The organism is Agarivorans gilvus, from assembly GCF_001420915.1.
In the GTDB taxonomy this organism is placed as follows: domain Bacteria; phylum Pseudomonadota; class Gammaproteobacteria; order Enterobacterales; family Celerinatantimonadaceae; genus Agarivorans; species Agarivorans gilvus.
Window position 1 is genome coordinate 4,011,900 of record NZ_CP013021.1, and the last position, 115,343, is coordinate 4,127,242.

The 115,343-nt window shown below is 45.6% G+C and carries 109 protein-coding genes, 1 tRNA gene and 4 pseudogenes (1 of these 114 only partly in view); 52 read left to right on the forward strand and 62 right to left on the reverse strand.

Annotation, left to right across the window (positions count from 1 at the left end):
• The first annotated feature begins 30 nt into the window (after window positions 1-30).
• The 9 genes from AR383_RS19110 to AR383_RS19150 all read left to right on the forward strand — a co-directional run bounded on the left by AR383_RS19110 (window position 31) and on the right by AR383_RS19150 (window position 8,314).
• Window positions 31-489, forward strand: coding sequence for a DUF2778 domain-containing protein (locus tag AR383_RS19110; protein ID WP_055734566.1), 459 nt, complete (start codon window positions 31-33; stop codon window positions 487-489).
• 5 nt (window positions 490-494) lie between these two features.
• The gene (locus AR383_RS19115) at window positions 495-770 is read left to right on the forward strand and encodes a hypothetical protein (RefSeq protein ID WP_157051799.1); all 276 of its coding nucleotides are present in this window, start codon (window positions 495-497) and stop codon (window positions 768-770) included.
• Between the two features lie 774 nt (window positions 771-1,544).
• Window positions 1,545-2,159 (forward strand): hypothetical protein, encoded by a 615-nt coding sequence (locus AR383_RS19120; RefSeq protein ID WP_055734568.1) that lies wholly within the window; start codon window positions 1,545-1,547, stop codon window positions 2,157-2,159.
• Window positions 2,160-2,298: 139 nt separating this feature from the next.
• Window positions 2,299-2,811: a GNAT family N-acetyltransferase gene (locus AR383_RS19125; RefSeq protein WP_055734569.1), complete on the forward strand. Its 513-nt coding sequence runs from the start codon at window positions 2,299-2,301 to the stop codon at window positions 2,809-2,811.
• Window positions 2,812-3,257: 446 nt separating this feature from the next.
• A complete protein-coding gene (locus AR383_RS19130; RefSeq protein ID WP_257720949.1) occupies window positions 3,258-3,914 on the forward strand; it encodes a TetR/AcrR family transcriptional regulator in 657 nt (218 codons plus the stop codon).
• A 2-nt stretch (window positions 3,915-3,916) separates the two neighbouring features.
• Window positions 3,917-6,313 carry a glycoside hydrolase family 3 C-terminal domain-containing protein gene (locus tag AR383_RS19135; RefSeq protein ID WP_055734571.1) on the forward strand — a complete coding sequence of 799 codons (2,397 nt, stop codon included), beginning with the start codon at window positions 3,917-3,919 and terminating at the stop codon, window positions 6,311-6,313.
• A gap of 235 nt (window positions 6,314-6,548) precedes the next feature.
• Window positions 6,549-6,953 (forward strand): DUF1801 domain-containing protein, encoded by a 405-nt coding sequence (locus AR383_RS19140; protein WP_055734572.1) that lies wholly within the window; start codon window positions 6,549-6,551, stop codon window positions 6,951-6,953.
• Window positions 6,954-7,095: 142 nt separating this feature from the next.
• A complete protein-coding gene (locus AR383_RS19145) occupies window positions 7,096-7,557 on the forward strand; it encodes a carboxymuconolactone decarboxylase family protein (protein WP_055734573.1) in 462 nt (153 codons plus the stop codon).
• A gap of 4 nt (window positions 7,558-7,561) precedes the next feature.
• Entirely contained in the window at window positions 7,562-8,314 is a 753-nt protein-coding gene (locus AR383_RS19150) for a helix-turn-helix domain-containing protein (RefSeq protein WP_055734574.1), read from the forward strand.
• 185 nt (window positions 8,315-8,499) lie between these two features.
• Here the strand turns inward: AR383_RS19150 and AR383_RS19155 are convergent, their stop codons facing one another.
• The gene (locus tag AR383_RS19155) at window positions 8,500-10,128 is read right to left on the reverse strand and encodes a methyl-accepting chemotaxis protein (protein ID WP_055734575.1); all 1,629 of its coding nucleotides are present in this window, start codon (window positions 10,126-10,128) and stop codon (window positions 8,500-8,502) included.
• A 645-nt stretch (window positions 10,129-10,773) separates the two neighbouring features.
• Between AR383_RS19155 and AR383_RS19160 the strand changes: the two genes are divergently transcribed.
• Window positions 10,774-11,529, forward strand: a complete 756-nt coding sequence (locus AR383_RS19160) for a hypothetical protein (RefSeq protein WP_055734576.1) — start codon at window positions 10,774-10,776, stop codon at window positions 11,527-11,529.
• On the opposite strand, the gene AR383_RS19165 is transcribed toward AR383_RS19160, so the two are convergent.
• Complete coding sequence (locus tag AR383_RS19165) at window positions 11,515-12,498, reverse strand: pyridoxal-phosphate dependent enzyme (RefSeq protein WP_229711234.1); 984 nt, start codon at window positions 12,496-12,498, stop codon at window positions 11,515-11,517. The two genes, AR383_RS19160 and AR383_RS19165, sit on opposite strands and share 15 nt — an antisense overlap.
• 981 nt (window positions 12,499-13,479) lie before the next feature.
• On the opposite strand from AR383_RS19165, the gene AR383_RS19170 reads away from it, so the two are divergent.
• From AR383_RS19170 to AR383_RS19210, 9 genes are all read left to right on the forward strand, one after another.
• On the forward strand, window positions 13,480-14,022 hold the full coding sequence (locus tag AR383_RS19170) for a hypothetical protein (RefSeq protein WP_055734577.1): 543 nt from the start codon (window positions 13,480-13,482) through the stop codon (window positions 14,020-14,022).
• 6 nt (window positions 14,023-14,028) lie between these two features.
• Window positions 14,029-14,319 carry a hypothetical protein gene (locus AR383_RS19175; protein WP_055734578.1) on the forward strand — a complete coding sequence of 97 codons (291 nt, stop codon included), beginning with the start codon at window positions 14,029-14,031 and terminating at the stop codon, window positions 14,317-14,319.
• 8 nt (window positions 14,320-14,327) lie between these two features.
• Complete coding sequence (locus AR383_RS19180; protein ID WP_232304769.1) at window positions 14,328-14,501, forward strand: methyltransferase family protein; 174 nt, start codon at window positions 14,328-14,330, stop codon at window positions 14,499-14,501.
• A 186-nt stretch (window positions 14,502-14,687) separates the two neighbouring features.
• Window positions 14,688-17,351, forward strand: a complete 2,664-nt coding sequence (locus AR383_RS19185; RefSeq protein ID WP_055734580.1) for a family 14 glycosylhydrolase — start codon at window positions 14,688-14,690, stop codon at window positions 17,349-17,351.
• Between the two features lie 198 nt (window positions 17,352-17,549).
• The gene (locus AR383_RS19190; protein ID WP_055734581.1) at window positions 17,550-18,314 is read left to right on the forward strand and encodes an exodeoxyribonuclease III; all 765 of its coding nucleotides are present in this window, start codon (window positions 17,550-17,552) and stop codon (window positions 18,312-18,314) included.
• Window positions 18,315-18,415: 101 nt separating this feature from the next.
• Window positions 18,416-19,042: a lipase family protein gene (locus AR383_RS22385; protein WP_055734582.1), complete on the forward strand. Its 627-nt coding sequence runs from the start codon at window positions 18,416-18,418 to the stop codon at window positions 19,040-19,042.
• Entirely contained in the window at window positions 18,964-19,410 is a 447-nt protein-coding gene (locus AR383_RS22390) for a lipase family protein (protein ID WP_198150180.1), read from the forward strand. The genes AR383_RS22385 and AR383_RS22390 overlap by 79 nt, the downstream gene beginning before the upstream one ends.
• A gap of 112 nt (window positions 19,411-19,522) precedes the next feature.
• Window positions 19,523-19,906 carry a CBS domain-containing protein gene (locus AR383_RS19205; RefSeq protein ID WP_055734584.1) on the forward strand — a complete coding sequence of 128 codons (384 nt, stop codon included), beginning with the start codon at window positions 19,523-19,525 and terminating at the stop codon, window positions 19,904-19,906.
• 18 nt (window positions 19,907-19,924) lie between these two features.
• Complete coding sequence (locus AR383_RS19210) at window positions 19,925-20,113, forward strand: hypothetical protein (RefSeq protein WP_055734585.1); 189 nt, start codon at window positions 19,925-19,927, stop codon at window positions 20,111-20,113.
• Between the two features lie 294 nt (window positions 20,114-20,407).
• Here AR383_RS19210 and AR383_RS19220 read toward each other — a convergent pair whose 3' ends face one another.
• The 5 genes from AR383_RS19220 to AR383_RS19240 all read right to left on the reverse strand — a co-directional run bounded on the left by AR383_RS19220 (window position 20,408) and on the right by AR383_RS19240 (window position 24,937).
• A complete protein-coding gene (locus tag AR383_RS19220) occupies window positions 20,408-21,598 on the reverse strand; it encodes a class I SAM-dependent rRNA methyltransferase (RefSeq protein ID WP_055734587.1) in 1,191 nt (396 codons plus the stop codon).
• A gap of 131 nt (window positions 21,599-21,729) precedes the next feature.
• Entirely contained in the window at window positions 21,730-22,362 is a 633-nt protein-coding gene (locus AR383_RS19225) for a glutathione S-transferase family protein (protein ID WP_055734588.1), read from the reverse strand.
• A 128-nt stretch (window positions 22,363-22,490) separates the two neighbouring features.
• Window positions 22,491-22,808: an antibiotic biosynthesis monooxygenase family protein gene (locus AR383_RS19230; RefSeq protein WP_055734589.1), complete on the reverse strand. Its 318-nt coding sequence runs from the start codon at window positions 22,806-22,808 to the stop codon at window positions 22,491-22,493.
• A gap of 176 nt (window positions 22,809-22,984) precedes the next feature.
• Window positions 22,985-24,400 (reverse strand): peptidoglycan DD-metalloendopeptidase family protein, encoded by a 1,416-nt coding sequence (locus AR383_RS19235; RefSeq protein ID WP_055734590.1) that lies wholly within the window; start codon window positions 24,398-24,400, stop codon window positions 22,985-22,987.
• Between the two features lie 90 nt (window positions 24,401-24,490).
• Entirely contained in the window at window positions 24,491-24,937 is a 447-nt protein-coding gene (locus tag AR383_RS19240; protein ID WP_055734591.1) for a Fur family transcriptional regulator, read from the reverse strand.
• Between the two features lie 409 nt (window positions 24,938-25,346).
• Between AR383_RS19240 and AR383_RS19245 the strand changes: the two genes are divergently transcribed.
• Window positions 25,347-25,422: transfer RNA gene (locus tag AR383_RS19245), tRNA-Phe, on the forward strand.
• Window positions 25,423-25,826: 404 nt separating this feature from the next.
• Here AR383_RS19245 and AR383_RS19250 read toward each other — a convergent pair.
• Window positions 25,827-26,396: a helix-turn-helix domain-containing protein gene (locus tag AR383_RS19250; protein WP_055734592.1), complete on the reverse strand. Its 570-nt coding sequence runs from the start codon at window positions 26,394-26,396 to the stop codon at window positions 25,827-25,829.
• Window positions 26,397-26,537: 141 nt separating this feature from the next.
• Between AR383_RS19250 and AR383_RS19255 the strand changes: the two genes are divergently transcribed.
• The 4 genes from AR383_RS19255 (at window position 26,538) to bfr (AR383_RS19270) (ending at window position 29,667) form a co-directional block, all read left to right on the forward strand.
• Entirely contained in the window at window positions 26,538-27,719 is a 1,182-nt protein-coding gene (locus AR383_RS19255; protein WP_055734593.1) for a benzoate/H(+) symporter BenE family transporter, read from the forward strand.
• 63 nt (window positions 27,720-27,782) lie between these two features.
• Window positions 27,783-28,469, forward strand: coding sequence for a monofunctional biosynthetic peptidoglycan transglycosylase (gene mtgA / locus AR383_RS19260; protein WP_055734594.1), 687 nt, complete (start codon window positions 27,783-27,785; stop codon window positions 28,467-28,469).
• Window positions 28,470-28,720: 251 nt separating this feature from the next.
• Entirely contained in the window at window positions 28,721-29,200 is a 480-nt protein-coding gene (gene bfr, locus AR383_RS19265; protein ID WP_055734595.1) for a bacterioferritin, read from the forward strand.
• Entirely contained in the window at window positions 29,200-29,667 is a 468-nt protein-coding gene (bfr, locus tag AR383_RS19270; protein ID WP_055734596.1) for a bacterioferritin, read from the forward strand. Before bfr (AR383_RS19265) ends, bfr (AR383_RS19270) begins: the two co-directional genes overlap by 1 nt.
• Window positions 29,668-29,711: 44 nt before the next feature.
• Here bfr (AR383_RS19270) and AR383_RS19275 read toward each other — a convergent pair whose 3' ends face one another.
• Window positions 29,712-30,368: an HAD family hydrolase gene (locus AR383_RS19275; RefSeq protein WP_055734597.1), complete on the reverse strand. Its 657-nt coding sequence runs from the start codon at window positions 30,366-30,368 to the stop codon at window positions 29,712-29,714.
• Between the two features lie 116 nt (window positions 30,369-30,484).
• A complete protein-coding gene (locus AR383_RS19280; protein WP_055734598.1) occupies window positions 30,485-31,843 on the reverse strand; it encodes a pullulanase-associated domain-containing protein in 1,359 nt (452 codons plus the stop codon).
• Between the two features lie 215 nt (window positions 31,844-32,058).
• On the opposite strand from AR383_RS19280, the pseudogene AR383_RS19285 reads away from it, so the two are divergent.
• A pseudogene (locus AR383_RS19285) lies at window positions 32,059-33,101 on the forward strand (NADP(H)-dependent aldo-keto reductase).
• Window positions 33,101-33,738, forward strand: a pseudogene (locus tag AR383_RS19290) (uracil-DNA glycosylase family protein). Before AR383_RS19285 ends, AR383_RS19290 begins: the two co-directional pseudogenes overlap by 1 nt.
• A 9-nt stretch (window positions 33,739-33,747) precedes the next feature.
• On the opposite strand, the gene AR383_RS19295 reads toward AR383_RS19290, so the two are convergent.
• Window positions 33,748-34,041 (reverse strand): 4a-hydroxytetrahydrobiopterin dehydratase, encoded by a 294-nt coding sequence (locus tag AR383_RS19295; protein ID WP_055734599.1) that lies wholly within the window; start codon window positions 34,039-34,041, stop codon window positions 33,748-33,750.
• Between the two features lie 39 nt (window positions 34,042-34,080).
• The gene (locus AR383_RS19300; protein ID WP_055734600.1) at window positions 34,081-34,998 is read right to left on the reverse strand and encodes a hypothetical protein; all 918 of its coding nucleotides are present in this window, start codon (window positions 34,996-34,998) and stop codon (window positions 34,081-34,083) included.
• 298 nt (window positions 34,999-35,296) lie between these two features.
• On the opposite strand from AR383_RS19300, the pseudogene AR383_RS19305 reads away from it, so the two are divergent.
• Window positions 35,297-37,494: pseudogene (locus tag AR383_RS19305) on the forward strand (malate synthase G).
• Window positions 37,495-37,565: 71 nt separating this feature from the next.
• Here the strand turns inward: AR383_RS19305 and AR383_RS19310 are convergent.
• Both AR383_RS19310 and AR383_RS19315 read right to left on the reverse strand, forming a co-directional pair.
• Window positions 37,566-38,708: a DUF481 domain-containing protein gene (locus tag AR383_RS19310; RefSeq protein WP_083481700.1), complete on the reverse strand. Its 1,143-nt coding sequence runs from the start codon at window positions 38,706-38,708 to the stop codon at window positions 37,566-37,568.
• Window positions 38,709-38,836: 128 nt separating this feature from the next.
• Window positions 38,837-39,307 (reverse strand): WbuC family cupin fold metalloprotein, encoded by a 471-nt coding sequence (locus AR383_RS19315; protein ID WP_055734602.1) that lies wholly within the window; start codon window positions 39,305-39,307, stop codon window positions 38,837-38,839.
• 127 nt (window positions 39,308-39,434) lie between these two features.
• Here AR383_RS19315 and AR383_RS19320 point away from each other — a divergent pair, with 127 nt between their 5' ends.
• Window positions 39,435-39,842 (forward strand): GFA family protein, encoded by a 408-nt coding sequence (locus AR383_RS19320; protein ID WP_055734603.1) that lies wholly within the window; start codon window positions 39,435-39,437, stop codon window positions 39,840-39,842.
• A gap of 102 nt (window positions 39,843-39,944) precedes the next feature.
• Window positions 39,945-40,160, forward strand: a complete 216-nt coding sequence (locus AR383_RS19325) for a hypothetical protein (RefSeq protein ID WP_157051800.1) — start codon at window positions 39,945-39,947, stop codon at window positions 40,158-40,160.
• Here AR383_RS19325 and AR383_RS19330 read toward each other — a convergent pair.
• From AR383_RS19330 to rsmC, 4 genes are all read right to left on the reverse strand, one after another.
• Window positions 40,157-40,435, reverse strand: a complete 279-nt coding sequence (locus AR383_RS19330; RefSeq protein WP_083481701.1) for a late competence development ComFB family protein — start codon at window positions 40,433-40,435, stop codon at window positions 40,157-40,159. The two genes, AR383_RS19325 and AR383_RS19330, sit on opposite strands and share 4 nt — an antisense overlap.
• 77 nt (window positions 40,436-40,512) lie before the next feature.
• Window positions 40,513-41,991 (reverse strand): glycogen synthase GlgA, encoded by a 1,479-nt coding sequence (gene glgA / locus AR383_RS19335; RefSeq protein ID WP_055734605.1) that lies wholly within the window; start codon window positions 41,989-41,991, stop codon window positions 40,513-40,515.
• A gap of 94 nt (window positions 41,992-42,085) precedes the next feature.
• Complete coding sequence (glgC, locus tag AR383_RS19340; protein WP_055734606.1) at window positions 42,086-43,309, reverse strand: glucose-1-phosphate adenylyltransferase; 1,224 nt, start codon at window positions 43,307-43,309, stop codon at window positions 42,086-42,088.
• A gap of 132 nt (window positions 43,310-43,441) precedes the next feature.
• The gene (gene rsmC, locus AR383_RS19345) at window positions 43,442-44,473 is read right to left on the reverse strand and encodes a 16S rRNA (guanine(1207)-N(2))-methyltransferase RsmC (protein ID WP_055734607.1); all 1,032 of its coding nucleotides are present in this window, start codon (window positions 44,471-44,473) and stop codon (window positions 43,442-43,444) included.
• A gap of 313 nt (window positions 44,474-44,786) precedes the next feature.
• Here rsmC and dapA point away from each other — a divergent pair, with 313 nt between their 5' ends.
• Together dapA and AR383_RS19355 are read left to right on the forward strand one after the other, a co-directional pair.
• Window positions 44,787-45,659, forward strand: a complete 873-nt coding sequence (gene dapA, locus AR383_RS19350; RefSeq protein WP_055734608.1) for a 4-hydroxy-tetrahydrodipicolinate synthase — start codon at window positions 44,787-44,789, stop codon at window positions 45,657-45,659.
• Between the two features lie 119 nt (window positions 45,660-45,778).
• On the forward strand, window positions 45,779-46,552 hold the full coding sequence (locus AR383_RS19355; protein ID WP_055734609.1) for a GGDEF domain-containing protein: 774 nt from the start codon (window positions 45,779-45,781) through the stop codon (window positions 46,550-46,552).
• A gap of 42 nt (window positions 46,553-46,594) precedes the next feature.
• Here AR383_RS19355 and AR383_RS21640 read toward each other — a convergent pair whose 3' ends face one another.
• The 5 genes from AR383_RS21640 to thiB all read right to left on the reverse strand — a co-directional run bounded on the left by AR383_RS21640 (window position 46,595) and on the right by thiB (window position 50,489).
• Complete coding sequence (locus AR383_RS21640) at window positions 46,595-46,750, reverse strand: hypothetical protein (protein ID WP_157051801.1); 156 nt, start codon at window positions 46,748-46,750, stop codon at window positions 46,595-46,597.
• Between the two features lie 87 nt (window positions 46,751-46,837).
• Entirely contained in the window at window positions 46,838-47,176 is a 339-nt protein-coding gene (locus AR383_RS19360) for a hypothetical protein (RefSeq protein WP_055734610.1), read from the reverse strand.
• Between the two features lie 66 nt (window positions 47,177-47,242).
• Complete coding sequence (thiQ, locus tag AR383_RS19365) at window positions 47,243-47,944, reverse strand: thiamine ABC transporter ATP-binding protein (protein WP_055734611.1); 702 nt, start codon at window positions 47,942-47,944, stop codon at window positions 47,243-47,245.
• Entirely contained in the window at window positions 47,928-49,499 is a 1,572-nt protein-coding gene (locus AR383_RS19370) for an ABC transporter permease family protein (protein ID WP_055734612.1), read from the reverse strand. Before AR383_RS19370 ends, thiQ begins: the two co-directional genes overlap by 17 nt.
• Window positions 49,500-49,505: 6 nt before the next feature.
• Window positions 49,506-50,489: a thiamine ABC transporter substrate binding subunit gene (thiB, locus tag AR383_RS19375; RefSeq protein WP_055734613.1), complete on the reverse strand. Its 984-nt coding sequence runs from the start codon at window positions 50,487-50,489 to the stop codon at window positions 49,506-49,508.
• Between the two features lie 45 nt (window positions 50,490-50,534).
• Here thiB and AR383_RS19380 point away from each other — a divergent pair, with 45 nt between their 5' ends.
• Complete coding sequence (locus tag AR383_RS19380) at window positions 50,535-51,359, forward strand: phosphotransferase family protein (RefSeq protein WP_055734614.1); 825 nt, start codon at window positions 50,535-50,537, stop codon at window positions 51,357-51,359.
• Here AR383_RS19380 and AR383_RS19385 read toward each other — a convergent pair.
• From AR383_RS19385 to AR383_RS22730, 6 genes and pseudogenes are all read right to left on the reverse strand, one after another.
• The gene (locus AR383_RS19385) at window positions 51,356-52,153 is read right to left on the reverse strand and encodes an HAD family hydrolase (protein WP_083481703.1); all 798 of its coding nucleotides are present in this window, start codon (window positions 52,151-52,153) and stop codon (window positions 51,356-51,358) included. The two genes, AR383_RS19380 and AR383_RS19385, sit on opposite strands and share 4 nt — an antisense overlap.
• A gap of 3 nt (window positions 52,154-52,156) precedes the next feature.
• Window positions 52,157-52,972 (reverse strand): carbohydrate ABC transporter permease, encoded by an 816-nt coding sequence (locus AR383_RS19390; protein ID WP_198150181.1) that lies wholly within the window; start codon window positions 52,970-52,972, stop codon window positions 52,157-52,159.
• Between the two features lie 29 nt (window positions 52,973-53,001).
• Entirely contained in the window at window positions 53,002-53,868 is an 867-nt protein-coding gene (locus AR383_RS19395) for a carbohydrate ABC transporter permease (protein WP_083481704.1), read from the reverse strand.
• Between the two features lie 52 nt (window positions 53,869-53,920).
• On the reverse strand, window positions 53,921-55,204 hold the full coding sequence (locus AR383_RS19400) for an ABC transporter substrate-binding protein (RefSeq protein ID WP_055734617.1): 1,284 nt from the start codon (window positions 55,202-55,204) through the stop codon (window positions 53,921-53,923).
• Between the two features lie 13 nt (window positions 55,205-55,217).
• Window positions 55,218-56,243: an ABC transporter ATP-binding protein gene (locus tag AR383_RS19405; protein WP_055734618.1), complete on the reverse strand. Its 1,026-nt coding sequence runs from the start codon at window positions 56,241-56,243 to the stop codon at window positions 55,218-55,220.
• Window positions 56,240-57,039 (reverse strand): annotated as a pseudogene (locus AR383_RS22730) (DeoR/GlpR family DNA-binding transcription regulator). The gene AR383_RS19405 and the pseudogene AR383_RS22730 overlap by 4 nt, the downstream one beginning before the upstream one ends.
• A 258-nt stretch (window positions 57,040-57,297) precedes the next feature.
• Between AR383_RS22730 and AR383_RS19415 the strand changes: the two are divergent.
• Window positions 57,298-57,948 carry a BUD32 family EKC/KEOPS complex subunit gene (locus AR383_RS19415; protein ID WP_055734619.1) on the forward strand — a complete coding sequence of 217 codons (651 nt, stop codon included), beginning with the start codon at window positions 57,298-57,300 and terminating at the stop codon, window positions 57,946-57,948.
• A 52-nt stretch (window positions 57,949-58,000) separates the two neighbouring features.
• Here AR383_RS19415 and AR383_RS19420 read toward each other — a convergent pair whose 3' ends face one another.
• Both AR383_RS19420 and AR383_RS19425 read right to left on the reverse strand, forming a co-directional pair.
• Entirely contained in the window at window positions 58,001-58,843 is an 843-nt protein-coding gene (locus AR383_RS19420; RefSeq protein WP_055734620.1) for a 23S rRNA (adenine(2030)-N(6))-methyltransferase RlmJ, read from the reverse strand.
• A 101-nt stretch (window positions 58,844-58,944) separates the two neighbouring features.
• On the reverse strand, window positions 58,945-60,330 hold the full coding sequence (locus tag AR383_RS19425; protein WP_055734621.1) for an aminotransferase-like domain-containing protein: 1,386 nt from the start codon (window positions 60,328-60,330) through the stop codon (window positions 58,945-58,947).
• Between the two features lie 116 nt (window positions 60,331-60,446).
• On the opposite strand from AR383_RS19425, the gene AR383_RS19430 reads away from it, so the two are divergent.
• On the forward strand, window positions 60,447-61,040 hold the full coding sequence (locus tag AR383_RS19430) for a LysE family translocator (RefSeq protein WP_055734622.1): 594 nt from the start codon (window positions 60,447-60,449) through the stop codon (window positions 61,038-61,040).
• A gap of 56 nt (window positions 61,041-61,096) precedes the next feature.
• Here AR383_RS19430 and AR383_RS19435 read toward each other — a convergent pair whose 3' ends face one another.
• Window positions 61,097-62,323 (reverse strand): uracil-xanthine permease family protein, encoded by a 1,227-nt coding sequence (locus AR383_RS19435; protein ID WP_198150266.1) that lies wholly within the window; start codon window positions 62,321-62,323, stop codon window positions 61,097-61,099.
• 163 nt (window positions 62,324-62,486) lie between these two features.
• On the opposite strand from AR383_RS19435, the gene AR383_RS19440 reads away from it, so the two are divergent.
• Both AR383_RS19440 and AR383_RS19445 read left to right on the forward strand, forming a co-directional pair.
• Complete coding sequence (locus AR383_RS19440; protein ID WP_055734624.1) at window positions 62,487-62,810, forward strand: DUF2956 family protein; 324 nt, start codon at window positions 62,487-62,489, stop codon at window positions 62,808-62,810.
• A 16-nt stretch (window positions 62,811-62,826) separates the two neighbouring features.
• A complete protein-coding gene (locus tag AR383_RS19445) occupies window positions 62,827-63,369 on the forward strand; it encodes a GNAT family N-acetyltransferase (protein WP_055734625.1) in 543 nt (180 codons plus the stop codon).
• A gap of 5 nt (window positions 63,370-63,374) precedes the next feature.
• Here the strand turns inward: AR383_RS19445 and AR383_RS19450 are convergent, their stop codons facing one another.
• The 4 genes from AR383_RS19450 to AR383_RS19465 form a co-directional block, all read right to left on the reverse strand.
• Window positions 63,375-63,851: a hypothetical protein gene (locus tag AR383_RS19450; RefSeq protein ID WP_055734626.1), complete on the reverse strand. Its 477-nt coding sequence runs from the start codon at window positions 63,849-63,851 to the stop codon at window positions 63,375-63,377.
• 49 nt (window positions 63,852-63,900) lie between these two features.
• Window positions 63,901-64,608: a glycerophosphodiester phosphodiesterase family protein gene (locus AR383_RS19455; RefSeq protein ID WP_055734627.1), complete on the reverse strand. Its 708-nt coding sequence runs from the start codon at window positions 64,606-64,608 to the stop codon at window positions 63,901-63,903.
• 69 nt (window positions 64,609-64,677) lie between these two features.
• Window positions 64,678-65,511 carry an ion transporter gene (locus AR383_RS19460; protein ID WP_055734628.1) on the reverse strand — a complete coding sequence of 278 codons (834 nt, stop codon included), beginning with the start codon at window positions 65,509-65,511 and terminating at the stop codon, window positions 64,678-64,680.
• Between the two features lie 143 nt (window positions 65,512-65,654).
• Entirely contained in the window at window positions 65,655-66,869 is a 1,215-nt protein-coding gene (locus tag AR383_RS19465) for a cation:proton antiporter (protein ID WP_055734629.1), read from the reverse strand.
• A gap of 460 nt (window positions 66,870-67,329) precedes the next feature.
• Here AR383_RS19465 and AR383_RS19470 point away from each other — a divergent pair, with 460 nt between their 5' ends.
• Window positions 67,330-67,920: an FMN-dependent NADH-azoreductase gene (locus AR383_RS19470; protein ID WP_055734630.1), complete on the forward strand. Its 591-nt coding sequence runs from the start codon at window positions 67,330-67,332 to the stop codon at window positions 67,918-67,920.
• On the opposite strand, the gene AR383_RS19475 is transcribed toward AR383_RS19470, so the two are convergent.
• Window positions 67,921-68,802, reverse strand: coding sequence for a LysR family transcriptional regulator (locus AR383_RS19475; RefSeq protein ID WP_055734631.1), 882 nt, complete (start codon window positions 68,800-68,802; stop codon window positions 67,921-67,923).
• A 109-nt stretch (window positions 68,803-68,911) separates the two neighbouring features.
• Here AR383_RS19475 and AR383_RS19480 point away from each other — a divergent pair, with 109 nt between their 5' ends.
• On the forward strand, window positions 68,912-70,132 hold the full coding sequence (locus tag AR383_RS19480; protein WP_055734632.1) for an MFS transporter: 1,221 nt from the start codon (window positions 68,912-68,914) through the stop codon (window positions 70,130-70,132).
• A 6-nt stretch (window positions 70,133-70,138) separates the two neighbouring features.
• Here AR383_RS19480 and AR383_RS19485 read toward each other — a convergent pair whose 3' ends face one another.
• From AR383_RS19485 to AR383_RS19510, 6 genes are all read right to left on the reverse strand, one after another.
• Complete coding sequence (locus tag AR383_RS19485; protein ID WP_055734633.1) at window positions 70,139-70,909, reverse strand: class I SAM-dependent methyltransferase; 771 nt, start codon at window positions 70,907-70,909, stop codon at window positions 70,139-70,141.
• 68 nt (window positions 70,910-70,977) lie between these two features.
• Window positions 70,978-73,452, reverse strand: a complete 2,475-nt coding sequence (locus AR383_RS19490; RefSeq protein ID WP_055734634.1) for an EAL domain-containing protein — start codon at window positions 73,450-73,452, stop codon at window positions 70,978-70,980.
• A gap of 137 nt (window positions 73,453-73,589) precedes the next feature.
• Window positions 73,590-74,822: an organoarsenical effux MFS transporter ArsJ gene (arsJ, locus tag AR383_RS19495; protein WP_055734635.1), complete on the reverse strand. Its 1,233-nt coding sequence runs from the start codon at window positions 74,820-74,822 to the stop codon at window positions 73,590-73,592.
• Window positions 74,823-74,829: 7 nt separating this feature from the next.
• A complete protein-coding gene (locus AR383_RS19500) occupies window positions 74,830-75,840 on the reverse strand; it encodes an ArsJ-associated glyceraldehyde-3-phosphate dehydrogenase (protein ID WP_055734636.1) in 1,011 nt (336 codons plus the stop codon).
• An 11-nt stretch (window positions 75,841-75,851) separates the two neighbouring features.
• Window positions 75,852-76,346, reverse strand: a complete 495-nt coding sequence (locus AR383_RS19505; RefSeq protein WP_055734637.1) for a phosphatase domain-containing putative toxin — start codon at window positions 76,344-76,346, stop codon at window positions 75,852-75,854.
• Window positions 76,347-76,361: 15 nt separating this feature from the next.
• On the reverse strand, window positions 76,362-77,171 hold the full coding sequence (locus tag AR383_RS19510) for a metalloregulator ArsR/SmtB family transcription factor (RefSeq protein ID WP_083481705.1): 810 nt from the start codon (window positions 77,169-77,171) through the stop codon (window positions 76,362-76,364).
• Window positions 77,172-77,314: 143 nt separating this feature from the next.
• On the opposite strand from AR383_RS19510, the gene AR383_RS19515 reads away from it, so the two are divergent.
• On the forward strand, window positions 77,315-77,563 hold the full coding sequence (locus AR383_RS19515; protein WP_055734639.1) for an HP1242/YdcH family protein: 249 nt from the start codon (window positions 77,315-77,317) through the stop codon (window positions 77,561-77,563).
• Between the two features lie 43 nt (window positions 77,564-77,606).
• On the opposite strand, the gene AR383_RS19520 is transcribed toward AR383_RS19515, so the two are convergent.
• A complete protein-coding gene (locus AR383_RS19520) occupies window positions 77,607-78,938 on the reverse strand; it encodes a diguanylate cyclase domain-containing protein (RefSeq protein ID WP_157051802.1) in 1,332 nt (443 codons plus the stop codon).
• A gap of 230 nt (window positions 78,939-79,168) precedes the next feature.
• Here AR383_RS19520 and AR383_RS19525 point away from each other — a divergent pair, with 230 nt between their 5' ends.
• The 3 genes from AR383_RS19525 (at window position 79,169) to AR383_RS19535 (ending at window position 84,292) form a co-directional block, all read left to right on the forward strand.
• Window positions 79,169-79,930: a ribonuclease H family protein gene (locus AR383_RS19525; protein ID WP_055734641.1), complete on the forward strand. Its 762-nt coding sequence runs from the start codon at window positions 79,169-79,171 to the stop codon at window positions 79,928-79,930.
• Window positions 79,931-80,302: 372 nt separating this feature from the next.
• Window positions 80,303-82,972: a nitrate reductase gene (locus AR383_RS19530; protein WP_083481706.1), complete on the forward strand. Its 2,670-nt coding sequence runs from the start codon at window positions 80,303-80,305 to the stop codon at window positions 82,970-82,972.
• 66 nt (window positions 82,973-83,038) lie between these two features.
• Window positions 83,039-84,292, forward strand: coding sequence for an EAL domain-containing protein (locus tag AR383_RS19535; RefSeq protein WP_055734643.1), 1,254 nt, complete (start codon window positions 83,039-83,041; stop codon window positions 84,290-84,292).
• 39 nt (window positions 84,293-84,331) lie between these two features.
• Here AR383_RS19535 and glgC (AR383_RS19540) read toward each other — a convergent pair whose 3' ends face one another.
• The 5 genes from glgC (AR383_RS19540) to AR383_RS19560 all read right to left on the reverse strand — a co-directional run bounded on the left by glgC (AR383_RS19540) (window position 84,332) and on the right by AR383_RS19560 (window position 88,881).
• Window positions 84,332-85,582: a glucose-1-phosphate adenylyltransferase gene (glgC, locus tag AR383_RS19540; protein ID WP_055734644.1), complete on the reverse strand. Its 1,251-nt coding sequence runs from the start codon at window positions 85,580-85,582 to the stop codon at window positions 84,332-84,334.
• Between the two features lie 536 nt (window positions 85,583-86,118).
• Complete coding sequence (locus tag AR383_RS19545; protein WP_055734645.1) at window positions 86,119-86,379, reverse strand: hypothetical protein; 261 nt, start codon at window positions 86,377-86,379, stop codon at window positions 86,119-86,121.
• Between the two features lie 82 nt (window positions 86,380-86,461).
• A complete protein-coding gene (locus AR383_RS19550) occupies window positions 86,462-87,379 on the reverse strand; it encodes an IS5 family transposase (RefSeq protein WP_055734646.1) in 918 nt (305 codons plus the stop codon).
• A 342-nt stretch (window positions 87,380-87,721) separates the two neighbouring features.
• Window positions 87,722-88,258 (reverse strand): thioesterase family protein, encoded by a 537-nt coding sequence (locus AR383_RS19555; RefSeq protein WP_083481707.1) that lies wholly within the window; start codon window positions 88,256-88,258, stop codon window positions 87,722-87,724.
• A gap of 230 nt (window positions 88,259-88,488) precedes the next feature.
• A complete protein-coding gene (locus AR383_RS19560) occupies window positions 88,489-88,881 on the reverse strand; it encodes an NUDIX hydrolase (protein ID WP_055734648.1) in 393 nt (130 codons plus the stop codon).
• 418 nt (window positions 88,882-89,299) lie between these two features.
• On the opposite strand from AR383_RS19560, the gene AR383_RS19565 reads away from it, so the two are divergent.
• A complete protein-coding gene (locus tag AR383_RS19565) occupies window positions 89,300-90,418 on the forward strand; it encodes a phosphoserine transaminase (protein WP_055734649.1) in 1,119 nt (372 codons plus the stop codon).
• 146 nt (window positions 90,419-90,564) lie between these two features.
• Here AR383_RS19565 and AR383_RS19570 read toward each other — a convergent pair whose 3' ends face one another.
• Both AR383_RS19570 and AR383_RS19575 read right to left on the reverse strand, forming a co-directional pair.
• Window positions 90,565-91,233: a trimeric intracellular cation channel family protein gene (locus tag AR383_RS19570; protein WP_055734650.1), complete on the reverse strand. Its 669-nt coding sequence runs from the start codon at window positions 91,231-91,233 to the stop codon at window positions 90,565-90,567.
• 115 nt (window positions 91,234-91,348) lie between these two features.
• Complete coding sequence (locus tag AR383_RS19575) at window positions 91,349-92,053, reverse strand: LuxR family transcriptional regulator (RefSeq protein ID WP_055734651.1); 705 nt, start codon at window positions 92,051-92,053, stop codon at window positions 91,349-91,351.
• Between the two features lie 156 nt (window positions 92,054-92,209).
• Here AR383_RS19575 and AR383_RS19580 point away from each other — a divergent pair, with 156 nt between their 5' ends.
• Window positions 92,210-92,656 (forward strand): DUF4902 domain-containing protein, encoded by a 447-nt coding sequence (locus AR383_RS19580; protein ID WP_083481709.1) that lies wholly within the window; start codon window positions 92,210-92,212, stop codon window positions 92,654-92,656.
• On the opposite strand, the gene AR383_RS19585 is transcribed toward AR383_RS19580, so the two are convergent.
• Both AR383_RS19585 and AR383_RS19590 read right to left on the reverse strand, forming a co-directional pair.
• The gene (locus AR383_RS19585) at window positions 92,653-93,204 is read right to left on the reverse strand and encodes an acyl-homoserine-lactone synthase (RefSeq protein WP_055734653.1); all 552 of its coding nucleotides are present in this window, start codon (window positions 93,202-93,204) and stop codon (window positions 92,653-92,655) included. The two genes, AR383_RS19580 and AR383_RS19585, sit on opposite strands and share 4 nt — an antisense overlap.
• Window positions 93,205-93,389: 185 nt before the next feature.
• Entirely contained in the window at window positions 93,390-93,854 is a 465-nt protein-coding gene (locus tag AR383_RS19590) for a DUF6942 family protein (protein WP_055734654.1), read from the reverse strand.
• 132 nt (window positions 93,855-93,986) lie between these two features.
• On the opposite strand from AR383_RS19590, the gene olsF reads away from it, so the two are divergent.
• Window positions 93,987-95,720: a bifunctional ornithine lipid synthase OlsF gene (gene olsF / locus AR383_RS19595; protein ID WP_055734655.1), complete on the forward strand. Its 1,734-nt coding sequence runs from the start codon at window positions 93,987-93,989 to the stop codon at window positions 95,718-95,720.
• Between the two features lie 29 nt (window positions 95,721-95,749).
• Here the strand turns inward: olsF and AR383_RS19600 are convergent, their stop codons facing one another.
• Window positions 95,750-97,057 (reverse strand): Na+/H+ antiporter NhaC family protein, encoded by a 1,308-nt coding sequence (locus AR383_RS19600; protein ID WP_055734656.1) that lies wholly within the window; start codon window positions 97,055-97,057, stop codon window positions 95,750-95,752.
• A 239-nt stretch (window positions 97,058-97,296) separates the two neighbouring features.
• Between AR383_RS19600 and AR383_RS19605 the strand changes: the two genes are divergently transcribed.
• Window positions 97,297-99,207: a methyl-accepting chemotaxis protein gene (locus tag AR383_RS19605; protein ID WP_083481710.1), complete on the forward strand. Its 1,911-nt coding sequence runs from the start codon at window positions 97,297-97,299 to the stop codon at window positions 99,205-99,207.
• 89 nt (window positions 99,208-99,296) lie between these two features.
• Window positions 99,297-100,133 carry a CvfB family protein gene (locus AR383_RS19610; protein ID WP_055734658.1) on the forward strand — a complete coding sequence of 279 codons (837 nt, stop codon included), beginning with the start codon at window positions 99,297-99,299 and terminating at the stop codon, window positions 100,131-100,133.
• Between the two features lie 53 nt (window positions 100,134-100,186).
• On the opposite strand, the gene AR383_RS19615 is transcribed toward AR383_RS19610, so the two are convergent.
• The 6 genes from AR383_RS19615 to lhgO all read right to left on the reverse strand — a co-directional run bounded on the left by AR383_RS19615 (window position 100,187) and on the right by lhgO (window position 106,005).
• Entirely contained in the window at window positions 100,187-101,176 is a 990-nt protein-coding gene (locus AR383_RS19615; protein ID WP_055734659.1) for a DUF4382 domain-containing protein, read from the reverse strand.
• A 173-nt stretch (window positions 101,177-101,349) separates the two neighbouring features.
• Window positions 101,350-102,309, reverse strand: a complete 960-nt coding sequence (locus AR383_RS19620; RefSeq protein ID WP_055734660.1) for a DUF523 and DUF1722 domain-containing protein — start codon at window positions 102,307-102,309, stop codon at window positions 101,350-101,352.
• 89 nt (window positions 102,310-102,398) lie between these two features.
• The gene (locus AR383_RS19625; RefSeq protein WP_157051804.1) at window positions 102,399-103,157 is read right to left on the reverse strand and encodes a S1/P1 nuclease; all 759 of its coding nucleotides are present in this window, start codon (window positions 103,155-103,157) and stop codon (window positions 102,399-102,401) included.
• A gap of 19 nt (window positions 103,158-103,176) precedes the next feature.
• Window positions 103,177-103,650: a peroxiredoxin gene (locus tag AR383_RS19630; protein WP_055734662.1), complete on the reverse strand. Its 474-nt coding sequence runs from the start codon at window positions 103,648-103,650 to the stop codon at window positions 103,177-103,179.
• Between the two features lie 84 nt (window positions 103,651-103,734).
• Window positions 103,735-104,718, reverse strand: a complete 984-nt coding sequence (locus AR383_RS19635) for a CobW family GTP-binding protein (RefSeq protein ID WP_055734663.1) — start codon at window positions 104,716-104,718, stop codon at window positions 103,735-103,737.
• A gap of 84 nt (window positions 104,719-104,802) precedes the next feature.
• Window positions 104,803-106,005: an L-2-hydroxyglutarate oxidase gene (lhgO, locus tag AR383_RS19640; RefSeq protein WP_055734664.1), complete on the reverse strand. Its 1,203-nt coding sequence runs from the start codon at window positions 106,003-106,005 to the stop codon at window positions 104,803-104,805.
• Window positions 106,006-106,155: 150 nt separating this feature from the next.
• Here lhgO and AR383_RS19645 point away from each other — a divergent pair, with 150 nt between their 5' ends.
• From AR383_RS19645 to prsT, 5 genes are all read left to right on the forward strand, one after another.
• A complete protein-coding gene (locus tag AR383_RS19645) occupies window positions 106,156-106,914 on the forward strand; it encodes a sulfite exporter TauE/SafE family protein (RefSeq protein ID WP_055734665.1) in 759 nt (252 codons plus the stop codon).
• 15 nt (window positions 106,915-106,929) lie between these two features.
• Entirely contained in the window at window positions 106,930-107,466 is a 537-nt protein-coding gene (locus AR383_RS19650; protein WP_055734666.1) for a lipocalin family protein, read from the forward strand.
• A 2-nt stretch (window positions 107,467-107,468) separates the two neighbouring features.
• On the forward strand, window positions 107,469-108,206 hold the full coding sequence (locus tag AR383_RS19655) for a ferredoxin--NADP reductase (RefSeq protein WP_055734667.1): 738 nt from the start codon (window positions 107,469-107,471) through the stop codon (window positions 108,204-108,206).
• Window positions 108,207-108,426: 220 nt separating this feature from the next.
• Complete coding sequence (gene xdp1, locus AR383_RS19660; protein WP_055734668.1) at window positions 108,427-109,200, forward strand: exosortase-dependent surface protein XDP1; 774 nt, start codon at window positions 108,427-108,429, stop codon at window positions 109,198-109,200.
• Between the two features lie 150 nt (window positions 109,201-109,350).
• Window positions 109,351-112,143, forward strand: a complete 2,793-nt coding sequence (gene prsT, locus AR383_RS19665) for an XrtA/PEP-CTERM system TPR-repeat protein PrsT (protein ID WP_055734669.1) — start codon at window positions 109,351-109,353, stop codon at window positions 112,141-112,143.
• 87 nt (window positions 112,144-112,230) lie between these two features.
• On the opposite strand, the gene AR383_RS19670 is transcribed toward prsT, so the two are convergent.
• Together AR383_RS19670 and AR383_RS19675 are read right to left on the reverse strand one after the other, a co-directional pair.
• Window positions 112,231-113,892: a methyl-accepting chemotaxis protein gene (locus AR383_RS19670; protein ID WP_055734670.1), complete on the reverse strand. Its 1,662-nt coding sequence runs from the start codon at window positions 113,890-113,892 to the stop codon at window positions 112,231-112,233.
• Window positions 113,893-113,988: 96 nt separating this feature from the next.
• Window positions 113,989-115,343 carry the 3' portion of a methyl-accepting chemotaxis protein gene (locus AR383_RS19675; RefSeq protein ID WP_055734671.1) on the reverse strand. 307 nt of this gene lie beyond the right edge of the window, so only the last 1,355 of its 1,662 coding nucleotides appear in the window; its start codon lies beyond the right edge, outside the window; its stop codon occupies window positions 113,989-113,991.

A 115,343-nucleotide genomic window follows, 5' to 3' on the forward strand; every position in this document is an offset into this window, starting at 1 on the left:
AAGACGCTGTTAGCAGTTATAGGAGATACAATGCTTGAGTTTACATTTGAGTTGAATGGAAAAGAGTTAAGTGATTTGGTCTCAGGAGAGAAACGATTTCCAGCATACTCGGGTCAAGGTAGCAATAAAAACAAGCCAGAATCAATGTGCGTACCTAACCACGGTCCTATCCCGAGAGGTACTTACTATATTGTTGCCAGAGAATCCGGCGGGCTCATGGGACCGTTACGAGATTTATTTTCAAGTAAGGATGAATGGTTTGCATTGTATGCAAAAGATAAAAATGTTGACGACTTTACCTTTTGTGAAACGGTAAAGAGAGGCAATTTCAGACTTCATCCTGAAGGTCCTTTGGGTATAAGTAAGGGATGTATTACGATAAAAGATTCGAAGAAATACAAAGAGCTGAGGAAATTTATTCTACAATCTGAAAGGGTTTTGGTTCCTGGTACCACAATTCGTGCATATGGAACTGTAGAGGTACTATGATGACTATGAGAATAATCTTTACTATAGTGTTTACTTTTTTTCTTTATTTTCTTTTTATTAATTTTCCAGGGTTTCTTCCTAAGCTTCCAGAGTCAGCGGCAATTTTTGTTGTTGAGTTATTTGGTGCTGAAACCCAGGAACAGGTTGCGGATATTGAAATTCTATATGTGTTAACTTTATCCTTCATAATCGCTATTATGGCAATATCAGGATGCTTTTGGTTTAGACAGCTGCTAACAAGCAAAATCAGCAACGCCCGCGAGCGGGCTGGACGTCGCTAATGCTCCGCCGCTGTTTTGTGCGTTAGCTCTACAAGGAGAAGTTGAGTATGCCTAGTCATAGTGAGATACATTCGGCTTATATAACTAGAGATTTAAGACTGCTGCAAAATGCTTCTCATATTGCATTACAAAATGCTTCTCATATTGCATTACAAAATGCTAAAGTCAATCGAATCGTGCATTAGGACAGTCACAGAAAGAGCAACCTATAAGAGTTAGGAATCTTACGCCTGAAACAACTTTTTTACCTTTAACCTTGAGCCCGAACATCCTTCTGTTTGACTCTCATGGCGTAAATTAGACACTTGGCGTAAATAGTATATGAGAGACACCCATAATTATGGCGAAAAATTCGCCACTGCTCTACGCTTAAGCAAAGCCTTAGCATGGAGCTTTTGTTATGCCTCTGCCAAGAAAATCGCAAGTGAGTTTGGATGATACGCCTTATTTCCATGGTGTTTCTCGTTGTAAGCAAACAAGACATCCATAATTGTGCCTTTGTTTGCTTTCCCTCTCCTCTCGCCATCCCCTTATGCCTTCCATCCAAACTTATTACACTAAGCTAAAAGCAATGCTTTAAGCAAAGCAAAATAGCTTAAATTTTTTACTTGATAGAATCCCCCTCAGACAATGCAAGTGGCTGGCGATTAAGGCCTTTATTAATGCTGCGTATAAGCATCAAGGGTTTAGCTGCGCCTTTACTCGATGGACGCTTAAGATAGCCAGAAAGGCGAGCATGCCAACGAGTTTTTATTTTATATATCAGGGGTTTTTATGAAATTGATTAAATCACTTTTAGTCATCACAACAGTTGTTTTAATAACGGCATGTTCCAGCGTACCGCACTCGGTTGACTCGGAGAGTTTTGCTGAAAACATCACAAACAAAAGCTACCAAAGTTTGTTAGTACTGGTAGCCAATGAAGACAGAAATGCCCGAGTGGGGGCCGAAAGCCGCATTGTAGAAGCGCTTCAGCAAAAAGGTGTGGCCGCGAGTGCTAGCTACAACATCATTAGCGATATGGCAGCGCTGGAACAGCCCAATCAACTGGCGGAGCAAATGGCTAAGCAAGGCTATGATGCTATCGTGACTATTCGCACGGTTGATGAAGGTTATGAGTTTGGCTATGACGATTATCTGGCTAACCGAGGCTTTGTTTACCTGCTAGGTGGAGAGCCTGGCGCGGGAACCCAAATAGGCTCTTTAATTTCATGGGCAGGCTCTGGGCAATATGCCTTGTTGTTGACCCTGTGGGATATCGACTCGCAAACCGTGGTATGGAAGGCCACCACTGATTCAGTGCAGACCGCCAGCGAATCAGAAAGCATTCAATCTTTGGCTCAGTTAGTAGAAGAGCGCTTAGGCAGTCAGGGAATTGAACTTAAATGAGAGTTCGCCCCGCAGTAGTAGCGTTTTGCTTAAGTTTTTTGAGCCATGCTCTGAATTAACTAGTGCGATAAGGTGCTATTGTTGGGGTTGTTTTTATAATGGGCTATTTTAATTCACTGTGATGTAAACGGAGTTAATCTTGAAGATATCAGTGGTCAACAGTAATGACATTGAGGTTTACCAAAACACGCTTAATGAACATTTAATGTCTGTTTTTGGCCAAGATTCAAGGGTCGTTCTAAACCGCGAATTTGTTTGCGCCGTTTTAGTTGAAGATGAAAACCAACTTGTTGCTACTGGCCTTGCTTATAGTCGAACAATGAAGCAGAACGCTACAAATTTCAAAGCGGGCATCATTGGTGGAGTGAGTGTAAGGGCAGATAAACGAGGTTTGGGCTTAGCGAAAGTTATCATTAAAGAACTTGAGCAATGCTTAGTCTCTGTTGGGGTAACTCATTCTTTTCTCTTTGCTTATGAGCCGAATGTTTATCGAAGTTCAGGCTATACAGAATTAACGGCTGCTATTCATTACTTCGATCTAACGCAAAATAAGTGGCAGCAGTTTGTTTATCGTGGAGGCATGGTTAAATGCCTCAAGGGGGGAAAACCTCTTAGTGACCAACGCATTGAATTTAATGGCTGTGTGTATTGAGCGCATTGAAGATATTTATATAAAAAATGACGTATTTCCATGTCTCAGCCGTTAGCTGATTAAGCTTGGCTGGTGTGTTTGTAAAGCTAGGTATCAAGCCTTGTTTTGCGTAAACCATGACTCTTTCCTCGAATAAATAGGTTCCTTAATCATTGTTACTTGTTGACCGCTTTATCGCGCTTACGAGCGAGCTTGTGCTTGTTAAGCAAATGGCGGAAATTCATGGTGCTTGTTTGTTTTGGGAGCTCTATTTCTAATCACCTGTTTGCAAACAGGCGTAGCGAGCTCATTTTTACAGCGCATCTTGCTTTGTTGCTATCAAGGTGTTTCGCGAAGTGCTTAGCATTTTTACGGTTTACTTTACCCAAAGAGTTGACTGTTTTTACTCTGGGGATTAGCGTTGGGGAAAATATAACACGTGTAACATTGTTATGTCTCAATCGCGAATGGTCTACCAAACAGAAGCTACTCGTCAGAAAATTCTAGACGCAGCTGAGTTAATGTTTATCGAAAAAGGTTTTGCAGACACCCAGATGAAGGATATAGCGGCGGCGATTAATATGAGTCGTAATACGCTTTATCGTTATTATCAGGATAAGTTTGATCTGGGGTTCGTCATCCTAGTCAATGTGCTTAAAGGTCAAGTTGAGCGTTCCTTTGGCTACTTATCGGATTTACACAAACAGCCAGAATCTAAGGCGCTGGATACATTAAAAGCGGTTTTTTTGATGATGTGTGATGAAGAGTCAAAGCAGGGCGCTCGGTTTATGGCGGAGTTCGATGCCTACTATTCTGGTGAGCGATTGCCAGATGACTTTCGTGAGGCCTTAACAAAAGCCATTCCAAAAGCGCTTCCGGGAGCACTGTTTGATGATGTGATCGCGCAAGGTCAAGCCCGCGGGGAAATCCGCACAGACCTGTTACCTCGACAGATTTCCGCCATCTTAATTAATGCTATTCCGGTGTTTCATCGACGTATGCTGTTACGCCAGAACGCGTTGATTGGGATTGATCCTGAAGAAATTCCCTCGTTGACGCCGGCTTTAGTACAAGTGCTCATTGACGGCTTGCGTCCAGTTTTAAACCTCAATAAGGAAACATAATAATGGGTACACCTAGTATCGAAGCGTTAGTTAAGTCCTTAACTGTTGAAGAAAAAGCCCAGCTTTGTGGTGGTAAAGATTTCTGGTCTTTACACGCTGTAGAGCGTCTTGGTTTACCCTCAATTATGGTAACAGATGGGCCACATGGTTTACGCAAGCAATCTGAAGATGGTGATCATGTTGGGCTGAATGCAGCTGTACCTGCGACTTGTTTTCCTACGGCATCGGCTACCGCTGCGACTTGGAATCCGAGTTTAATTGAAAAGATGGGTAAGGCTTTAGGGGCTGAATGCCGTGCTGAGGATGTGTCGGTATTATTAGGGCCGGGCATCAACTTAAAACGGCATCCCTTAGGTGGGCGTAACTTTGAATACTTTTCTGAAGATCCTCGATTAGCCGGAGACCTTGCCACAGCTTGGATTAAAGGGGTTCAGCAACAAGGTGTTGGCACCAGTTTAAAACATTATGCGGTTAACAATCATGAATTTGGCCGCATGACGGTGGACGCCATTATTGACCAGCGCACGCTTAGAGAATTGTATCTGAGCGCCTTTGAGAAAGCGGTTAAAGATAGCCAACCTTGGACAGTGATGTGTTCTTACAACAAAATCAACGGCGTTTATGCGGCCGAGCACAAGCAGCTGCTTAACGATATCTTGGTTGAAGAATGGGGATTTGAAGGCATTGTTGTTACCGATTGGGGGGCAAATAATAACCGGGTAGCCGGTCTTAAAGCGGGTCAAACCCTAGAAATGCCAAGTTCTGGTGATATGAATACCAAGAAAATTATTGCGGCATTAGAGGTGGGGTGTTTAACCGAGTCAGAGTTAGATTACGCCGTTACCCGCTTACTTAAGCTGATTGTGAAAGCTAAAGAGACCCTGTCTTTACCACGAGTTCAGGCTGACTTACATGCTCACCATGACCTAGCGCGAGAGGTGGCACATGAGTCTGTTGTTTTGCTTAAAAATGACAATGGCATATTGCCAGTAGAGGCGAAACAGCAAAAAGTGGCGGTGATTGGTGCACTAGCCGCGCATGCTCGTTATCAAGGTTCGGGGTCTTCAAAGATCAATCCATTCAAGTTGGAACAGCCATTAGACGAACTCAAAAACGCCTACGGGGCAGAGAATGTGAGTTTTGCCCAAGGCTACCACCTGGATAATCGCTCCGATTTAGAGGCTATCAGTGAAGCGCAGCTGTTAGCCAAAGAGTCCGACGTGGTATTTGTTTTTGCTGGTTTAACGCCTAAATACGAGTCTGAGTGTTTTGACCGCAGTCATTTAGATTTACCACAAAATCAATTGGAGCTGATTTCTGCATTAGCTGCTTACAAGTCTAAAGTGGTGGTGATTTTACAAAATGGTGCCCCGGTGACGATGCCATTTATTGACGATGTGTCTGGAGTGATTGAGGCCTATCTTGGTGGTCAAGCTGGGTCTTCAGCGGTAGCCGATATTATTACCGGCAAGGTAAATCCAAGCGGCAAACTGGCTGAGACCTTTCCTCTGCACTTGGACGATGTAGCTAGTACCCCTTATTTCCCGGGTAATGGCCGTCAGGTTCAATACCGTGAAGGTATTTGGGTTGGCTACCGCTACTTTGATACGGCAAATCAAGCGGTGCTTTTCCCCTTCGGGCATGGCCTCTCTTACTCAAGTTATGACTATAGCAATCTCACTGTGGAGGCGCCGCAAGCGCTGGCTGCCGATGCTAATAGCGTGGTAACGGTGAGCTTAGATGTCACTAATACCAGTGAGCGAGACGGTGCGGAGATTGTTCAACTGTATGTGGGACAAGCTAATCCCAGTGTGCCAAGGCCGCTAAAAGAGCTTGCCGCTTACCAAAAAGTGTTTCTTAAAGCGGGCGAAACCAAAACGCTTAAATTTGAATTAGATTATCGCACCTTTGCATTCTGGGATGTCGTTAAACAGCGTTGGATTGCGGAGACTGACAGCTACACCATTTTTGCAGCAGCATCTATTGCTGATGTTCGTTCAGAGCAAAGCTTCACCCTTAATACCGATACAGCAAAGAGCGAGCCACAGGCCTCATTGGCGAATTACTTTACCCCCGCCAAGCGTGACTTCTCTGAGCCAGCTTTCGCTGCCTTACTGGGTTATGAGATCCCTGCAGAAGATCCCGTTGTACCTTATGGTATGAACTCAAGGCTTGGTGATATCAAAGATACCGAAGTGGGTAGCAAAGTTTACCAAGGTTTATTGGAGGCATTCGGTATTATGTTGGGCGGAGATGAAAACGCCTCTGCTGCTGAAGCCGATCGCCTTATGGCTGAAGCTATGGTGGCTGATATGCCGCTACGTAATTTGGCTGTATTTGCCAGAGATAGGTATTCAGAAAAAGAGGTACTGGCGCTGATTGAGCAATTAAATCAGTAAGATTAAACGCAGCCCTAGCTAAAGTAGGGCTGCATTTAAATCCCCACCAAGAGAGCATAAATGATGATTAATTTGTGCTAACAGAGAGTTGAGCTGGTCGTAAGCCTGTTTTTTGGAGTCAGCTAAGCCACTACGCATGAGCTATATATACTGCGTGCACATTTGAAAAAATAGTCTTGAACACAAGTGCATTAATGGCTCGCTGTAATGGGTTTCATGCAAATAGGAGGATCCCATGGACAAGGGCGTCAACCAGCGCTTTCAGGTTTACCCAGAAAATGCGCGTATTCGCTTAGAGCAACTGCGAAGTTTAGTGATGCAAATCGCCTCTGAGTTGGGGCTTGGTGAAGTGGAAGAATCGCTAAAATGGGGAGAGCCAAGCTACAAGGTTAAAACCGGCAGTCCGGTAAGGTTGGACTGGAAACAGCAGTCTCCAGATTATTATTATCTGTTGTTTCACTGCCAAACTAGGTTAGTTGACACATTCCGAGAACTGTATGCTGAAGAACTCGAATTTCAGGGAAATCGAGCAATAATCTTGTCCTTATCACAACCTTTACCAGAAGCTGTTATTAAGCACTGCCTAGAGTTAGCTTTAACTTATCAGCAGCGTAAGCATTTACCTCTTTTGGGCGCGTAAACCATTCACATAACACGCTGCCAAAATTGGCTTGTAAAAAGCCTAATGATCTGGGTTCTTATTAGGACGCATGTCGAAAATATTCAATACCTGTTTTGTGGTGTCAGCTATTTTAGTTTCCTCACTTAGAAGGAGATGAAATATGACTTTACGCGCAAACTACTACGACCTCGCAGCCAAGGCAATGCAGATCCTGATGAATCAGGAAAGTTACCTGCGCGAGCAATTTAGTGCTTCAGATACCGTGACGCTTGCAACTTGGGAATTGGTTAAACTTAGGGTGTCGCAGCTCAATCAGTGCGCCTTCTGTATTGATATGCATAGTAAAGACGCCCTGAGGCAGGGGGAAAGCCAAGAACGTATTATTGGTTTAAGTGCGTGGCGGGGTATGCATCTTTACTCACAACTTGAGCGGGTAGCGTTGGATTGGGCTGAATTATTAAGCTCTGGTGAAGCAGTGGATGATAAAAGCTATCACAGAGTGGTAGACGCATTAGGTGAACAAGCCGTTGTCGACTTGACTATAGCGATTAATGCCATTAATAGTTGGAACCGAGTTGCTAAAACATTTAAGCCAGAGGTAGGAAGTCATAAACCGCAATAAATCGATGAAAACGGCGTTAAACTTTCGGCTGTCTCGACCAACGGGGCAGCTGTCTGCGCTCATTCAGGGAATATGGTCAGCTTCGGTATCTGACTCGAACTCGATAGTGAAACCACTGTATTCCGATGCCGGTAGTGGCATTATTTTTAATTTTTCTGGTGAGGTTATCATTGGCAATGAGACTCTACCGGAAGGTGTGATCATGCTGCCGGTAAAGAAGCAAGCGGAGAACATTGTTCTGTCACCCGGCGCGCAGCTAGCGGGCATACGTTTTCATCCAGCGGTGGGGTATGCTGTTTTAGGGCAACATTACGCTAAGCCAAGCTTGTTATTTGCTGAAGAAGATCAGCCCTATAAGCTCTATCACCTCTACCATAAACTCAGAATGCTAAAAGATAATAACAGCAAGGTTGAGGCTTTGGGGAGTTGGGCAAATAAAAATCTTAATTTGACCAAGGTAATACCAGACTCTCTAGAAAAAGCCTTGGAATGTATCGATCAAGACCAAGCTTTGGGGCAGTTAAGCGACCGTATTGCATTGAGCCAGCGACAAATCGAACGTATTTTTAAACTTTGGCTAGGAATGCCTCCGAAATATTATCAACGCATTTTAAGGGTAAAAAAAGCGATCTGTTTTTTACAATTATACAAAGACGTAAACTTGGTGGATGCTGCCCAACAATTCGGATTTAGTGACCAAGCCCATATGACAAGGGAGTTCCGTACTATCGCGCATATTACCCCTGGGCAAATTTGAAGAACTATTGCATATCGGGGCTAAACTAGCACGGCTAGCAAATATTTACCGTTCAGCATGAGTTGTTATTTCTCTAATTCCAAAAATGAAACACTTATCTTTGTGGTGTCGCTTTGCTTACTTAATAAAATGAAAAGCCACTGCTAGTGGGCAGTGGCTTTGTGGTTCGGTTTAAATCAATAAGTTTAAGCCGACACTTTAAAACGTTGTAATTGTTGATTGAGTGAACCGGCTTGGCCTAGGGCCTGTTTAGCGTCGGCTAAAGACTCGGTGGCATTTTCCAAGTTGATTCGAGTTTTGTCGGTAAGCTCAGTAAGGTTACGGTTAATGTCTTCGGTCACGTGGCTTTGCTCTTCGGTTGAAGTGGCCGTAGCGGTAGACACTTCACTTACCCGAGATGTAGAGTCTAATATCTGGTTTAAGGCTTCTAGGGTTTGTTCGGCCAGTTGCACGGTGCCTTCGGCAACGCTGCTACCTTTGGCAATGGCATCTACAGCACGAGTTACCCCAGTTTGTAGCGCTTCAATCATTTTTTGAATATCTTCGGTAGATTGTTGAGTTTTACTGGCGAGGCTGCGGACTTCATCTGCTACCACGGCAAAACCGCGTCCTTGCTCTCCGGCACGCGCTGCTTCAATAGCGGCATTCAGAGCTAATAGGTTGGTTTGTTCGGCTATGCCTCTAATTACGTCTAATACTGAAGCAATACGATCTGATTCTTGAGAAAGATTTTCCACAACCTGAGAGGCCTCTTGTACGGTATTCGACAGCAAGGTGATCTGCTCTACCGATTGTTTGGTAATGTTTTGCCCTTGCTCGGTTTGGCTGTTTACGGTGTTGATTTCTTCGGCAGTATGATTGGCGTTATTGGCCACTTCGCGGATTGCCGCCGCCATTTCGGTGACTGCGGTGGCAATCATTTCTACCGACTGGTTTTGCTCCTGACTGACTTCTGTGGTTTGTTCTGATTTTTGGCTTATGCCTGCGATTGAGTGGCTAAGCTCTTTGGAGAAGCCATTAACTCGGCTAATCAACCCTTCTAAAAGATCAACAAATTGGTTGAAGCTATTAGCTAGTTCGCCCATTTCATTTTGACTTTTCACTTCTAAACGCTGGGTTAAATCCCCATCACCTTGGGTTATTTCAGTAATTCTTTGAGTAATTTGATTGATAGAGGTGACTAAAATTTTTGGCCCAAAATAGGCGATGATCACCGAGAGGCCCACAGATACAATGGCTATGATTGCCAAGATAGTTAATTGGGTGGTGACTTCAGATTCTGAGCGCTGTTCAATTTCTTTGGCTAAGGCTTCGGCGGATTCGGTAGCGGTATTATAAAGTTCACGTAGCTGATTAAAGCTAGTAAGGCTGGCTCCGGTACTGAGTTCCAAAGCTTTAGCAGGGTCGCTTTTGTTCAAGGCAAAGACTTCTGAGCTTTGTTGTTTCCAAGATTGGAAGCGTTGTTGAAAGCTTTCTAGGCCTTGGGCGGCTTGTGGATAATCGGCCAATAAAGCTTGAAATTTTAGCATTCTATCCAAGGCTTGTTGGGCATTTTCTTGGTAATCAGCTTGAAAGCCCTGAAAATCAGCTTGGTCGCCGGCCAGCATATCTAACTCCGCCACTCTGGCTTGATAAAGGTCGCGGTCGGCATTCAGCACTGCGGCGATGGCGGGTAGTACTTTATTTTCGATTGAACGTAAGTTGTTTGTGGTATTTACTCCCACATTGTAGCCGATTAACGAGACCACAATTAACATCATCGCGTTTAAGGCGAACACCAAAGAGTATTTAAATCGTAAGCTGCTTAGTTTCATATTTACCTGCCTGTGGCTGCTGCTTTTAATAGTTCTTATGTTTTTATTAAAAAGTCACAAAATGTTGTTGTTTACTTTAGTTTAGATAGGAATTTGTTATTCGGGCTATAAATCTGCTTTTTGTAAGTTTGCTCACGCTATCCTATTGATAAATTTAAGATTTAAATTATCTTTGTGTTTGAATTTACTGGTTTTACTGATATTTAAAATGCATGCTGTTAATTAGCCTTTTTTGCTATATCAAGCTACATCGTTTGTTACTTACTAAGCCTATTTAACTATTTCCGACTTAGTTAACGCTTAATACCATCAATAAGATCAAATAGTGGTTCAGGCTAGTTTTATAGGTTTTTATGCGGTATTTTTAGCCCAATAATGCCAATTTTAATCACAAAGTAGCGGTAAGTTTGGCAAAAGCAGCAATGCCACAGAGAAAAATAGCGATCTCGTTAGCTCCGCTTTAGCATCAAAGAAGTGCTAGCAAGCAACATTTTTTGCTTTAACCCTCCTTTATTCACAAGTTTGCTTGATGACTCGTTAATCAGGAACTGTCCGGCCTCGGCATTACGCTGTAACAAAAGTAAATGTGATTCCTACTACACTTAGATGACCATTGTGTGAATAAACTCCAATAAGGAGGGGCCTATGCGCTTTGGATTATGGATATTACTAATGAGCTTTTGGCTGGGTAGCGCAATGGCAGACGATGCCGAATTGCTCGTTGGCAAGGTATGCCCCGTAACCTACCAGCAAAATACATTGGGTATTTTGGTGTTTTCTGAGGCTTGGTATCACAGTAGCCGCCAACAGGCTTCTTATATTCCCCGTGATAATGCCACTGGTATAGGTTTAGAAATTCATTGGTTTGCTAATCGTAATGGCGAGCTTGAACTAGCTAATCAAGCAGGATGCTCGCGCTACCGCATGTTGCAGGTTCGTACCACAAATCGACGTTTACTGGGTGACGAGCGTTCCGCCCAGATTGATGCGCCCGAATGGTTTGTGGAGCCCTTTTACGATGCTGCGCCGCTAGAGTTTGGCAATGGCGTACACCACACTCCGCAAGATACTCAAGACAAGCCGTGGAGCGAGGCGCCTAAACGGGCCTCTACGCTGGCTATTTATGATACGCCCTTTGTATCGGATGCCTTAGGCAAGGAGGGGCAAAATATTGAGGTAGAGTTTGAAACTTGTGTGGTGTGCCAGCGAGAACAGAGCTACGACAGCATTTTGTCTTGTGGCCGTTGGGGTTATAGCCGCGAGTACTTAAATGAGAATAGCGGCTGGGCCGAGCCAGAATTTAGTGGTACAGAGTGTTTGGCTCAACCGAGCGAGCATTATCAAGAAACGGTAAATTTATCGGAGAGTTTTCCTTATAGCTATTGGTTAGATTGGCGCTAGATGGGGGTATTTTCGGCGATAGCGATTAAGCATGCTTTGATTGCCAAGCAAGCCGCCTTGATGGATATACAGGGTAGGGACATCGTCATTATGTTCGTCAAGGTAGCGGATTAGACACTGCCAGCCAATGGGGTCGTAGAGTAGTTCAAACTCTATTTCTGTTTGTTGTTTTAGCTCTAACCAGATTTGGTAATGCTCAGGATAGAGCTTACCAAAATGGTACTTTTTAGGCCGCGTTAGAATGCTTGGGTGAGTCTTGGGATTGCTATTTAATAGCGAAAATTGCGAGCGTAAATAGTACTCATCACCCACACAGGCGCAGCTTAATACCTGAATACAGGGATTCATTTGGCTGAAGTATTCGCTTAAAAATAAGGCGGTAGTACCGGTACCTGCGGGCAGCATAACTCTTAGTGGGCCAATGTGTTGTTGATGCTGCCAGTCTTCGATTTCTTCCGCTAACATCACCACGCCTTCTCTTGCATAGTGACAACGGCCGCCTTCGGGAATAAACAACTGCTGCGCCGATAAGCTGGGCCTTACTATGGTTTGCATAAACTGGTCGAGGTTAGCTTGTTGTTGCCTGCGTAAACTGGCGACTTCAATGATGCGGGCATCTAACTCTAGAGCCGCCTGATAATTACCACAGGGGTTTTGTTTTAGCCAACTGGGGATGTGGTCGACATAGAATTCGCAGCGCCATTGGTTCAGCTTGGCGAGTGCCGCTAAAGAGTAAAGTGAATTGGCTTGGGCGGAGCCGCTGCCCACTAGGGTGTGAATGCCTGCTGGCGGCTGCTTTAAAAAATGATAAAACTTGCGTGCTTTGTTGCCAGAAAATTGCGGATGAAGTAAATCATCGCGTTTAACGAATAGCGAGTGTCCTTTAAATTGCACCGATTGTACGGGTGAAGTGGTAAACAAGTGCTTATCCGTAAACACGAAACCGATGGCCGTTAGTTTACGTTGCACGCTTAAGTCTGCAAAGTAAAACTTATGCTTAGCAAACCTCACTTAACCTCTTAGCGTAAAAGTATTTTATGACGCAGCTATGGCAATTTTATGTCTCTTTAAAGATCATTTTTGGCTGTAATGATCCTCGCCTATCTCGCCGCTAGCCCAGTAGTGACGGGATGAGTGAGGAGTAATGTGGACGGGCTTAGTAGCTGAACAAACAAAAATAGGAGCCTACATTGGATTTTATTGGTTGATTAAGAGTTACAGCTGGTAATGATAGCTTCAACAAAATATTACTCTGAATTACCGATAATAATCCAAACAGCTTTTCCCACAAAAACAGTGCACAAAGCTGTGGATAAAATTCGCTAGGCTTGAAGCTATGTGGCTTACAGCGGATCGCGTTTTTGCGTCAATATTGTCTCTCAAAATTAGTAAAAAATTCTTTTTTCAGCTAACTTCGTCAAGGGTCGTTGACATTTTTACGTAAGTTAAAATTAATACAAAAATAGAACGTTCCCGGTTCTTCACTTTTGCCTTAAAGCCATTAAAAATACTTGTCCTATTTAGCTGGATTTGCTTTCTTTCGGCTATAACTACCTAATTTTTTGGCGATACTTTTGATGCGCGGATTGCTAAGAAATCGGCAAAAAGCGGCCTTTGTTTTCATCGTTTAATCAACATATCCGGTTGCGGCTAGGCTTGCTACGAGGTTCAATATAGCTAAGTTATTCTCTTAACAAATGATTACTGAGAGAATTGATAGTTACCGAATGTTCTATTTTATTGATGCTTTGGTTGCGTGCTTTAGGTAAATGTTAATAACTTGCGGCTTTGTGAATAACTTTGGTGAAAAGTCTCTGCTTGGTCTTTGAGTTTTGCCCTACTTGCGGGTGATGGACTTCTTTGCTTGCTCACTCAAGAAAGACGGAATGTTAATATTACGCTTTCTATTGGCTTGAGGGCTGGGGTAGAGTGAGGGTTTACGGAGGGCTAATGAAACAAGTCGATCAATTATGGGCCGAAGGCTTAAATAAACAACAAATATATCAACATGCAGAGCAACAGCAGTGGAATTTGCGTAAGGTAACCAAGGCGTTAGCCGCGATACCCGAAACCAAAGCACTGCAGACTAATGCTAAACTGAAGGCGTTTTTACTCGCCTTATTGCAGTTGTTAGTGCTCAGTAAATGGGGCTTTGGTTTTATGTTGGCTGAGCAGATAGATAGCAATTTACTCATAAGCTTGCTGCTACCTAGTCTACTGCCCTTACTGATTATGCTGATGATCTATAAAAACAAAGTGAATGGTTATCTCTTGTTGATGGTATTTGCTGGTTATTCTCTCTACCAAGGTTTGCCTTATATGTTTTACCTTGAGGGCTTGGTTAATTTGGCAGCGAGTGCACTGTTACTCGCCTTGGGCTGTTACTTAAAAAAACGTTTATTCCCTTTTCAGAATTTATTTCACAATGCCATTTCTCATCGAGGACACTATATTTTTCAGAAGGTAGAGAGCGAAGCATCAAAGGATGAATGACCGCCCATGACTGTTAAATCTTTGGAGTTGCTGGTTCCGCCGCCATTATGGTTGTTGTTGTGCGCCATAGTGGCCTACGGCTTAGCCAAGCTACACGGCTTGTTAGGCTTAACTTTATTACCACCAGCCATCTTGCTGCTACGTTGGCCTTTGTTATTGGTGGCGGGGTTTATTGCGCTGCTGAGTTTGCTGGGTTTTATTCGAAAACACACTACCATTAACCCCCATCACCCTGAACGTAGCCAGCACCTTGTGGTGGGGGCTTGTATCGTTTTAGCCGTAATCCAATGTATTTGAGCTTGTTAATGTTATTGCTTGTTTGGTGCTTGCATTTGCAAAGTTACTCGGCCTTGTTGAGTTGTGGCTTATTTATGTTTTTGCTGACTCATTTTCAAATTAAGCCAGAAGAAAGGGCCCTTGCGCGCCACTTTGGAGAGCGCTATTTGCAATATTGTCGTAGAACTCGCCGCTGGATTTAGCATTTTCTACTTTTTATTAAGCAGCTTAAGTGAGTTTAACTTGGCAATCTAGAGACTTGGAGTAGACTGTTGATAGGTGCATTATGTGATCTAGATCTCCTTTTGTTTAAGTGAAAAGCTTTGCAGCCTTGCTGTTAAGCGGCGGACTAGGGATAACTAGCACAGATTTTTTAGAGTAAGCTAAATATGGCTAATCCAATTTCAGCGCGTAAGGCTTGGGTGAAGGGTTCTTTACCCCTCGCAGAGTATGCCGCTTCTTGTAATCAAGCCCAACTTCAGGCTTTGTCTCCACAACTACGTAAGCTTCGGCAAAATGGTGTTGACGCCATTGTGGTACCGGTGCATTGGCGCTATCTGGCGCCGTTTTGTGCCGAGCAGTTAGCCCAAGCCGAAAGTTGGGAGGCACTTAAGCGTTTGTCGCAACATTTATTGGGACATGGCTTTAAGTTGCAATATCAGTTGTTTTTTTCTTCCGATACTCAACAAGGCGTGGAGCAGCGTTTGCCTGACTGGTTCTGGGGTTCGATGTTGGCGAAACTACCCGCCACAAAGAGCGCCGATGCGATCAAGTACGTCAACCAATTTGGCCGAGATAATACCCAAAGTCCTAGTTTATGGGCTGGCGCTGGTTTATTGGAAATGTTCGGCGAATGGATGGATAACTTTGCCCAGCAGATGCAAGAATTTGCGGCTAACTGTGATGTGGTTTTTCTAGGCTTAGGCCCTGACGGTGAAGCATGTTTTCCTTGGGGAGAGCGTGATGCTCAGGCTATTTATCAAAGTTTTAGCCCTACTGCTTTGGCTGCTTTAGCCGCCGACATGGAGCAACAATACGGTTCGAAACAAGCTTGGTTGAGCCTTTGGGAGCTAAATGCAGAGCAGCCTTGGCCTCAGCAACTCAGTGATAACTTAGCCGATTGCTACCAGCGTAAAACGAGTTCTACCTGCTTTAAAGAATTTAACCTTTGGTATGCGCAAAATTGGCAACAATTTGTGGGTGGCTTTCTCGCCATTGCTGAAGCGAGTTTTGCAAAGCAGTGGGCACACAGCAAATTGGCACTGAATATTCCGTTGCCGGGTATGAGTGCTAGCGATCATCCTTGGCTGGCCTGTTTAACAGGCTTAAATCCGCAGCCGTGGTTAGAGCGCTCACAGCTTTTAGACTATCAGTTGGCCCAGTTAAGTTATTGGAATAAGCAAGCGCAAAACCGCTTAATGGTAGTGGTCAGTGGTGCGGAATCTAGCCATGCCTCACGACAAAACCAAGGCTTGTTTAATGCTTTGAAAGAACTAGCCATTCCAGCCTTAGTTCAAAATGCTCAGCCGCAGGCTTTAGCCAGCCATCCGGGTTGGGATCAACTGTATCATTCGGTATTACATGGCAGCGCTTTTCAGGGCTGGCTATTTAACGACATGTCGCAGCTTAATGAGCAGTCTATTGTGCAGGGGCGTTTATCACAGCTGAATAAGTTTAAGTACCAGCACAGCGAGACACGTCAGCTAGGTAAGAAGCAATTCCGAGTGATGGGACCCTTGCACCTTAAAGTGGCGAACCAAAAACAATTGCTGGAAGAAGAAAACTGGGTGCAGTTTGAAGAGCAGTTGCGTGAATTGCGCAGTACTGGGGTGACCGCTATTTCCACCGATATTTGGTGGGGCTTGGTTGAAGGGGATAAACCCGGTAAATTTGACTGGAGTTATTACGACAGGGTAGTGGCCTTATTAAAACGCTTAGGCCTGCAATGGGTGCCGATTTTGTCTTTCCATCAGGCTGGCGGCAACGTTAATGACGACTTCATGCAAGCGATTCCCCTATGGCTTTGGGGGCGGCTGCTAGAAAGCCATGATCAACTCAACTCGGTGCAGGACTTACAGTATGTATCGGAGACCGGTGATGCCTCTATGGAGTATGTATCACTGTGGGCCGATGAGTTTGTGATGCCTTATTATCAACGCTTCATGGAGGCCTTTAAGCAGCATTACATTAATAAAGCCAGCTTAATGGATGAAATTAACGTGAGCTTAGGCCCTGCGGGTGAGTTGCGTTATCCAAGCTACAATGCCCATGACTGGGGCAATTACCCCAACCGTGGTACTTTGCAATGTTATAGCCGCTTAGCCAAACAAGACTGGCTGGCTTACTTAAAGGCGAAGTTCCATAGCATTAGTACCTTAAATGCGAGTTTTGGCTTTACTTGGGAAAACTTTGAGCAGGCCGAGATCCCCGATGCTAACTGGTTGTTTAGCCATAAGCGTTATATTCACAATGCTTGGGCGCGTGAGTTTTTAAGCTGGTATCACCAAGCCTTGGTGGCGCATGGTCGGCGTATTTTTGAAAGCGCATTAGCGGTATTTGAAGATGAGGCCTTTGGCCAGGTGCCAATTGGCATCAAAATTCCTGGTATTCACTGGGTGGTGAGTGACCCTGAATTGCCCCGTGCAGCTGAGATAACTGCGGGTTTGATTGCGGTTCACCCTACTTTAAATAGCAGTAATCAGCAGGAATACTTAGGTTTGTTAAAAGGCTTATTGCCTGAAGGTAAGCAATCTCGAGCGGCTATACACTTCACCTGCTTGGAAATGATCAATAAAGATTATGAGGGTTACTCACGTGCTGCCGATTTGGTTGATTGGATGGCCGATGCCGCCGATGAGTGCCAAGTTGCGCTAATGGGAGAAAACGCGCTAGCCGGTGAGCTCTACGGTGAGCAGGGGTGGAGGCAAATGGCCAGAGCCTTAAACCGCTCGCCAGGTTACGACGGTTTAACCTTACTGCGAATGCAAAACTTCTTCGACGATGAGCCTACACCGAGACGTGAACTGAAGAAGCTGATTGACCGCATTTCATGATGGCTTAATCCAGTTAAATCTAAAGCGCAGGTATTCACTGCGCTTTTTTTTGCCGCCGCTAGACCAGACAACTGTATATAGGTGATGCTGGTAACTCAACTTGGCTTAGGCTGGTTTTTCTGGTGTGTAGGCGTGGCCGAATGCGGTGAATTATTTTAGTATTGGACGCTATTTATTGAAGAGTTAAAGGAACAAAACATGCGTTTAGTATCGTGGAATGTAAATGGGATCAGAGCGGTGATGAAGAAAGACTTTTTAGCCTCGCTTGAATCCATGCAAACCGATGTATTGTGTCTACAGGAAACGAAAGCGCAGGATGAGCAAGTGCTTGCTGCTCTAGCAGAGTTAGACGGTTACCATATCTACAGTAACTCGGCCGAGAAAAAAGGTTACTCGGGGACTGCCATTTTAACCAAGCAGCAACCACTCAACGTGGAATACGATATGGGCATTGCTGAACACGACCAAGAAGGCCGCGTGATTGCAGCGGAATATGCAGATTTTATTTTGGTGACAGTTTATACGCCCAACTCTGGCAGTGAGCTTAAACGCTTAGATTACCGCCAGCAGTGGGATGCTGATTTTCTGGCTTACTTAAAAGGCCTAGAACAGCGCAAGCCGGTGTTGGTGTGTGGGGACTTAAACGTGGCTCATAAAGATATCGATTTAGCGCGTCCTAAACCCAACTACAATAAAAGTGCCGGTTATATGCAAGCCGAGATTGACGGCATCGACAATCTGACTAGCGCAGGATTCGTTGATACCTTCCGCTTAAAAAAACAAGATCAGGTAAAATATAGCTGGTGGAGTTACCGAGCCGGTGCGCGTGGCCGTAACATAGGCTGGAGAATTGATTATTTCTTGGTAAGCGAAGCCTTTGCCGACAAGGTTAGCGATGCGGATATTCTAACTGACATTATGGGCTCTGATCACTGCCCGGTGCAGGTTGATTTAGCCTTATAATGATTGTTATTAGCAGTAATAAGTGGCGGCTAATAGCTTAACTGGTCGCTACTTATTACTGTTTAGGGGGATTCAAACAGCAGATGCTTAAGCTAAACAAAATGAAAAGTATTCCCGATCCCAAGCATTACGACATTGTGCCGCCCGATATGAATTATCGTTATTTTGAGGCACTACAAGCTCAGCCTTTTGAGCGGGATAACTGTGCATTTTCTTTGGTTAATGCTAGCTGGTTGGCTGATTGTTCGCTGCTGGCTTATTGCCATCCCGGCTTTGCCCGCATGGCCTATCGTTTAGCGGGTTTTGAGCAGTTTGATTTTTTTCAAGGTACTGGCACCGAGTGTATGGCTGCGGCTAATCAAGAGCTGTTAATTATTAGCTTTCGAGGCACTGAGCTGAAGTCTTTCTCTGCCTTACATGAGTTACGCAGCGACCTAAATATTCTACCGGTTAATTTTAGCCAAGGCGGGCGAGTGCATGCTGGCTTTCAAAAAGCCTTAGATGAAATATGGGATGGTGAGCTAGGCTTAGGTCGGTTTATTCAACAGCAAATTAAGGATTATCCGCAACGCGCTATTTGGATGACTGGACATAGTTTGGGGGCGCTTTGGCTAACCTATGTTTTGCTAAAACGCCAGAGGCCACCGGCTTGTATCTGTTTGGTAGCCCGCGAGTGGGTGACCATGATTTTGTGCAAAGCCTACAACAACGGCCGATATGGCGGGTAGAACATGGCCGTGACCCTATTCCTTTATTACCGCCTAAACTATCTTCGGTGAAGTTTCATTTCGAAAGCTGTGGTGAATTAGTCTACCTTCAAGCAGAACAGCCGATTGCTCATCGGCGGCCCCAGCTAAGCGCTGGTGAGTTTAAGGATTTACTCTTAGATACCTTGCAAGTTCAGCATCAACGCAGCAAGCGATTGGCGCTAGACTTAGTGGAAATCAATCAACATCTACTGGATTCTTTCAAGGAATGGCAGGCTAATTTCAAGCATTTACAAGCTAATGCCGGGATTAGCTTTAGTGATCACATGCCCATATATTATGCCACCATTTTAGCTAACAAGCTGTTGTTGGCTAAACAATCCGATTAAGCGCCAAATCTGCAAGGCAGCTCAAAGCAGCTGTAAGTTAGCGCCACTATAATTAAATTAAGCAGTTAGCCTCTAATTACTGCTACGGTAAATAGTGAACACGGACTAAGCCATGATGAATCGTCAAGTTAGTACCTTTATGCAGAGCTATGTGGTGGGTGTTGAGCTGGATGACAGCGTAGAGCAGGTTTGCCAAATTTTGGATCAACATCACTTGCATTGTGTGCCGGTTTTCACGCCAGACAAACAGGTTTTTGGGGTAATTAGTGCTAGCGATTTAGTGCATTTTGCTACCTTACATGATGACCCTAAGCAACAGCGAGCTTGGGAAGTCTGTACCCATAAGGTGGTTACCGTGAATGCGTCGATGAGCGCAAGACAAGCGGCTGAACTGATGGTTGAGCAAAAAATCCACCATTTATTGGTGATGAATCAGCAGCACATTGTGGGCATTGTCTCATCGCTGGATTTGATTCAAGCCTGTTTACTCGACTAACAAAGCTAAGGAAGACAAGTGGATAAGCAAGCAAAAGATAAGCCCTTAAACGATCGAAGCACTTGGGCCATTGGCGGCGGTACTCTTTTGGGCCTAGGTATTGGGCTGGTGATACTGCCTTATTCGGCTTTGGGTTTTGTGGGGGCTTTGATAGCCGGTCTTGGTTTAGGCTTGATTATTAGCGCGATACTGTCGACGCGTTGCTAAAGCTAGAAAAAACGCAGCTCAGGACTGCGTTTTAGTTTACGGAAGGCTTATTTCACTCGGCACAAAAAGCCTTTTAAGTAGTGGCCTTCGGGATAGGGGCCGGCTACAGGATGATCTTCTGCCTGTTCTAAAGTTTTCAAAAACTGCATTTCTCGCCCTGCATCAATGGCCGCATCGGCAACAATTTTTTGAAACTCGCTTGGTTTAGGCTTGATTATTAGGGTAATTCTGTCGACGCGTTGCAAAAGCTATAAAAAACGCAGCGTTAAGCTGCGTTTTGGATTTGCTGAGGGCCTATTTTACTCTACACAAAAAGCCTTTTAAGTAGTGGCCTTCGGGATAGGGGCCGGCTACAGGATGATCTTCTGCCTGTTCTAAAGTTTTCAGAAACTGCATTTCTCGGCCGGCATCAATGGCCGCATCGGCAACAATTTTTTGAAATAAACTAGTGGGCATTAAGCCGGAGCAGGAATAAGTAAACAGCAAGCCACCGGGGCGCAGCATTTGCAGAGCCAAACGGTTAATGTCTTTGTAACCTCGGCTGGCTCGGTTAAGGCTGGCTTTGCTATCAACAAACTTAGGTGGGTCTAGCACGATAATATCGAACTGCTCGTCACCATCTCGGTAGCTGCGTAGCTGCTTAAATACATCGGCATTAAGCTGGGTAATTTTGCTGCTGTCTAAGCCATTTAAACTAACATTTTGCGCGGCTATTTCTAAAGCCGCGTCAGACACATCTACGTTAACGACTTTTTTGGCGCCACCCGCTAGGGCATAAGTGCCAAAGCCGCCGGTATAACAGAAGCAATTGAGTAGCTTTTTGCCTTTGGCCATTTGCCCAACGAGGCGGCGGTTATTGCGTTGGTCGAGGTAGTAGCCGGTTTTATGGCCGGTTTCTACATTGATTAATAGCCGTAAACCATTTTCTTCAATTTCCATGGGTTGAGCGGGAAGCTCTCCATGAATCAAACCTTGTTGGGATTCTAAGCCTTCCTTCTTACGCACATCCACATCGGAACGCTCGTAAATGCAGTCTTCTGGGAAGCAGTGTTTTAGCGCTTCGATTAAGTTGGCGCGTTGAAATTCGGCGCCTGCACTGAGTAGCTGAATCACCAATACATTGGCGTAGCGGTCGATGGTAATGCCGGGCAGTCCATCGTTTTCACCCGCCACCACTCGATAAGCATTGGTAGAGGCAAACTCTGGCAAAATGCTACGTGCGGCTTGAGCCTGCTGTAAGCGCTCGATAAAAAACGCTTGGTCGATAGGCTGGTGTTGGTCAAAGCTCCAAACACGGGCTCTAATTTGCGATTCTGGAGAATAGGCGGCAATGGCAAGGAACTTCCCTTCGGCGCTGTAAACTTCAACGGTTTCGCCAGCTAGCGGTTTGCCCGACACTTTATGAATACCGTTTGAGAATATCCATGGGTGGCGACGCAGTAGGGCTTTGTCGCGCTTGGCTTTTAGGGTGATGATACCGCTCATAATGTTTGTCCTAGTTACTAATGCCGCGCATTATAGACATCTACTTGAGCTTGACCAAGTAGATGTCTGCGGTTTATTCAAGATTATCCCAGCGAGGCTAGCTTGTTTGGCTAAAAATGGGAGTAGTTTTTTTATAGCTTGGCCATGGCTTTGCCATTCATTTCTTTTTCTAGCGCATGGTTTAAGGCTGGGCGCTGGCTGGTGCGCTTGCGGTAATTCATTAATTTTTCAGGCAGAGTTTGCTGAAAGCTTACCGCCCAATTGAGGGTATGGCATAGCAGTATATCGGCGACGCTGAATTGTTCACCTAACAAATACCCGCTCTCGGGGATCCAGCCTTCGGCGATAGCAGCAGCTTGATTAAATTCCCAAGTGGCGGTGTCTATCATTTCAACAATGCGTTGTTCTTCGGGAAGGGCAAAGCGGTGCTTACCCATACTCCATAGGGCTTGCTCTAGCTCGGTGGTGGTAAAACTTATCCAGCGGTGATGTAGGGCAGAGGCTTCACTGCCAGGCTTCGGAAGAAATTGCGGGCCGTATTTCTCGGCCAGATATAAACAAATGGCGGCGGATTCACTGAGCACTAGGTCGCCATCTTTTAGCGCTGGAACCTTACCGCAAGGGTTGAGCGCCAGAAACTCTTCACTGCGCTGTTCGCCAGCTTGAAAGTTAACATAGTGATAGTGCCAATCTAAGCCTAGTTCTTCCAGCATCCAAGAAACACGAAGTGAGCGCGAGCGCGGTAAGCCGTATAAGGTGATCATTACTACTGTCCTTTAAAAGATTGTCATAGGCACTGTATAAAGTAGTTGTTTATGAAGTACTAAGCGAGTTTTTGTTATAAGTTGAAAGTCGCTAGAGTGGTGCTTAAATCTAAGTTTATGCTCTGTGATTATAGCCCGTAGTCGCGTTCAACTTTGGCAATGCGTACTTTAAACTCGGCATACCAAGTATTGCGCCCCTGTATTTGAGCCTGTTGATGCTCTGCGTTTAACTTCCAGTTTTTTATCGCGTCTAGATCTGACCAATAGGAAACGCTAATGCCTGTTTCTTCTCTGGCCGATTCAAAACCTAAAAAGCCTGGTTGTTGTTCGGCCAGTTCTAGCATTCGCTTAGCGGCTTGCTGATAGCCTTGCTCTACCTCTGCTCGAACAGAAGTAAAAATAACCGCGTAATAGGGCGGCTTTGGGGTAGTGGCAATGCTTGACATGAGGGCTCCTTGAGCTGTTACTACTGCAAATAACAGGCAAAAGCTTAACCTAAGCGAGCGAAAGTTCAATTGAATTGTCTTCACTCAGAGCAACTGGCTTAGAGCGAGTCTTGAGCGGTTTATTCGCCGCTCAATAAGATGCAGCAAGCGCTGAACTGCGCTTGCTAGTGTGAGGTTTAGGCGCTTTCTAGCAGTTTATTCATGTCTTGTACTAGCTGGTTAAAGGCGACACGACTTTGCTGCTCAATGGCTGAAGCCAGAGGGATTTTTGCCGTCATTGGGTTCACCGCTCGACCGTTAATATGAAATTCATAATGCAGGTGAGGGCCAGTTGAACGACCGGTATTACCCGATTCTGCGATAACTTGTCCGCGGCTGACTCGCTGGCCTTTACGTACTTTAAAGCGGTTAAGATGTAAGTAACGAGTACGGTATTTACCGCCGTGTTGAATCACGATGTACTTACCCGCGTAAGGGTGGTTTTCAATACGAGTCACCACGCCATCGCCTGCTGCGAGTACCGGAGTGCCAATGGCTACCCCAAAGTCGGCACCGTTATGCGGTGAAATTCGCCCGGTTATTGGGTGTTTGCGGCGAGGATTAAACGAAGAGCTAACCCGGTGCGCGCCTTTTAATGGTACTCGCATAAAAGCACGCGCTAGGCTTTCACCTTGTTTGTCGTAATAGTTGCCGTTAGTAAATAAATAAGCGCTGTATTCTTTGCCTCGGTTAAATATACGCACTGCGCTGATTTCACTCTGACCGGTGAGTTCGCCATCGATGTATTGCCGATTTCTTACGATTTGAAATACATCGCCGGCTCTGAAGTCACGAGAAAAACGCAGTTTATCCTTAAACATTTGGGCGACTTGTTCGATTTCGTTGGCATTGAGGCCGGCTTTTTGCGCTGATAAGTAAAAGCTACCTTCAACACTGCCGCTAATGGCTTGCTTTTGCCATTGGCCTTCAATGTTAATGGTTTCGTATTCAAAACTGCTGGCGTCGATACGCTTAAAGATAATTTTCTGGGCCGGGTTAAAGGCTAGTTGCAGCGCTTGTAATTGGTTGTTATCGCGGTCAATGGTGAAGGTAAGCTCGTGACCAGGGCTTAAGGTATCGAGAGCCAAAACTGAAATATCGGCTTCTAACACCTGATACATGGTGGTTTGATCGATATTAAAATGGGTGAAAATTTTGCCTAAAGTATCGCCTCGTTTGATGGTGTAGTGCTGTTCACTGATACCTGTTGCCGCTGCAGGGCTGGCGGGATTAGGAGGGGCTGCTTGGGCATTGGTTTGGCTCAGCTGCTCCTGTCTAAAGTCTGACGCTTGAGGCTCTGAGTGAATATTCTGGGTTACGATGTCGATGGCTTGAGCGCTATGGCTGGCAATGTCGAAACTCAAGCCTTCGCTGCTTTGCGGGAAGCTCTCTTCTGGCAGCTCGATTAGTTGGCGGCCGTTATTGTTTATTTGCTGTGAGCTCGGCCAAATACTGGCAATGGTAATGACCGCGCCACAAGCGAGTATTAGTTGCCAATGTTTGTTTGGCAGACGACTAGGCCGCCGAAATAGGCGGGTTTTACTGTTTAACATAGTTTGAATTACCTACTCTGCGCCGGTTTGGGCAAGTGATGACCAGCACATGATTGGATGCGTATTCAGCGAGTTGATGACTTAAGTACATTAAGCTGTTCTCGCTTGGCAAGCGGAACAAAGACCTTGAAACTCATAGCTCTGGGAATGCAGGCTAAATCCTTGTTGGGCAGCAAACTGTTCTAGTTCTGCCTTTAACGAAGCGGATAAGCCGATCTGCGTGACATTTTCACATTGAGTGCAGATGAGCAGGGGATGAGGAGCAAAGGGCTGTTGTTGGCGATTAATAATATACCGACTGCTTGATTCAATGTGCTGAACAAAGTGCTGTTGTACAAGGAAGTCTAGGGCGCGGTATACCGTGGGCGGTTTGGTATTGGCTTGTTGTTGCTGTAATTTTGCGAGGATTTCATAGGCACTTAAAGCGCCTTGATGTTGATGCAAAATGGCTAACACAGCACTGCGATTGGCTGTTAAATTAAGCTTGTGCTGGCTACAGTAAGCTTGAATGCTTTTTATATAGTTAACTGTAGACATAGGTACCAAAACGCTCGTTGAAAAAAGTAGCAGTTTATCCTGCTTGATTTGAAAGCGTTACATTATAACATTGCTAGCAGCTGCGCAAGTCGGGAATTCCCGTGGTTTTATTAAACGTGAGCCTCGGCTCATTATTTAAGTCGATGTTAGCTAAGTAAATTTTTCTTAGGTGATGAAATGGCGAAAAAGCGTGAACGCAGATTGTTGGGCGCAGCAGTATAGAGCCATTTAACTCTTTGCTGCGGGTTTTGTTAGATGCTAGCTAAGGCCTGTCGTTGCTCATATTTGCCCCACATTGCTCGACTATTGTTGGATTTTTGCAAGCTTTGTTCGCTTTCTAGGCACTCAGCGCTTATTTTTGAAAAAGCGGTTGACTTGTTTCGGTGAAAAACGTTTAATAGCCGCCGTTGCCCGGATAGCTCAGTCGGTAGAGCAGAGGATTGAAAATCCTCGTGTCGGTGGTTCGATTCCGCCTCCGGGCACCACATTATAAAGGCCTGCTTTTTAGCAGGCCTTTTTCATTTCTATTCCCCCCTTTGTTTGCGTAGTAACGCCAAGGCCATAGGTAGTTCTTGAGAGCGCTTGAGTGAGTCGCTGTTTAGCAAAGAACTTGGTTTTTATTATTCAGCGCCTATTGGGTGGTAGCAGGGTAGTGAATTAAACAGTGGAATACTGCGGGTTGCGAGTGGGGATTGCCATAATAATGTTCTTCATCATCGGCAAAACACAAGGCTTGGCTCTAACCTAGGCTAAATGCGTGCTAGCAACACGATAGCAACACCTATTTCTTTTCTCTTCTCCCTTCAGTTTATCCAGTAACGCCAAGGCTATAGAGAGCGCTTGAGTGAGTCGCTGTTTAGCAAAGAATGAGGTTTTTATCATTCAGCGCCTATTGGGTGGTAGCAGGGTAGTGAATTAAACAGTGGAATACTGCGGGTTGCGAGTGGGGATTACGATAACCATGTTCTTCGTCACCGGCAAAACGTAAGGCTTGCCCTTGACCAAGCGTTTGCCAGCTCCCCTCCACTAATACCTCCATTGCACCACTAATAACGATTAAATGCTCGCTTACGCCCGCTTCGTGAGGCTCGGATATTCGCTGATAGTTAGCCAATAAGGTTAGTTCATACATTTCAAAGCCAAATTTTGCGTCATAGGGAAACAATATGGCGATGAGCATGTCATCACTGGCTGGCTGCTGACGCAATTGATCGGCATTGCGGATCGCCGATGTGTGTTGTGGGCTTAGCTCGGGGGCCAGAAAAGTCGACAAGGAGGTATTAAATCCGCCGGCGATTTTCCACAGTGTGGCAATCGTTGGGCTTGATTCTGCTCGCTCTATTTGCCCTAGCATGGCTTTGCTGACACCGGTTTTTTGAGCAGCTGTATCAAGGCTCCATTGGCGTTGTTGACGCTGTTGTTTTAAGGCTTGTGCCAGAAAGAGCTTAAGTGGATCCACTGTCGCGCCTGAGTAAAAAATTCTGTTGTACGTTATAGCGCACAAGTGCTAGCCTGTCTAGTCTGTGCGTTATAGCGTACAAGAAGGGCGTGTAGAAGGGCGTGTAGAAGGACGTGTAAGTGATCAGAAGGAAGCGTGCACATGCGTGAGTGGTTTGTGGTATCTCGAATATCTGCTGGTTTTGTTGCGGTATTAGTGGGCTATACCAGTTCGGCGGTGATTATATTCCAAGCGGCAGCGGCGGCGGGGGCTAGCGAACAACAGATTAGCTCTTGGATGTGGGCCTTAGGTGTGGGTATGGCGATAAGCAGTATTGGTTTGTCGTGGTATAACAAGAAGCCCATTCTTACGGCTTGGTCTACTCCAGGAGCTGCTCTCTTGGTTACCAGTTTAGCCGGTTTAACGATTAATCAGGCGGTGGGTGCTTTTCTATTTAGCTCTTTATTGATTACCCTGTGTGGCTTGAGCGGTTTAATCGACAAGCTGATCCGCTGGATCCCCCAATCTATTGCCTCTGCCATGCTAGCTGGTGTATTGCTGCAGTTTAGTTTGCAGTTATTTAAAGCTATGGAAACTCAGTTTTTATTAGTGGGTTTGATGTTGCTTTGCTATTTAATCGTACGCCATCTAGCGGCCCGTTATGTCATGCTGGTGACCTTATTGTTAGGCTGCTGCATAGCCTATTACTTGGGTATATTGGACTGGTCTACGGTGAACGTTCAGTTGGCTCGCCCCGAATGGGTAAGCCCAGCCTTTTCTTGGCAAGCCATTATCGGGGTAGGCCTGCCACTGTTTATTGTTACCATGGCCTCGCAGAATATGCCCGGAATAGCTGCCCTACATGGTAATGGTTATCGACCCGCTATTTCTCCTCTGATTACCTGCACTGGGCTTGTCGGTTTGTTGCTAGCGCCATTTGGCGGTTATGCTTTCAACCTTGCGGCGATTACTGCGGCGATTTGCATGGGGAAAGAAGCCGACGCCGATCCGACTAAGCGCTATTACGCAGCGATGTGGGCAGGGATTTTCTACTTATTAATTGGTTTAGCGGGGGCTACAGTGGTGAGTGTTTTTGCCTCTTTCCCTCAGGAGTTGGTGATGGCGATTGCGGGCTTAGCCTTAATGAATACTATAGCTAACAGTTTGGCGGGTTCTTTAGCACAGCCGAAAGGACGAGAAGCCGCTATTATCACCTTCTTGGTGACTGCTTCTTCGGTGAATCTATTTGGCATTGCTAGCGCATTTTGGGGCTTGAGCATTGGTTTGTTAGTTCACTATTTAGCTCAGGCTTTAAGTCGTCAGAACTCGCTCGGCGACAGTTAAACTTGGCAAAGGATGCGCTTTCACCTAAGGTGAGTTCTAGGGAAGACCTAGGAGGCTAAGCTTTTGAAGAAGCTCGCGGTTTGGTTTTTTAAATTACTAATTTGTGTTGCCCTAATTCTGGAATTACTGGTTGTTCCTCTACGTTGGTTTGACCCTCCTATTTGGAGCTGGCGGCTGCACCGGGCGTGGTCTCCACCCGAATCTTACCCTACGCAAGTAGAGCAACAGTGGCAAAGTTTGGACCAGATGTCTCCCTACTTGCCCTTAGCGGTGGTGGCTGCTGAAGATCAACGTTTTCCTCTGCATTGGGGAATCGATATACAGGCGCTTTGGATGGCTTATCAAAACAACCAGCAAGGAGGACGCTTACGTGGTGGCAGTACCATTAGCCAACAGACCGCTAAAAATCTTTGGTTGTGGCCTCAGCAAAGTTACTGGCGCAAGGGGGTGGAGGCACTGTTAAGTTTCGCCCTAGAGCTGAACCTGCCTAAGTCTAGGATTATCGAATTGTATTTGAATATAGCTGAGTTTGGTCCTGGGATTTATGGAGTAGAAGCGGCTAGTCAACACTATTTCCAGCTTACCGCTAAGCAGCTTTCGGCGTATCAAGCTGCAAGCCTGGCTGCTTTGCTGCCTAGCCCTTATCGCTATCGTTTGTCACCTAAAACCGCCTATATAGTACAACGTATACAATGGATAGAGCAGCAAATGCGCCAATTGGGCTTAGGTTATGTCCAGTTTGGCTCTTAGCGACTAAGCTAAGCTGGTTTATTGGAGCCACTGCGATAGGCATAAAGCTTGAGCCGCTTAGTTCAAGCGTTTTAGGTGTCGAATGTTGCTTATCTTTCTTATACTTATCTGCGAGCCCACAAAGCCAAGTGCAAACAAGAATGGTTTTTGTTTCTATTTTACTCAAGTTAATGAATTGTAAAAAGATTGTGCTAGTTTGGGCCGCTTGTTATATACTTTGTCAACGCATAAATTCATGACGGAGCGCTGTAATGAAAGCCGATCCAAGTATTATTGCTTTATTAAATAAAGTCTTAACCACCGAGTTGACTTCGATTAATCAGTATTTTTTACACGCGAGAATGTACCGTAATTGGGGCTTACAAGAGCTAAATGAGCGCAATTACAAGAAGTCTATAAAAGACATGAAGCAAGCTGACAAGTTGATGGAGCGGATTTTGTTTCTTGACGGGCTGCCTCACGCGCACATGTTGGGCAGCTTGCGCATTGGCGAAGCCACAGAAGAAATGCTGCAATGTGATATGGATTTCCAATTGGAACAATTGCCGATTATCAAAGATGCGATAGCGTTTTGTGAATCCGCTAAAGATTTTGTGAGTCGAGATTTATTGGAAGAAATCCTTGAATATGAAGAAGAGCATATTGATTGGATTGAAACTCAGCTGTATCAAATTGAAAAAATGGGCATAGAAAACTATTTAGCGGCTCAAATTACTGAAGGAGATGACTAATGAAAGGTGATAGTGAAGTAATTGATGCGCTAAACCGTTTGTTGATGAACGAACTGACTGCAATGGATCAATATTTTATTCATTCTCGTATGTATGAAGATTGGGGTCTTAACAAGCTGTTTGAGCGAATTGATCATGAATTTGACGACGAGAAAGGTCATGCCGCCTTGTTAATTCAACGGATTCTTTTCCTAGAGGGCACTCCAGATCTTAGCAAACGTGAACCTTTGCGTGTTGGTAAAGATGTGCCAAGCATGTTGGAAAATGACTTAAAAGTTGAATATGAAGTGGATGCCATGCTTAAAGAAACCATGGCTTTATGCGAGGTGAAGCAGGATTATGTGACACGTAATATGTTGCAAACCTTGATTGATGATACCGAAATGGATCACGCTTACTGGCTAGAGCAACAGCTTGGTTTAATAAATAAAATTGGCTTGCAGAATTACCTACAGAGTCAGATTTAGCTCGGCCATTAACTTAGACAAAAACGAAAGCTTGCTTTCGTTTTTTAGTTTAAGTCCCAGCTTAATATTGGCCATTGCCGCTTTCGTGCTAATGGCCGAAGTTTGGCGCAAGGGTTGACCACATAGGCATGATCAACATGCTCTAATAAGGGGCGGTCATTGATGGAGTCTGAATAAAACCTAAGTTTTGAGTAGCTTATCGGTTGTTGTTGCAGCCACTGTTGTAAGCGGGTGACCTTACCTTCTTGGTAGCTGGCGACTCCGTCGATGGTTGGAGTATAGCGTCCTTGCTGGCCCACTAAATCCACCCCTAAATAGTGTTTTACCGAAAGCTTTGCGGCGATTTGCTTAACAATGAAGCTCACGGTGGCGGAAATAATGATCACTTGATGCTGCTGCTGAAGCTGTTGAATCAGGGCTTGCCCAGCAGGATAGATAATAGGGCTAATCGTGTTATCTACAAATTCAGTAACCCAATCATCCACTTGTTGCTGAGAGTAGTACTGTAGTGGTGCTAAACTAAATTCAATATAACGCTCTAAAGCGAGTTCCCCCAGAGCATATTGTTGCATCATTGCTGCATCTTGGGCTAAGAAGTCTGGTTCGGTGACAATCCCCTGTTCCACTAAGTAGCGATGCCACAATGCGCCGCTATCTCCATTGATTAGCGTTTCATCTAGATCGAAAATATGCAGTTCCATAGTGTTCCCAAATTTAGGCTAGGCCAGCATTATTCAGGCTAAGGAAAACGCTTGCTAAACACAAGAGGCAGTCGATTTTAAGCCAAAGAAAAGGCCAGCGGAGCTGGCCTTTAAAATTATGCGGTATCTTTCTTGAGATTTTCCGGTAAACCGTCGGGAATCGAGGCCCAGCTGCGTTGTTGTGCCTCGCCATGTAATACTTTGCGAAGTTTTTCGTTAGCCGCTGCTGCGTAGATTTTCTCGGTTTTGATTTCTTCTTCTTTGCGTTTTAAAGCATCTTCCATATCAAGTTGAAGCTCTTTGTAACGTTTACCTGTTAGCACAAATACTACACCGATTAGCAGAACTAATACTGCAACTACTGCCGCGAACATCCACCACGCAATACCTGATTGCTGAACTTGGCCACCGCTTTCTGAACGTTGCACCAGCTCAACCATGTGGGCACTAAGCTTGTTATTTTGCTCACGAAGTTCATCACGTTGAGTTTGCATCTGGTTGAACTGTTCTTGCAGCTGTTTCAATTGGTCGCTATTACCATTGTTTTCTGAAATAGTTTTTTGCAAGCCAAGTATTTGCTCGTTCAAGCCGGCCATTTGTTTTTCAAGATCTTGGTTACGTTCAATTAGTTGAGCTTCCGCATTGCTGCTACCAGCTTGCTCAACCTGTTTGTATAGGCTTTGGTTTGACGCGGTAAGAGTGCGGTTTTCATTGCTGATCTTATCGTTAAGTTGCAACAGTGCTTGATAGTCAATTAGCTTACTATTTAAATCATCTTGTAAACGGCGGTTGATTTTTTGAGTATCATTTAAGGCTGACTGCAATTTATTAATAGTACGATTCTTTTTACTAAGGTCGTCTTTTAATAAAGCCAAGGTACGTTTCATCTCACTACTTGGCTCAGCGCTGGCTGTTGCTTTAGGGGCCGGAGCAGGTGCCTTAGCCGCTACCGTTTTCGGGCTAGGACTTGCTTTGGGCACAGGCGGCGGTAATACAGCCTGGGGTTTTGGCGTTGTTTCCGTAGCGGTTTTGTTACTAGCGGTTTGGCTAGCGTTGGCAAACTGTCGAGGAACATCAGTGTAAATTTTCGGATCGTTTTCTACGAGCCAAATATCCAAGCCATGTTTTGCCTTGATCCATTTCCATTCTTCTACCCCCATATGATGAAGTTCACCATTGGTTAGCGTATAAGAAAACTGTTTGGCATCGGGTCTGACGGGAATGGTAAAAGCGACACCAAAGTCATCAAACTTGCTAGGCATTAGGGGATCGGTCGGGGTTGTACCCTTGCGAAGGCGAAAATCGGTTCTGGCGCCCACTTGTTTGCCGTTAACCATTTCTTCACCTGCCCAAATATGCAGACCCCAACCGTCGTAGTTGTCAGAAAGGCTTTTATAGTGGATGGTTACATTGGCAGCAGTGGCAACTGTACTGACGCACCAAAATAGAACTAAAAATAGGGATGCTCTTTGCACAATTACTCCATTAACTTGTTTAAGTCGCATGGAGCCATAATAACTAAAAAAACAGTATAGAAGTAGCAACTAGATCACCAATATGATGTTAAATTCTATAGAAAAATTGACATAGCTCCAATTGCTGATGGTTAGTGGTCAGATTACTATTAAGTTTCTTGTAATTTTTTGTAGGTAATTATGGTGGTTTGATCCTTTTGTATGAGGAATAAATAATGAAATATAAGCAGCTGGGATCGTCTAGTTTAAGGGTGAGTGAAATATGTTTGGGTAGCATGACTTGGGGAGAGCAAAATACCCAGGCTGATGCGTTTGAACAACTAGATTATGCGCTGGCTAATGGAATTAATTTCATCGATACCGCTGAAATGTATCCGGTACCGCCGAAACAGCAAACTCAAGGAAGCACCGAAACCATCATTGGTCGTTATCTTAAGCAACGAGATTGTCGGGATGAGGTGATTCTTGCTTCCAAGGTGGCTGCACCTTCTGCTTCTGATAGAGGGGGCTATATTCGCTCGGATATGAGTTTAAACTGGAAAAGTATTCACCAAGCGGTAGAAAACTCCTTGGAGCGCTTGCAAACCGATTACCTTGATTTGTATCAGGTACACTGGCCCGACCGCGCGACTAATTTTTTGGCCAACTAAACTATGTTCATCAAGAGCAAGAGAGCCAAACCCCCATCATTGAAACACTAGAGGCTCTGGCCGATTTAGTAAAAAGCGGTAAAGTGAGATATTTGGGGATCTCTAATGAAACGCCTTGGGGAACCATGCGTTACCTGCAATTGGCTGAGAAGCATAATTTGCCGAAGATCGTTTCGATCCAAAATCCTTATAACCTGCTTAACCGAAGCTATGAGATAGCGATGGCTGAGATCTCGCATCGAGAAAATGTACCTTTATTGGCTTATTCTCCCTTAGCCTTTGGCGCACTCAGCGGCAAGTATTTAAATAATCAATGGCCGGAAGGGGCTCGCTTAACCTTGTATAGACGTTTTGGCCGTTATAGTACGTCTCAGGCCGAACAAGCTATTCAGCATTATGTTGATCTAGCAAAGGAATTCAAACTTAGCCCCGCGCAGCTGGCTTTAGCCTTTGTTAATCAGCGTTCTTTTGTCGGCTCAAATATTATTGGTGCTACCAGTGTTGAACAGCTTAAAGAAAACTTGTCTAGCGCAAAAGTTGTTATTTCTGAGGACTTAGAACAACGCATTCAAGAGTTGGGAGAGCTGTTTAGGATCCCCTGTCCTTAATGATTACCACGAATCACAAAGTAGCGGAGGATTTGACCTCGCTGTTAAAGGAGGTTCGCGCTTGCCAGCTATGCCAAGCGCAGCTTTCGCCACGTCCGGTGTTACAGGTGGCGAGCGAGGCGAAAATCTTGATTATTGGGCAAGCGCCTGGCAGTAAGGTTCATCAAAGCGGCATTCCTTGGGATGATCCCAGTGGTCTGCGTTTACGCGAATGGCTAAGCGTAAGTGAGCAACAATTTTATGACGACAAGTTGTTCGCCATTATCCCTCAGCATTTTGTTATCCCGGTCGTGGTAAACAAGGGGATTTAGCACCACCTAAAATTTGTTTTGATACATGGCATCGGCGTTTACTGGCTTGTTTACCTAATATCGAGTTAACGCTGTTGGTGGGCCAATATGCTCAAGCTTTATATTTGCAGCGGAATAAGCGGTGTAGCTTGACTGAAAATGTCGCAAACTATGCCGATTTTGCAGAACACGCTTTGTGGCCCTTACCGCATCCTTCGCCAAGAAATCGTTTTTGGCTGGCTAAACACCCTTGGTTTGAGGCTCAAGTATTGCCGGAATTACAAACCAAGTTAGCCACAATCATTTCTCGACACGCTTCATTAACTAATAGGGATCAGAGCGATTAGCAGGAGAGCTCAGTCCTTGTGATAGAGCGCCTCAATGGCCTTAGCTAAGCTGATATCGCGTTGACTCACTGCGCCTATCTGATGCGTTGTTAAACGTATCTGCACTTTGTTGTAGCTGTTACTCCAGTCGGGGTGATGGGCCTGTTGCTCGGCGAGCTCAGCAACTTCGCCCATAAAACTAAAAGCTTGGGCAAAGTCTTTAAATAGGAAGTCTCGTTGTATCGCTTGAGCTAAGTAGTGCCATTGTGGCAATTGACTCAAGGCGGCTTCGATCTCGGTTGGCTTAAGGGCTTGTAAGGACATTATTCTACTTGTGTGGTAAAGGCTTTACCCAAGTCTAGTTTAACTTGGGCGGTATAGCTGTTTGACTAAAAGTGGAAGCAAGTAAATGGGCAGCTGTAGAGCGCCCATGTAGACAAGAAACTCCATGCCGAGAAAGCCACCTGTGATGCTGTAAGTTAGTAGCACGTTACGATTGGTGGCGGTGATCGCAGAAATCAAGGCCTGCTGCTTACCCTGCTTTATATAAAGTAGAAAACTACTAATAAATAATAAGCCTGAAACGGCGAAGGCAATGGCTAAGTATTGCCAAGCCTGATTAGGACTGAGATCATAAGTTTCGCGGAATGCTCCCATTAAACCTAAGGGGAAAAACAGCACTAGCACTATGGTAACAGGGCGAATGGTTAACAAAGCCCGTTCTATTTGGCTTTGTTTTATCAGTTTGTGACCAACTACACTGATGAACACCGGCAGAATGATAAAGATAGCCAGTCGCTGGCTATATATCTGCATATCTAGTTGTAATTGTTCTGTGCCACTGAAGTGACTAAACACTAGACCATTAAGCAATAACACGAGCGGCATGAGTAGTGTTGAGGCGATGGTCATAGCCATACATCGTTGCGCATCTAAACCGATTGAACGAACTATCGCTGGACTTGCGAACAGTGAGCCAGTTGCGCAACTCGCGGCTATTGCCAAGTAGAGTTTGCTGTCTACTTGAAAAAGCCAGAGTAGTGACATCACCAGCACTGTTACACCAAGGCTATGCCAAATAGCGTAAAGCCAGACTGAGCGCTGAGCTAAGTCTTTAATAAGGGTTTTTATATCTAAGCTTACAATGGTAAATAACATCAAGATAAACAATATTGCCGGTAAAAAGGGCAGCAGGGTATTAGCTAGAGTAGGCAGCGCAAATCCCACTAATACGCAGCTGGCTAAAAGTTGGGTTGAATAACGGGAAATCAGTGTTAGCAAGTCCTTGCTCCAATAAGTATTTGTTTAAGTGGGTTATTTAGCGGTTGTCAAAAACTATGCTAATGTTTTGTTAAAAAACGTTTAAACAAGTGTTTGAAAATGCTTGGCTAACAGAGGTATGATTGCAAATACTACATTTGGCCAATTGCTAAGCACCGTCGCGTTATGGGATGCTAAGCCTGTTTGAGAGTCATTCTGACAACTTAGCTCGCGATTAAAATTTAAAGGTAACACTAAATTATTGTTAGGCGCTAGCCTGAGCGATAAACATAATAACTATAAAGTAAGGGAATCATTGATGAGTAAATCTAGCATCACCACGTCAAGCTACCACCAATTGGACAACTACCAAGTTTCCACTTTGCTTTACCAATTTATCAATCAACAAGTATTACCCGAGAGCGGTGTTGAGCAAGAGAGCTTCTGGGCAGGTTTAGAGGGGTATTTGAATGAATTTATTCCAACTAACCGAGCTTTATTAGCTAAGCGTAAACAATTACAGAGCCAAATTAATGATTGGCACCAAGCAAACCCGCAGGCCATTGAGCCACAGGCTTACCAACAGTTTTTAAGAGACATCAATTACATTGTTGATGAGCCCCAACACGTCAGTTTAGATACCGCTAAAGTTGACCGAGAATTGGCCTTACTCGCCGGTCCACAATTGGTAGTGCCAGTAATGAATGCCCGTTATGCTTTGAATGCGGCGAACGCGCGTTGGGGTAGCTTGTATGATGCCTTATATGGCACCAATGCGCTTGAGCAAAGCGGTGACATGGCCCAGGTGCTAGCTATAACCCTGTGCGTGGTGCCGCTGTTATTGCTTACGGTAGAGCATTGTTAGATCAACATTGTCCACTCGCTCATGGTAGCCATAGTGATGCTACCCAATACAGCGTATTGCATGGCGGTTTATCGGTTACCTTAAAAGATGGTTCGAAGACCACCTTAGAAAATGCCGCCTGTTTTGCTGGTTATCAAGGCGAGGCTGAGCAGCCTAGCGCCATTTTATTACAACATAATGGTTTGCATATTGAACTGCAGTTTGACCCTGAACACCAAATTGGTGCGCAAGATAGCGCGGCCATCAAAGATATTGTTATGGAGTCAGCACTGACCACCATCATGGATTGTGAAGACTCTATTGCTGCGGTAGATGCCGAAGATAAAGTCACCGTATATCAAAACTGGTTGGGCCTAATGCGTGGCACGCTTTGTGAAACGCTGACTAAAAACGGTCGTGAAATTATTCGTAAGCTGGAAGCTAACCGCCACTATAAAAATGCCCAGGGTCATGGCTTTAGTCTTAGTGGTCGTTCGTTAATGTTTGTGCGTAATGTTGGACACCTGATGACCAGCGACTTGGTCTTGGATACTGCTGGTAATGAAGTACCTGAAGGCATATTAGATGCTGTATTTACTAGTTTAATTGCAAAACACGACCTGCTAGGGAACAGCCCTTTTAGAAACTCTCGCGAAGGCTCCATTTACATTGTTAAGCCGAAGATGCATGGTCCTGAGGAAGTGGCTTTCAGTAATAATTTATTTGCCGCGGTGGAGCAGCTGATTGGTTTAAGCCCCAATACCATTAAATTGGGGATTATGGATGAGGAACGCCGTACTAGCGTTAACTTAAAAGCCTGTATTGCCCAAGCGAGCCAACGCTTAGTGTTTATTAATACCGGTTTCTTAGACCGTACCGGTGATGAAATCCATACCAGTATGTTGGCTGGCCCCATGGTACCGAAGGGTGAAATTAAAAATAGCACCTGGATTAAGGCCTATGAATTAAATAATGTTCAGGTGGGCTTAGACTGCGGCCTTAAAGGCAAGGCACAAATTGGTAAAGGGATGTGGGCGATGCCAGAGATGATGGCGGAAATGCTCGAAACCAAGCAAGCGCACCCGCTTAGTGGTGCAAGCACCGCTTGGGTTCCATCGCCTACTGCCGCTACCTTACATGCCATTCATTATCACCAAGTGAATGTGGCTAGCATTCAAAAACAATTGTTAGAGCAGTTGGCCGATGGGCAACAGCACTATCTTGCCGATTTGCTAACACCGCCTTTAGCCACTGATACTAGTTGGACGGAGCAACAGCTGATTGATGAGTTAGATAACAATATTCAGGGTATTTTAGGTTATGTGGTGCGTTGGGTAGAGCAGGGAGTAGGCTGCTCTAAAGTACCAGATATCAATGGCATTGGTTTGATGGAAGACCGCGCTACCTTGCGGATCTCAAGCCAACATGTGGCAAACTGGTTGAAACATGGCATTGTCAGTGAACAGTTGGTAAAACAACGTTTTGAGGTGATTGCGGCCTTAGTGGATCAGCAAAATGCAGGGGATCCCGCATATCAAAATATGGCGGGCAACTTTGATAGAAGCTGTGCCTATCTCGCCGCTTTAGACTTGGTATTTAAAGGCGCCGAGCAACCTAGCGGCTACACCGAACCCTTGCTGCATCAATGGCGACGTAAATTTAAAGCCCAATAAACTTGTTCCTATAAAACCAAGCCCGTGTAATACGGGCTTGGTTTTTTATTCGATTAAATTAGAGCTGCAATTTAAAAATCTAAACCTATACCAAAGGCGAGTCGGTAATCGTTCTTCTTGGGGCTGATACCGTCGGCATCGGCAGTGGGGTATTGGGTATAATCCCAAATAAAGTCGATATCTAAATCTAGATCGTCGGTAATATCAATTGCTAGGTTGAATAAGTTGTGATGTTGATAGCCGCCCACTTTACGTTGGGTCAGGGTCATTTGGTAATCGTGGTTAAACTCGATATCACGGCTTAAGTCATATTCCAAACGTGAGCTAAAAGACACACCGAAGCTACTTTCGGTGGATGAGCTTCCTTGGTCTACTTCATCAAAGCGAGTTCGTTGCCAAGAAGGGCCCACAGCCAGCTCCCACTCTATTTCATCCTGTTCTAATACGATATAACCCACTTGAGAAGCGAGCTGAGATTGCAGCCTGATATTTTTTAAGGGGGCGTGGTAAACGTCGGCTAAGAGCGGACGAAAGAACCAATCGTGAAATTTATATAAATCATGAGAAAGTGTCAGCCGGTGATTGCGCGCAGTGGTTTCGCTGTTGGAGGCGGAAATTACTCCAAGATAGCTGGCACTGGTGCGGCTTAGCGCGGTTTTTCTCTCACTGAGTATTTTGCCATTGATTTCTAAGGTATTGGTATTGCCTCGCGCAATATTGGCACTGAGTGCGGCTTTGTTTTGCCAACGGTCTGCTTCTCGCTCAGCCACTTGGTAGACTGAAATAAGGTCTATTTTGTTCGTATAATGGGTGTGCTCGCCAATAATCGTGACCTTATCTTGGTCTATCATCAAACGCCCCATTACCACTCCAAGGCCGCGTAGGTTAACCTGGTAGCGCTTAGCGGTGCGCAGTCGGCGAATATCTTTCATGTCTATGGTTAAATCGCCTAATTCATCACTGTCGAACAACAATGCTTTTTGGTAAAGCTCTTCTACTTCGCCTTGGATCACCTCGCCGGAATCCAATTGCAACCAGTCTTTTTTATCGTCTAATTCAAGTGCGCTGAAGTAATCCTGCTGGAATTGTTGGCTATAGCTAAGCTTCGGCTCGGTTGCTTGGGAAGGGGGAGCGGCACTGGCTTGGAAGCATAAGCCAGTGACGAGCAGTAATACCAAATAACGCATTGAGAACTGACTACTCCATTTAGTCATTGTGGTCAGCTATTGATAGTAGCGGCTTTTTACTGATTACGAAATAAGCACTTAACATTTCTAGATATTTTGTTAAATCTGTAAGCTTATTAAATAGTGTTTTGTCGTCGGTACGGCAATGTTTCGGCTTATTCTACTTGCGCATGACGCATCCATTCTCGATATTGCTCGGCACCTTCTTCTCCTTCAGCCGGAGACCAAGGGGCAAAATCCTCGGCTGGCGTTGGGCTATATGCCCCTTGTTTAATTTCTAATCCAACGGTACCGCTTTGCATGCAAACGTAGCCATGCCAAGTATTGGGAGGGATCTCAATCGCGCGGTTAGTTTCAGGAGACAGACTATGACGTTGACTGAGTTTTCCATGTTCATCGAAAATCAGCAAATCAAGTTGCCCTTGTAGTACCAAAAATAGTTCCCATTTATGGGCTTCACTATGGCGATGAGGCCGCATGTAAGTGCTTGGCTCGGTTGCAATAAATAGGCGTTGTACTGCGGCGTCTAAGCTTTCGTGAAGGTTGTGGTGGCTGCGTTGGCGAGGCGCAGCTTTGGCTTGTTGGCTAAATTCGGAAAAATCTTGAGAGCTGATGATCTTCAACATGAACGGGCTTCCTGCTAGTGTGGCCTTGTTGGGGGGCGAAGGTTGATCTTGGCATATTTTCTAATGGCCAACAAATTTTGCTTCGCGACTAAGGCGAATTTATAGAATCAGTAAACAGGACATCAAAATGGCTATTATGACGGGAAGTTGTTTGTGCGGAAAAATTCGTTATCAAGTTACTCAGTTGGAGCCGCAGATGGCGCATTGTCATTGTTCGATGTGTCGCAAGTTTCATGGAGCTGCATTTGCCACTTATGGCGAAGCCAAAGCCGAAAATTTTCGTTGGTTAAGCGGTGAGGCCTTATTGCAACAATATAAGGCGGATAATGGCACTGTGCGCCAGTTCTGCCGAGAGTGTGGCGCTAGCTTAAGTTTTGCTACAGCGAATGATGACGGCAGTGTGATTGAGTTTAGTTTAGCGACCTTGGATTGTGATATTGATGCGCGGCCTGATGCGCATATTTTTGTTGGCAATAAAGCCAATTGGTATCAGATCTGCGATACATTACTTCAATTTAAGCAGGCTAGGGAATAGCGTGAGCAAGCTTTAAGCGTCTAGCCTAATAGTCTTGTGGTTTAACTTGTGAGTTATAGCTGGACGCTCTAGAGTATGCCCATCGCTATAAGAGGAAAACCCGTGGCCGAATTTAAACAGTTTAATCAACGTAACGCTAAGGCTTATCAGCAACAGCGAAATTTAATTAAGCAAGTGCTCGCGGGTAAGTCGCGTTGTTGTGAGCACTGCCAACAAGCCTTGTTTGTGGTATTGCCCGGTCAGTCAAAGCCTGCCGGTATCTATTGCGCTAAGGGATGTACGGCAATCGAATTAGAAATGGCGGCCCCAAGCTCTTAGTCGCGAGGCTGCTGACGGCGATCTTGTTCTAAAAACTTCAAGGCTTCTTGTATCGCGATTTTAGTTTTTTCCACCAGTTGGGCGCGTTCTTCGTCACTTATCGCACTAAGCACATCCACATCGTGGCGAATATAGCGAGGCGGAAGGCGGTTTAACACCAAGCAACTTAAATCCTGTAAGGTATCGGCATCATATTCTTTAGTGATTTCCAAATGATGCAGCTGTTCACCAACCAGATACTCAGTAAAGTTATGAATTTCCTCTGATAAGCGCATTTATATATCCTTAGTTAGGTGTCTATGTTGAGCTTATATAAGAATAGTCTGAGCCGCCACTAGCGGGCGGCTAATTGTTATGGTTGTTGGATGGAATTCACATTTAGTGCGTCATTGTACAAGGCTTCGTACTGCCATACCGATTGTTGCCAATTAAAGCGCGACAACATAGCCCGGTGGCGCATGGCTTGAAACTCCTCTGGATGCTCCAAGTAAAGTAACAGCGCGCGGCGCAAAATATTCAGTAAGTCAGCAGGCTCGGGATCATAGAATATGTGGCCAGTCGCTTGCTCTGGCTGTTCATCATAATCGTTAACGGTATCTTTTAACCCGCCGACACCGCGCACTATGGGTAAAGTCCCATAGGCTAGGCTATACATTTGATTTAAGCCGCAGGGCTCAAATAATGAAGGCATTAGGAAGAAATCGGCGCCGGCTTCCACCAAATGAGCGAGTTCATTGCTATAGGCGTGAATAAAGCGCAGTTTATCTGGCCACTTTTGTTGCAAGGCTTCTAGTTCGGCCACGATGCCACTGTCACCGGTACCGACAATGATGACTTGAACTCGATGGCGTAGGAATTGCTCTAAAGCGGGTAGCAGTAAATAAAATCCTTTTTGCTCGGTAAGACGACATACCATGCCAAAAATAGGGACATCGAGTTGAGCTAAATCGGTTTTCACTTGCAGCGCTTGGCGACAAACGCTTTTCCCGCTCAGGTCGCTACTAGAGTAGTTGGCAGGAATAAATCGGTCGGTAGCGGGATCCCAATCGGAATATTCACAGCCATTTAAAATGCCCACTAAATCGCTGCGGCGTTGCTGAAAGTAATCACATAAACCGTGCGAACCCAAGCGCGTCAGTAGCTCTTCTGCATAGGTGGGGCTTACCGCGTTGATTTTATCTGCAAAACGGATCCCCGCTTTGAGTAAATTAATGCAGTTGTAACCGTCTAATATTTGGTCGACTAAACCGTCGGCTAAGTCTTCAAGCAGCTGAAACTGGTGTTTTTCAAAAATACCCTGAAAGGCGGCATTATGAATCGATAACACCGATTTACTGTTGCAGAAGAAAGGGTGATGGCCGTATTTTTGCTTGAGTAGGTAAGGTACTAAGGCGGTGTGCCAGTCGTTACAATGGAAAATGTCTGGCTTAAAACCCAAGGCCTCAGTAACTTGAAAGATAGCGCGCGAGAAAAAGGTGAAGCGTTCACCGTTGTCGTCGTAAGCAAATTCGCCTTCGCTATACAGCTGGTCGCGTTCAAAATAATTGTGCTGTTGAATTAAGTAAACGGGCACATCTTCTAACATCAACTGGTAAACGGCATAGTCGATGTCTTGGCAATCGTTGCCCGTGTGCAGACACAAATCGAGCAGTTTTTCTGCTTCATCGTGACGATTAATGGTCTTGTAGAACGGCATGATAATTCTAACATCTTGGCCGTGTTCTTTTAGTGCAAGCGGAAGAGCCTTGGCAACATCGGCGAGACCACCGGTTTTTGCGAGGCTTTCAACTTCTGAGGCAAGAAACAGAATCTTGACAGGATGGGCTGTCACAGAGTACTCCTTAACGATTAAGGCACCGAAGGGTGCCTTAGATGATGCTCATATTATGTGGTTATTACTTGTTCATTTTCAAGCCAAATTATGCTTAAAAGCCAACCTTGGCATTTTTAGCAATTACCACGATTCCTTCTGGAGAAACGGTAAAGCGTTTGCGATCGTCTTCTATGTTCTCCCCAATGATGGTGCCGGGGGCAATTTCTGCGTTTTTATCGATGATAGCTCGACGAATTTGACAGCCTTCACCGATGCGGCAGTTACCGATTAAAATCGATTCACTCACCACTGAGCCTGGTCGCACGTGACTTCTGAAACCAAACACGCTGCGATTAACCTCCGAGCCAAGAATAAAGCTGCCCGCAGAAATTAACGATTGGCTTACGCTAACTTTTTTGTCGCCTACATCTTTAAAGGTGGCAGGGGGAAGTGGTGGGTAATGGGTGTGCAGTGGAAACTTGGGGTTATACAGTGAGAATGGAGGTTCTTCTTCCAACAAGTCCATATGCGCGGCCCAGTAGGAGTCGATGGTTCCTACATCGCGCCAATAGCCGCTAGCTGATTCACCAGCAATTTCGTTTTTGGTGAAGTCATAGGCAAATACATTACCTTTGGGGTAGAGTTTAGGAATAATGTCGTGACCAAAATCGTGGTTTGAATTAAGGTCGTCGGTATCGGCTTCTAAGGCATCTAACAATACTTGGCGTTCAAATACATAGTTGCCCATTGAGGCTAAAACATGGTCTGGGTCGCCAGGAATGGTTTTAGGGTTTACCTTGGGTTTTTCTTCAAAGCCGATCATGCGACCTTCTTCATCCACCTCGATAATACCAAACTGGTCGGCTTGTTCCTTAGGCACTTTAATGGCGGCAACCGTTAGGTCGGCTTTATTGTGGCGATGCTCATCTACCATTTGTCGCACATCCATCTTGTAGATGTGGTCACTACCAAAAATACATACATGCTCGGGTTCGTTAATCTCAATGAAGCGAGCGTTTTGATAAATCGCATCGGCTGTACCGTCGTACCACCGTTTGCCTACACGCATTTGTGCGGGTACCGCATCAATAAATCTGTCGGTAATAATGCCAGACAAATGCCAAGCTTGGCGTAGGTGGATGTTAAGAGACTGAGATTTGAACTGGGTAAGTACGTAGATTTTGAGAAAGTCTGAATTGACAAAGTTATTTAGGGCGAAGTCAATAAGCCGATAACTTCCTCCAAAAGGGACCGCTGGCTTGGTGCGGCTGTCGGTCAAGGGGTAGAGGCGAGTACCTTCTCCACCTGCGAGTATCATTGTTAAAATGCCAGCCATAAGACCTTTACCTCTAAAGTTATGTTGGAATTGAAATCGTTTTCAAAGTGGCTTGGCTTAGTGTCCTTATATTTACCTTTGATGTAAATAGTCAATTAAGGCTTTTGTTAATCCACATTAAAAAAGACCGTTTTATACACAACAGCGTAATATTTTAAATTTTTTGTTGTCGAGCTTGGTTTCATAACGTGAGAAGTGCTGCTTAATTAGCGATTCATACTGCAGAAAGCTATTGGCCACTATCCATAATTCGCCGTTCTCTCTCAAATGTTGCTTAGCTTGAGCAAGAAAGGTTTCGGTAGTTTCATACTGAGTTGCTATACCGGCATGAAACGGTGGGTTACTTACAATAAAATCAAAGCGCTGCTTCACCTCACTCAATCCATCAGAAGCAATTACTGTTCCAGCGATAGCGTTTTCTTTTAAGGTGGCTTGGGTGCTAGCGATGGCGTAGGCACTGACATCGAGCAGACTAATTTGAATGGGGTAAAGTAGCGCTTGGCTTGCACCAATAATGCCCGCACCGCAACCAAAGTCGAGCACAGCGCCGTGCATCGCTGGTAGCTGTTCTAAGAGTAGTTGGCTACCTTCGTCGAGTTTGCCGTGATTAAACACTCCCGGTAACGATTTCACCTGTAAGGTTTTGGCGGGTAGTGCTACTTCAAAATGCTCGAACCACGGCTCTAGTTGGAAGGCTGGCACAGTTTGATTAAGAGTGCCAAAGTACAAACTACAGCGTCTGGCGCTGTCAATTTTGTTGAGTTTTATGCCATAGCTGGCTAATAGTTTTTCGCAACCTTTAACCCCACCTCTATTTTCACCCACCACAAAAATTTCTGCGCCTTGCTGCAATTGCGGCAGAATGCAGGCGAATAAATAGGCTGCTTCTTGTTTGGCTTTAGGCATGAAAAACAACAACGCATTGCTGTTTTCCTGCAACTGAGCTTGAGCACTAAATTGGCAACTGAGCTTAGAATGAGATTGCTCAGAGAAATATTGGTAGTGGCCAAAATGATTACAGCAAATTTGCAAGGATGCGACTTGCTCTAGCAATTGCAGAGGGTAAGCATCGGCCAGTTGGCCCGCTACAACGAGGTGTTGTTGCTCAAATAGATTGTCGTGGCGTTCAAGTACTTGGCTGGTGGCATGTAGCGTTGTATTCATAAGGTTTGCTTACTGGCAATAATTGGCGGCAATAATAAAAAGTTTTCAACTAAAAGGCTATCTCATCACAAGATATGCGGATTTATTTTTCAGCTTACTTGACTTTTAGTGAAAGCTAAGGAAACTAGCTAGCACTAAATTTGATTTATTGAGACAGTAATGCAGCCAATTTCGTTGAAACTTAAGAAGTATAAACGGCCCGAACTAAAACGCGGGTGGTTGATGGCTGGGTGTGAATAAATCGAAAGTGTATTTTTGAACCCGGCCACTGTGACCGGGTTTTTTTATTTTTGAAGTGAGAGATGGAGCGGGCATGTTTAAAGGATCGATAGTCGCGTTGGTAACTCCCTTTATTGAAGGTGAGGTAGATTATGCCGCGATTCGCGAGTTGGTTGAGTGGCATATTGGTCAGGGCACGCACGGAATTGTGCCCGTGGGAACAACGGGAGAAAGCCCAACTTTAACCCATGACGAACACATTGCCGTGGTTAAAACGGTAGTGGAACAAGCTAAAGGGCGTGTGCCTGTTATCGCCGGTGCTGGGTCAAATAACCCCATCGAAGCTATCGAATACACCAAGGCGGCTCAACAAGCGGGAGCCGATGCCACCTTGCATGTGGCGGGATATTACAACCGCCCAAATCAAGAAGGCTTATACCAGCACTTTAAGATGCTGCATGATGCTACCGACATTCCGATTGTTTTATATAACATTCCACCTCGTGCCGTGGTTGATTTAAGCCCGGTAACCATTGCTAAGCTTGCTCAACTACCACGTATTGTGGGAGTTAAAGATGCCACTGGTGACTTATCGCGGCCCTTGTTTGAGCGCCAGTTAGTTGACCAAGATTTCTGCTGGTTAAGTGGTGAAGACGCCACGGCGGTGTCGTACAACATCAGTGGTGGCCAGGGCTGTATTTCGGTGACCGCTAACGTGGCGCCTAAGTTATGCGCACAAATGCAGCAGGCCACCTTAGATGGTGATTATGCTAAAGCAAGGCAGATTCAAGATAAATTGATCCCCTTACATCAAGTGATGTTTGCTGAGCCTAGTCCGGCTGGTGCTAAATATGCGATGTCGCTATTAAATAAATGTCAGCCAGATTGCCGTTTGCCAGTGACAGAATTATCAGAGACCACTAAAACACGTATTAAAAATGTGATGCAAAGTTTAGAGCTTATCTAAAGACTCTAAGCCGATGTTAAAAGGTCGAGCTTGCTCGGCCTTTTTTATGCTTGGCTTATAAGCGATTTGCTTAACGGCCTTGCTATACTCAGAGCAGAATCAACGACAAGGAAGTGTGTGTGGCGGAGCTAGATTTAGTAAGCTTTTTTCATGGAATAGTTGAACCCGACAGTGGCTATTGGCTCTATCAAGCCAGCGATAGCAGCGTATCTTTGCATTACCCATGGCAACATACTCAAGCTCAGCAACTTCCTCTAGAGCAGTGGCTTAAAATGCTCGACAAGCGCTGCCGTGGCGCCTTTCAGCAAGCTTTGGCGAACAGCTTACGCCAACAGCAAGCGCTGGTATGTCATTATTGCCATAGCGAGGATGAGTGGTTGCGGCTCAATGGCGTGCCGATGCAGATCCAACAACAAAGCTATTTGTTGGCTAGTGTTTTGCCACTAACCATGCCGGTGATTACCGATGAAACCCAATTACGCGATCCACAAACCGGTTTGTTGTCAGCGACCTTGTTTCGTCAGTTGTTAATTCAGGCTATTCGTTTGAGTCAGCGTAACTATGAGTCTTTTGTAGTGTTGAGTCTTCGTTATCGCGCTAGTGACTTGTCTCTGGTGACCGCCATTATTGCTCAAGTATTGCAGCAGCAACTGCGTCGCTCAGATAGCGTAGGCCGATGGGAAGACAACGAACTGTTGGCCTTGCTCTACGGTACTAGTGCTAATTCGGTGAATTTGGTGGTGGACAAACTGCGTGATGAGCTACAAGCGCAGTTAGTAGGAGTGGGCTTAGAGGAATTGCAACTCGGTTGGACCAGCTATCCTCGTGATGGAGAGAGTGTTGATAGCTTGCTGGCGCGACGCTTGGAACAGAGCGAGCCCTTAGCTGATTAACTCAAACAGGCAGCTTAAGACTACCTGTTTATCGAATACAAGTTATTTGGCCTGACGTACTAAGCTAAGGCTATTTTTTAGTATCCCTAAGTTTAAGTTTTGTTGCTGCTCAGGCTCAACAATAATTCCATTAGCATCACTAAAGGCGGGAACTTGCCCTGCTTCTGCAATACCGCGGCTATCTATGTATTTAGCCATGCACTCCTTTTTGTGAATCCATAGTCCGTATTTGTTATTTGTTATTTGTTTTGTGTTTTTGTTGAATTTATATCTTTTTTGCTTGGTCTAGGCCCTAGCCAGTATTTCAGGACCGCGTCGGCCTTTTTCTTCCATGTACTGGTAGTACAAACGAATATGAGTGGCTGCTTGGTCAACGCTGCGGCCCATGGCTTCGCGGATCTGCTTGCGATTAGCTTGTTTGGCATCATCACTATCGCGTAGTTGGGTTGCGCTCATGCCGGGTTGTACGTCGTTATTTCCAAACACTGGACTACCGGGATTGCTCATTTGTTTTTGCGCGGTGAATTCGGTAATGGTTTGTCGAGGGGCGGTATTTTGAATACGCTGACGCGCCAGATAGGGCGACTCATAGGATGCGACTTGTAAATTGTAATTAACCTGCATAATCGCGCTCGAAATAAAAGTGAATGGCGTTCATTAAGCCCCTTATCGGCCGAGTCTTAATAAACTTTAGCTGCAAGCAAGGTAATGGGCAATGTGCGGGTTCGCTGGCGCTTGTTGTAACTGTTCTACGCTAGCAAACTGCTGGGTTTGCCCTTGCTCAACAAAGGCGACTCGCTGTGCTACGCGCAGGGCATCTTGCCATTGATGAGTTACCATCAATACCGCTAACTGATATTGCTCAGCCAGCTGTTTTACCAATTCTAAGCACTCTAGACGCAACATTGGGTCAAGTGCGCTAAAGGGTTCGTCTAACAATAATATTGGCCGGTTTTGCACCAAACAGCGGGCTAGTGCGGCGCGTTGTTGTTGCCCGCCCGAGACTTGGTCGGGGCGTTTATTGAGTATTGATGCTATGCCGAGTTGCTCGGCGATTTGCATCATTTGTTTTTGTTGCTTGGCATTCAGCTTGAGCTTTTTACTCAAGCCGAGGGCGATATTCTGTTGCAGTGACAAATGATGAAATAAGTTGTGTTGTTGAAATAAGCTAGTCACCGGGCGTTGAGCAATAGGCAGTGCTAATAAGCTTTCTCCTTGCCAATTTAAGTCTCCAGCAGAGGCTGGGATGAAGCCGGCAATCAGCTCCAATAAGGTACTTTTACCGCTACCGCTGGCCCCTAGCAGGGCGACCACTTCGCCGGGATTAACTTCCAGCGAGTAGTTAAAATGATGAAGCTGGCGTTGGCATTGTAGCTTAGCGATGCTCAGCATGGTGTCGTCCTAGGCTAATATCGAGTAGGTAAAAAATCAGGCCGCAGAGCAGTAACATGATTAGCCCTGTTGCACTGGCCGAGGCATATTGATAACTACTTAACTGCTGAAACAGTAATAGTGGCAAGGTAGTCACATCAACGCTGCCAATCAGCGCAATAACCCCCATATCACCCAGAGATAATACCATACACAGGCTCAGCGCTACGCTTAAGGGCTTGCGCAGTAGCGGCCAATAAATGAAACGTAATTGGCTTAAGGCGGGCAGGTTTAAGCTTTGATTGAGCCGGCCATATTGTTTAACGGCATCGTTTAGCGCCGGCTTAAGGCTGCGCATGTAAAACGGCAGGCTCATTAAGGCGTTAATCAGCGCCACCAAGGGCACGGTATAGCGGCTAATATCGCCACGCGACATCAACAAAAAAAATAGTCCAGTGGTGATCACCATGGCTGGAGCGAGCAACATCACAGAGGCCAATAGCTCTTGCCCCTTATGCCGCTTTATGCCCTTGTTAAGGCCAAGGTTACTGGCGTATTGCCATAGCAGCGCCGAACCCAGTAAGACTACCCATAACACGCTTTGTCCGGCAATACTCAAAGAGTACAAGCTACTGCTTAACCATTGCTGCCACGGTAAGTCTCGCCAGTTTAGTTCGCTTAAGGGGCTAAACATGCCGGCCATCACCGACATAATGAAGCCGTAATAGGCCAATATTATTAAGTAATGCAGTAGGCGGGCAGCTCCGCCAAGCACTGGAGTTTGTGTTAGGTTTTGTTGGTGGCGAATTGTGTCTTGTTGTTCGCGACCGAGTAATAACCAACCTAGACTGGCTGCTATCAGCAATTGCAGCAGTGCGCATTGTAGGGCAAATAGCGGGTCAAAGTCATAGCGTAGCGCTTGGTAGATGGCTACCTCTAGGGTGGTGCTCTTGGGGCCGCCGCCCAGTGCGAGTACGATGGTGAAGCTACCAAAACACAGCAGTAATACTAAGGCAAATAAGCCGGCGATGCGGTTACGCAACATTGGCCATTCTATCAAGCGCCAGTAATGAACTTGCTTAAAGCCCAACTGTTTACCCTGTCGCCAATAGCTGGCGGGAATGGCTTGGTATTGTAGATAAGCATAACGTGCCACTAAGGGCATGTTGAGAAAGCTATGTGCCAGCAAAATGCCGGGAAGGCCGTATATTTTCCAGGAAAATGGCGATAAATGTTGTAAAAATCCATTTGTGCCAAAGCTACCAACGCAACCTAGCACCACTAAAATCACCGGGCAAACAAAACACAGATTAGCCAAACGCAATTGCCAATGAATGGCGCGAGCGGGTAGATAGAACCAAGCGCGAGCGACTAATATGCCGCCCATACAAGCCAGTAAGGCAGACAATAATGCCTGCCACAGACTAAAGCGTAATACTCGCCATAAATACACGTCGTTAAAGGCTTGCCAGCTTAAAGCCGAAGTTTGTTCGGCTAATCCCCAGAATGCGGCTAATACTACCAGTGCTAAAAATACACTGGCGCTATAGCCTGCAATTGCTGCATTTTGCTTCATGTCGGCTTATTGGCTCACCGCATTACGCCATTCTTTGATCCAGTTTTTACGTTGCTGGCTAACCGTGTTTTGCTCAATGCTTAAGGCTTTAGGCTGAATTAAGCTAGAAAAGGCTGCTGGTAGTTCTGCGTTGGGGTTAACTGGTAGCATCCAGTTGCTGGTGGCAATAATTTGTTGTGCAGGGGCACTTAACAAAAAGTTTAAAAATTGTTGTGCCAGTTCGACTTGCTGGCTGGTAGCGCTAATTGCAGCGACTTCTATTTGGGTCATGTGGCCTTCGCTAAAAGGCAGCGCCTGATAACGATGCTCCTGTTCGGCCACCATGTGGTAAGCAGGCGAGGTGGTATAACTTAATACTAAATCGGCTTCTCCTTTAAGGAACATGCCATAGGCTTCGCTCCAGCCTTTGGTTACGGTGACGGTTTTTTGTTGCAGCTTGTTCCAAGCTTGGGCTGCGTCATCTCCATACAAGGCTTTAAGCCATAACATTAAACCTTGTCCAGGAGTGCTGGTGCGAGGGTCTTGATACAGCACGCTGCCCTTAAAGTCGTTAAGTAGCTGCTCCATGGAGGTCGGCTTGTCTTGCAGAATGTCGGTATTATAGATGAAGGCAAAATAGCCGTAATCATAGGGAATAAACTGCTGGTCTTGCCAATCTATGGCAAGTTTGGGGAGCTCGAGTTGATGATCTTGCACCGCGCCAATGGCTTGAGTTTCAGGAATAAGGTTGGTATCTAGGCCCAAGATGACATCGGCTTGGTTACGTTTACCTTCCAATTTTAAGCGGTTCAAAATGGCCACGCCGTCGTCTAAACCGAGCCAATTAATGGTGCAGTCGCATTGTGCTTCAAAGGCTTCGCTTAGTGCAGGCCCCGGCCCCCAATCAGAAACGAAGCTTTGGTAGGTATACACGGTGAGTTGTTGCTTGGCTTGAGCGCTTGCGCCCAACACACTAAGGGTACAGCAAGCTAGCCATAGCCATTTTTTCATCTTACACTCCTTGAACATTTACTTAAGACCCTGTGGGAAGCCACTTTGCTCGATTCTGTACTGCCTTCAAGCCTGGTTCAGCAACTACAACAACACTTAGGCCGCATTTTAAAAATAGACCGTTTTGCGGCTGGACATCAGCATTCATGGTTATTGCTCACCCAAAGCGAGTCTTGGGTATTAAGACTTAATCAACAGCAGCCTTGTTATGGCTTGGATTATCAACGTGAATCGGCTGTATTACAACAGCTTAAAGGGCAGCCGTGGATGATTGAGCAACATCCGCTCAGTTTAGCGGGCGATTTTCTGCTGTACCGTTATCAGGCGGGACAAGTGCTGAGTGATTTAAGCCAGTTTTCACCTCAGCTATGGCAACAGCTGTTGCAAGTGTTAGGCAGCCTACCTAGCTTAGGTAAAGGCTTGCCTGAATTTGATATGTGCCATTACCTACAGCGCTATTTATTAGATATTACTCACCCTGCGGCACAACATTTTAAGCAGCAGGCCTTGCGCTGGTTTGCTGCTCAGTCGTGGCCAAGTGGCCGCGCTTTTAATCATCACGACCTACATTTAGACAACATGCTGCTTGGCCCTCAGCAACAGTTACTGCTATTAGACTGGGAGTACGCCGCCACCTCCATGCCCGGTTGGGATGCCGCCAGTGTGGCTCAGCGCTGCCCGGTGAATGCGCAGCAGCGCGCCGATTTAATTGCGCTTAGCGGTTTTTCTGAAAAGTGCTTTAGCCAATTAGAAGTGGCAGTTGAGCTCTTAGACTTAGCTTGGTATTGGCAATATCAACCTAGTTACTCGGCCTTAGCAGAGCGCAGTGAAGGCTGGTTGGCTAAGTTAAGTGCTAGCGGTGTGAGTTAATGGTGTTCTAATAAACTGCTGGCCAACTGGGCAAAGCCCCAACCACCACTTTTTTCGGTGATGTAAGTTGGCGCATGACTTAAGTCTGCAATAAAAGGTTGCACATTGGCGACTCCGACACTGGGCTTAAACTGCTGGAACATGGCCTCATCATTGCCAGAGTCACCAATAAATAACGCTTCATCCAGCTTAATGTTTTTTGCTTTAAGCCAGGCCAAGGCGCCGCTGGCTTTATTGTGCTGTCCCATCCAGAGATTAATATGTATCGAGCTTAGTTGGGCTTGCACGTTTTGTGATTTAAGCCAGCCTGTTGCGGCCTTAGCTCTAGTGATATCGACTTGAGCCGCTTGAGCTATGTCTAGTGCAACATCACTAATTCGGTAGGCTTGGTCTTGAGCAAAGTGAATTTCTGGGAATTGTTGGTTTAGTTGGGTGGCGATGTCTTTAAGCTGTTGTTGTTGCTGCTGCATTTGTAGCTGAGGTTTGAGTAAATGTAGCTGGGTATAACCGCGAGCGTGTTGTTCCATCCAGAAGGCCCCATTTTCGCCGACAATATAGCGAATAGGGAGTATTTTTAGTAGGCAATCGCACCAGCCTGCACTGGCTCCAGTGACTGGCACCACGCTTATTCCTGCATCGCGTAATGTGAGTAATGCTTGAAAGGCGACGCCTGGCAATTCACCTTGCCAAGTTAACGTATCATCAACATCACTAAATAATACTCGTGGTTTAAATGGAAAGCGCTGTGGTAGGGCTAAGGGTTGCTGGATTTTTTGGCTTGAAGTGATTGGCATTACTTATTTAATTCCCGCACTAATGAACGATTGGATGAATTGGCGCTGGAACATTAGAAATACCAGCAGTAAGGGCGCGATGGAGATTAGGGTGCCTGCACAAATAATTGGCCAGTCTACCCCCGATTCTGGCGCTCCAAAGATGGATAAGCCAACAGTTAATGGGCGGCTATTATCGGTATTGGTCACCACCAGAGGCCATAAGAAATTGTTCCAATGATGACTGATAGAGACCAACGCATAGGCAAAATAGGTAGGCTTGGCCAGAGGGACGTAGACTTTCCAAATGATTTGCAGCAACGAGCAGCCTTCTAGCTTGGCGGCGTTTTCTAGATCTTTGGGAATGGTTTTAAAGCTCTGGCGCAGTAAAAAAATGCCGAAAGCACTGGCAATGTAGGGCAAGGCTACCGCTGAGTAGCTGTCAATGATCCCGAGGAAAGACAGTGTTTGGTAGTTTTCAACAATTAAGATTTCTGGCGTGACCATCAGTTGCAGAATGATCAAACTAAATATGAGTGCTCTACCACGAAAAGCTATGCGGGCTAAAGCATAAGCCGCAAGGGTACACACTAGCAGTTGCCCCGCTAAAATAAGGCCGCTGATCGCCACGGTATTGATGATGTAACGGATAAACGGCGCCTGCTGCCATGCTCTTTGAAAATTAGTTAGTTCTATGGGCGCTAGTAGTTCAAAACGAGTGGTGAACTCGCTGCCATGAAACGCGGCCCAAAAAGCATAGACTAATGGTAATACCCATAATATGCCTAATAACCAAGCGGCGATGTTGGAAAATATTGTTAAGCTATTGCTGTTAGTCAAGGTAAACCTCAATCATTCTTGGTTAAAAGCTATTGGTAGTGCACCTTTTTTTCGACCAGTGCAAATTGAATTAGCGCCATGATCATGAGTAAAACCAGCAGTACCACAGTGAGTGCGGAAGCATAGGCGGTGTCGAAAAAGGCAAAAGAGTTTTCAAAGATGTAATAAAGCAGCAGGTTGGTGGCGTTGTTGGGGCCACCTTTAGTTAAAATGAATAGGTGATCCACGAGTTTGAACGCATTTAGCACCGCATTGACCAACACAAATAAAGTGGTCGGCATTAGCAGGGGAAAGGTAACGCGGCGGAAGATGTACCAGCGTGAAGCATTGTCTAAGGCCGCCGCTCGATAGAGGTCGGGCGATATGGTTTGCAGCGCAGCCAAATAAAATATCATAAAGAAGCCAGCTTCTTTCCAAATACTCATAGCCATAAGGCTATACAGGGCAACGCTTGGGTCTCCTAACCAATTTACGCCACTGCTGCCAAACCATCCCAGTATTTTATTGAGTATGCCAATTTCCGGGCTGTAAAATAGCAGCCAAATATTGGCCACTGAAATCATCGGTAACATGGTTGGGGTAAAGTAGGCCAAACGAAGCCAGGCTTTACCTGCAAGCTTTTGATTAACCCACAGTGCCATGCTTAAGGCGATGGCCAGAGAGAGCGGAACTGTAATTAAGGCATATAGAAGATTATTTTTTAGTACCAGCCAAAATACCTCATCGTCCAGCAAAAAACGGTAGTGTTCACTGCTAAACTGCTCACCCATTTGTACACCATAGCCAAATAAGCTACGCCAAATGGTGTTGCTAATAGGGTAGTAAGTAAAGCAAACCAGTAGCACTAAGGCGGGGGCGAGTAGGCACCATGCCTGGACTTGTCGAGAGTGAAACATCTTTGCTCCTGATGCCAACAAAGAGCGGCTGGGCCGCTCTGTTGATTGGTGGCTATTGATAACGTTTAAGGATCCGTTCAGCTTGCTGCTGAGCTTTACTTAAAGCTTGTTCGGCGCTGAGCTGATCTGACAATACAGCCTGAATCGCGTCATCCAGCGTTTTACGTACTCTGCCAGCTTGGTGGGTAGCTAACTCCGCAGTAGCATAATCTAGCTGGTCGCGGGCGACTGCCGCCGCGGGGAAATCGACCACGTATTGCTGTAGTTCCGAGGTTTGGTAGGCGGCAGGGCTGACACCCATATAGCCGGTTGAGATACTCCATTTAGCCGCTTGCTCCGGAGATGTCATGAAGCGAACCAGTTGTAGTGCGGCTTTTTTCTCTGCTGGCGAGGATTTTTTAAAGATGTAAAAGTTGCCTCCTCCAGTGGGGGAGCCTAACTGTTGCTGAGCAGGTAACATTGCTACACCAAAATCAAATTTGGCATTGTTTTTAACTGCGGTTAAGTTACCGGTTGAATGCCACATAATCGCGGTTTTTTGTTCCAAAAAGTTTTGGCGTAAAGTTCCCCACTCGATGGTGCCGCTAGGCATTATTTGATATTTGCTTCCCAAATCATGCCAGTAGTTTAACGCCTCCACCACTTTGGGGTCATCGAAATAGGTGCGATTGCCCTGTTGGTTCATCAAGGTTTTGCCTTGTTGCTTGGCTAGAGCACCAAACATCCAATAGGGGTAACCCGTTGAAGGGATCATCACTCCCCATTGGCTTACTTGACCGTTGTTATCACGTTTGGTGAGTTGCTGACCCATTTCAATCAGTTCGTCCCAACTGCTAGGAGCCTTCTCTGGGTCTAGCCCAGCTTCACGGAATAAATCCTTGTTGTAATACATAACAATGGTGGAGCGCTGGAAAGGAATTCCGTAGGTTTTGCCTTCCACCATGCTGTTTTCCATTAGGGCAGGGTAGAAGCTAGTAAGCCACTGCTGCTCTTCTGTTGTGGAGATTACATCGTCAAATGCGACGATGGCATCCAGGTCCATTAGTTCATGAACATCGATGGAAAACATGACGGACAGTTGAGCGGGCTGGCCACTGTTTAGTGCAGCCAAGGCTTTTACTCGTGCATCGTTGTAGTTACCGGCATAGATTGCATTGACATCAATGTCTGGGTGGCTGGCCTCAAACTCTTCAATCATCGAGTCGACTACCTTGGTAAGGGCTCCGCCGACAGATACTGGATAATACATAGTCAGTTCAGTTTTGGCTTGGACGGTAGTGGATAAGACCAAGCCGAGTAGTCCGGTGCTAAGGCACTGCTTTACATTTACACGCATTATGTTAGTTCCTTTAAATAGCGGATTTTAAGTTTGTATAAGAGCTGGCCAAGCGTTGGCCGTTAGTGGAGCAAAAAGAGTGTTCTTTATTGGGATCCCAGTTGATCTTTAGTTGACTACCGGAAGTAAGCTGTTGTTTTCCCGACACCGAAAATTGAACGTTATCTGCGCCTCGATAGGGACCATCGCTGATACTGACGTTGAGAATGGTACTTGGCCCTTGGTAATCACAGTGCTGGACGCGTACCGGATGTCCTCGCTCTGCTAGTTGAATATGTTCGGGTCTTACTCCCAAAATTCCTTCAGCATGGGGTAGCAGGTTCATTGGTGGATGGCCGATGAAGGCGGCCACAAAGGTGGATTGTGGCTGTTGGTAGAAACTTTCTGGGCTGCCTTGCTGTTCTATCTTTCCTCGGTTGAGCAAGATTATATGGTCAGCCATACTCATCGCTTCCACCTGATCGTGGGTTACGTAGACAACGGTTAAGCCTAGACTTTGTTGTAAGCGACGAATTTCGCTACGCATTTCATTACGTAGTTTACTATCGAGATTGGACAAGGGTTCGTCCATTAAACACAGTGGCGCTTGTGAAACAATGCTGCGTGCTAAGGCCACTCGTTGGCATTGTCCCCCGGAAAGTTGCGCCGGTTTTTTGTGCATATGCTGCCCTAGATCGACTAATTCTAAGGCGTGTTTGAGACGTTTTTGTTGTTCGCTACGGGCCATTTTTCGGGCTTTAAGCCCAAACAAAATATTCTCTTGCACCGATAAATGAGGAAACAGGGCGTAGGATTGAAATACCATCGATAATTGGCGTTGGCCAGGGGGGAAGTGAGTGATGTCCTGTTGCTGAAGTTGAATTTTTCCTCGGGTGGGGTGTTCTAAACCAGCAAGCATATTTAAAGTGGTGGATTTTCCACAGCCGCTAGGGCCTAACAGTGCGACAAACTGGCCTTGTTCCACTTCGAAGTCTAGTCCTGCCACAGCGATTTGTTGCTGGTAGTGTTTAGCCAATCCACTGGCTCTGAGAAAGCTCATAGTTGCCTCACATGCTGGCTTAAGTCAGCGGCTGGGGGAGTTTCGGTATGGACTCTGATACTAAGTTGGTGGCATAACTCAGCGAGAGGTGCGTCTAACTGATTGGTAAAAAAACGGTCGATTTGTTTCAGGTGACCGCTTTTTAGCGGAGCACTGCGCAAGTACTTGTGGTGATCTGCGATTAAAATCCGTTGCTCACAGTTTTCTAATATCGTCTGAGTTAGGTGGGATTCTTCGGGGGAAAAGTCTAATAGGTCACCTTGAGCCGAGATCCCGCCAGTACCACAAATGCCGTAGTTCACCTGAAATTTACGAAAGTAATTGGTGGCATCTTCCCCTACCACATCTTGGTCGGTGGCACGAATTCGCCCCCTACCATATAGGTTTGAATGTTGGGGTTGCAGCATAGGGCAACCGCAGCATTTAGATTGTTTGTCACAACGGTTAAGCCCGGGTGATGCAGTAATTGCAATGCTAACTGTTGTGGAGTTGTGCCAATGCCTAAAAATATACTGGCTCCTTCGGGGAGAAACTCAGCCAAGTTAATGGCAATCTGCTTTTTTTCTTGTAGGTGAATGACTTGTCGATTAGAAAACGATAAATTGTGACTTTGGGTTGGTAGTTGGATGCCCCCATGCACACGGTTGACTAGCCCTTGTTGGTTTAACTCATTCAAATCTTTACGAATGGTTTGCACAGATACAGCAAAATGTTCAGTTAATTCAGTGCTGGAAACATTTCCCGCATTTGCTTTTAACAGCCTTAGTATTTCAACCTGTCTTGGTGATAGTTCCATCTTCGTAAGAAACCTTTAGTTCAGCATTGTTTGTTCGAACGAAAGGGTAGGTTTTTCGTATGACTTTTTAGTGAATGAAAATTGACAGCTTGATGACAGCATATGGCGCCAAGAGTTTCGAATAAGGATGTATAGCAGCCTAAGGGTTATTCGACTCAGCTGATATTTGCTTTAAAACTTTTCAACTTATATTTTCAGTTACTAAATGAAGTGTTTTTAATTTTCGCTGAATAAAGCTATCAAGCTAAGGAGTCGCGAATGCAGGTGAATAATGCGGTGGGACAGCGAGTAAGCAGTCAGTTAGGAGAGTTAGAGTTACTGCGCTTGTTAGGCAAAGGTAAGTCTGCTTACTCTTATTTGGCCCAGGGGCCTGAGCAACAGTATGTGGTGAAATTAATGCATGCTGAGCCTTGTCCGTATTATGATTTTGGTGATAACAATAAGGTGGAGCTGGAACAGGCAGCCTACGCTAGGCTGAAGGCCTCTGGTATTGCTATTCCTCAGTTGTTGGACGCCAATCCCGAGCAAGCTTATTTAGTTAAGGAGTTCCTCGAAGGTGACTTGGTCACCGACTTGGTGATAAGGGATGCATTACCTCAAACTTGTGTTCAACAGGTTTGTCAGATGGCTAAACGGATTAAAGCGCTGGGCTTAAATATTGATTACTACCCAGATAATTTTATTCTGAATAAGGGCCGCTTGTACTACCTTGATTACGAAACCAATCCCTATGAAGAGCAGTGGGATTTAGCTCATTGGGGCTTGTACTACTGGGCGAACTCGGCGGGTATGAAAGCCTACAAGACCACCGGGGATGCCAGCGCCATTCACCAGCCGGTGGATTCAGCCAAGCCAATTACCGAACCGTTTTTAGCCACGGTTAATCAATGGCTGGCTGATTATGCTTAAGCCTTGAATAGCGCTTGCTTAGAGGCTGGCACTATCGTGCCAGCTTTAAATTCTACTCTTCAACCAGTACTTCGGCGCGCCAGTTGCCTTCACCTTCTTCACCCAAGGTCTCGGCTAAGTAGGGCAGTACGGTTTGCATCTCTTTGAGTAGCGTCCATGGCGGGTTAATCACTATCATGCCACTGGCGGTCATGCCAAAGTCTTCGTTGTCGTGGCGAATGCCTAACTCAAACAACTGAATATTACGAATGCCGCTGTTGCACAGTTGCTTCTCTAAGTTGTCGATACGGTAGCGCTCAACCACCGGGTACCACAGCGCGTAACTACCAGTGGCAAAACGTTTGTAGGCCTCTTTAAGGGTTTTCACCACCGTCTTATATTCATCTTTCACTTCATAGGACGGATCAATTAATACCAAGCCTCGGCGCTCTTTTGGCGGTAGCAGTTCAATCAGCCCTTGGTGACCATTTTGCTGGCGGATTTTGGCTCGTTTATCGCGCTGAAATAGACTGTTGAGCGGCGCTTGTTCACTAGGGTGAAGTTCGTGAAGGAATAAACGATCTTCACGGCGCAGCATCATTTTGGCTATCCACGGAGAGCCCGGATAATGCTGGCGAGTCTTCTCAGGGTGAATTTGGTTCACCAATTTGAGATAGTTTTTAACTAGCTCGGGTAAGTCATCGGCACTCCATAACTTGCCGATGCCGTTTTCAAACTCGCTTTTTTTCTGCGCCTCTGGACTGTTCAGGCTGTAGGCTCCAGCTCCAGCGTGAGTGTCGATGTAACACAACGGTTTATCTTTTTGAGTCAGATAGGCAAGAATGCGCTGTTGCACTAGGTGTTTTAGTACGTCGGCGAAGTTTCCAGCATGATAAGAGTGGCGATAGCTTAACAAAGTGTTTTCTCGATCTGGGGAGTAAGGGTCGCAGCCTAAGCTGCGAATACAGCGCTAGTCTAGGTAGAGACCCCTTAGATGCAAGTTTATTAGCCCAGAGCTTAGAAAAGCTGCGGGCTTGCTGGCGGTGAATTTTTTAATAACTTGGCCACTATGCTTAGGGCTTGATCGAGCTGCAAGTTGCTATCCGCTTGGCCCAAAGAGAGCCGCACCGCATTGGGGCTAGCTTGGTTATCTACCACAAAATGCTCGGCGGAAGCCACCTCAACGCCTTGTTCGCGCGCGGCGTTAACAAATTGGGCGCAGCGCCAACTGGCCGGTAGGCGTAACCAACAGTGCAGCCCGCCGTCTTGATAGTCATAGTCTAAGCCTGCTAAGTGGTGGTGGAGCAATTGTGCCCGTTGGCCGATTAAGCGGCGTTGCTCTACTAAGGCTTGGTCGGCATATCCCGCCTGTATCCATTGAACAGCGAGGTCGACCAACAGCGGGCTTATGTTCCAGCTACTGCCGCGAATCGCACTGTTAAATGCGGTTTGTAGGTGCGCGGGAGCGTGTAGGTAGGCGAAGCGCAGGCCCTTGAAGGCCCCTTTAGAAAAACTATTTAAGTAGATCACTTGTTGTGGCGCCATCTCAACCATGGTGGGAGGGCGTTGGTCGGGCAATAAGCCACATACGTCATCTTCAATAATGATGACTTGATGCTGGCGACAAATATCAATAATTTGCTGGCGGCGAGCTTCTGGCATGATGGCGGTGGTGGGGTTTTGCAAGGTCGGCGTTAAGTAAATCGCCCGCGGGCGGTATTTTTCTATCTGCCTTAATAAACTGTCGGGGCATATTCCATGCTGATCCAGACTTAGCCCTTTTAGTTCAATGTTCAGTTGCTTAGAAAGAGTGATTAGGCCGGGGTAACAAAGCTCTTCACAGAGTATCCGCTCGCCTACTAGTTGCAAGGCAATTAAACTCAGGTTTAAGCCATGTTGAGCACCATAGCTAAAAAACAACTGTTCTGGATTAAAGATCTGCTGCCCTTGATTTAACCAAGCGCATACTTGTTCGCGCTGACTGAGTAAACTCTGACTGTAGTCGTTATCAAATAGCTGGTCTAGCTGCTCGCCCGCTTGGGCATAGTTTTGTAGTAAAGGTACTAAATGCGCCGCTCGGGCTTGGGTAAAGGCGCTGTTTTGCCATAAGCCGATGTGCTGTTGGCTGCTCTTTAGGCTGCCCCATTGTTGCTGGTAATTGATGGCGGCTTTGACATAACTACCGCTGCCCGTTTTGGATTCGATTAAACCCTGCTTTTCCGCTTGAGCGTAAGCACGAGTAATGGTGCCTACGGTAACACCGAGGTGTTCGGCCAATTGCCGCTGTGGCGGTAGTTTGTCACCCGCCTGCAACTGTTGCTCAGTTATTAAAGCACGGATTTGGGCAACTATCTGAGTAGCCTTGTTTTCATTGTTATCTAAGCTTTGCCAAATTGTCATCATGACAATAAACCTTTTGATCTCTTGTTACGGCTATATTAGCGTGAATATTGATGGTAAACGACGTTTTTTTGCTAATTTTGCTTAATTGTATCGATACAATTTAAAGGGGGGAGAATATGGATATTGCATTGTTTTCATCAATGCTGGTATTTGCGGTAGTGATGGCAGGGACTCCGGGACCAAATAATATGTTGCTGACATTTTCTGGGGCTAACTTTGGTTACAAGCGAACCTTACCGCAAATGGTGGGGATTCCGGTGGGGATTGCCAGCATGATTATACTCATGGCTTTGGGTTTGAGTTGGGTTTTTCAGCAATATCCAAGCATGCAATGGGGCCTAAAAATAGCCGGTAGCGCTTATTTGTTATATCTAGCGCTGCGTATTTTAAAGCAGAGTCAATTGTCACAGCAGCAGATGGCCAAGCCACTAAGTTTCTTTGAATCCTTAGGGTTTCAATATCTTAATCCCAAAGCGTGGATGATGACGTCATCGGCGGTGGCCAGTTTTGCTGTGGCGGGCGAGGCCTACTGGGAGTCTATAGGGGGGCTGGTATTGGTATTCTTTTTGGTTAATCCGGTGACGGGTTCTATTTGGGTGAGTTTCGGCAAGTTTATCGCGCGCTGGTTAAGTGCCCCTGTCGCCAGACAACGCTTTAACTTTATTATGTCTTTGCTTACTGCCGGCTGTGTGGTGTTACTGTGGGTATAATCAAGAGTATCGTTAAATAAGGCGGGAGCTCCCGCCTTATGCATTAAAGTTAGTGATTAAGCTAAGGCTTTCGCTTCTTCTTTAGGCAGTACGATATTAAGAATAATCGCTAGAATACCGCATAGGCCAACTCCCTTAAGGGTAAACTCACCAATGCCTACCACCATGCCACCAATACCAAATACCAAGGTAACCGAGACAATCACCAAGTTACGGGGAATGGTTAAGTCTACTTGCTTACTGATTAAGGTATTTAAACCGATTGCGGCAATGGCACCAAATAGTAAACACATAATACCGCCCATCACCGGTACCGGAATAGACAACAATAGGGCACCGGTTTTACCGACAAAGGCCAAGGCTATAGCAAATACCGCTGCCCAGGTCATGATCACTGGGTTGTAAGTTTTTAGCAAACTTACCGCACCCGTTACTTCACCGTAACTCACCACTGGCGGCGCACCAAAGCTGGCTGCGGTCATGGTGGCTATGCCGTCGCCCAATAGCGAGCGGTGAATGCCAGGTTTTTCAACGAAGTTTTTACCGGTCACGTTAGAAATGGCAAGAATGTCGCCAAAGTGCTCAATGGTAACAATTAGACCAATGGGCGCAATGAACAAAATGGCCTGCCAATTAAATTCTGGAGTCACAAACTCGGGAATAGCAAACCAAGCTGCGTTAGCCACCGAGCTGAAATCAACTAAGCCAAAGAATAGGCTTAATACGTAACCAACTACCACACCACAAATAATCGGCATTAGCTTGAGCATGCCTTTGGCAAAAATAGATACCACAATGGTGGTAAACAGCGCTGCCAATGAAATCAGCAAGGCAATGTCTTGTTCTACTAATACCGCTGAGCCGTCACCGGTTTTACCCAAAGCCATGTTTACTGCAACCGGCGCCAAGCCTAAACCAATCACCATAATTACCGGGCCAACCACGACCGGTGGGAGAAAACGCTCAATCACTTTTACGCCACGTAGCTTGACTACGCCACTAATGATGATGAACATGAAACCGGCGGCCATTAAACCACTTAAGGTCGCGGGTAAGCCAAATTGTTGGGTTCCCAAAATAATTGGGCCAATGAAGGCGAACGAGCTACCTAAAAAAATCGGAATTTGACGCTTGGTACAAAACTGGAATATTAGCGTACCAATACCAGCACCCAATAGTGCTAGGTTGGGACTGATCCCGGTGAGTAGTGGAACTAAGGTCGTAGCGCCAAATGCCACCAATAGCATTTGTGCCCCGAGTAGTGGGGTGTTCATCTGTTTTATCTCCCTGTGAACAAAAAAATTCACTTAGTGTAATGGCAAGGGCTGGATAAAAAAATGATCAAAGTAGGGAGTCGATGAAAAAGGTTTGGTTTTATTATGGTTAGTCGATTTATTAGACCGCTTAGGCGAGTATAGTTAGGGATTAACATAATGAGGAGAACCTGTGGCTAAAGCAACTAAAAGCAAACCTTCTGAAGAAACCATCGCCAGTGCCGATGCCTTGGCCAAGGCTAACCAACGCCCTGGTCAAACTAAAGAGCAAACCAAGTTAATTTCGGCGGGGATCCAAAAGGGCATAGAGCAATACAAGAAACAGCAAAAAGCTAAGCAGCGCGAAGCTGATAAACTACGTAAGAAGCAGCGTCAGCCTGCGCGCGTTGAGCAGGCAAGCTCAGAGTTAGAAGCCGCGCCCAAAGTACAGTACTTGCCTTGGATCTTGTTGGTTTTATCTTGGCTGGGGTTTGTCGCTTATTGGTTTAGTCACTAGCGAGTAGGAATAAAACATGAAAGGCCAAAAGGTGCTGATTCGCCCGTATCTAACTGAAGATGCTAGCGCACATGCGCAGGCGGTACGAGAAACCGCCGAGCTGGGCGAGCGCTGGTTAGATTGGATGCAGGTGGATTACCCACTGGAAGAAAGCATGGCTTGGATCAACTTAAGTAAGGTCGCACTGGCAAAAAACTTGGCCTTTGATATGGGGATCTTTGCTGCTCGCGGCGGCGAGTTTCTCGGCGCCATTGCGATTAACCGAGTTGAATGGAACTATCGAGCGGCCAATTTGGGCTATTGGGTGAAAAGCAGTGCCAGCGGCCAAGGCATTGCAACAGAAGCCGTGCGCTTAATGGCAGATTATGCGTTTAATGCCTTACAGCTTAATCGTTTGGAGTTGGTGGTGGCAGAGCGTAATTTTGCCAGTCGGCGCGTGGCCGAGAAAGCCGGAGCGCAGTTTGAGTGTTTGGCTCGAGCGCGAGTTATCGACCTCGGTAAGCCCAGCCATGCGGCGGTCTATTCCTTGTTAACCGAAGATTGCGCCAAAGGCTTTTAAGCGGCTTAACTGCGGTTACGTTGATTAATGAACTTAAGCATGGACTTGCCTAGTAGCCAGGGAAGATCCTGATTCACCGCTTGATAGCCCAATTTGCTGGCCACTAAATTGGAAAACTGAGTCCAACCCACATTGGCTAAGCGCCAGGCAATGCTTTGCTGTTGTGAGGCATCGATAAACAAACGAACAATATTACTGAAGCTTGATGAATCAAGGCTGTCTAACCAAGAAAGGCGTAAATTCTCGCGGCTGCTTAAATCCAAATGCTGAATAAAGGTTTCGGTGAGACGGGTATTTACTGCTGTGGTGATACTCGACAGGGTGGGGTAGCAGCTGCGCAAGACTGGCTCGCTAATACCACAGTGATTGGCAATATTTTGCATTTCTATTTGCTGCCAATCACCGTCCAGTAAAAACCTCAATACTTGGTCGAGAATTTGCTCTTTTAGCTGGTGCTGCGCTAATGAACTTACTGATGTCATAGTTCGCTTCCTGCGAAATCAGCCCTTGATCCTTAACGGGCTAGTGGCGTTACAGAAATCGCTCAGGGAAGTCACTGATTACCATGTCTAGCCACGGTAACAAGGCGGTGATTTCTTTGGGCTCATTTACAGTGTATGTAGACAAGCGATAACCCGCCAGTTTGATTTGTTTGGCTTGCTCTACCGAAGTTTGTTGGTAGTCCACGTGGCAGGCCACAGCCTTAATATCTTGCAGCTGTTGTTGCCAGTTATTGGGGATTTCTTCATATAACTGTGCCAGCTTAAATTGCGGAGCCTGATGGTGCAAAAACAGCAGGCTTTGGTGGTCGAAGCTGGAAATGAGCAGATCGTCTAGTGGAAAATCACAATGCTCCACTTCTTTAAGCACCGCTTCAACCAATTGTTGGCGCGGTTGCTGGTGGTATTTGAGCTCTAGATTGAGTTTCAGCTTTAAGCTTTTCGCGTGGAGTAAATATTCGCGTAGGCTGGGCAGCGTCTGTCCGGCAAATTCTGGGGCAAACCAAGCGCCCACATCAAGAGTTTGTAATTCAGCCAGCGTGTGTTCAGCGGCTTTACCTTGACCATTACTACAACGTTCTAGAGTTTCGTCGTGAAATACGATGGCTTGGTGGTCTTTACTCAGAAAGGTATCAAACTCAACCCAATGTAAACCCAATTGTGCCGCGCGGTCTAAACCAGCGAGGCTGTTTTCTGGAGTGCTACCTGCAGCGCCGCGATGTCCAGCAATAATAAGCATGGTGATGATCCTTGACTAAAAATATAGCCGCGCCTCTGTGGTTGTGGCTTGATTAGATATTGGCTCATATTATGTCTGTTGATGCAGGCTTGCGCCACAATATTTACAGTAGTCGGCATCACTATCGTGACCGGCGCGTTCGCAATGAAAACAGCGGCGTAGTGAGTGTTCGCGGCGCAGCTCATTAACTAACTCTGCTCCTACGATACCGGTGGGCACGGTGATAATGGCAAAACCGGTTACCATCACCAATGCAGCTAATGCTTGGCCTAAGGGCGTTACGGGTGAAATGTCACCATAACCCACCGTGGTAATGGTAACGATGGCCCAATAAATACTCTTAGGAATGCTGGTAAAACCATTGGCTGGCCCTTCTATGGCATACATTAAGGCGCCATAAATGGTGGTGAGTAGCACCATGCAAAACAGAAAAACCAAAATTTTACGCCGCGCCAGTAGCAGTGAGCGCAATAATACATTGGCTTCACTGACATAACGCACCAGCTTTAATACCCGCAAAATTCTTAAGATCCGCAGTAAGCGAAACAATAACATCACTTGAGCGGCAGGGTAGAGCAGCGCCAAATAGGTGGGAAGAATCGCGAGTAAATCGACCACCCCATAAAAGCTTTTGGCATACTCTTTAGGTTGCGGAGAACAATATAAGCGGGCCAAGTACTCAATGGTAAAAAACACCGTAAAGATTAATTCGGTGGTAATAAACCATTGATGATAACGCTGGTCTAGTTGGCTCACCGAATTAAGAATGACCGCACTAACACTGGAGATAATGGCAATAATCAGTAATAAGTCGAAGCGTTTTCCGGCCGGGGTATTGTAGCCAAAAATAATTTCATAGAGTCGCTTTTGTAAGGCGTTTTGCTGCTTCGGCTGCTGTTCCACGGTTTCATCCCTGATTATCTAGACATTATAAGTATATAGCGATGTTAATCTTGCTAGCATTTGTTTTTGTTTTCTCTCATCAGAAAGTCCATTGCAAGGAAAGCGACGTCCCTTCCAACTAGTGGGGGGATGCTTCGTGGCGATTAACTGTCAGGCTCGTCTTTGCCCATGCGTTCGGCGAGGAAGCGGGCGCTAACACCGTGTAGTATTAAACTCAAGATAACTGTGCAGGTTACCGCTAGGGCAATAAATTTTGCACCGGGTAACTCGGCATCTAAGACAATGATGGTAAATACAATACTTGCTAGTCCTCGAGGGCCAAACCAGCCCATAAATAATCGATGCTTGGCTGGCACATCTGTTTTGCTAAAAGAGAGGTAGATAGGCAGCATCCGCACCACGCTTAGACTCAGCAAGGAGTAGACTACCATATTGGCTGAGAACAAGCCCAAGATGCGTCCCACCACCGCTGCTCCGAAAAGTATCCAGGTCAACATGGCGAGCAGCTCGGCGATGCTTTCGGTGGCGAGAACTAAGCGGTGAGTATGCCGGGAAACCAGATGACCAAACAGTAGCCCGCCGGTGAATGCCGCGATATAACCGCTGCCGTGTAGGGTTTGGGCTAAACCAAAGCTACATAGGGCGATAGCTCCTACCGTGAGTTGCCCCCATACCTCACTAAGCCATGCTATTTTGGCGCTCCAGTAGAGTAGTTTCGCACCGACATAGGCTAAAGACAGACCCACTAACATGCCGATGCCTAATTCTTCGGCAAATACCATGATGCCATGGCTGACACCTATCTCGGTATCGGCAGAGCTGGTTGCGATAGAAATCAACAGTAAAAGGATCGGAACGCAAAGGCCATCGTTTAGGCCACTTTCCACATTCAAACCCTCACGCACTGGAGCGGGAACCTTAGGGTTCGATATTACCGCCTTACCCAATGCCGCATCGGTCGCCGCTAGCATGGTGGCGAGAATCGCTGCTTCGATTACGGAGAGTACGTCGAATATGACTACTGCTAGCAGAAAACCAACAATAATTGCTCCTGGTAAGCCAAGCAGTAACATTCTTGCTGGATAAATCGCTTTTTCTTTTAATACTCTCAAGTTTGAGTGGGCAGCATCCGAAAATAAAATCAATGCTAGCGTTAGGTCGGCAAATGGTCTTAGGTCATTGCCTTCAATTGATCCGCTAATGATGCCAAAGCCTTTTTCACCCAGCAGCAAGCCTAAGCCGACATAAACGATAGGCCCAGATATGACCGAATTCTCAATGCGTTTAGCTACTAGGGTATAGAGAAAAACGATGCCAGCGAGAACGCTCATAACCGCGTAAACATGTTCTAGGTTCATCCTTGATTCCTTAAGCTAACAATGAATACGGGCTTAGGTTAACTGAAAACAGATAGTTGAGAGTATGCCTAGTGTTGGCTTGACACTGCTACATTTCGACTCTTTAAACCTAAGCACAATGCTGTTTAAAGATTATGCCAAGCTTTTGAGTTCATTACACTAACTAGCCTAATGTAGTCAGTGCTTTGGCGTAATTTGAGGTGACTTAACTCACCAAGCCTTATTGTTGAGAACGAGTACTCCCGTTTCAGCAAAGGTCTTGCAAGCCCGTTTATCACTCTCGCTAACAACGAATCAGGATATTGCAGAGTCAAATTTGGTGTGAGTGATTAATGGCTGAATCTTTCAATGTTTCTATTATTTAGAAATGTTGTCGCGAATTTATGCGATTTTTATTCTAATTAGATGTTGTTAATCTAGCCCTATAAAATTAGTTCATCAGTTTAAAGGTGCATGTCGTATGAAAAATGTTCTTATGCTTAAATCAAGTATTTTAGGTGGCTACTCTAGTTCGTCAGCGCTAATGGAGAAGCTTGAGCATGGTTATAAACAACAAGGTGCTACAATCACCAGCCGTGACTTAGCCGCAGAGCCGCTTCCAGTGTTAACTGGTGATATCGCGTTAGCCCTGCGTGGCAGTGATGACATGAGTGAACTGCAAAAACAAGCCGTGGCTTTGTCAGACCGCTTGATTGAAGAACTAAAAGCAGCCGATGTCTTAGTAATGGCTGCGCCTATGTACAATTTCTCTATTCCTACTCAGCTTAAGAACTGGATTGATATGGTGGCCCGTGCAGGGGTGACCTTCAAATACACAGAACAAGGTGCGGTAGGTCTTATTGAAAACACCAAAGCTGTTATCGTGACTACCCGTGGCGGTATTCACAAAGACAGCGCCAGCGATACGCAAATCCCTTACTTAAAGTTGGTACTTGGTTTCTTGGGTATCAATGAAGTTGAAGTGGTTTATGCGGAAGCCCTAAACATGGGTGAGCAGTTCGCTAAAGAGCAAATGGAACAGGCGCAAGAGCAAATTAGCAGCCTGATCTAATTAGCTTCGGTCTTGGCAATTCGCCAATACAAATTCCCTGAAACGTTGGTTGGCGCGTGATAGATAAGCATCACGTCGCCATGCCAAGCCAAGCTCTAAATAAAAAGGTGGATCAAAACTCAGTGAGTGCAGCGCATCCCCTGGCTGTAACACCATACTAAGCAAGGTACTAATCCCAAAATCCCGCGCTACTATCGATTTAATTAACGGTATTAAGTTGGTTTGAAATGATACCTGCGGCACCATTTGCTGTTCTCTACTGATTTGCTCGATCACCTTATGGTGAAAGTAGCCCTCTCTAAATAGCACCAGTTCATGTTCTAAAAATTCTCGATGGCTAATACTGTTTTGTTGGCTCAATGGATTGTCTTGGCTGCAGCAAGCCAATAGTTCGCCGGTATAAATGGGTTCGCAGACTAATTCTGCGGGTACATCGGTAGTGACCACGATCCCCAGATCTAATTCTCCATTAAGCAACTTTTGTCTGACCAACTCGGTGCCGGCATCAATCACTGACAAATTGAGTTGTGGATATTGGTTTTTAAAGGCCATCAACAGCGGTGGGAAAAAATATGAGCCCATCATGCTGGGAATACCAATGGTGACGGTGCCACTGTCTAGGCCCTTTAAAGACTGCATCGCCTGTTCGGTATCTTCGGCTTGCTTAAGCAGTTGAGTGGCATGCTGATACAGCACTTCACCTTCGGCACTTAGGCTGACTTTTCGTTCGTTACGTTGTAGTAGTTGAATCGACAGTTGTTGCTCTAGTTTTTTTATGGTGGCGCTAATCGCCGGTTGCGCAATACCTAGCTGTTTGGCTGCAGCGGTGAAGCTGCCCAATTGGGCGACGGCAACAAATTGACGTAGTTGGCGTAATTCCATGATTAGCCTTATCCATAAGCAGTAGTTATGGCTATGATAATAACAATATATTTTATTTATCGGTAGGGGAGGCTTAGCATCAAAGTATTACCACTGGCTTGAGTTTGTTATGCCGTATCAACAAAACAGTAAAGGCTTCTGGCGAGTCACCAGCGCTGTGTCTGCTGCTTCTTTAGTAACATTTTTTAATCTGTACTTGGTGCAACCCTTGTTGCCGGTCTTCGCTCAGGATTATCAACTATCGGCTCTGGGGGCTAGCGCCATGCTATCGGCGGCCATGTTAGGCATGGCGGTGGGTCTATTACTGCTTGCTTCGCTTTCTGATGCGCTAGGGCGGCGGAAAATATTATTGTTATCGATAGCCGTGGTGCCTAGCCTCAGTTTATTGATTGGTTTAGCCCATCCTAGTTCGTTTTATGCCTTGATTGGCTTGCGCTTTATCCAAGGCTTTTGTTTAGCTGGGGTTCCGGCGGTAGCTATTGCTTACTTAGCAGAGCAGCTAGATGCACGCGCCTTGGTTAAGGCGGTGGGCATTTTTATTGCGGCAAACTCCTTAGGCGGGATTGGCGGGCGTTTGTTAGGTGGTTGGAGTGCCGACTTACTGGGCTCGTGGCAGATGGCCTTTGTAGTAGTGGCACTATTAAGCTTGGTGATGGCGGGGTCGGTACTGATGTTGCTGCCGACTGAGCGTGCTACTTCGATACAGCCTTGGCGCTTATCGCAAAGTATGAGGCACTACCTTGGCCATTTGCGCAATCCTCAGTTAGTGTGCGCTTACTTGGTTGGAGGGATCGGTTTTGGGGTGTTTATTAATCAGTTTTCTTATCTAACTTTTATTTTGGCAGAGGCACCATACTCGCTGCCTGCCAGCTTAACCTCTCTGTTGTTTCTTAGTTACTTAGGCGGCACTTTTACTGCTAGTTCAAGCGGGCGAATTGCTCAGCGTTACGGCGGTAAGCGCTGCATCATATTGGGTTTACTGGTGATGAGCTTAGCCAGTTTGCTGAGCCTGGTGGACCACTTAGGCATGATCTTGTTAGCCATGGTGATTTCATCCATGGGCTTCTTTTTTAGCCATGCTCAAGCCAGTGCCTGGGTTAACCAACATGCCACTCAGGCGAAAGCGAGTGCTTCAGCGCTTTACACCATTACCTATTATATTGGTGCGGCCAGTGGTGGTGCCTTAATGCAGCCGTTTTATAGCGCTTGGGGCTGGGCTGGAATTGTGTTGTTTAGTTTGGTGGCCTTGTTGAGCGTTGCCTTGATTGCACAACGCTTTTTAAGCGAAGCCGACCCGCTGGCCAGCTTACCTACTATCTTGCCACGTTAAGCGGGCTTAGTTTTTTCGCGCTACGATGCTGTAAACCAAGGGCGAGTTGTAGTGTTCGTGTTCATAAACAAACTCGCCTTCGGCGCGTTGACTAAGGTCTTCAAAACAATCGTAGGGACTGTAGTCATATTCGTGAACTTGCTCAATGCTTAAGCCTGCTTTAATTAAAGCGTTAAGCACATCAGAAAGGGGGTGGCCCCAAGTGAGCATGGGACTTTCTTCATCCCCTTCAACTTCGGTGTAGCTGCCTTCTTCGTCAAGATCGGCTTGCTCGCGATGAAAATAACCATAACCGCTGAGCAAGTCATGCACCGGGTGAAACTCAACCAAGCATAACTGACCACCAGGCTTAAGGTTGGCCGCTACCACTTGTGCCCAACGCTCTATATCGGGCAGCCAGCAGAGTGCGCCATAAGAGGCAAACACCCAGTCGTGAATAGCTTGGCTTTGCTCGCCATAACCATAGACATCTTGGCAGATGAACTCAGCTTGAAGACCGGTTTTTTCCGCCAGTTGCTCAGCTTGTTTAATCGCTTCACTGGATAAGTCTACCGCGGTCACTTCGGCACCTAAGCGGGCCCAAGAGAGGCTGTCTAAGCCAAAATGACATTGTAAATGTAATAGCTTTTTGCCGCTTACATCACCCATGAGCTCCCGCTCGATGCTTTTTAGCGAACTGTTACCAGCCATAAAGCCGGCAACATCGTAAAACTCGGTATCTAAGTGCAGTGCAGCGCGCTTGTCCCAGGCTGCTTTATTGATTGCTAAATAATCCATGTGATCGTTTATCGTAAGGAAAGATAAGCAGAGTGTACTTGAGTTAGGTGGCGTAATGCGAGCCCAGTTTAGCTTTCATCACTTTGTTGGTTGAGTTGTTGGCGTAACATATCTTCTAGAGTGATTAAGCCTAAACATACTCCGCTAGGACCTGTGACCACGGCGACGGTATAAGGGTATTGCACAAATTGTTGAAATAGCTTCTCTAAGGGGGTGTCGGCCGCTACTTCTAATTGGTCTTTTTTCATGACTTGATGAACGCGTTTATTTAAGGTGAGTAAATCGCGCTGTTGCTCGCCCTCGGTATTGAGGTAGGGACTAATCGCGGCGTTTAGATCGCTTTGGTATAACACGCCAACACAATGGCTTTTCTCTATCACTAATATAAAGCGGTATTGCTTAGCTGCAAATTTTTCTGCAGCGCGTTTTAGTTGGTCGTCTAGGCCGAGTTTGGAAAAGTGGCGACGCATAATGTTTTTGGCATAGAGCTGGTCGCCCTGATGCAAGTGCTCTTTTAAGTGAGGATAATAGAGCGTGTCCTTTTGTAGTATTTGTCCCAGCGCTTGTGGTTTATCAAATAGGTAGCCTTGTAATTTATCGACTTTAAGTTTCGATAGTAGGTTTAGTTCTTGGGCGCTTTCTACTCCCTCAGCTACCACATTGCCGCCCATTTTGTGGGTCAGTTTGCATAACATATCGATCATTGCATATTCATGGGAGCCTTCGCTTAGGCCGGAGACAAAAGAGCGATCGATTTTCACGGTATTGACTGGTATTTGCCGCAGATAAGAAAACGAAGAATAGCCAGTACCAAAGTCGTCTAGAGCAATCGAAATTTGATGGGCTTTTAGTTTGTCTATCCATTTAGCATGGTAATAGGAATCATCAAAATAAGCTGATTCGGTAAGCTCAACGGTGATTAGGCTTAAGTCGACACAACTTTGTTTTAAAATGTCTAAGGTTTCTTCTAAGCAACAATGTGAGACGCTGTCGTTAGCTACAGAGCGGTTGAGTGACATGCCTAGCTGTGGCGAATCGAAGTGTTTTTGCAATAATGATAAATCTGCCAAGGCTTGTTGAGTGACAATGGCATCAATTTTATCTATCCACTTATACTCTTCCGCTATGTCGATCAGTTCTTGAATCCCATAGCTCATTTCGGTATCGAGTTTAATCCGGCACAGTGCTTCAAATTTAACAATTTTAAGCTGCTCTATATCCACAATCGGCTGGTAATATACGCTGACTTGGTTGGCAGCCAAAGCCTTTCTTAACAAGATGGCAAGGGTGGATTTTCGGCTGAAGCGTTTGGATAAGCGCCGATCAAAATAGTGTAGTGAAGAGCTATCGCCTTGGCTGTTGGCGATGAGTGATTGAGTGGCATGACTCAGCAGTTGTATGGGACTATTGGCGTCAACATGCAATACCGAAACGCCAGCATTAATGCTGGCTGAGAGCACGATGTCCTGTTCTTTGGTTTCGCCTTCTAAAGTATGCAAGCTTTGTTTGAGAACTTTTTCTATATCTTCTACCCGTTTGGGGGCCACCCAATAAGCGGCGAACATCTTGTTACTTAAAATGCCTAAATGACCGGGATGCTGAAGTTGGTTGAAGCGCTGCGCTACCAGCCATTGCAAAGTAATGCTGCTGAGTTTCTGCGCCAGCGACACATTGAATACCATGCAAATAATGGTTTGGTTTTTGCCTAATTGTTGATAATCAGCGTTGAGCTTTTTGGTAAAGGCATTTTTGTCAGGAACATGGATAGTTGTGCGTTGGTTGGGATCATCGGCGTCCCATAAGTCAGCATAACTGTCTAAGCGATGACTCGAAGAAACATAAACATGTTCGTGCTTGGGCAGGTCGATGCGTTGAATTGTTACCTCGTGGGTATAGACTTCAGCTTGTTTGCTTCTGGCTAGCAGTTCACCCGACCAAACCTTATGCTTATCAACATGCTGCCACAATTTTTGATAAAAGCTGTCGGTATAACGGCCACTCTTAAAAATAGCGGCGGGGCGACCAAGCAATTCATGCTCGGCATAACCGGTTTCCTGACACATCGCCCGATTAACTTTAATAATGCGATGGTTAGCATCGGCAATCATTAAACTTTCCATCGATTTTGCAAACAGGCTATTAAGAAACTCCAGTTCCTGTTGTTTGGTGAGAAAGGACTGCTTTAGTTCAATGCTACCTTTAAGGATCTTACCATTGGCACTGGCCGAATCGATGTTGATGTCTGCAATGTAACGATGTTGAAAGGCATTGAGAATGACAGTTTGGCTAAGCGCTTGGCCAGTTTGTATCACTTGCTTGATGTGTTTTTTTAGCAGCTGTAATTGTGGCTTTTCTAAAGTGGCAAACAGTTGCGATAGGGTCAATTGTGATTGCTTGGGGTAGCCAAGCAGGGTTAACAGTTGTTTGGGACATTCAAACTGGTTGCTTTCTAAATCAATAGACCAAGGCTGCACGGGGAAATCGCGCACTTGTTGAAAAGAAGACTCATCTTCAACCATGGGATTGGCCTTATTTCGTTTCATGCTACTAAAGAGCAAGCGGCTCTGGGCTTGCCTTTAGTATTAAATGATAAATCCAACATAAACAAACCTTAGCAAAGGCCGGTCGCTAGCAGCAAGTTTATTCGCTTAAAACTAGGTCGATACTGCGGGCTGCTTAGTTAGCTCTCAGACCGAGCTATTGGCCCCTGATTTTGTTGTGGCAAGGCCAAACTAATTAAGCTAGTGCCCAGCAACATAGCGAAGCTGACCCATAAACAGGCGCTAAGCCCTGCTTGCTGGAAAACCCAGCCAGAAAGCACGGTGCCGAGCAAACGTCCCATGGCATTAGCCATGTAATAGAAGCCCACATCCATGGATACACCCTCTTCGCTGGCATAACTCACCACTAAAAAGGAGTGCAATGAAGAGTTGATGGCAAACACAAAACCAAATAGCAATAAACCGATAATTAGGCTGTAGCTGAGTTGCCACTGCAGTTGAACTAAATAGGCTAGAATTACTGTAACCATACTCAGCAATAAAGCCCAGCCAACGGCGGCATTGCGTCCAGGAATGACTTTAGACTTACCACCGGTGATGGCCGGGGCAAGGGCTTGTACTATGCCATAAGCCACCACCCAGCAGGCCATAAAACCACCGGTTTGCAGGTGATCCCAATTTAGTTGGGCACTTAAAAACACCGGTAGGGCTACTACAAACCAGACATCGCGAGCGGCAAATAAAAAGAGCCGAGCGCTAGCTAGCACATTGATTTGTCGGCTTTTAGAAAACAACTGCGAAAACTTGGCTTTGGTTTTTGCTTTGCCTAAGTCTTTGGCCAGCAACTTTAAACTAAGCATTAATACTAGGGCTAATACGCCTGCCATGGCTAGCATCGACAACTGAAAGCCCAGCAGCTTGAGTAGCGCACCGCCTAGGAAAAAGCCAAAGCCTTTTAAGGCGTTCTTCGAGCCGGTTAATAGAGCGACCCACTTGTACAGGCTATGTTGTTGCTCAGACTGAACCAGCGCCTTGATAGAGCTCTTGGCGCTCATTTTATTTAAGTCTTTGGCTATGCCCGATAAAGCCTGAACGGCCATTACCAAGGGAATAGATAAATACTGGCTGGGTAGGCCAAGGGCCAACAAGGCCACTATTTGCATGGCCAAGCCGATGTTCATGGTGTGATTAAGACCAATTCTAGCCCCCAACCAGCCACCCAGCAGGTTGGTTACCACCCCAAAAAACTCATAAAACAAAAACAACATGGCAATGGCGAAAGCGCTATAACCAAGCTGATGGAAGTACAGCACCACGAGCATTCGCAGGGCACCGTCGGTAATGGTGAAATTCCAATAATTGAAGGTCACCAAAAGATATTGTTTTAAGCTAGTGGGGAGGCTATTGAACATGATTGAGCTAGTCCTTATCCGCTGCACCAACTAGGCGGATCAACTCACTGGTGCGAGTGGCGTAACCCATCTCATTGTCGTACCAAGCGTATAACTTAAGCATCCGTTTGCCTATCATCATGGTGGATAGAGCATCGATAATGCTAGAGCGTTGGTCGCCCTTGTAATCGATGGATACCAGTGGTTTTTCTTCATAACCAAGAATGCCTTTGAGTTCGTTCTCGCTGGCTTGCTTTAATAGCTGGTTGACTTCTTCGGCAGTGGTATCGCGCTCTAAGCTAAATACCATGTCGGTGAGAGAAGCATTGGCCAAGGGAACGCGCACCGCATGACCATTTAGTTTGCCGGTCAACTCTGGGAAAATCTCACAAATGGCTTTGGCGCTGCCAGTGGTGGTGGGAATTAACGACATACCACAGGCGCGAGCTCTACGTAGATCCTGATGTGGTGCATCGAGGATGGTTTGAGTATTGGTGAGGTCGTGAATGGTGGTCATGCAGCCTGAGGCTATGCCGAAATGTTGTTGAATTACCTTGATTACCGGCGCTAGGCAGTTGGTGGTGCATGAGGCGGCGGTAACAATGGCATGGCGACTTGGCTCAAAGATATGTTGATTGACCCCCACCACGATATTGGCAATATCGGGATCTTTAACCGGGGCGGAAACCACTACTCGTTTAACGCCTTGGGCTAAGTAGGGGCTAAGCAAGTCTTTGCTGCGGTGTACTCCGGTGGCTTCTAGCACTACATCACAGCCCGACCAGTCTAGCTGGCTTAAGTCGCCTTGTTGAAAGCAGGGAATGTGTTGTTGATTGATGAGCAGGCCATTAGCGTCATGTTGCACTTGATGCTGCCATCGTCCTTGCACCGAATCAAACTCCAGTAAGTGGGCGAGGGTTTTAGCATCTCCAGCCACATCGTTGATCATTACAAATTCTAAGTCTGGCCAATCGTAAGCCGCACGTAAGGCTAAACGGCCAATTCGGCCAAAACCATTAATACCTACTTTAATTGTCATGTTGGTGTTTCCTATTTAGCAAACTGCTGAATATATTGTTGTTGTACTGCTTGTGAGAAGGCATTGGGGCGAACGGCCTTAATTTTGCTGATAGCCTCATCCAGTTCAATACCAAGCGCCAACATGATGCGCGCCGCTAGCAGCCCAGTGCGTCCGCTGCCGCCTTTGCAGTGAATAGTTAAGTTCATACCGTTGTTCAGTAGTTGTAAGAAGCGAGGTAAAACACTTTGGAAACGCTCTTCCCAAGCTTCATCTGGCACGTTGTCATCTTCAATAGGCAGATGAAACCACTGCATGTCGTAGGTTACGGCATGTTTGGCTAACTCACTCAGTTGGTTTTCTGCCAGTTCTTCACTGGTCATTAAGGTGATTAGCGCAGGGCTATTTTTATGACAAAGCTCTTGTAAGGAGCTATACAGATCGGCGCCTTGGGTGCCAGGGCAAGGAGTCAGTAGTAGCTGCGCATTAGCGCTAACATCAACGGCATAAATAGGATGTGAAGACATAATGAACCTTAATTTTTAATGGCTAATTGATTTAGAAGCTACCTGCTGTCGTATTCGCGCAAGCGGCTGATTAATGTATCCGGGGTTGGCTAAACGTGTGGTCGAGAGCGTTTGAGCTACCCAGTCGGGCAATTCAGGGTTGAGGTGATAAAACACCTGTTGAGCCTGACGAGTGGTAGATAGTAATTGGCATTCACGCAACAAAGCTAAGTGGCGCGATATTTTCGGTTGGCTTTCGGCCAAGGCATGGCTGAGTTGATTCACGCTGAGGCGCTGCTCATCTTCGATCAGTAGCAAAATTTGCAAGCGAGTATTGTCGCTAAACTGCTTAAACACGTCGATGGGGGCAATGTTGAGCGCTGAACCGCTGGGCCGATTGTACTTAACAAACTCGGCTAGGCGTTGTTTTAAGTCGGCAAATGTTTTAGTGAATAAGTCCATGCCCGGCTGGGCAGCTGGATCGGCCAAATTCCAATGCAAAATGGCTGCACCGGTGGGTAACGAGGCGCATTCTTGTTTGGCGCTGTCACACAGGGTAATCACGAAATCAAAACTGACTTTGTTGGCCTCTGTCTGCTGCAATGTTTGCTCAAGTTGTTGAATACTTTTGCTGTATAGGCCTTGGCAAGATAGTCCCTGCTTGCTCAGCGTTTGTAGCGTTCTGGGGTCGATGGCTTTGGCTTGGGTGCCAGCGCTGTAGGCGGTGAAGTGCTGCCCATAGCATTGATTAACCAAGGCTTCTGCCAATTGTGAGCGAGCCGCATTGGCAGTACACAGAAATAAGATAGAAAACATGGTTGCCACATAATATGCGAAAAATCGCATATATGATATTTCGTATATTTTGGTTTAGCAATAACAAATAATTTAAATATCGAATAGCGGCAAGTCATCTAGGTCTTTGCTAGGGTTTAAGTGAGGGGTCATTGATGCAATGACAATATCTAACCAACCAGCAAGGAGTTTTTATGTTAGGTGAAGACCATTCTTTGGCTAATGAGTTTCCAGATTATCTAGATACAATTAAAAATTTAGTCAGTAATGACCCGGAATTTGCTAAGGAAACCAAGCGTTATAATGCCTTAGACAAAGAAATACGCGTATTAGAGTTACAGGGAGGGCCGATTGAAGATGAGGCTATGGTGCAATTAAAACTTCAACGGGCCGAGTTAAAGGATGCGCTCTACCAGCGTTTACAAGTAGAGCAGGACTCTTAGTCACGCTTAGCTAGAGTAGTGCTAAGGCTGCTTGATGCAGCCTTTAATGTGTTGCTTGCTGGGCTTTATGCTGGATTTTTTGTTGGTACATGTTTTTATCAGCATAAGATAGCAATTGCTCAATACTGTCGACTTGCTCTGGATACAGGGCGAAACCAATACTTAAAGACGCGACAATCGATTGCCCCTGCCAGTTGAGCACTTGTGATTCTACTTGTTGTTTTATTTTGCCTATGATGTGTTTAGCGCTTTCGCTGTTGTGGACATCTTTTAATAGCACGACAAATTCATCACCGCCAAAACGGGCCACCGTATCCGATTGGCGTACACTGGCTAACAGTTGATTAGACACGTGTTTAAGCAACTCGTCACCCGCGTTATGGCCAATTTGATCATTTACCTTCTTAAAGCCGTTGAGGTCGATGTTTAATAGTGCAAAACCGGGTTTGTTTTGATTTTTGTTGGTGAGTTCGTGGAGCTGATTCATGACAAAGCGGCGATTCGGTAGTTGGGTGAGCTCATCCACCAACGAGGCTTTATGAATTTGTTTATAATTAAGAAAATGCAGCACTAACAGCAAATAAACCGCAATTGTAACGACTAAACCAAGCACTAAACTGAGTTGTCGCGTGTTTTGGATGTGATTTAGTTCTGCAGTATCGAACTTGGCCGCCAATAACCAAGTGCCAGAGGGAAGGCGAATAATGTGCTCCAAATCCGGCTTAGTGAAAACAGCCGCCGAGCCGTAAAACACCTCTCCGGCTTGGCCGTTGTGCTGTTTACGTAAGGCGACATCTAAACCGCTTAAGCCTTCTAGGCCACTGCCTTTGAGCATCTTGTTGTAGTCCATGACCACGCTAACGGTACCCCAGTAGTGCTGGTTTTTCGGCGCGTCTGAAAAAATGGGGTAGCGAGCAATTAGGCCTAGCCCTCCTTGCACCAAGTTGACGGGCCCATCGATATAAACATCCATTAACTCACGAGCCTTGTTAACACCAATTAGTTGTTTGGGTTGGGTTCTAAAGTCTAAACCTATAGCCCCTTCGTTACCTTCTAAGGGATAAACTTTGCTAATAATATTGTTGGGTGCAATGCCGATACTGCGCACAAATTGTGCTTTGTTGAGTAATTTTTGGGCGATGGTTTTCCAATGACTGGAGGCTAAATCTTGGTCGAGAGTCACCACTGTAGCTAGGCTGTCGGCGAGATAGGTATCTTGAAAAATAATCGCTTCGAGGTTAGCGCGGGTAATGGCGAGGTTTCTACCTAACTCTGCCTCCACTTTTTGGACTTCGTTACCCACAAAAAACTGACTAACTAACTGAATAGACAATGCGGCCAAAACAAAATAAAGCATCGATGAGAGTGCAAACATCAAGTTTGCTTTTTGTTGTAAGCCTTTAAACACTAAGCGCTACTTCCATTAAATCGCGACTGATGAACATTAGGGGTGGAGTGATAAGTGTAACGGCCTATCCCTATTTTTTGTAGGTTAATATTTATAATTTATTGATTCAGCGATGAAAGTATTTCATTTTTGTGCTTTGGGTTTTGTTTATCAGGACGCTTGGTTATATTGAGGCTTTGAATGAACAGAGACTGAAAATGGCAAAGAAATACTATGTTGTGTGGCAAGGGCGAGAAACGGGAATTTATCAAGATTGGCCTAGCTGCAAACGTCAAGTGGATAAATTTGCCGGTGCTCGTTATAAGTCTTTTGCTAGTTTAGCCGAAGCGGAGGCGGCTTTTGGCGCGAAGGCGAGCAGTAGACCAAAAGCGGCGCCAGCAGCTAAACGGCCAAGGGCGGCAGGCTTGAAAACCTATCAAGCCGACGAAATTGCCAAATTGGCGGCCGAGGTTAAGATCTACACCGACGGTGGTTGTGAGCCTAATCCTGGAGAAGCCGGTTCCGGCTTAGCCTTATATCGAAATGAGCGCTTAGCCGGCCTATGGTATGGCTTGTATCATCCGCGAGGCACCAATAATAGCGCCGAACTGAATGCGCTTAATCAGGCCCTGATTCTGGCTCAGCAGGAGTTGGATAAGGGCTTGCGGGTGGTGATTTTATGCGACTCGCAATATGCCATTCAGTGTTTGACCCAGTGGGCGGATAGTTGGCAGAAAAAAGGCTGGAAGAAGCCTAGTGGAGAGATTAAAAACTTGGCTTTGATTCAACAAATGTATGCCCGCTACCAACTGTTGAAGGCACGTTTACCCATTTTACATGTAAACGGGCATGTTGGTTTGGAAGGTAATGAGCTGGCCGATAGAATGTCAATTTTGGCCATTTCAGAGAAACAGACTGAGTTTCGAGCCTATCCCGAACTCAGTGATATTAAGGCCTTGCTGGCCTTAAGGGCGGGTTAGCGCTGGTGCAGAAGTATAGCCGAAGCTAGCCATCACAAATCCCGCCGGAATGTAGGCTTTTCAGTTGCCGATTTGTTGGGGGCTAGCTGGCGAGTAATAAGCTAGCTAGTTCTCAACCTGAAGTGGGCAGTGCGAAGTGAAAATGTGGTGTCACCAGATAAGCCCAAATTTGGGCCGCCGTGCACTATAATTGGGCGTGGTTATTGTCTCGGTCTAGAAAATCCCCCAAATTTTGATAAAAATCCGTCAATTTCTACTCCTTTAGGAATAGGTTTTTTACGCTTTTTTATTGGTTTAGCTCTTGCAAAGTATTCCTCATATAAGGCGAGCGAAATAGCGACTCGTTAATGATAATGCCGAGGAGTGTACGACGTGTCTCAACAACAATGGATTAAAACCACCTGCCCTTATTGCGGGACTGGCTGTGGAGTTGAAGCTAAGCTTAATGGCAATGCCAAGGTCGAAGTGAGAGGCGACAGCAGTCATCCCGCCAACCTCGGCTTGTTGTGCTCAAAAGGGGCTGCGTTAGGCGACACCTTAAGCAATGAGGGGCGCTTACGTTATGCGCTGGTAAAAGGCCACCAAGAGCCTTTAGATAAGGCCTTGAGTTATGTGGCTTCACGCTTAAGCCAAACCTTGGGTGAGCATGGCCCCGATTCGGTGGCGTTTTATGTTTCTGGGCAACTACTCACCGAAGATTATTATGTCGCCAATAAGTTGATTAAAGGCTTTTTGGGCAGCGCCAATATCGATTCAAACTCACGTTTGTGTATGTCTTCGGCGGTGGCTGGGCACAAACGCGCTTTTGGTGAAGACGTAGTGCCGGGGAGTTACGAGGATTTAGAGCATGCTGAATTAGTGACCTTGGTAGGCTCTAATTTGGCGTGGTGTCACCCGATAGTGTATCAACGTTTAAAGCGCGCCAAACTGGCTAACCCAAAACTCAAAGTAGTGGTGATTGACCCACGACGTACCGATAGCTGTGATATTGCTGATTTACATTTAGCGGTGAATGGTGGCACTGATGTGGCCTTGTTTAATGGTTTATTCGCTTATTTAAGTGAGCATGGAAAGCTAGACCAGCGCTATTTACAACAACATACCGAAGGCTTTGAGCCTGCCTTGGCGGCGGCCAAACAAGACGCTGCTCAGTTAAGCCAGCTGGCAGAACAGTGTGGGATTGAGCCAGAAGCCTTGTTGCGTTTTTATCAGATGTTTGCCGATACAGAGCGTTGTGTCAGCGTATTTAGCCAAGGCGTAAACCAAAGCGCTCAAGGTGTAGACAAAGTTAATGCCATTATTAATTGTCACTTAGCCACAGGCAAAATCGGTAAGTTAGGCGCTAGCGCGTTTTCGATTACCGGTCAGCCAAATGCGATGGGGGGGCGAGAAGTGGGAGCCTTAGCTAATTTATTGGCAGGCCATTTAGATTATCAGCCAGAGCATTTAGCGGCCTTAGAAGCATTTTGGAATAGCCCTAACTTGGCACGTCGCCCTGGGGTTAAGGCCGTTGATATGTTCGCTAAAGTTGCCAGTGGTGAGATCAAGGCTATTTGGATCATGGGAACAAATCCAGCGGTGAGTTTGCCTGAGTCTGCCAAGGTGAGAGAAGCTTTATTAGCTTGCCCCTTGGTGGTGGTTTCTGACTGTATTGCCCAAACCGATACCACTCGTTACGCCGATGTACTGCTACCCGCTGCAGGTTGGGGGGAGCGTGATGGTATGGTCACTAATTCGGAACGGATGCTGTCTCGACAACGGGCCTTTATCGCTCCACAGGGAGATACGAAGCCAGATTGGTATTTGCTTAGCCAAGTGGCTAAAAAGATGGGTTTTGCAGAGGCTTTTGCTTATCAGTCTTCGGCAGAGATTTTTAGCGAGCATGCCGCCTTATCGGGTTTGCTCGCCGACGCCAAGCAGCGTAAATTTGATATTAGCGCTCTTAGTGGGCTATCGAAAGCCAATTATGATGCTTTGTTGCCTCAGCGCTGGCCAGTAAACGGACAGGCTCAAGATACGCGAAGCCTGTTTAGTGATGGGCAGTTCTGCACAGCCTCGGGTAAGGCTCAGTTGATCGCGGTGAATTACCAAGCCAGCGCTTCTAGCTGTAGCGGTGATTATCCCTTGTTACTGAATACCGGGCGAGTGCGCGATCACTGGCATACCATGACGCGTACTGGTTTGGCCGCCAAGTTAAGCAGTCATATTAGTGAACCGATGTTAGAGATTAACCCAGCGGATGCCGCTAGTTATGGTTTAGCTGATGGTGAGCTGGTGGTCGTTAACAGCCAACAAGGCGAATTGAGAGTTAGGCTTAAGCTAGACAGTGGCCAAAAGCGCGGACACTTATTCATGCCAATCCACTGGAGTAAGCAGTTTTCCAGCGATGGCGTGGTTAGCCAACTGGTGAATAACATAGTTGATCCTATTTCAGGCCAACCTGAGTCTAAATATACCGCCGTCAATTTGCGGCCTTGGGACTATGCCAGCGAAGCGGTATTACTTAGCGCAAGCGCTTTGTCTTTGTCGCAATGTCAGGCCTTACCGGCTAAATATTGGGTTAAGCAGAAGCTGGACGACGGCTTTATCTATCGTTTGGCTGACAAGCAAAGTCCTCAAGCTTTAGCCGCGGCACTAAAGGCTTTTTTGTTACAACAAGGTCAATGGCAGAGTATTGATTTTGCCGATCCTATCAAGCAGCAGTATCGCTCGGCCTTGGTGGTGGCTGGAGAGCTATTTGCTAGCTACATGGTGACAGCGAAGGGCGAGATTAACTCGTCAGCTTGGTTGGAGTCACTATTGCAACAGCCGATGTCTGATAATATTCGTCGTGGCGTATTGGCAGGCACCAGTCCCGCTGCCGATCTAGGAAAAATAGTATGTTCGTGCCATCAGGTGAGAGAGCAAACTATTCGTGATGTTATTGACCAGCACGATTGCAGCAGTGCAGAACAAGTAGGTAGTTACTGTAAGGCGGGAACCAACTGCGGTTCTTGTGTTCCGGAGTTGAAGAGAATGATAAAACTTAGCCAGGTTTCTTAGGGTTGGTATATTTTATGCTTATTTCACATCTAGAAATAAGTTGTAAATTCTAAGGCATATAACATTATGGCGTTTGATAATCACTACTCGAAAGTGGTTAGGCTGGATCAAGCTTTGCTCTCAACCAAACAAAACCAGCTTAACCCTTTACAATATTTTCCTCATTATCAGCCGATTATATATTTACCGAGTGGTGAGATTGCTGGTTATGAAACTCTAGCTAGAACCCTCAATCATAAGCAACGGGTAAGTAGTGCCGGTGAGCTGTTCAGCGATATTCACTATAGTTTGAGCGATCGACGTGAGGTTGATCGTTCGGTGCGTAAACAAGCTTTACAACACTTTGCGCAAAGTCAGCGAGAAGGCTTTTTAACCTTGAATATCGTGCCTGACTGGGTGGATATGCTAGGTCGCGATCTTTGTAGCCCTACCATTGAAATGATTCAGCAGATTGGCATTGATCCTAGTCGGGTGATTATCGAAATCACCGAAGCTAGCGGCAATATTGATAATTTGCAACGAGTAGTCAAAGAGTACCACCGAGCAGGATTAAGGGTGGCGATTGATGACTTTGGAGCAGGGGCTTCGCAAATTGACCGAATAATTGCCTTAGAGCCAGACATTATTAAATTGGATATGCGTTTGTTTAAGGAAGCGACTAAAGGCGGCTTATCGGCTGACGTCGTATTATCAATATCTGAGCTAGTACAACGTGCTGGATGTGAGTTGATCTGCGAAGGTGTGGAAACCGAGCAAGAATTTCATTTTGGGGTGGAATGCGGTGCTAGATATATGCAAGGCTGGTTATTTTATCAGGCTCAGCCAGACTTTTTGGTGGCGCAAATGAGTCAAGCTAAGGTGAAAACCTTGCTTGGTAGTTACCTAAAGCGAAAAAGTAGTCGAACTTCCGCCACCATAAAACATAACGTTGCGGTTAAATCCAGTGTATTGGCTTTAAAACATCAACTGCAACATGGAGGCAACGCCTTAAGCTTGGAAAGGCAGTTAGCCAAGGCTGGAATTCTGCGTTACTTTTTGTGTCGTGTTGACGGTACTCAGGTCTCGCCAAACTTTGAAGTGACCAATAGCGGAATTGAAGAGGATGAACAATATATTGGTTTTAACTGGAGTTTTCGTCCTTATTTTCACGCTTTGGTGGCAATGGATACGGTGAAACCGCAACAGCTGATTTTGTCCAAAATCTATCGAGATTCTAGCAGTCAGGAAATGTGTAAGACCTTTAGCACCTACCTCAGTAAAGATCTTGTATTACTGGTAGATTGCAAAGTGGAAGATGATACTTTGTTGGTGGAGGAGTAGGCAGGCAAATGTAGATTTGCCCGCCAAGATCTTAGTTGTTTAAAGCATTTCACAAGAGACCAAGGTGACTCCTGCCGGCGAAACAGTGAAACGCTTGCGGTCCTCTACTTCGTCATAACCAATCACAGTATTATCTGGAACGACACAACCTTCGGCGATAATTGCCTTGCGAATTTTACAGTTTCTACCAACACTGGCATTGTTTAAAGCAATCACTTCTTCCAATTCTGAATGTTCTTCAATTCGTACATCTAAGGACAATAAAGAACGATGAACTTTAGCCCCGCTAACAATGACCCCCGCGCACACTAAAGAGTCGGTGGCGTAACCGCGGCGCAGTTCATCATTAAATACAAACTTGGCGCCAGGACGTTGTTTTTGGTCGGTAATGATGGGCCATTCCCGATCGTAAAGATCAAATTCTGGATTAGGGTTAACCAAGTCCATATTGGCTGCAAAATACTCATCGATGTCACCTACGTCGCGCCAGTAGGCGGTGCGTCCGGGGTGGCCTTTATCGGCGAACACATAACCAAATACTTTGCGATTTTTAATCATGTTTGGAATGACATTATGACCAAAATCGTGAGAGTAGCCGGGTTTTAACAAACCGTCACGTAGCTCTTCGTCTAGCACATCGATGTTGAATATATAAATTCCCATAGAGACTAGGGCTAAGTCAGGGTCGCTGGGATCTGATTTGGGGTGAAGCGGTTTCTCTTCAAAGTCGATAATTCGGCCTTCAGAATCTAAACCCATCACGCCAAAAGAGCGGGCTTGAGAAAGTGGTTTGCGTATACAAGCCACGGTTACATCGGCGTCATTCTCAGCATGGAAGTTGATCATCCTAGAATAGTCCATCTTGTAGATGTGATCACCACCCAAGATGAGAACCCGCTCGTAATGGTCATGATCGATAATATCGAGATTTTGGTAAACCGCGTCAGCGGTTCCTCGATACCAGTTTTCTCCAGTACGTTGTTGCGCCGGAATTATCGATACTCTTTCATTAAGTGCTGGGTTTAGAATTTGCCAGCCCGATTGCAAGTGCATGATAAGGTCATGCGCCATATATTGAGTGAGTACCCCAATATTACGTACACCGGAGTTAATACAATTTGATAAGGTGAAATCTATGATTCGATATTTCCCGCCAAAAGAGACAGCGGGCTTAGCGACTTTATTGGTAAGGTCTTTTAAGCGGGTACCTTTCCCTCCAGCCAATACTAAAGCAACGGTGCGTCTAACAAGGCGGTTACTAGAGGTGTGGGAATAGCGGTTCTCGGACATCTTATCTGTTTCCTCATGCGTAGTATCATAGCTGTGATAGCGTTTTCAAGCGAAATGTAACCGTAAGTTGTGACAGATTTGTTTTAAATCAAATATTAAGTAGCAAAAAATAATTTGTGTCATCGGCCACCTTTAATTGAATTGCTAATAAGTAAGTTATTATTTAGTTTATGAATTCATCACCAATTGTTTAAAAGTTTATATCATAAGAACGACTTGGGATTATTTTATTTAAGATATAAAAATATTAGCTTTCTATTGATTGTACTCTCAAAATGGTGAAATAACTGGTTTATCCAGTCGCGGTAAGCTCTATTTGAAGATACCGTGCTCGCGCTTCAGCTTTTTTAGTCCTTGGTTAAATTGGTCACGCAGATGCTTATTATGAAAACCTAATAGCCTAGGTGAAGCTATAAAAATAGGGTAAAGGTGACGGCTTGTTTTGCTTCGCTGGTGGCCAATTGCTGGCTTAACGATAGGTATATTTGCTTGTTCACCACAACGACTTCGACTTGAGCTCGAAATAAACGTTCAATTTACGCTTGTTGATTGGCGACCTCTGTATAGGCTTTAGCTTGCTCTGCTGCTTCGTTGAAAGTGGCTCTCAAGTATTTTGTAGCATTTTGAAATGCCATAAAGCGGTAATTAGCTAAGTCTGCAACGCTGTTTAGCTTAACTTGCCGCTCAGTTAAATTGATGGCAACGTTCTGGTAATAAATAACCGGGTCCGATAGGTAATTATCAACGCTATTATTGGGTGCATTGATAATCGCATCTACGGCGCTTTTGTTGAGCATTCGCTTGGCTATGAGGTTACAGGTGAGGCCTTGTTGATCAATTCAGAGCCAAGAATGCAGTAACCCCAAGGCGTTTTCCTCTTTATTCAGCTAGCTGACGAGCAGGCATACCTAGCCTGCTCATTTTGTTCAACGCGCACACTCCGGCCATGATTTCGCCGACTTGGGCGTTGTAACAACGTAGACTCAACTTGTCGCTAAGCAGTTGTTTGAAACGATACATCGCCGTCTCCGATAGTGAACGAAGATGGTAAGCATTGTCCCGTTTCCAGTTTTCCAACTCACCTTGCTTCAAGGCTTTTACTGCAATGTTCCGTGGGTGACCCGCTTCCCACATACCTGCATTCTTGCGTGGAGGGATTAGTGCAACAGCCTTCTTACGTTGTACTTCTTGATAGCTCTGCCGTGTGTCATAGGCACCATCAGCGCTTACTGCTTTCACTTTGCGCCGCAGCGGTCTCAACAAGGTGGGTAACACTTCGCTATCGTGAACCCAGTCCATCGAGACCTCAGCACTCACTATCTGATGGCTCTGGGCATCTACTGCCATATGCAGTTTTCGCCAGACTCGACGCTTTTCAGCGCCGTGTTTACGCACCTTCCACTCTCCTTCGCCAAACACCTTAAGACCTGTAGCATCGATAACGAGGTGAGCCGCTTGACCTTGGCTAGGTAGGCGATAGTTGACTTCAACAGTCTTTGCTCGCTTACTTATACAACTGTAATCGGGAGATTTTAAGTCGACCTTGAGCAGGCGAAACAATGAGTTGATGAAGCCTTCAAGAGCACGCAGTGGTAACTTGAATACGCCTTTAATCATCAGCGCAGTTGCGATAGCGGTGTCACTGTAAGTATGGCTGCGCCCTCGACGACCACTGCGCTCAGTGTTATTCCATAGTTCTATGGCTTTCTCATCCATCCAGAAGGTCAATGAGCCGCGTTGCTTCAGTGCACTGTTGTACAGCTTCCAATTGGTGATTTTGCCTTTCGCTTTACCCATTCTTGGTGGTCCGACGGATATCGATACTGATCAGATCCGCGACTGCTGAGTTAGTTCAATCTGATTTAGGAAACAACGCCTACAGGTGAAAATAAGGGTAGTGACTTTATACTCAATTTTATCAAAGGCTTATCGAATAATATCGAGTTGTATACCCGATTGATTTTGTCCGATGATATAAGGTTGAATGGACTTATTAGTGGCTAAGGTGATGTCTTTTGCCTGAATATTGGTTATTTGTCCTAGGTTAAGCCAGCGAGCTGCCATGTCTTGAGCAAGGGAGTTATCGCTCCAGAGCTGGTTTTTTGTAGAGTATGGCAGGTAGCGGGCTCAGTGAATAAACTAAAAAGCGGATTCCTGTTTTTTGATTGAGAGTAGTTCTTTCCAGTGCTTGACTCGCTTTGGCAACTCCGGTGAAGTTTGCTTATGACCAAGCTGGTCCCATAATTCTTGCATTGGAATGACTTGTTTGCCTTTAATGAATACTCCACGCACTAAAATACTAGCGTAGAGGGTATTGTTTGCCACAAAACGATGTTCAAAGTACCAGTATTTTTCGTCCCAACCGAGCAATTTGCTGTGCAATTCAATTCTACTCAGCGGTTTAATCGCCCTTATGTAGCTAACGGTTTGCGCATTAACCACTCCTAGCCAACCTTTTTTTAGGGTTAGCCCTGCTAGCTTAGTTTTTAGCAGCATGTCGATACGCCCTAGATCACCAAAGCTCAAATAGCGGGAATTAGTGAGGTGCATATTGGCATCACAATCAAAAGGTAGGGCGGTTAGTTTTATCATGAAGTCGCCGGTTGGAGCATAAGCCGTTTGGCCGCTAATCCAATGACGAATAAACATAAAGATTAATCGGAAATAGTGATTCATGGTTTTACTCAACAGTTGTTTTACATTTTTTTAACACTTCTGGTCGGATGAGTAAAGCCAGAAACAAAAAACTCTTCACCAAGGCTACTCATAAGATGAAGACTTCAAGCTATAAATAGCCTTAATTTAAGGATGTGTATTGATGGTTTAGCTCTCGCCTACAGTGGATAGGCGTTCATTTCTTAGCTCTATTTGTTGGTGTGATTTAGAGCTCACAATTGGGGGTTATATTAAACTTCAACCTGTTTGACTAGCTGTGTTAGGCCTTGTAGCACAGAGCTAAAAGCAATTTTTTCCATTGGTAATTGCGAAAGAGCATGCCATTGCCAGCCCGCAACGTCATCCATGGCTTTGAGTTCGGGTTTGTTAGCACAGCGGTAGATGAAGAAGCTATCGCAAGTGTGATACAACACGTCTTGATAACAGTATTGATTGGCAAAGGAGCCAAAATAAGCGAGCTGTTCAGCTTGAATACTCAAATTGAGTTCTTCTGTTAGCTCTCTGGCAAGACCTTGTTCGAGACTCTCATTATATTCAATAAAGCCTCCGGGAAGATCCCAATAGCCTTTTTTCGGTTCTATCGCTCGTTCAACCAAGAGCAATTCTTGCTGATAAATAATCAAAGCTCCCGCCGTGGAAGCGGTGTTATGAAAGTAACAAAAATCACAGTGCTGACAGCGCCATTGTTTGGGGCCATGGGCTTGTAGTTCTGGCTGGGCGCAACGGGGACAAAATTGTATCGAAGTCAGAATAAGCTCGCTTAAAGGTTGAATAGGCTGCTATTGATAGTAGCGAGCTTTGGCTTCGAAGAGAAGGGCTTAAGCTTAGTCGCTCAATATGCTTAGTGTTTGGAGGGACTTGGTGAAACTCGTAAATAGCGCCGTTACGATTTGCTGGTTTATGCTGAATTTGGCGTGGTGACTATTGGTTTATCTCGAAGTCTTCAGCTGTGAATAAAATTGGTCTTAGGTCATTTTTTAGTAAACATTGCTCGCTTATACTGCTTTTAATTTGACCGCTATTTACTCTTAGGGATGCTTAATGAAGCCGCTGTTAAAACCCCAATGTCCTAACTTTTCCTCGGGTCCTTGTGCTAAACGACCGGGTTATCAGCTCAACCAGCTTGAACAACACAGCCTAGGGCGGTCTCATCGTAGCCAAGTTGGTAAAGCTCAACTGGCTGAAGCAATTAGATTAAGCGAGCAAATTTTACAGTTACCACAGGGGTACAAGCTTGGCATTGTTCCAGGGTCCGATACGGGGGCGATGGAAATGGCTATGTGGTCTTTATTAGGTCCTAAACCGGTAGACATTTTTAGTTGGGAATCGTTTGGTAAAGGCTGGTTCTTAGATGTCAGTGAACAACTTAAGTTAGCCGAAGTACATCATTACCACAGTGAGTACGGCTTGCTACCCGATTTTAGTCAAGCTAACCCTGAGCATGATTGTATTTTTACTTGGAATGGTACTACCTCCGGTGTGGCACTGGCCAACGCGGATTGGATCAGTAGTCAGCGCAGTGGCTTAACCCTGTGTGACGCCACCTCTGCGGTGTTTGCCATGCCCTTAGATTGGCAAAAGTTAGATGTTGTTACCTACAGCTGGCAGAAAGTGTTGGGTGGGGAAGGCGCTCATGGCGTGATTATTCTTAGTCCTCGCGCTGTAGCAAGATTAGAAAGTTATCAACCCTGTTGGCCCATGCCAAAAATTTTTAGACTAACCCAAGGAGGGAAGCTCATTGAAGGGATATTCAAAGGCGAAACGATTAACACGCCGTCGATGTTATGTGTGGCGGACTATATCGATGCCCTCCGCTGGCTTGAATCGTTGGGCGGGCTCTCCGCGAGCATCAATCGTTCACGGCAGAATCTTCAAGTCATTAGCCAATTTGTAAGCGCTCATCCTTGGATAGCGTTTTTGGCTCAGCAGCCTGAAACTATTTCCAATACCAGTGTGTGTTTAACGCTCGAAGCCACAGCAGAGCAGGTGGAGACGATTATTGGCTTATTGGAGCAACAACAAGTGGCTTACGATATCGGTGCTTACCGAGATGCACCAGCCGGCTTGCGCATCTGGTGTGGGGCAACCGTTGAGCAAGAGGACCTACGCCGCTTGCTGACATGGTTAACTTGGGCTTACCAGCAAGTATGTGGCAAGTGATGAGCACCGTTTTGGCTGCTTGAGCTGCTAGTCTTTATTTTCGCGCATCAGCGGCGTTGGTGCGCCGTTTACTTGTGCTTAACTCCCGCCCAAAGAGGGCTTGCCATTGGCATAGGGTTCGTCTTGTTGATGCAGCCTTGAGAGGTTTAGGGTTTGTGCTGTTGCTTGCGAATTTCTCGATTTTGTAATTTGCTTAACTTAAAGCTGGGGAAACGCAGGTCGAGTTCTATCGCCAGTATTCGCAAAATAAAGGCCGCGCCACTTGAGATTAAGATGTTGGGTAATTCACTCACGCCAAAAAGGTCTAAGACAACATAGCTTAGGCTACCGAGTAAGCAGGCTGTCACGTAGATCTCTGGTTCAAAGATAACCAGTTTAGTTTGCAGCATCTGGTCACGAATCGCCGAGCCGAGAGTGGAGGTCATCACTCCCATTAAGATGGCGACTAAAGGCGCCATTTCATAACTCAAGGCTTTACCTGTGCCTAACACCGCAAACAAGGCAATTCCCGCAGCATCCATCCATAATAATATACGGTCAATTTTGATTACCCAGTGGGCAAAAAAGTAAGTCATAACCGAGGCGACAATACATATACTAAGGTAGCTGGTGTCAGCTATCCAAAATACTTGGGTACCGAGCAACAAATCACGAATGGTTCCTCCGCCTATCCCGGTTACGATGCCAACGAACACAAAAGCCAAAATGTCTAATTCCTTTTTAGCCGCAGTGAGAGCGCCAGTAAGGGCGAAGACAAACACAGCGATTAGGCCAAACTGATAGAGTGCGGTGTGAAAATCGAGGTTAAATGTCATGTTCGTTTAAGATAGGTGGAAAGCAAATCGCATTATAGTGCAATAAGCAGAAGCAATGAAAAGCAAGAATTATAAAACTCCCACAAACAGCAGCAAAAAGCTCAACAAGCCCTAGTTAAATTAATCCTAGTAGTGCTGCTTTTACCGTGGCTGCGGTTTTATTGACTACGTCTAGTTTACGCATAGCCTGACTAATATGAAAATTAACTGTTCGAGTAGTGATGCCTAAAATTAACGCAATTTCTTCTGCGGTTTTTCCATCGGCGGTCCATTTAAGCATTTCTAGTTCGCGTAGACTTAGCTCTGGCATATCAAATTTCTCAGCACATATTCTTGAGGCCAAGCCATGGTGAGCGACTTGAGTCAGCCATAATAGTTGGTAGCGATAGCGAGCTAGCTCGTTGGGGCCGAGCATTTCCGATGAACGCGCAAGGGTGAGCATACCAATGGTACCATTGGCTTGACGAGAGGATTGCGCCCAACCATATTCCAAACCAAATGAGCGAGCATCTTCCATCAGTTCTGGTGTTCTAGCAAAAACTTGGTCGCTCCAAACAATAGGCAGTTGTGAGCTTAAGCCATGATGCACTGTAGGGTCAATTTGCAGGTAGTTTTTTTCTTGGTAAGCCTGCTGCCATGGTGTGGGGTAGTTATTTAGCATCTCGGTGCGTGGTGCAGACAATGGATAGGGCATACGGAGCCCATAGGCACAAAAGTTAAAACCTAAAGCGCTGGTGATTTTTGATAGTTCAGCAAAAAAATCTTCGCTCGAACCTTTAGTTTCTAATAAGCAGAACTGTTCTTCTAACCACGCTTCCATGTGCTAGCTATAACTTCCTTGATATATGCCATTTAGCCATATAAATGCAATGACTGATTAACTAGCAGTATAACGCAACTGTCAATGTTGACAATTGATGGAGGGCAAGCCTGATGCTTTGATGAGGTAGAGTTCAAAAAAAAAATAAACATAATTATGAATATGTGGGTAAATAGAAAAACTATTTTAGATCCAGCAAGCTACACGGTTACTCCGGATTACGATGGCTTAGTCAGATTATCTTATGAGCAACTTAGCGTGCTCGATTTTAAGCACATTATTTCTGGCTTAGATAAAATCAATCCCGCGCAGGAAGCATTGAGTCTGCAGCAATACGGTGGATATACCGAGTGGCTATTTGAAAACATATGCGCCATCACGCTGGGTTGGGATTGGCATTGGACATGGCGTGATGGTCGTATGCAGTGCCAAGTAAAAGGTTTCCCTCGAAGTAACATTCAATTACAAGAAGAGGGCTTTGATGTGAGCCCTAAAAGAAACGATCAACTGCTGTTACAGTTGATCGGTAATATGAATTGGCAACCTACTACCAGCGCGGCCATTTTAGAACGCTATCAAGAATCGCCAATGAACATTGGTTAATCAAGATCAATGTAGCAGGCAAATAGGGCGTAACCATTAATTACCTTAGGTGGGCCTGCCCGGTGATGGCGGAAGCCGGCGTGGCGTAACATGCGCTCTATGCCAAGTGGTGATACTGAAACAAGCCGTTTGGCGCCGTGTTTTTTAGCACATTCGATGGCGGCATTTAATAGCGATAAGGCTTGTTTCGACATTAGCTGAGTAGGTGCTTCTTGATGGTTGTCAAAGTCTACAGCGGCAAAACGAGAAAGCTCCCAAATATCGGATTGTTTAGGGCAGGGCAAACCGTTGAGTAGTTCTGGAAATACCTCTTCCAGCAAATAAGGTTGAGTAGTGGGGAGCAGTCGGGCACAGCCGCAAATGTGCTCATGTTGATTTTTAGCCACGACATAAATAGTGTCTTGATGATCAAATTGGTCTTGCTCTATGCCTTCGGGAGTATCTAGCTCCCAACCCAGCATTTCGACAAAGACTTGATGGCGATAGTGATTTAGGTGTTGAAAGGTAGTGGCTGAAAGTTGTTCTGCAACGCCGTCGATGAAGTCCATAAGCATCTCTCCCTAGGTGGTGATGCTATGAGTACAATCCAGCCTGCGCATTTTTTAAACTGTTAACTCTAACAGCTAGTAAATACTAAATTTATCTCCTATGGTGTTGTTTTTATTGATTTTTTGTTATTTAGTTGTGTCTTTGTTCTGTTGTTATCGCTAAAGATAAAGCCTTTTAAATTCAATTAACTAACTATTGTTTTTATATTACTTAATAAATGTTGCCTACATTTTTCCACTAGCGCATTGGGAAATTGTCGGTAGTCTGGATAAGGGGCATAAATACGATTGGCTACAGTAAAAAAGTGTTTTTTAGTCTCTTGTGAGAAAGCATTTATTAGATTTGGCTCAAACTGTGGCCAATTTTTCTTACCGGCAATGAGGTGCCATTGGGTATTTTTTACCAGCTGAGTGCCTAAATTAATTTGCTGTTCTAGTAATAGCTGCTGTTGTAAATATTCCCGCCAGTCGTCATTTGGCGCGGTCAATTTGGCGAAGATCGTCAGTATTTTTCGCCAATTATTGTTGTTGTGGGCCAAAATCGACTGGCACAACTGGGTTTTAGGTACGTCGCTTAGTGCTGCTCCTAACTCTGGCACATCGGTATTAAGGTATAACACCACTCTTGGAGTAGCACTGCCGATTATCATACTTAGCTTTTCCTTATCTCTGTATTAACTCGCGCCTTGCAGGGGCTTAAGTCTGTCATTTAACTGCCACAAAACTGTTGCTCGTTTGTCATGTTTTACTCCTAGCCTTTGAGCGAAAACAGGGAGAGAACGATGATTTCAGCTCAGCAGCTGCTTGACCAACATTACCCAAGCCTAGCACGGCATCCTCGCCGGTATAACTTGGCAAAGTGGTTTTTTTCTAAGATTTTATTTGAAGATAGGTTTCAAGCCTTTGCCGAAAAACACCCGCATTTAACCGGTGTCGCTTTTATTGAACAGGTATTTGCTGAACTCAATATTAGTTATCGAGTGAGTCAAAACGAACGCGAGCGAATTCCCAGTGAAGGACGGGTGGTAATTGTGGCCAATCACCCGATTGGTTCCATTGACGGTCTCGCACTACTGCATTTGGTTAGCCAAGTGCGTAAAGACGTAAAAATAGTCGCTAATGAGCTACTATCAGCCATTCACCCCTTAGGTGAATTGTTACTGCCGGTGGATAATATGCGAGGGAATAGTCAACGTAAGCAGCTAAATGCGATTAAAGCGCTACTGGAGCAGGAAGGCGCGGTGATTATCTTTCCGGCGGGGGAAGTCTCTCGCTTAAAAGGTTTAAAGGTCCAAGATGGCAAGTGGAGTAAGGGCTTCGTGAGCATCGCCAAAAAGACCCATACCCCTTTGCTGCCGGTTTACGTTAAGGCGAAAAACAGTAAGTTGTTTTATTTAAGCTCTCTTCTGTATCGCCCTTTGTCTACGCTACTGTTAGTTAAGGAGCTGTTCTACCACAAAAACAAGGTGTTTTCGATGGTGGTGGGGGAGCAAATTCCAGTTAAAAGTTTTGCCTTCAGTGGTCTCGACCGAGCCACCCAAGCACAGCTAATTAAGAAACATTTATACCGTATTGGTAGAAATAAGAAGGGTTTATTTAAGACAGAAGCGGCGATTGCTCACCCCGAGCAGCGTCTTGAGCTAAAGAAGGCTGTTGAACAGTTAGAGGATTTAGGCGAAACGCCTGACGGTAAGAAAATCTGCCTATGTTATGGCAATTCTCAGCCGGTGATTTTGTCAGAGCTAGGTCGCTTGCGAGAACTCGCGTTTCGCGCGGTGGGAGAAGGTACCGGGCGGCGTAGTGATACTGATAAGTATGATCGCCACTATATGCATCTTATCTTATGGGATAGTGAGCTACTGGAAATCGCCGGAGCCTACCGTTTTGCTGATACTCAAGACTTAATTGAACGCCACGGTATTAGTGCTTTGTATAGCCATACTTTGTTTGACTACAAATTGAAAGATTGTGAATTTTTGAAGTCGGGCATTGAGCTTGGGCGTAGTTTTGTTCAGCCCAAATATTGGGGTAAACGTAGTTTAGATTACTTATGGTTGGGCATTGGCGCCTTTTTAGCTCGTCATCCACAATACCGTTACTTATTCGGACCGGTCAGCATTAGTGTGGCTATGCCTGAAGCTGGCAGGGATCTGCTCATTGATTTTTATCGTCGTTATTTTCCGCCAGCAAAGCCTTATGCGCGCTCTCGTCAGCCTTATCAACTCAATCGCAGTTCTAAGGATGCTGGCTTCGTTAGCTTTAGTGGTGAGGATTACAAGAGTGACTTTGCTTCGCTAAAAAGTGCTTTAGCTTCTATGGGCAGTGCTGTTCCGACTTTGTATAAACAATATACTGAGCTGTGTGATGCTGGTGGAGTACAATTTATTGATTTTAACGTGGATCCTGATTTTAATCAGTGTATTGACGGCTTGGTACTGGTGGATCTACAGCAGCTAAAAGCAAAGAAAAAGGCACGCTATATTGACGCCCACCTAAGTTCGTCGGAATTGCACTAAGGGGGCGAAATACCCCCTTAGTTTTACATTTATTTTCTTTTTAGCATCATCACCAAGGCGACTACAGCCAGTACCATTGGGTACCAAGCGCTACTCACCACCATTAAGGGGCTAAGCGCAAATAGAGAGCCTAGTAACAAGGCTTGTGCACCATAAGGTATGAGGCCTTGGATAACACAGGCAAATATATCCATTATGCTGGCACTACGAGCCGCTGAAATAGCATTTTCTTGAGCAAGTTGTTTGGTTAAGTCACCGGCCAATAAAATCGCTACGGTGTTATTAGCTACCGCCAGGTTACTTAGAGCGGTAATAAGCGCTATGCCAATTTGTGCAGTAAAACTCTTATAGTTGGCTTGGTTTACCCAGCTGTTAACTCTTTGTTGGATGAAGCTTAGCCCGCCTTGATGGCGCATTAAGGCGCTTAAGCCCCCGATAAATAGCGATAATAGAAAGATTTCTTGCATACCGGTAAAGCCCGCATAAATGTCATTGGCAAAGCTTAATGCACTGTACTCGCTGCTAAGCATGGCGGTGACCCCAGCGAGTATGATTCCACTGAATAGCACCACAAATACATTCACGCCAACCACTGCCATTAGCAAAATAACTAAATAAGGCAGTGCACTTAGTGGCTGTTCGATTGTAAGCGGCTCAATTGGAGCACTGTCATTAGCGACAAACAATAACACGATGGTAATAAAGGCCGCTGGAAGGGCTATGCCTAGGTTTTGCTTAAACTTATCTTTCATCGCACAGCCTTGAGTGCGGGTCGCGGCAATCGTGGTATCGGAGATAATTGAAAGGTTATCACCAAACATCGCGCCGCCTAGCACTGCACCCGCCATATATACAGGGTCAATGTTGGCAGCTTGGGCAATGCCTAAGGCGATAGGGGCAACAGCTGCAATGGTGCCCATTGAGGTTCCCATTGCGGTGGCAATCAAACCGGAAACAATAAAAATACCGGGTAACAGAAACCAAGAAGGGACGCCATTAAGCGCTAAAGCGACCACGGCCTCGGCTCCGCCGCTGGCCTTAGCGACGCTGCTAAATGCCCCTGCTAAGAGGTAAATTAAGCACATGGTGATGATGTTGTGGTTTGCCATTCCACCCACCAACTGCTCAATGCTGTGATTCAATTTGTCCTTGCTTAGTATCAGCGCTAATACAACAGCTGGAATAATGGCAATGGGGGCGGGCAGCTGATAGAAGGCAAACTCGACACCTTGCCAATGTAAATAGCTACCTACACCAATAAACAGGCTTAAAAACAGAACTATTGGCGTAAGCGCTAGGGCTGAAGCTGGTGCTTCAACGGTTTTTTTCGAAGACATTGGAATAATACTCTAGTGAATAATATCGGCCTAGTGTAATGATTTATAGAGCTCTGTCAATCTAGATGGCTAAACGTCTTTACTTCTTATTGTCTTGACTTGATAAAATAGCGTATGGCTACTGTTGCCTGTAATAAATTCGTCATAAAAAAGCAATATGGTTGCGCCTAGTTTGATGTTCAATGGGTTTATAAGGGGGTTCTCCGTTTTTACTCATTGCGCTAGGCCATGGAGATCTTATGCGAGTTTCACGATTCTCGAGAGTGTCGGCTTTTGCTTTATTTACAGTAAGCGCCGTATTAATTATTGCCCTGTATTTTTCATTGGAAAAAATATCGACTTCAAATCAGCAGTTACAACGATATCAAGCTTTAAAGTTTCAGTTTAATAGCCAGTTAGTGGCCAAGGTCAACAGCTATCTCAATACCGGTAATGCGATTGCACTCAGCGACGCTGAGAGCCTGTTACAGGACTTGGTTGAACAAGCTCAACAGCAGCAACTAACGAGCTTGTCGTCAATGTTGGCTGCTTTATTGGAAGCGTTGCAACAGCGTTATTTAGCTTTAGGTAAACTTAGTGGTAATGAGCAAGCCCTACTGCTCAATGCTGAAAGAGAAATGCTAGCTTGGGCTGATAGCACGGTAGATTATGGCCTCAAGGCGAGTGCTGGCGATGCTTATATTCGCCAAGGTAGCGAGCTGATGAATGGATTGATTCATTTGTCTATGCAGCGTAATCGCTATTTTGCTCATCCCAGCGAAGAGGCTCAAGCTGCTTACGACAACGCCTATAGTCAAATTCGTTCTAGTATTGAACAGATTAACAGTTTGCCTTTGCTGGGAGTGATGAGTGAAGTAGAAATAGATGAATTTGCGTTGGGGGACCCAGAAGAAGCGGTTGATTTGGCTGAAGAACTGAAAAGTGAGTTATCCAGTTTAAGTCAGCGTTATCCAAGAGAGCTTAAATCGACGCATAGTCTGATTGAGCAACGCCTCGCACTGCGAGAGGCTTTAAGCCAAGATATAGATAAGCTCACTCAACAAGTGGCCGAAGCCGAGCAAGGCGTAGTGAAAGACCGCGAACGAGTGATGAAAAATGTACAACTTAGTTTGTATACAGTAGCGGGGCTGATCGTTTTATTAGCGATACTAATGCAGATTATTATGCAAACTACGGTGCTAAAACCGCTACGAGAGTTGCGTAATAGTTTTGCTTTATTGGTGGAAAATGCCAGTATTCAGCAGTTAAAAGTACGCCGTAAGCATACCGAAATTGGTGAAATTGCCACTTTCTTTAATCAGCTGTTAGATAAACAAGAAGCGCATGACGCGCTAAGAAATCAGCAACTATCGGTGGTGTCTAGCTCTTTAGATTCGGTATCACAGCAGGTCAGAGAAATATATCAAACCTCAGAACAAACCGATCAGCAGGTGAGTGAATCACAAACGCTGATGGAGCAACTGGCCCATCTTACTCAGCAATTAAACCAAATTTCTTCTGATGTTGAACATAACGCTAACGCCACTCAAGAGGCGATGAATGAATCGCAGCAAAATGTTGAGCAAGTGATCAGTGCCAGTAAAAGAACCAGTGATGCGGTAGTTGAAGGAAGAGGCTCACTCGCCACCCTAGTTAAAGCTGTAGTTGATGTTAGCGCTATCTTAGATGTCATTCGCGGCATTGCCGAGCAAACTAACTTATTGGCCTTAAATGCTGCTATTGAATCGGCTCGGGCTGGAGAGCATGGCAGAGGTTTTGCGGTGGTGGCAGATGAAGTGCGAACCTTATCGATGCGCACGCAAACGTCATTAGAAGAGATCACCACCATCTTGAATCAGTTAAAGCAATCCTCTAGTAGCTTGGAAAGCAATATCGGTGGTATCGAAGAGGCCAGTGAGTATCAGCAGCAAATTTCTTCAAAATTAATGCAAACCACTCATTGGGTAAGAGAGCAAGCTCAAACCTCAGTTGCGGTAGCGCATCAAGCCAGTGAATATATCCGCGAGCAAAGTCATCATGTGGGTAGTTTTAATTCAAAAATGACTACGGTAAAAACCCAAGTAGAATCGGCTCACCAATTGGCCAGAAACATTGAGGCGAATGTTCATCAACAAGTGACCACCATTGTGAATGCTTTAAAACCCGCCTAAATCGATAAAGCTAAGGGCTATTTGCGATAGCATGTTATACTGCCGCTTTGGCTCGTTTGGAGCCAGTTTTACGCGGAAAGAGAGTGAAAATGCTAGAAATTGGACGCCTTAATCAATTAACAGTGATTGAATTGGCCGACTTAGGTGCTTACCTCGATGGAGGAGAGTGGGGAGATATACTGTTGCCCACTAAAGAGTTGCCTGAGCACTTAGCCGAAGGTGACGAGCTTACCGTCTTTGTTTATCGAGATAATGAGCAAAATCTATTAGCCACCCGGCAAACACCGAAGGTGCAAGTGGGTGAGTGTGCCAATTTGCTAGTGAAAGAGATCAACGATGTCGGTATTTTTCTTGATTGGGGCTTAGAGAAAGACTTATTCCTGCCTTTCAGCGAACAACAGCAGCCGATGGAAGTAGATCGCCACTACGTGGTTTATGTTTATTTAGATAATCAGCAGCGCATTACTGCGAGCAATAAACTAGATCGCTACATCGATAAAAGCCCCCACCATTATCAACGTGGCGACAAAGTTCAGCTGTTGATTGCGGGTCGAACCGAACTGGGCTACAAAGCCGTGGTGAATCATCAACACTGGGGCGTGTTGTATTACGACCAAGTCTTTAAGCGGATCCGCGCAGGTTATAGCTGTGAAGGTTATATTCAAAAGGTGCGAGAAGATCAAAAATTGGATGTTAGCTTAGAGCCGATAGGGATTAAAAAAGCCATTGATATTGGTGAGCAAATCTTGACTAAGTTAGAGCAAGAGCAGGGTTATTTGGCGCTTAGTGATAAAAGCTCCCCTCAGGCGATTGCTGCGATTTTTGGGGTAAGTAAGGCTACCTTCAAAAAAGCCATTGGCCGTTTATATAAAGAAGGCCTGATTACCATCAGTAAAACCGGCATCGTGCTTAACAGCAAAGACTAAGCAAAAAAAAGGGCCTAAAGCTTACGCGATAGGCCCTTATTATTGGTTATAGCTTAAATCGCTTCCGCTTCTTCTACCGCTTCAACGAAATTGTATTCTGCGTTAACTCCTGCTTCCAAGCTTACAGTAGCCTGTTGAGCCTGAGGATCGGCGATGCTAATTTCGTTATAAATTTCTGGATCATCATCAACAGCGCTGCAGCTAAAGGCAACTAGATAATCACCTGCGGGTAGGTAAGAGAAACTATAAACATAGTCGTTAGTTTCGCTATCTTGTTGCACCATTTTAGAGGCATAAGGTGCTACTACCTCTGCGGGCACATCGGTATCTATCTCTGGGTCAAACTCATCGCCCAATACTTCAGTTTCACCAATCGGCGCATTATATAAATAAACCACATTGCCGGTATCTGCGGCGCATTCACCGGCTGAAAATAAGCTCGGGTCAACGGTGCCCGATAGGCTACCTACAGCTGTGTTATCAATAATTGTCACACCGTGGGGTTTCAAATTAAAGCTAGTGCCATTGGCTGTGCTCACCAAGGATTTTCTTAGATTAAAATCAATGGTATAGGCTTGAGTCCCTTCACTGGTCACGGTAAAACTGCCCAGCCGTAATTTATTACTTGGCGTTTTCAGTGGTAGGGTGGCGCCTACTTCGTCAACCACGTTACAAAACTCGGTGCTGCCATTTTGGTTTTGAGGACACTGGTAAGTATTGATGATCAGTTCGCTGTATTCACCAATCGGCAGCTCAGCGTCACTTAGCACCAAGAGGCTGTCGCCATTTTGGTAATCAAGCAAGTTAATACTAATGGGTTCGCCGTTTTCGTCTTCAATCAATAGCTCAATGTCTGCTTCATCGGGGCGCTGTAAGGTAATTGAGCTATAACTTACATTAACCTCTTGAGCGCTATCTACAGGCGCGTCGGCGATAGAAAAAGACACTTTAGCGGTATTTAAAGAAGGTGAGTCATCGCTTCCGCAGGCGATTAATCCAGCGCTTAACGATGCTATCAGTGATACTTTTAAAATGTGATTCATTTTTGTCTCTTTTTAAAATTAATACTTGATGGGCTTCGTCTAGTTTGTATTTTGCGTATCACCTTAAGAATAGTATGTTTTTGGTGCTTACAAAGAGGGATTGTAGCATAAGTGAGGCCCGTTCACCCTTTTGGGCTGGGTGAAACAGGCATTTTTTTGGATAAATTCGCTGTTTACAAGCTGTAACGCAGTTTTAATTTATCGGGATGGGGTGATAAATAAGCTTGTTGTGCTAAATACTGTTTGGGGTGCTCACGTAAGTAGTGCTGAATTAAACTGATTGGCACCAGCAGCGGAAGTATTCCTTCGCGGTACTGGTGAATACGTTCGCTTAACTCACTGCGTTGTTGTGAGCTTAAGTCTCGCTTGAAGTAACCTTGCAGATGCTGCAATACGTTGGTGTGGTTTTTTCTGCTGCAGTTGTGGCGCAGTATCTCCATAAACGCCTTAATGTAATTGTCAAAACCTTGCTTGTCGTGAGGGCCTTGAATGTTGGCAACTAATGGGCCTAGCTTGCGGTATTTTTCAGGATGATGAGCCATTAACAGGTATTTATACTTGGCATGAAATGCTTGCAAGGCAGCTACAGTGAGCCCTTGCTCCGCTAATACCTGCCATTGATGAAAAGCAAAAACTCGATTAACGAAATTTTCTCGCAATATTGGGTCGTTAAGTCGGCCATCTTCTTCAATGGGTAGTAGCGGATAAGCCTTTATTAATTCTGCGGTGAACAAACCTACACCTTCTTTAGCGGCATTGTTGGTTGATGGTGAGTAAACGCTAACTCGTTCCATGCCGCAGCTGGGAGATTTGGCACAAACAATGTAACCACTTAAATGGCCTAATTGAGGTAAGCGGTGCTGGGTGTAGTCCAGCATTTTTTGGGTTACGTCAAAGCTGCCATCGCTGGCTTGCAGTGAGATAAGGTCTTGTTGTTTAACTAAACGTATAGATTTACGTGGGCTGCCTAAGCCAATCGCCATTTCTGGACAGTTAGGTTCAAAATCAAAATACTCAGCGAGTTCTTGTCGACAAAAACGTGATTGCTTGTGTCCGCCGTCGTAGCGCACTTCTTGGCCCAATAGACAACTGCTGATACCCACCGCAATTTTTTCACTAGAAAATCGATTCATGGCTTGCTCCTTATTTCTCACCTATCTAATACGAATTGAGTCGAGCACTAGGATCAATATTACTGAATTTTTGTTTTTGAAATGACCCTTTAATCCAAAATTTGATTGAGTTTACTGGCTAAGCGATATCCGGCTAGAGCCAGCTGTTGCTCGATGAGTGGGCGCTTACTTTGAGCATAAGCTTCACCTAGGTGCTCGGACGAATAGTCGTAGACCATGGGCACTAGTTGCCGAGTTTGCAAGAACCATTGTTGGTAGTCATGCCCCAGTTGTTGCTGGTTTAGCGGGTAATCACGCATCAGTTGCAGGGCATAACTTGGTAGCGGCTTGGCGGCTGAGTCTAATAGTTGGCTATCCCAAATTCGGTGCAGGTTGCTGGGTTTGCCATACCATGTTACTTGGCGGAGATTGCCGCCTCGGTCCTCCGCGTAGGCCACATGCAGTGGCTGGTGCAAATCGGCGAGTAGGTGAATATAAAATTTAAGCGCTTGGCTACGGGTTTGCTTGTTGAGTGAGTGATTAGCCAATTGGCCTTCAAAATAGTTGAGCTGGCTAAGCACATCGCCTTGAGGGTTGCGCTTGGCGAAACTCAAGTTTTGCCCTTTGGCTAGGTTAATATAATGCCATGGCGCGGTGTACTGCCACGCCGAGTCTTTTCTTATTTGATCCGCCCAAGTCGCCACATCAACGAGATTTTGCTGGTCAAGCAAAATGCCAATTTGTTGCTTAGCCGATGGGCTGAGTTGTTGTTCGGCGATGTGAGCAACTAGTTGATGGCCTAGCACGCCAAAGGCCATGCTAGGAAGACTAAAAAAGCACAAATATAAGTACAGTAGGGCGGAACGCAAAGCTTGTTCTCTACTACTGTTACAACAGGGCTAACAGGTTTTCTGCTTTACTTTGATCGAGTCCTTTACCCGGCTCAAGCTTAAGGATGCTAACGGTCAAATCATCAATCAGCATGGCGTAGCGTTGTGAACGTAGCCCGCCAAAGTTACCGGTATCTTTTTCTAGGCCTAAGGCCTTAGTAAAACTAGCGTCACCGTCGGCTAACATCATCAGTTGCTCCGCTTGTTGTGCTTTACCCCAAGCATTCATCACAAAGGCGTCATTCACGGCAACACAGGCGATAATATCAACGCCTTTAGTTTTAAATTGCTCGGCTAAACGAACATAGCCAGGTAGGTGGGCTTCTGAGCAAGTGGGAGTAAAGGCACCGGGAACAGCAAACAACAGTACCTTTTTACCCGCAAATAGTTCGTGGCTCTGGTAGGTTTGCATGCCCTCTGGTGCTAACTCGCTGAGTGGGCTGTTGGGAATTTGTTGTCCTTGTTGAATCATTGCTTGTTCCTTTTACCTTTTGGGCTGAGCTCTGTCTTGGTTGTTAATTGCAGCCTAGAGTTGATTTGGCGCTTGTGCAAGCCGTCACCGAGTATTTATCGAGCAGGCTGTCAACTGTTGTTGCAAGGAATGTTTGTCTAAGGCTTGAGTGCTGATTATTTCAATACGGTTGGTTTCACTTGGCGCTAACAGCTGGAGCGTTCCTGCGCCGTTCACATGATTGATCAGTAAGCTGTGATGCTCAACTTGTAGTAAGGCCTTGCAGCGAAGCAGCTCTAGAGAGTTAATTAAGTCGACTAAGGCCTGCTGGTTGAAGCGCTGGTTTGCTGGGAAGGACCAGCCAAGAGTGCAGATATTGGCATTAGGATCTAAGTGCGCTGTAGTGGTTTCTAGGCCAATAGTGAGCTGCTGCTTACTGATTGGCGAAAACGATATGCTGTGGCTTGGCTGCGTTACCGGAGTAATTAGTTCATCTAGGGCTAAACCTCCGTGTTGGCTAAATAACAACGGTTTATGGTTCAGCTTTAGTTGCTCCAAATACTGCGCTAAGGCTTGGCGGTCGCTATCTTGGTAAAGATCAGTTTTACTGGCGATAATTTTATCGGCAATGTGTAACTGTGCCGCAAAGTTTTCGTGCTCGCGATAACGTTGGTCTGCTAATAGTCGTGCATCTATCAAGGCAAGGCTGTTGGCGATGGTAATGCTGCCTAAGTTTGCTAATTCTTGTAAGCGCTTTTTGATTTGCAAAGGGTGACCCAAGCCGGTGGGCTCGATTAGTAAGCGCTGAGGTTTGGCTTGTTTTAACAAGGCAATCAAGGCCACTTGAAAGGGCACGCCTGCTGCGCAACACAAGCAGCCACCGGGCACTTCTTTAATTGCTACATTACTCGTATTTTGCGCTTTAAGGATGCTAGCATCTAGGCCGATTTCGCCAAACTCATTACTGAGCACCGCCCAAGTTTGTTGCTCGGGCTTTTGTTTTAATAAGTGTTGAATGAGGGTGGTTTTCCCTGAGCCCAAAAAGCCGGTAATTAAATGGCAGGGCACGGCTGTTAGTTGGTGTTGCATGGTATGGTTCGCTGGCTAATAAACAACAGTGACTAGCGACTATAACACAGCCAAGGTCGGCATTTTTACTCAGCCTGCGGGTATTTATGCTTTGGATCTAGCCTGTTGTATTTTCTGACAAATGTGCTCGGCTATAGGAAAAGCAGAGGTGGCTGCTGGTGAAGGCGCGTTACAAACATGCAAGCTGCGGGGGCTGCTGGCGAATAAAAAATCATGGACTAGGGTGCCATCTTTGAGAACTGCTTGGGCGCGAATACCAGCTGGATAGGCATGTAAATCACTGACCTTAAGGCTAGGGCAGTACTTTCTCACGCGCTCTAGGTAAGCTGATTTAAACAACGAGTCCTTAGTTTCGCTTAAGCCATGTCGAAAATGCTGTTTGGCCACTTTCCAAAAACCACAGAAGCTAAGCATCTGTTTAACATCTGCGAAGTTGATGGAGCCTTTGGCGTAGCCCTCTCTAGACCACCCTTGAACGGCATTCGGGCCTACGGTTACGCTACCATCAATCATTTTGGTTAAATGCACACCCAAAAACGGTAGCTCGGGATCGGGGATGGGGTAAATAAGGTGTTTGATTATTTGGCTGTGCTTAGCCGCCAGGCGATAGTATTCGCCGCGATAGGGAATAATCTGAAAGTCGATGTCTAGTTTTAGCATCTCACATAAACGGTCGGCCATTAGGCCTCCGCAGGCAACCAGATAAGCACAGCTTATCGCTCCTTGCTCAGTGGTGATATTGATCTGCTCTGGCTGTTCATCAAGGGCTGTCACTTGGTGTGAAAGCAGAACTTTTCCGCCATTGTCGGTAAATTCTTGAGCTATTTTTTGGCAAATTTGTGGATAGCTAACGATGCCTGTAGCAGGAATGTACAAGGCTCCTAAACCTGCAATATTTGGCTCTCGTTGTTTTAGCTCTTGGCTGCTAAGTTGCTGGTAGGTGATTTGATTTTGCTCACAGCGTTTGGCAAGTTGCTGCATACGAGTTAACTCCAGTTGATTACTCGCCACCAATAACTTACCGCATTGTTGATAGGGAATTGCATGCCGCTGGCAAAATTCGATAGTTTGTTGCAGGCCCTGCTTACAAAACTGTGCTTTTAAGCTCCCCGGTTGATAATAAACCCCGGCGTGGATTACACCGCTGTTATGACCGGTTTGATGGAAGGCCAACGAGGCTTCTTTTTCTAGCAGGGCGATACTGGCATCAGGGTAAGTTTTTTGCAGCTGCAAGGCTGTCGCCAAGCCCACAATACCACCACCAATAACGCAAAAATCATAATCCATTAGGCTATTCCTTGGCTTGCTGCTGTTTCGCTGACCTTTAACTGAGCTAGGTAACTGATTGTATTTAGACTAAAGATATCAAGTGATAACTGAATTCACCACTCAGCAATGATAAAGTCAAATTTATCAATTTGCTAACGAGATGTTTAAATGGATTTAACAATTTTTAACGCTGTATTGTTGCTGTTGCTGGGGTTGGCCGCAGGCGTGATTAATACTTTAGCGGGTGGTGGCTCTAATTTGACCTTGCCAGCATTGATGATCATGGGGATGCCGGCAGAGTTGGCGAACGCGACTAATCGGGTTGGAATTTTTTTGCAATGCCTCACTGGCGCTCTGGGATTTAAAAAACACGGTAAGCTGGATACCCAAGATCTAGGCCCAATATTATGGCCTACGCTAATAGGCGGTTTAGTTGGAGCCTTAGTGGCATCTTACGCCGCCGCGTGGTTAGTTAAATACTTATTGCTAGGTGCGATGTTGGCAATGGCTAGCTTAATGCTGTTCAAACCTTCTGTGGTGGCTCCAGACCTAGGTACTCAGGCTAAAACTGTGGCCGAGAGTTCCAGCGCCAAGTGGAGCTTAATGCTGGCGGGCTTTTATGGTGGTTTTGTACAAGCTGGGGTGGGCTTTATCTTGTTAGCCGCCCTTGCAGGGAGTTTGCGTTATGATTTAGTAAGAGCCAATGCATTGAAATTGGTATGTACTTTGGCATTTACCAGTGTTGCCTTAGTCGTTTTTGTCGCTAGAGGACAAGTGGTGTGGTTGCCGGCCTTAGTCTTATCTTTAGGCTATATTGCCGGTGCTCATTATGCGGTGAAATTTGCTATTCAGGCAGAAGCAAGCACTCTAAAGTGGTTTTTGTTTATTATGACCTTGCTGGGCTGTATTGCTGCGTTTTGGTTTTAACAACGGGAGCGTTAAATGAAAATTTTATATTTGGCCTTGTGTGTATTCATCATCAGCGGCTGCAGTTCTAAGCCACCAGGTATCGAGCCTGTTGATAATTTTGAGTTAAGCCAATATTTAGGCACTTGGTATGAAGTTGCCCGTTTGGATCATGCCTTCGAGCGCGGTATGAGCCATGTGAGCGCAACTTACAGTGTGCTGCCGAATGGCAAAGTTAAGGTGATTAACAAGGGCTTTTCCGAGCAGGAGGGGCGTTGGTTAAGCGCAGAAGGCCTAGCCTATTTGCCCGAGCAAGGACGTGGTTATTTAAAAGTTTCCTTTTTTCGACCGTTTTATGGGGCCTACGTGATTTTTGTTTTGGACCAAGAAGCCTATCAATATGCCTTGGTTGCGGGACCGAGCAGAAATTATTTGTGGTTATTGGCAAGAAGCCCAGACCTACCGCATGCTATTCGTAGTGAACTTGTATGGCGGGCCAAGCAGGCAGGCTTCGATGTAGATGAATTAATCTATGTGGATCATCAGTCAGAGGTAATTAAACACCAGGAGTAACTATGTGGGTAGAAGGTCGAGTAACAAAGCGAATTGATTGGAACAAACAATTGTTTAGCTTACGGATAGAGGCCGACATTGCCCCTTTCGTTGCCGGGCAATTTATAAAGTTGTCTGAGTTACAGCAAGGGAAGCGGATTGCTCGTGCCTATTCTTTGGTAAACCCTCCGAGAGCAGATTATCTTGAAGTATTAGCGATTAAAGTAGAAGACGGTACTCTTTCGCCTAACCTGCATAACTTACATGTGGGCGAGACTATTGAGGTATCGAGTGCTGCCGCAGGTTTTTTGGTGCTTGACGAAGTCCCGCCGGCTAAACATCTATGGTTGATGGCAACAGGGACCGGTATTGGACCTTACCTGTCGATGTTGGCCACTGACCAGCCATGGCAGCGTTTCGATAAAGTGGTTGTGGTATACGGGGTTAGATATGCCAGAGACTTGGCTTATTTGGACGTGTTGGAGCAGTACCTGCAGCGTTATCCTCAACAGTTCGTTTTGCAAACCATGGTCACGCGGGAGAACTATGCTGGAGCTTTAGTTAAGCGCATTCCTGAGGCGCTTGACGATGGTAGCCTAGAGAACGCGGTGGGCTTATCTTTAAGTCCCGAGAGCTCTCAAGTGATGTTGTGTGGAAATCCTGAGATGATCACTGCAGCAATGCAATCTCTTGAAGGTAAAGGTTTAAGTAAAAACCTAAGGCGTAAACCGGGGCAGGTTACGGTTGAGCGATATTGGTAGGGGGCTTGAGCTAATGAGTGGCGTAAGTTTTGCTTGAAAATTGAGCGATGCGTTTTAGAATTAAGCACATTATTGTCAGTATTTTTTACATGCAATGGCAGAAATATTCGAGGCTTGGGTGTAAATAGCTGTTAAATAATGCTTTTTTATTTTGGCCTGATTGTTGCTTGTTTACGTGGTATTACCAGTTTGATATACAGAATGCTATTTAGGGGGCGTTGTGTTGAAGAAAATTTTATTAGCGGCAAGTTGTGCCGTATCGCTATCGGCCTTTGGTGCGACGGAGACATGGTCTTTCGAGGACTTTTCTCGTGACTTCTATGATTACGGAAATAGTTTCTCTGGCACCTCAGGATCAGGCATTGGCCTTAACTTAACCGGTTGGTCGAATACCGGCTCTGGTGAAAGCATCGAGGATGCATATTTGGATTATGCAGACGGTAATGGTTTAACCTTGATGAACCGTGATGAGTGGCCTATTTATCCGGACCATGGTATTGACAACAGTAACTATCTGCCAGGTTACAATGACTACGACATGGTATTGCTGAGTTTTGATACTGCGGTTAATTTAGCGGGCTTTTCTCTTGGCTGGGCTTATGAGTATCGAAATGGACGAGACCGAGCCGGCCGTCATGCCGATGTCTCAGTATTAGCCTATAACGGAGCAGATGCTCCAGTTTTAGCGGGTAGCACTTGGAATGATGTGGCTGATTTAGCCAGCGGCTGGACCAGTGAAGCGCAAGTTTACGATGCTGACGATTATGCTTATCAAGCGATTTCCAGCAGTACCGAATCAAAATATTGGTTAATTGGCGCTTACAATCCAGTATTTGGCGGGTCTGGGCAATATGCAGGTAACGATGCCTTTAAGTTGGCTGGGGTGCAAGCTGAACCTGGTGCGCAACCAGTCAACAGTGTTCCAGAACCCGGCACTGTGTTGTTGTTCGCTGCGGGCCTATTTGGTATTGCATTGCGTACTAGAAAGCGCTAACTGATTATTTGAACCTCCTTTCCTTTCTGAACAAAAATACGAAATACTCTGTGTTTCGTATTTTTTTGTCTTTTTTTTAGTCCTTGTTCATTAGATACTGTTTTTAGTCGAATTAATTTGCTCTGATCTCGCAAGGATTGCCGCTACCCAATGAAAAAATTATTGATTGCTTTTGTTTTATCATCGCTAGTAAATGTGAGCTTGGCTAATGAACAAATGAACGATTATGAAATGGCGGTTAAAGCCTTTCATAATGGTGAAGAAAACGAAGCTTTTATCTATTTAAAGAACGCGTTGAAGGCCGATCCTCAACACCTTTCTTCTAAGTTATTGTTAGCTAAAGTGTATTTTTACGCCAATAACTTAGGTTCGGCGGAAAAGCAATTACGTGAGGCCCTAGAAATGGGGGCTGATATCAACCTAGTGCTACCGCTATTAGGTAACGTTTTATTGCTACAAAACAAAACTGATGAGCTGTTAGCGTTGGCAGATAGAGAGCACGAGTTTTCTAAATCAACACAATTTGAGTGGAAGCTGCTGCAAGGGCAGGTACTGTTAAAGCAGGGGCAAACGGAGTCGGCTAAGCAGCTGTTTGAACAAGCTACGCAACTGGCTCCCGGCAAAACCGCGGCAATGAATAGTTTAGCCATGTTATACCTTCAGCAAAAACAATACACTTTGGCTGAACAGTGGATCGAACGCTCTTTAGCACAAGAGCAAAGTAATGAACGCACATGGTTATTAAAAGGTGACTTAGTTTCTGCTAAAGGCGACTTAACTACCGCTTTGCAGCATTATCAGCGAGCTTATGAACTTGACCCTAAAGATCCTAAGGTCTTGCGTAGCTTAGTTATCATCAATCTAAAAATGGATGAAGTGGCAGAGGCGAAACGCTACCTAAAGTTAGTGCAACAACAAACACCTAATGATCCCACTGCTATTTTGTTGTCGGCCAGTTTATTGAGCGAAGAAGATGGTAAGGATATCGCCGAACAGGCCTTAGCAACTTTAGCGCAAAATATTTCTACCGCCGATGGTGAACAGTTGGCTGATGCGAATAACTTGTTATTTATTCAGGGAGCATCAGAGTACATTCTCAACAACGATGAAAAGGCTCAGCAATACTTGAGTCAATATCTACGCCAACAGCCGAGCGATTTGGCGGCTACCCGCTTGTTGGCAAAAGTGTATTTGCGTAACGGTGAAAAAAGTCGACTGCAGTTGCTATTACAAGATAATTTTGACTACATCATTGGTGAATTAGCCTTATCTAGCCAGTTAGTTTATTTGTATTTGGAAGCGGGTAACCTTTACCAAGCGCAGCAGGCCTTTGAGGAGATCCGCGCCTATCACAGTGGCTCTCCCTATGTGGTGTTGCTTGAAGCGGAGCTAGCGCGCGCCTCAGGTGAGCCTCAGCGGGCCTATCAATTATTAAGCGCTATGCCTTATCAAACGGATGATGCCCCCTTAAAATGGTTGCAGATTAAGGGTGAATTGGCTCTACAGTTAGGCTTGCTCGAAGACGCTAAAGACATTGTGAACGCCTTGCAGCAACGAAACCTGCAAACCGAAAATGCTAATAACTTGCTGGCTGCTTACTACATCAAAACCGAGCAGAACCAAGTCGCTTTGAGTTATTTGGATAAAGTTCTAGCTGTTAATCCTGATAATCTCAGTGCTGCCTATAACAAAGCTGTTGTATACCAAAACCAAGGCCAGTTTCCGCAAGCTTTAGCGCTGCTGGAAACAATACTCGCTGAACATAAACAGCATGCCCCTAGCCATCTGTTAATGGCCAATATCTACTTTCAACAGCAGCAATATAAAATGGTTATCGAGCAGCTGGATACCTTGTTAAATCATCAGCCAGATAACAGAACAGCTCTAGAGCTAAAACTAACCACCTTATCGCGGACTCAACAATGGGAAGAGGCGTTACAGTTAGTTAAAAAACTCAATCGCGAATATATTCTTAACCAAGATTACTTACGTAGCTATGCTGAAGTGTTAATTCAATTACAGCGCTTTGATGAGGCTGATTATCCTCTTGATCTGTTAATTAGTCTTTGGGAAGACCAAGCCCTTAAATTAATTGATTTAGCCAGTTTACAAATCGCGGCTCAGAAACCAAATGACGCTAAGCAAAGCTTGCTTGACGCCTTAGAGCTTGACCCGAGTTTAGCTAGAGCTCTATTAATGTTGACCAGTTTAGAGCTGTCACAGGGGCAGCTGGCTGCTGCGGCAAAAACCTTGGATAAGTTTGAGGCGCAGTTTTCTCAAACTAGTCAATCTTTACTGTTAAGAGGGCGTTTGTTACTCGCCCAGGGTAAGGCTCAACAGGCTCAAAAACGGTTTAGCTCCGCCTTAGCGAAACAACCCTTAAACCGTGAAGCGGCAATTCACCTTTATCAATTAGCTAGCCAAAATATTGGTGTTGAGGCATTCCATCAGCAAATGGAAGCGACGTTGAATGATGGTGAGCAAATGTTTTGGCAACGACGCTTATTGGCTGACAGTTATTTACAACATGGACAAAATACTCAAGCTATTCAGCATTACGAGGTTCTAAGAAAGTCCCCACAGTTGAAAAATGAACCGGGTTTACTTAATAACTTAGCCAATTTATATGCGCTGGATGATTTAGATAAAGCTTTTCAAACGATTAATATCGTCTTACAACAAGGTGTGAAAAGCGCAGCTATTTTAGACACTGCTGGCTGGATAGAGCAGCAGCGGGGCAATCAGCAGCAGGCTTTGGTGTATCTACGTGAGGCCTACACGATGAACGCCTCTGACCCGAGTATTCGGTACCACTTGGCGGTGGTACTTAATAAGTTAAATCGACCAGTAGAGGCGAAGAGAGAGCTAGAAGCGGCACTAGAGTCTGAACAAGATATTGCCGAATATGAGCAAGCGAAAGCTTTGCTGGATAGATTGAATTAAGGCCTAAGTGCTATTCTAGTTTTACAAGGCGTTTATAGTGATGAGGCTTGTGACGGTGGTTGCTGGACACCGTCACTATGCTTAATATTACAGCTTAAAGCGCTGCACTAAAGCTTCTAGCTCTTCGGCTCGTTCGTTGAGGTTCACACTTCCTGCTCGGTTTTCTTGAGCAAGTCCTGCAGACTGACTCGATTGGTCGGCGATATGCACCACGCGCTGGGAAATTTCCTGTCCCACATGGCTTTGTTCTTCGGTAGCCGTTGCAATTAAGGCATTCATATCCATGATATGTTGAATCGACTCTTTAATTAGCCGCAATGCATCGCTGGCTGCGTTGGCACCACTTACTGCTTCTGTACTGCGCTCTTGGCTACTGTCCATGGCGGATACTGCAGCATCAGAGCCGTTTTTCAGGCGTTCAATCATTTCGTGAATTTCACCAGTGCTTTGTTGAGTGCGACTGGCTAATTGTCTTACTTCATCGGCAACCACCGCAAAACCGCGGCCTTGCTCTCCGGCTCGAGCGGCTTCAATGGCTGCATTTAGCGCCAATAGGTTAGTTTGTTCTGCAATTCCTTGAATCACACTTAAAGCTGAAGAAATATTCTGCACATCTCCTTCTAGGCGGCTGATGACTTCGCTGGCTTGGCCTATTTCGTTAGCCAACTGTTCGACACTGTGCACTGCAGAGCTAACCGTGGTCATAGCCTCACCGGCATTACTGTCTACTTGTTGGGCTGAGCTAGCGGCTTGGTTGGCATTATCGGATACGTCGTGAGCCGAGGCGGTCATTTCTGTCATTGCTGTAGCCACTTGTTCGGTTTCCTCACGTTGCTCTAACAATAGTTTGTCGACGCTGTTTGCGCGGGCTGACATGGAGGACGTTTCTTGGGCCACTTCGTGGGCTACGGTGCCGACTTTACTAATTATCTCATGTAGCAAACCAATAAAAATATTGAAGTTGCTAGCCAGTTGACCAAATTCGTATACGTAGTCGGTTCTAAGCCTAGCTGTGAGATCGGCATCGCCAGAAGCTAACTTAGCAAAGGATTGGTTCAAATCTTTTAGCGGAGCCATGATGCTGCGATTGATGAAGTAGCTAATCACTAAAGCTAAGCCAAGAAAAACGAGGGCGGTTATTGAAATAAACAGCATCGATGAGCTTAAGCTTTGCTCTGCTTCATCTTTGAGTTTGCTAATTATCGCGTCAACATCATCGGTATAAAATCCGGTGCCGATAAATACGTCCCATTTGTCTAAATAAATGGCGTAGCTGAGTTTAGGTAAGGCTTCTGTGCCACCTGGTTTGGGAAAGTAATAGGTATAGAATTCACCGGCTTTAGAAGCCTTTAGCAAATCTTGTACTATGTACTGGTTTTGCTTGTCTTGTAGGGTCCAGTAGTTTTTACCTATACCATTATCACTTAATCCGAGTAAAAATCGTACGCCACTTTTATCGTAACCAAATAAATAGCCACTTTCGCCGTATTTTAGACGTTTAAGTGTCGGCAGCGCTTGCTCTAAATTACCGCCGTTTTCGTATATATCCGCGATGGATGAGTAGGCCATATCAAGGTAGGACTTTAATTCATCTTTACGCCTGTCCATCATGCTGGCTTGAGTCTCATTACTTTGCGCATGGCTCAAAGCGCTAGTTTCATGATAACTGAGGTATAACATGCTACCAGCCAGTACAAGCAATGGCCCGATGGCAAGGATTAGCAAACGTTGGTTAATGGTTAGCGACATAGTTAGCTCCTGCTGCGCTAGTGCGGAACGAATAACGATTATGATTAGTATCGGTTGTTATGCACCATAATTTAGAAAAAATTAATATAAAAATTACTACAAGGTGAAACGGCTCACTAATTCCTCTAGCTGTTGTGCTCGTTGTTTTAAACTGGCGCTGCCAGCCTGATTTTCTTGGGCAAGCTGCGCTGAGGCGTTTGAATTTTCAGCAATCTGTTCAATTCGCTGAGATATATCTTGGCCTACATGATTCTGTTGTTGAGTTGCGCTCGCTATCAATGCGTTCATATCCATGATGTGCTGCACTGATTGCTTAATCTTCAATAGGGCTTCGCTGGCTGCATTGGCTCCTGTTACTGCTTCGCTACCTCGTTGTTGGCTATGGTTCATCACCGAGACCGCCGCATCTGAGCCACTGATTAACCGTTCAATCATCGCATCGATATCACCAGTGCTCTGCTGGGTGCGGTTGGCCAAGTTTCGAACTTCATCGGCCACTACTGCGAATCCACGTCCTTGTTCACCAGCTCGAGCCGCTTCAATTGCTGCATTTAAGGCGAGCAGGTTGGTTTGTTCGGCAATGCTTTGAATCACGTTTAAAGCTGCGGATATGTCTTTAATGTCGACCTCTAGTTGGCTGATCACTTCACTGGCTTGGGTGAGCTCTTCTGCTAGTTGTTCCACTCGATGAACCGCGCCTGTGACGGTTGTCATTGCTGTCTCAGCACTGTTATCAACCTGATGGGCCGATTCAGCAGCTTGATTGGCATTGCTACTGACATCATTTGCTGAAGCCGACATTTCGGTCATAGCGGTGGCCACTTGTTCAGTTTGTTGGCGCTGCTCTAATAATAGTTGGTCAACATGATTTGCACGTGTCGACATAGAGTGGGTTTCTTCAGCAACGTGTTGTGATACCGCACCCACTTTACTAATGATTTCATGAAGTAGTGAAATAAATGCATTAAAATTGGTGGTTAACTGAGCAAATTCGTAAACATAATTATCGCTGAGTCTGGCACTGAGATCGGCTTCGCCTGAGGCTAGCTTGGCAAAGGAGCGATTGAGTTCCTGCAGTGGCGTCATGATGCTACGGTTGATAAAAAAGCCGATAACCAGAGCGAAGGCTAGCAATGCAACAACACTCACAGCAATGAGTTGTAAGGATGATTTCAAACTTTGCTCACTTTGCTGCTCTAATTCGCGGATGACTGTTTCTATATCGTCGGTATAAAACCCTGTGCCCATCATTAAATTCCAACGCTCTAAAAAAATAGCGTAACTTAACTTAGGTAGGGCTTCTGTTTGTCCCGGTTTAGGGAAGTGGTAGGTGTAAAATTGTTTATTTTTAGATGCCTTAATTAAGCCCTGAATGAGGTACTGACCTTGTTTGTCTTGTAGTGACCAAAAGTTTTCTCCTAGACCTTTATCAGAGCTACCCGAAAAGATAC

Excerpts from the sequence above, each read along its gene's own strand:
- AR383_RS19570 (WP_055734650.1), bottom strand. The coding sequence starts at position 91,233 with ATGACATTTAACCTCGATTTTCACACCGCACTCTATCAGTTTGGCCTA.
- glgC (WP_055734606.1), bottom strand. The coding sequence starts at position 43,309 with ATGGCTGGCATTTTAACAATGATACTCGCAGGTGGAGAAGGTACTCGC.
- thiB (WP_055734613.1), bottom strand. The coding sequence starts at position 50,489 with ATGAAAAAATGGCTATGGCTAGCTTGCTGTACCCTTAGTGTGTTGGGC.
- AR383_RS19630 (WP_055734662.1), bottom strand. The coding sequence starts at position 103,650 with ATGATTCAACAAGGACAACAAATTCCCAACAGCCCACTCAGCGAGTTA.
- bfr (WP_055734596.1), top strand. The coding sequence starts at position 29,200 with ATGAAAGGTGATAGTGAAGTAATTGATGCGCTAAACCGTTTGTTGATG.
- rsmC (WP_055734607.1), bottom strand. The coding sequence starts at position 44,473 with ATGAATACAACGCTACATGCCACCAGCCAAGTACTTGAACGCCACGAC.
- AR383_RS19510 (WP_083481705.1), bottom strand. The coding sequence starts at position 77,171 with ATGCGATTTTTCGCATATTATGTGGCAACCATGTTTTCTATCTTATTT.
- AR383_RS19175 (WP_055734578.1), top strand. The coding sequence starts at position 14,029 with ATGACTGTTAAATCTTTGGAGTTGCTGGTTCCGCCGCCATTATGGTTG.
- AR383_RS19615 (WP_055734659.1), bottom strand. The coding sequence starts at position 101,176 with ATGAATCACATTTTAAAAGTATCACTGATAGCATCGTTAAGCGCTGGA.
- AR383_RS19235 (WP_055734590.1), bottom strand. The coding sequence starts at position 24,400 with ATGTTAAACAGTAAAACCCGCCTATTTCGGCGGCCTAGTCGTCTGCCA.
- AR383_RS19315 (WP_055734602.1), bottom strand. The coding sequence starts at position 39,307 with ATGTTGAAGATCATCAGCTCTCAAGATTTTTCCGAATTTAGCCAACAA.
- AR383_RS19470 (WP_055734630.1), top strand. The coding sequence starts at position 67,330 with ATGAAAAATGTTCTTATGCTTAAATCAAGTATTTTAGGTGGCTACTCT.
- arsJ (WP_055734635.1), bottom strand. The coding sequence starts at position 74,822 with ATGTTCAATAGCCTCCCCACTAGCTTAAAACAATATCTTTTGGTGACC.
- AR383_RS19475 (WP_055734631.1), bottom strand. The coding sequence starts at position 68,802 with ATGGAATTACGCCAACTACGTCAATTTGTTGCCGTCGCCCAATTGGGC.
- AR383_RS19635 (WP_055734663.1), bottom strand. The coding sequence starts at position 104,718 with ATGCAACACCAACTAACAGCCGTGCCCTGCCATTTAATTACCGGCTTT.
- AR383_RS19185 (WP_055734580.1), top strand. The coding sequence starts at position 14,688 with ATGGCTAATCCAATTTCAGCGCGTAAGGCTTGGGTGAAGGGTTCTTTA.
- AR383_RS19180 (WP_232304769.1), top strand. The coding sequence starts at position 14,328 with ATGTTATTGCTTGTTTGGTGCTTGCATTTGCAAAGTTACTCGGCCTTG.
- AR383_RS19120 (WP_055734568.1), top strand. The coding sequence starts at position 1,545 with ATGAAATTGATTAAATCACTTTTAGTCATCACAACAGTTGTTTTAATA.
- AR383_RS19445 (WP_055734625.1), top strand. The coding sequence starts at position 62,827 with ATGAAAGGCCAAAAGGTGCTGATTCGCCCGTATCTAACTGAAGATGCT.
- AR383_RS19405 (WP_055734618.1), bottom strand. The coding sequence starts at position 56,243 with ATGAGCTTTCTCAGAGCCAGTGGATTGGCTAAACACTACCAGCAACAA.
- bfr (WP_055734595.1), top strand. The coding sequence starts at position 28,721 with ATGAAAGCCGATCCAAGTATTATTGCTTTATTAAATAAAGTCTTAACC.
- AR383_RS19550 (WP_055734646.1), bottom strand. The coding sequence starts at position 87,379 with ATGGGTAAAGCGAAAGGCAAAATCACCAATTGGAAGCTGTACAACAGT.
- AR383_RS19450 (WP_055734626.1), bottom strand. The coding sequence starts at position 63,851 with ATGACATCAGTAAGTTCATTAGCGCAGCACCAGCTAAAAGAGCAAATT.
- AR383_RS21640 (WP_157051801.1), bottom strand. The coding sequence starts at position 46,750 with ATGGCTAAATACATAGATAGCCGCGGTATTGCAGAAGCAGGGCAAGTT.
- AR383_RS19480 (WP_055734632.1), top strand. The coding sequence starts at position 68,912 with ATGCCGTATCAACAAAACAGTAAAGGCTTCTGGCGAGTCACCAGCGCT.
- AR383_RS19170 (WP_055734577.1), top strand. The coding sequence starts at position 13,480 with ATGAAACAAGTCGATCAATTATGGGCCGAAGGCTTAAATAAACAACAA.
- glgC (WP_055734644.1), bottom strand. The coding sequence starts at position 85,582 with ATGTCCGAGAACCGCTATTCCCACACCTCTAGTAACCGCCTTGTTAGA.
- AR383_RS19490 (WP_055734634.1), bottom strand. The coding sequence starts at position 73,452 with ATGAAACGAAATAAGGCCAATCCCATGGTTGAAGATGAGTCTTCTTTT.
- AR383_RS19650 (WP_055734666.1), top strand. The coding sequence starts at position 106,930 with ATGAAAATTTTATATTTGGCCTTGTGTGTATTCATCATCAGCGGCTGC.
- AR383_RS19430 (WP_055734622.1), top strand. The coding sequence starts at position 60,447 with ATGGATATTGCATTGTTTTCATCAATGCTGGTATTTGCGGTAGTGATG.
- AR383_RS19155 (WP_055734575.1), bottom strand. The coding sequence starts at position 10,128 with ATGAAACTAAGCAGCTTACGATTTAAATACTCTTTGGTGTTCGCCTTA.
- AR383_RS19205 (WP_055734584.1), top strand. The coding sequence starts at position 19,523 with ATGATGAATCGTCAAGTTAGTACCTTTATGCAGAGCTATGTGGTGGGT.
- AR383_RS19140 (WP_055734572.1), top strand. The coding sequence starts at position 6,549 with ATGGACAAGGGCGTCAACCAGCGCTTTCAGGTTTACCCAGAAAATGCG.
- AR383_RS19360 (WP_055734610.1), bottom strand. The coding sequence starts at position 47,176 with ATGCAGGTTAATTACAATTTACAAGTCGCATCCTATGAGTCGCCCTAT.
- AR383_RS19485 (WP_055734633.1), bottom strand. The coding sequence starts at position 70,909 with ATGGATTATTTAGCAATCAATAAAGCAGCCTGGGACAAGCGCGCTGCA.
- AR383_RS19370 (WP_055734612.1), bottom strand. The coding sequence starts at position 49,499 with ATGAAGCAAAATGCAGCAATTGCAGGCTATAGCGCCAGTGTATTTTTA.
- AR383_RS19425 (WP_055734621.1), bottom strand. The coding sequence starts at position 60,330 with ATGATGACAATTTGGCAAAGCTTAGATAACAATGAAAACAAGGCTACT.
- AR383_RS19555 (WP_083481707.1), bottom strand. The coding sequence starts at position 88,258 with ATGAATCACTATTTCCGATTAATCTTTATGTTTATTCGTCATTGGATT.
- AR383_RS19455 (WP_055734627.1), bottom strand. The coding sequence starts at position 64,608 with ATGCTTATTATTGCTGGACATCGCGGCGCTGCAGGTAGCACTCCAGAA.
- AR383_RS19500 (WP_055734636.1), bottom strand. The coding sequence starts at position 75,840 with ATGACAATTAAAGTAGGTATTAATGGTTTTGGCCGAATTGGCCGTTTA.
- AR383_RS19525 (WP_055734641.1), top strand. The coding sequence starts at position 79,169 with ATGGCAAAGAAATACTATGTTGTGTGGCAAGGGCGAGAAACGGGAATT.
- AR383_RS19395 (WP_083481704.1), bottom strand. The coding sequence starts at position 53,868 with ATGTTTCACTCTCGACAAGTCCAGGCATGGTGCCTACTCGCCCCCGCC.
- AR383_RS19655 (WP_055734667.1), top strand. The coding sequence starts at position 107,469 with ATGTGGGTAGAAGGTCGAGTAACAAAGCGAATTGATTGGAACAAACAA.
- AR383_RS19590 (WP_055734654.1), bottom strand. The coding sequence starts at position 93,854 with ATGATAATCGGCAGTGCTACTCCAAGAGTGGTGTTATACCTTAATACC.
- AR383_RS19115 (WP_157051799.1), top strand. The coding sequence starts at position 495 with ATGAGAATAATCTTTACTATAGTGTTTACTTTTTTTCTTTATTTTCTT.
- AR383_RS19295 (WP_055734599.1), bottom strand. The coding sequence starts at position 34,041 with ATGTCCTTACAAGCCCTTAAGCCAACCGAGATCGAAGCCGCCTTGAGT.
- AR383_RS22385 (WP_055734582.1), top strand. The coding sequence starts at position 18,416 with ATGAAAAGTATTCCCGATCCCAAGCATTACGACATTGTGCCGCCCGAT.
- AR383_RS19320 (WP_055734603.1), top strand. The coding sequence starts at position 39,435 with ATGGCTATTATGACGGGAAGTTGTTTGTGCGGAAAAATTCGTTATCAA.
- AR383_RS19545 (WP_055734645.1), bottom strand. The coding sequence starts at position 86,379 with ATGCTCAACAAAAGCGCCGTAGATGCGATTATCAATGCACCCAATAAT.
- AR383_RS19400 (WP_055734617.1), bottom strand. The coding sequence starts at position 55,204 with ATGCGTGTAAATGTAAAGCAGTGCCTTAGCACCGGACTACTCGGCTTG.
- AR383_RS19465 (WP_055734629.1), bottom strand. The coding sequence starts at position 66,869 with ATGAACCTAGAACATGTTTACGCGGTTATGAGCGTTCTCGCTGGCATC.
- AR383_RS19645 (WP_055734665.1), top strand. The coding sequence starts at position 106,156 with ATGGATTTAACAATTTTTAACGCTGTATTGTTGCTGTTGCTGGGGTTG.
- AR383_RS19620 (WP_055734660.1), bottom strand. The coding sequence starts at position 102,309 with ATGAATCGATTTTCTAGTGAAAAAATTGCGGTGGGTATCAGCAGTTGT.
- AR383_RS19190 (WP_055734581.1), top strand. The coding sequence starts at position 17,550 with ATGCGTTTAGTATCGTGGAATGTAAATGGGATCAGAGCGGTGATGAAG.
- AR383_RS19580 (WP_083481709.1), top strand. The coding sequence starts at position 92,210 with ATGAATATGTGGGTAAATAGAAAAACTATTTTAGATCCAGCAAGCTAC.
- AR383_RS19255 (WP_055734593.1), top strand. The coding sequence starts at position 26,538 with ATGCGTGAGTGGTTTGTGGTATCTCGAATATCTGCTGGTTTTGTTGCG.
- AR383_RS19565 (WP_055734649.1), top strand. The coding sequence starts at position 89,300 with ATGAAGCCGCTGTTAAAACCCCAATGTCCTAACTTTTCCTCGGGTCCT.
- AR383_RS19575 (WP_055734651.1), bottom strand. The coding sequence starts at position 92,053 with ATGGAAGCGTGGTTAGAAGAACAGTTCTGCTTATTAGAAACTAAAGGT.
- AR383_RS19670 (WP_055734670.1), bottom strand. The coding sequence starts at position 113,892 with ATGTCGCTAACCATTAACCAACGTTTGCTAATCCTTGCCATCGGGCCA.
- AR383_RS19220 (WP_055734587.1), bottom strand. The coding sequence starts at position 21,598 with ATGAGCGGTATCATCACCCTAAAAGCCAAGCGCGACAAAGCCCTACTG.
- AR383_RS19585 (WP_055734653.1), bottom strand. The coding sequence starts at position 93,204 with ATGGACTTCATCGACGGCGTTGCAGAACAACTTTCAGCCACTACCTTT.
- thiQ (WP_055734611.1), bottom strand. The coding sequence starts at position 47,944 with ATGCTGAGCATCGCTAAGCTACAATGCCAACGCCAGCTTCATCATTTT.
- AR383_RS19520 (WP_157051802.1), bottom strand. The coding sequence starts at position 78,938 with ATGTTTGCACTCTCATCGATGCTTTATTTTGTTTTGGCCGCATTGTCT.
- AR383_RS19225 (WP_055734588.1), bottom strand. The coding sequence starts at position 22,362 with ATGATCACCTTATACGGCTTACCGCGCTCGCGCTCACTTCGTGTTTCT.
- AR383_RS19385 (WP_083481703.1), bottom strand. The coding sequence starts at position 52,153 with ATGCCAATCACTTCAAGCCAAAAAATCCAGCAACCCTTAGCCCTACCA.
- AR383_RS19275 (WP_055734597.1), bottom strand. The coding sequence starts at position 30,368 with ATGGAACTGCATATTTTCGATCTAGATGAAACGCTAATCAATGGAGAT.
- AR383_RS19135 (WP_055734571.1), top strand. The coding sequence starts at position 3,917 with ATGGGTACACCTAGTATCGAAGCGTTAGTTAAGTCCTTAACTGTTGAA.
- AR383_RS19230 (WP_055734589.1), bottom strand. The coding sequence starts at position 22,808 with ATGTCAAGCATTGCCACTACCCCAAAGCCGCCCTATTACGCGGTTATT.
- AR383_RS19505 (WP_055734637.1), bottom strand. The coding sequence starts at position 76,346 with ATGTCTTCACATCCTATTTATGCCGTTGATGTTAGCGCTAATGCGCAG.
- prsT (WP_055734669.1), top strand. The coding sequence starts at position 109,351 with ATGAAAAAATTATTGATTGCTTTTGTTTTATCATCGCTAGTAAATGTG.
- AR383_RS19130 (WP_257720949.1), top strand. The coding sequence starts at position 3,258 with ATGGTCTACCAAACAGAAGCTACTCGTCAGAAAATTCTAGACGCAGCT.
- AR383_RS19110 (WP_055734566.1), top strand. The coding sequence starts at position 31 with ATGCTTGAGTTTACATTTGAGTTGAATGGAAAAGAGTTAAGTGATTTG.
- AR383_RS19605 (WP_083481710.1), top strand. The coding sequence starts at position 97,297 with ATGCGAGTTTCACGATTCTCGAGAGTGTCGGCTTTTGCTTTATTTACA.
- olsF (WP_055734655.1), top strand. The coding sequence starts at position 93,987 with ATGATTTCAGCTCAGCAGCTGCTTGACCAACATTACCCAAGCCTAGCA.
- dapA (WP_055734608.1), top strand. The coding sequence starts at position 44,787 with ATGTTTAAAGGATCGATAGTCGCGTTGGTAACTCCCTTTATTGAAGGT.
- lhgO (WP_055734664.1), bottom strand. The coding sequence starts at position 106,005 with ATGGATTATGATTTTTGCGTTATTGGTGGTGGTATTGTGGGCTTGGCG.
- AR383_RS19600 (WP_055734656.1), bottom strand. The coding sequence starts at position 97,057 with ATGTCTTCGAAAAAAACCGTTGAAGCACCAGCTTCAGCCCTAGCGCTT.
- AR383_RS19610 (WP_055734658.1), top strand. The coding sequence starts at position 99,297 with ATGCTAGAAATTGGACGCCTTAATCAATTAACAGTGATTGAATTGGCC.
- AR383_RS19330 (WP_083481701.1), bottom strand. The coding sequence starts at position 40,435 with ATGCGCTTATCAGAGGAAATTCATAACTTTACTGAGTATCTGGTTGGT.
- AR383_RS19310 (WP_083481700.1), bottom strand. The coding sequence starts at position 38,708 with ATGACTAAATGGAGTAGTCAGTTCTCAATGCGTTATTTGGTATTACTG.
- AR383_RS19160 (WP_055734576.1), top strand. The coding sequence starts at position 10,774 with ATGCGCTTTGGATTATGGATATTACTAATGAGCTTTTGGCTGGGTAGC.
- AR383_RS19145 (WP_055734573.1), top strand. The coding sequence starts at position 7,096 with ATGACTTTACGCGCAAACTACTACGACCTCGCAGCCAAGGCAATGCAG.
- AR383_RS19150 (WP_055734574.1), top strand. The coding sequence starts at position 7,562 with ATGAAAACGGCGTTAAACTTTCGGCTGTCTCGACCAACGGGGCAGCTG.
- AR383_RS19515 (WP_055734639.1), top strand. The coding sequence starts at position 77,315 with ATGTTAGGTGAAGACCATTCTTTGGCTAATGAGTTTCCAGATTATCTA.
- AR383_RS19240 (WP_055734591.1), bottom strand. The coding sequence starts at position 24,937 with ATGTCTACAGTTAACTATATAAAAAGCATTCAAGCTTACTGTAGCCAG.
- AR383_RS19415 (WP_055734619.1), top strand. The coding sequence starts at position 57,298 with ATGCAGGTGAATAATGCGGTGGGACAGCGAGTAAGCAGTCAGTTAGGA.
- AR383_RS19535 (WP_055734643.1), top strand. The coding sequence starts at position 83,039 with ATGGCGTTTGATAATCACTACTCGAAAGTGGTTAGGCTGGATCAAGCT.